Annotated in this window: 96 protein-coding genes (1 of these 96 running past the window's edge); 49 read left to right on the top strand and 47 right to left on the bottom strand. The window is 73.1% G+C overall.

Annotated elements, in window-relative coordinates; all coding sequences use genetic code 11:
* The 4 genes from AWQ70_RS06515 to AWQ70_RS06500 all read left to right on the top strand — a co-directional run.
* A protein-coding gene (locus AWQ70_RS06515) for a GH1 family beta-glucosidase (protein WP_306303393.1) crosses the window boundary here: on the top strand, window positions 1–845 show its 3' portion. The gene continues 466 nt to the left of window position 1, outside the view; only the last 845 of its 1311 coding nucleotides appear in the window; its start codon lies beyond the left edge, outside the window; its stop codon occupies window positions 843–845.
* A 75-nt stretch (window positions 846–920) separates the two neighbouring features.
* Window positions 921–1799: an aldose 1-epimerase family protein gene (locus AWQ70_RS06510; RefSeq protein WP_067171710.1), complete on the top strand. Its 879-nt coding sequence runs from the start codon at window positions 921–923 to the stop codon at window positions 1797–1799.
* Between the two features lie 21 nt (window positions 1800–1820).
* On the top strand, window positions 1821–2864 hold the full coding sequence (locus AWQ70_RS06505) for a phosphotransferase family protein (RefSeq protein ID WP_067171708.1): 1044 nt from the start codon (window positions 1821–1823) through the stop codon (window positions 2862–2864).
* A gap of 88 nt (window positions 2865–2952) precedes the next feature.
* Complete coding sequence (locus AWQ70_RS06500) at window positions 2953–4287, top strand: class II 3-deoxy-7-phosphoheptulonate synthase (protein WP_218004437.1); 1335 nt, start codon at window positions 2953–2955, stop codon at window positions 4285–4287.
* Between the two features lie 192 nt (window positions 4288–4479).
* Here AWQ70_RS06500 and trxA read toward each other — a convergent pair whose 3' ends face one another.
* A complete protein-coding gene (trxA, locus tag AWQ70_RS06495) occupies window positions 4480–4848 on the bottom strand; it encodes a thioredoxin (RefSeq protein ID WP_067171704.1) in 369 nt (122 codons plus the stop codon).
* Window positions 4849–5014: 166 nt separating this feature from the next.
* On the opposite strand from trxA, the gene AWQ70_RS06490 reads away from it, so the two are divergent.
* The 3 genes from AWQ70_RS06490 to cydC are packed head-to-tail and all read left to right on the top strand — an operon-like array spanning window position 5015 to window position 10171.
* On the top strand, window positions 5015–6556 hold the full coding sequence (locus AWQ70_RS06490; RefSeq protein ID WP_067171702.1) for a pentapeptide repeat-containing protein: 1542 nt from the start codon (window positions 5015–5017) through the stop codon (window positions 6554–6556).
* 7 nt (window positions 6557–6563) lie between these two features.
* Entirely contained in the window at window positions 6564–8387 is a 1824-nt protein-coding gene (cydD, locus tag AWQ70_RS06485) for a thiol reductant ABC exporter subunit CydD (RefSeq protein ID WP_067171700.1), read from the top strand.
* Window positions 8384–10171, top strand: a complete 1788-nt coding sequence (cydC, locus tag AWQ70_RS06480; RefSeq protein WP_245646778.1) for a thiol reductant ABC exporter subunit CydC — start codon at window positions 8384–8386, stop codon at window positions 10169–10171. The genes cydD and cydC overlap by 4 nt, the downstream gene beginning before the upstream one ends.
* Window positions 10172–10292: 121 nt before the next feature.
* Here cydC and AWQ70_RS06475 read toward each other — a convergent pair whose 3' ends face one another.
* The 5 genes from AWQ70_RS06475 to lon form a co-directional block, all read right to left on the bottom strand.
* Window positions 10293–11573, bottom strand: a complete 1281-nt coding sequence (locus AWQ70_RS06475) for a S1C family serine protease (protein WP_067171697.1) — start codon at window positions 11571–11573, stop codon at window positions 10293–10295.
* Between the two features lie 432 nt (window positions 11574–12005).
* Window positions 12006–12854, bottom strand: a complete 849-nt coding sequence (locus AWQ70_RS06470) for a MetQ/NlpA family ABC transporter substrate-binding protein (protein ID WP_067171696.1) — start codon at window positions 12852–12854, stop codon at window positions 12006–12008.
* Window positions 12855–12991: 137 nt separating this feature from the next.
* A complete protein-coding gene (locus AWQ70_RS06465) occupies window positions 12992–13648 on the bottom strand; it encodes a methionine ABC transporter permease (RefSeq protein WP_067171694.1) in 657 nt (218 codons plus the stop codon).
* The gene (locus AWQ70_RS06460) at window positions 13645–14610 is read right to left on the bottom strand and encodes a methionine ABC transporter ATP-binding protein (RefSeq protein ID WP_067171693.1); all 966 of its coding nucleotides are present in this window, start codon (window positions 14608–14610) and stop codon (window positions 13645–13647) included. The genes AWQ70_RS06465 and AWQ70_RS06460 overlap by 4 nt, the downstream gene beginning before the upstream one ends.
* A gap of 404 nt (window positions 14611–15014) precedes the next feature.
* On the bottom strand, window positions 15015–17378 hold the full coding sequence (lon, locus tag AWQ70_RS06455; protein WP_067171692.1) for an endopeptidase La: 2364 nt from the start codon (window positions 17376–17378) through the stop codon (window positions 15015–15017).
* Window positions 17379–17666: 288 nt separating this feature from the next.
* Between lon and AWQ70_RS06450 the strand changes: the two genes are divergently transcribed.
* Window positions 17667–17993, top strand: coding sequence for a DUF8820 family protein (locus tag AWQ70_RS06450; RefSeq protein ID WP_067171690.1), 327 nt, complete (start codon window positions 17667–17669; stop codon window positions 17991–17993).
* Window positions 17993–19333 carry a DUF6745 domain-containing protein gene (locus AWQ70_RS06445; protein ID WP_067171688.1) on the top strand — a complete coding sequence of 447 codons (1341 nt, stop codon included), beginning with the start codon at window positions 17993–17995 and terminating at the stop codon, window positions 19331–19333. Before AWQ70_RS06450 ends, AWQ70_RS06445 begins: the two co-directional genes overlap by 1 nt.
* Window positions 19334–19411: 78 nt before the next feature.
* Here the strand turns inward: AWQ70_RS06445 and AWQ70_RS06440 are convergent, their stop codons facing one another.
* From AWQ70_RS06440 to AWQ70_RS06420, 5 genes are all read right to left on the bottom strand, one after another.
* A complete protein-coding gene (locus AWQ70_RS06440; RefSeq protein WP_169808626.1) occupies window positions 19412–20323 on the bottom strand; it encodes an STM4011 family radical SAM protein in 912 nt (303 codons plus the stop codon).
* Between the two features lie 87 nt (window positions 20324–20410).
* A complete protein-coding gene (locus tag AWQ70_RS06435; protein WP_245646776.1) occupies window positions 20411–21820 on the bottom strand; it encodes an STM4012 family radical SAM protein in 1410 nt (469 codons plus the stop codon).
* Window positions 21821–21966: 146 nt separating this feature from the next.
* Window positions 21967–22806: an STM4013/SEN3800 family hydrolase gene (locus tag AWQ70_RS06430; RefSeq protein WP_067171686.1), complete on the bottom strand. Its 840-nt coding sequence runs from the start codon at window positions 22804–22806 to the stop codon at window positions 21967–21969.
* Window position 22807: 1 nt separating this feature from the next.
* Complete coding sequence (locus AWQ70_RS06425; protein ID WP_067171685.1) at window positions 22808–23953, bottom strand: STM4014 family protein; 1146 nt, start codon at window positions 23951–23953, stop codon at window positions 22808–22810.
* Between the two features lie 117 nt (window positions 23954–24070).
* Window positions 24071–25075 (bottom strand): STM4015 family protein, encoded by a 1005-nt coding sequence (locus AWQ70_RS06420; RefSeq protein WP_245646774.1) that lies wholly within the window; start codon window positions 25073–25075, stop codon window positions 24071–24073.
* 179 nt (window positions 25076–25254) lie between these two features.
* Between AWQ70_RS06420 and AWQ70_RS06415 the strand changes: the two genes are divergently transcribed.
* Window positions 25255–26715 (top strand): MFS transporter, encoded by a 1461-nt coding sequence (locus tag AWQ70_RS06415; RefSeq protein ID WP_373282308.1) that lies wholly within the window; start codon window positions 25255–25257, stop codon window positions 26713–26715.
* An 82-nt stretch (window positions 26716–26797) separates the two neighbouring features.
* Complete coding sequence (locus AWQ70_RS06410; protein WP_067171684.1) at window positions 26798–28219, top strand: FG-GAP repeat domain-containing protein; 1422 nt, start codon at window positions 26798–26800, stop codon at window positions 28217–28219.
* Window positions 28220–28468: 249 nt separating this feature from the next.
* Here AWQ70_RS06410 and AWQ70_RS06405 read toward each other — a convergent pair whose 3' ends face one another.
* Window positions 28469–29302 carry a hypothetical protein gene (locus AWQ70_RS06405; protein WP_067171683.1) on the bottom strand — a complete coding sequence of 278 codons (834 nt, stop codon included), beginning with the start codon at window positions 29300–29302 and terminating at the stop codon, window positions 28469–28471.
* A gap of 247 nt (window positions 29303–29549) precedes the next feature.
* On the opposite strand from AWQ70_RS06405, the gene arfB reads away from it, so the two are divergent.
* Both arfB and AWQ70_RS06395 read left to right on the top strand, forming a co-directional pair.
* On the top strand, window positions 29550–29972 hold the full coding sequence (gene arfB, locus AWQ70_RS06400; RefSeq protein WP_067171682.1) for an alternative ribosome rescue aminoacyl-tRNA hydrolase ArfB: 423 nt from the start codon (window positions 29550–29552) through the stop codon (window positions 29970–29972).
* Window positions 29973–29989: 17 nt separating this feature from the next.
* Complete coding sequence (locus AWQ70_RS06395) at window positions 29990–30445, top strand: NUDIX hydrolase (protein ID WP_067171680.1); 456 nt, start codon at window positions 29990–29992, stop codon at window positions 30443–30445.
* 140 nt (window positions 30446–30585) lie between these two features.
* Here AWQ70_RS06395 and AWQ70_RS06390 read toward each other — a convergent pair whose 3' ends face one another.
* Both AWQ70_RS06390 and AWQ70_RS06385 read right to left on the bottom strand, forming a co-directional pair.
* Window positions 30586–31218 (bottom strand): DinB family protein, encoded by a 633-nt coding sequence (locus AWQ70_RS06390; RefSeq protein WP_067171679.1) that lies wholly within the window; start codon window positions 31216–31218, stop codon window positions 30586–30588.
* A gap of 109 nt (window positions 31219–31327) precedes the next feature.
* On the bottom strand, window positions 31328–32107 hold the full coding sequence (locus tag AWQ70_RS06385; protein WP_067171678.1) for an HAD-IIA family hydrolase: 780 nt from the start codon (window positions 32105–32107) through the stop codon (window positions 31328–31330).
* A gap of 289 nt (window positions 32108–32396) precedes the next feature.
* Here AWQ70_RS06385 and AWQ70_RS06380 point away from each other — a divergent pair, with 289 nt between their 5' ends.
* The 6 genes from AWQ70_RS06380 to AWQ70_RS06355 all read left to right on the top strand — a co-directional run bounded on the left by AWQ70_RS06380 (window position 32397) and on the right by AWQ70_RS06355 (window position 37834).
* Window positions 32397–33308 carry an ABC transporter substrate-binding protein gene (locus AWQ70_RS06380; protein WP_067171817.1) on the top strand — a complete coding sequence of 304 codons (912 nt, stop codon included), beginning with the start codon at window positions 32397–32399 and terminating at the stop codon, window positions 33306–33308.
* Between the two features lie 9 nt (window positions 33309–33317).
* Window positions 33318–34166: an amino acid ABC transporter permease gene (locus tag AWQ70_RS06375; RefSeq protein WP_373282307.1), complete on the top strand. Its 849-nt coding sequence runs from the start codon at window positions 33318–33320 to the stop codon at window positions 34164–34166.
* The gene (locus AWQ70_RS06370; RefSeq protein WP_067171671.1) at window positions 34163–34963 is read left to right on the top strand and encodes an amino acid ABC transporter ATP-binding protein; all 801 of its coding nucleotides are present in this window, start codon (window positions 34163–34165) and stop codon (window positions 34961–34963) included. Before AWQ70_RS06375 ends, AWQ70_RS06370 begins: the two co-directional genes overlap by 4 nt.
* A gap of 212 nt (window positions 34964–35175) precedes the next feature.
* Window positions 35176–36222, top strand: coding sequence for an LLM class flavin-dependent oxidoreductase (locus tag AWQ70_RS06365; RefSeq protein WP_067171816.1), 1047 nt, complete (start codon window positions 35176–35178; stop codon window positions 36220–36222).
* A gap of 198 nt (window positions 36223–36420) precedes the next feature.
* Window positions 36421–37401: a sigma-70 family RNA polymerase sigma factor gene (locus AWQ70_RS06360; protein WP_067171670.1), complete on the top strand. Its 981-nt coding sequence runs from the start codon at window positions 36421–36423 to the stop codon at window positions 37399–37401.
* 160 nt (window positions 37402–37561) lie between these two features.
* Window positions 37562–37834 carry a helix-hairpin-helix domain-containing protein gene (locus AWQ70_RS06355; RefSeq protein ID WP_245646773.1) on the top strand — a complete coding sequence of 91 codons (273 nt, stop codon included), beginning with the start codon at window positions 37562–37564 and terminating at the stop codon, window positions 37832–37834.
* Between the two features lie 173 nt (window positions 37835–38007).
* On the opposite strand, the gene AWQ70_RS06350 is transcribed toward AWQ70_RS06355, so the two are convergent.
* A complete protein-coding gene (locus tag AWQ70_RS06350; protein WP_067171659.1) occupies window positions 38008–38907 on the bottom strand; it encodes a TIGR03619 family F420-dependent LLM class oxidoreductase in 900 nt (299 codons plus the stop codon).
* A gap of 22 nt (window positions 38908–38929) precedes the next feature.
* On the opposite strand from AWQ70_RS06350, the gene AWQ70_RS06345 reads away from it, so the two are divergent.
* Both AWQ70_RS06345 and AWQ70_RS06340 read left to right on the top strand, forming a co-directional pair.
* Window positions 38930–39988: a phosphotransferase family protein gene (locus AWQ70_RS06345; RefSeq protein WP_084516578.1), complete on the top strand. Its 1059-nt coding sequence runs from the start codon at window positions 38930–38932 to the stop codon at window positions 39986–39988.
* A 126-nt stretch (window positions 39989–40114) separates the two neighbouring features.
* Window positions 40115–40384 carry a TFIIB-type zinc ribbon-containing protein gene (locus AWQ70_RS06340; RefSeq protein ID WP_067171657.1) on the top strand — a complete coding sequence of 90 codons (270 nt, stop codon included), beginning with the start codon at window positions 40115–40117 and terminating at the stop codon, window positions 40382–40384.
* A 120-nt stretch (window positions 40385–40504) separates the two neighbouring features.
* Here the strand turns inward: AWQ70_RS06340 and AWQ70_RS06335 are convergent, their stop codons facing one another.
* Both AWQ70_RS06335 and AWQ70_RS06330 read right to left on the bottom strand, forming a co-directional pair.
* Window positions 40505–41470 (bottom strand): hypothetical protein, encoded by a 966-nt coding sequence (locus AWQ70_RS06335; RefSeq protein ID WP_067171655.1) that lies wholly within the window; start codon window positions 41468–41470, stop codon window positions 40505–40507.
* A 63-nt stretch (window positions 41471–41533) separates the two neighbouring features.
* On the bottom strand, window positions 41534–43177 hold the full coding sequence (locus AWQ70_RS06330; protein ID WP_067171653.1) for an ABC-F family ATP-binding cassette domain-containing protein: 1644 nt from the start codon (window positions 43175–43177) through the stop codon (window positions 41534–41536).
* A gap of 465 nt (window positions 43178–43642) precedes the next feature.
* Between AWQ70_RS06330 and AWQ70_RS06325 the strand changes: the two genes are divergently transcribed.
* The 8 genes from AWQ70_RS06325 to AWQ70_RS06290 all read left to right on the top strand — a co-directional run bounded on the left by AWQ70_RS06325 (window position 43643) and on the right by AWQ70_RS06290 (window position 54385).
* Entirely contained in the window at window positions 43643–44020 is a 378-nt protein-coding gene (locus tag AWQ70_RS06325; protein WP_067171651.1) for a hypothetical protein, read from the top strand.
* Between the two features lie 42 nt (window positions 44021–44062).
* Complete coding sequence (locus tag AWQ70_RS06320) at window positions 44063–45247, top strand: serine hydrolase domain-containing protein (RefSeq protein WP_067171649.1); 1185 nt, start codon at window positions 44063–44065, stop codon at window positions 45245–45247.
* A 194-nt stretch (window positions 45248–45441) separates the two neighbouring features.
* Window positions 45442–46302, top strand: a complete 861-nt coding sequence (gene efeU / locus AWQ70_RS06315; protein ID WP_067171647.1) for an iron uptake transporter permease EfeU — start codon at window positions 45442–45444, stop codon at window positions 46300–46302.
* Between the two features lie 64 nt (window positions 46303–46366).
* Entirely contained in the window at window positions 46367–47497 is a 1131-nt protein-coding gene (gene efeO / locus AWQ70_RS06310; RefSeq protein WP_067171645.1) for an iron uptake system protein EfeO, read from the top strand.
* A gap of 31 nt (window positions 47498–47528) precedes the next feature.
* Window positions 47529–48779, top strand: coding sequence for an iron uptake transporter deferrochelatase/peroxidase subunit (efeB, locus tag AWQ70_RS06305; RefSeq protein ID WP_067171642.1), 1251 nt, complete (start codon window positions 47529–47531; stop codon window positions 48777–48779).
* Window positions 48780–48943: 164 nt separating this feature from the next.
* Complete coding sequence (locus tag AWQ70_RS06300) at window positions 48944–50686, top strand: serine/threonine-protein kinase (RefSeq protein WP_169808624.1); 1743 nt, start codon at window positions 48944–48946, stop codon at window positions 50684–50686.
* Between the two features lie 5 nt (window positions 50687–50691).
* A complete protein-coding gene (locus AWQ70_RS38645; protein WP_169808623.1) occupies window positions 50692–52365 on the top strand; it encodes a serine/threonine-protein kinase in 1674 nt (557 codons plus the stop codon).
* 622 nt (window positions 52366–52987) lie between these two features.
* Window positions 52988–54385, top strand: a complete 1398-nt coding sequence (locus AWQ70_RS06290; RefSeq protein WP_067171637.1) for a hypothetical protein — start codon at window positions 52988–52990, stop codon at window positions 54383–54385.
* 52 nt (window positions 54386–54437) lie between these two features.
* Here the strand turns inward: AWQ70_RS06290 and AWQ70_RS06285 are convergent, their stop codons facing one another.
* The 5 genes from AWQ70_RS06285 to AWQ70_RS06265 all read right to left on the bottom strand — a co-directional run bounded on the left by AWQ70_RS06285 (window position 54438) and on the right by AWQ70_RS06265 (window position 62233).
* Window positions 54438–56381 carry a CehA/McbA family metallohydrolase gene (locus tag AWQ70_RS06285; RefSeq protein WP_067171636.1) on the bottom strand — a complete coding sequence of 648 codons (1944 nt, stop codon included), beginning with the start codon at window positions 56379–56381 and terminating at the stop codon, window positions 54438–54440.
* A gap of 131 nt (window positions 56382–56512) precedes the next feature.
* Entirely contained in the window at window positions 56513–57478 is a 966-nt protein-coding gene (gene meaB, locus AWQ70_RS06280) for a methylmalonyl Co-A mutase-associated GTPase MeaB (protein WP_067171630.1), read from the bottom strand.
* Between the two features lie 2 nt (window positions 57479–57480).
* Window positions 57481–59598 (bottom strand): methylmalonyl-CoA mutase, encoded by a 2118-nt coding sequence (gene scpA, locus AWQ70_RS06275; protein WP_067171629.1) that lies wholly within the window; start codon window positions 59596–59598, stop codon window positions 57481–57483.
* Window positions 59595–61382, bottom strand: coding sequence for a methylmalonyl-CoA mutase family protein (locus AWQ70_RS06270; protein ID WP_067171628.1), 1788 nt, complete (start codon window positions 61380–61382; stop codon window positions 59595–59597). Before AWQ70_RS06270 ends, scpA begins: the two co-directional genes overlap by 4 nt.
* A gap of 68 nt (window positions 61383–61450) precedes the next feature.
* Complete coding sequence (locus AWQ70_RS06265) at window positions 61451–62233, bottom strand: peptidoglycan recognition protein family protein (protein WP_084516575.1); 783 nt, start codon at window positions 62231–62233, stop codon at window positions 61451–61453.
* A gap of 325 nt (window positions 62234–62558) precedes the next feature.
* Here AWQ70_RS06265 and AWQ70_RS40175 point away from each other — a divergent pair, with 325 nt between their 5' ends.
* The 3 genes from AWQ70_RS40175 (at window position 62559) to AWQ70_RS06250 (ending at window position 65222) form a co-directional block, all read left to right on the top strand.
* The gene (locus AWQ70_RS40175; RefSeq protein ID WP_157529916.1) at window positions 62559–63347 is read left to right on the top strand and encodes a hypothetical protein; all 789 of its coding nucleotides are present in this window, start codon (window positions 62559–62561) and stop codon (window positions 63345–63347) included.
* Window positions 63348–63481: 134 nt separating this feature from the next.
* On the top strand, window positions 63482–63904 hold the full coding sequence (locus AWQ70_RS06255) for a VOC family protein (protein WP_245646772.1): 423 nt from the start codon (window positions 63482–63484) through the stop codon (window positions 63902–63904).
* Between the two features lie 145 nt (window positions 63905–64049).
* On the top strand, window positions 64050–65222 hold the full coding sequence (locus AWQ70_RS06250) for a DUF5925 domain-containing protein (RefSeq protein WP_067171627.1): 1173 nt from the start codon (window positions 64050–64052) through the stop codon (window positions 65220–65222).
* Between the two features lie 76 nt (window positions 65223–65298).
* Here AWQ70_RS06250 and AWQ70_RS06245 read toward each other — a convergent pair whose 3' ends face one another.
* Window positions 65299–65637: a hypothetical protein gene (locus AWQ70_RS06245; protein ID WP_067171626.1), complete on the bottom strand. Its 339-nt coding sequence runs from the start codon at window positions 65635–65637 to the stop codon at window positions 65299–65301.
* A 227-nt stretch (window positions 65638–65864) separates the two neighbouring features.
* Here AWQ70_RS06245 and AWQ70_RS06240 point away from each other — a divergent pair, with 227 nt between their 5' ends.
* The 10 genes from AWQ70_RS06240 to fxsT all read left to right on the top strand — a co-directional run bounded on the left by AWQ70_RS06240 (window position 65865) and on the right by fxsT (window position 80562).
* The gene (locus AWQ70_RS06240; RefSeq protein WP_245646771.1) at window positions 65865–67022 is read left to right on the top strand and encodes a C39 family peptidase; all 1158 of its coding nucleotides are present in this window, start codon (window positions 65865–65867) and stop codon (window positions 67020–67022) included.
* Window positions 67019–68896, top strand: a complete 1878-nt coding sequence (locus AWQ70_RS06235) for a dipeptidyl-peptidase 5 (RefSeq protein WP_245646769.1) — start codon at window positions 67019–67021, stop codon at window positions 68894–68896. Before AWQ70_RS06240 ends, AWQ70_RS06235 begins: the two co-directional genes overlap by 4 nt.
* Window positions 68893–70227: a M20/M25/M40 family metallo-hydrolase gene (locus AWQ70_RS06230; RefSeq protein WP_169808622.1), complete on the top strand. Its 1335-nt coding sequence runs from the start codon at window positions 68893–68895 to the stop codon at window positions 70225–70227. The genes AWQ70_RS06235 and AWQ70_RS06230 overlap by 4 nt, the downstream gene beginning before the upstream one ends.
* 31 nt (window positions 70228–70258) lie before the next feature.
* On the top strand, window positions 70259–70753 hold the full coding sequence (locus AWQ70_RS06225) for a hypothetical protein (RefSeq protein ID WP_067171619.1): 495 nt from the start codon (window positions 70259–70261) through the stop codon (window positions 70751–70753).
* Window positions 70754–70784: 31 nt separating this feature from the next.
* Complete coding sequence (locus AWQ70_RS06220) at window positions 70785–71666, top strand: DUF4231 domain-containing protein (RefSeq protein ID WP_084516573.1); 882 nt, start codon at window positions 70785–70787, stop codon at window positions 71664–71666.
* Between the two features lie 257 nt (window positions 71667–71923).
* Window positions 71924–72103 (top strand): FxSxx-COOH cyclophane-containing RiPP peptide, encoded by a 180-nt coding sequence (gene fxsA / locus AWQ70_RS06215; RefSeq protein ID WP_067171618.1) that lies wholly within the window; start codon window positions 71924–71926, stop codon window positions 72101–72103.
* Between the two features lie 15 nt (window positions 72104–72118).
* Entirely contained in the window at window positions 72119–74488 is a 2370-nt protein-coding gene (locus AWQ70_RS06210) for an FxsB family cyclophane-forming radical SAM/SPASM peptide maturase (RefSeq protein ID WP_218004435.1), read from the top strand.
* A 15-nt stretch (window positions 74489–74503) separates the two neighbouring features.
* Window positions 74504–75373, top strand: coding sequence for an AAC(3) family N-acetyltransferase (locus AWQ70_RS06205; RefSeq protein WP_306303392.1), 870 nt, complete (start codon window positions 74504–74506; stop codon window positions 75371–75373).
* A gap of 42 nt (window positions 75374–75415) precedes the next feature.
* Window positions 75416–76657, top strand: a complete 1242-nt coding sequence (locus tag AWQ70_RS06200) for a TIR-like protein FxsC (protein ID WP_084516572.1) — start codon at window positions 75416–75418, stop codon at window positions 76655–76657.
* Complete coding sequence (fxsT, locus tag AWQ70_RS06195) at window positions 76654–80562, top strand: FxSxx-COOH system tetratricopeptide repeat protein (protein WP_067171615.1); 3909 nt, start codon at window positions 76654–76656, stop codon at window positions 80560–80562. Before AWQ70_RS06200 ends, fxsT begins: the two co-directional genes overlap by 4 nt.
* Here fxsT and AWQ70_RS06190 read toward each other — a convergent pair whose 3' ends face one another.
* From AWQ70_RS06190 to AWQ70_RS06175, 4 genes are all read right to left on the bottom strand, one after another.
* On the bottom strand, window positions 80563–81429 hold the full coding sequence (locus AWQ70_RS06190) for an alpha/beta fold hydrolase (RefSeq protein ID WP_067171614.1): 867 nt from the start codon (window positions 81427–81429) through the stop codon (window positions 80563–80565).
* 61 nt (window positions 81430–81490) lie between these two features.
* A complete protein-coding gene (locus AWQ70_RS06185) occupies window positions 81491–82507 on the bottom strand; it encodes an ABC transporter permease (RefSeq protein ID WP_245646767.1) in 1017 nt (338 codons plus the stop codon).
* On the bottom strand, window positions 82500–83423 hold the full coding sequence (locus AWQ70_RS06180) for an ABC transporter permease (protein ID WP_067171612.1): 924 nt from the start codon (window positions 83421–83423) through the stop codon (window positions 82500–82502). The genes AWQ70_RS06185 and AWQ70_RS06180 overlap by 8 nt, the downstream gene beginning before the upstream one ends.
* Complete coding sequence (locus AWQ70_RS06175; protein WP_157529915.1) at window positions 83420–85030, bottom strand: peptide ABC transporter substrate-binding protein; 1611 nt, start codon at window positions 85028–85030, stop codon at window positions 83420–83422. Before AWQ70_RS06175 ends, AWQ70_RS06180 begins: the two co-directional genes overlap by 4 nt.
* 117 nt (window positions 85031–85147) lie before the next feature.
* Between AWQ70_RS06175 and AWQ70_RS06170 the strand changes: the two genes are divergently transcribed.
* Entirely contained in the window at window positions 85148–86119 is a 972-nt protein-coding gene (locus tag AWQ70_RS06170) for a helix-turn-helix transcriptional regulator (protein WP_067171602.1), read from the top strand.
* 88 nt (window positions 86120–86207) lie between these two features.
* Entirely contained in the window at window positions 86208–87017 is an 810-nt protein-coding gene (locus AWQ70_RS06165) for a DUF4253 domain-containing protein (RefSeq protein WP_067171600.1), read from the top strand.
* 45 nt (window positions 87018–87062) lie between these two features.
* Here the strand turns inward: AWQ70_RS06165 and AWQ70_RS06160 are convergent, their stop codons facing one another.
* From AWQ70_RS06160 to AWQ70_RS06150, 3 genes are all read right to left on the bottom strand, one after another.
* The gene (locus AWQ70_RS06160; protein ID WP_067171598.1) at window positions 87063–87839 is read right to left on the bottom strand and encodes an ABC transporter permease; all 777 of its coding nucleotides are present in this window, start codon (window positions 87837–87839) and stop codon (window positions 87063–87065) included.
* A complete protein-coding gene (locus AWQ70_RS06155) occupies window positions 87836–88726 on the bottom strand; it encodes an ABC transporter ATP-binding protein (protein WP_067171596.1) in 891 nt (296 codons plus the stop codon). The genes AWQ70_RS06160 and AWQ70_RS06155 overlap by 4 nt, the downstream gene beginning before the upstream one ends.
* A gap of 153 nt (window positions 88727–88879) precedes the next feature.
* On the bottom strand, window positions 88880–91009 hold the full coding sequence (locus AWQ70_RS06150) for an anthranilate synthase component I (RefSeq protein WP_067171594.1): 2130 nt from the start codon (window positions 91007–91009) through the stop codon (window positions 88880–88882).
* A gap of 246 nt (window positions 91010–91255) precedes the next feature.
* On the opposite strand from AWQ70_RS06150, the gene AWQ70_RS06145 reads away from it, so the two are divergent.
* The 4 genes from AWQ70_RS06145 (at window position 91256) to AWQ70_RS40310 (ending at window position 97202) form a co-directional block, all read left to right on the top strand.
* On the top strand, window positions 91256–92893 hold the full coding sequence (locus AWQ70_RS06145) for a CocE/NonD family hydrolase (RefSeq protein ID WP_067171592.1): 1638 nt from the start codon (window positions 91256–91258) through the stop codon (window positions 92891–92893).
* Window positions 92894–93164: 271 nt separating this feature from the next.
* A complete protein-coding gene (locus AWQ70_RS06140) occupies window positions 93165–93368 on the top strand; it encodes a DUF3311 domain-containing protein (protein ID WP_067171590.1) in 204 nt (67 codons plus the stop codon).
* On the top strand, window positions 93365–94951 hold the full coding sequence (gene mctP, locus AWQ70_RS06135; RefSeq protein WP_067171588.1) for a monocarboxylate uptake permease MctP: 1587 nt from the start codon (window positions 93365–93367) through the stop codon (window positions 94949–94951). The genes AWQ70_RS06140 and mctP overlap by 4 nt, the downstream gene beginning before the upstream one ends.
* Window positions 94952–95237: 286 nt before the next feature.
* Window positions 95238–97202: a serine/threonine-protein kinase gene (locus AWQ70_RS40310; RefSeq protein WP_067171586.1), complete on the top strand. Its 1965-nt coding sequence runs from the start codon at window positions 95238–95240 to the stop codon at window positions 97200–97202.
* Here the strand turns inward: AWQ70_RS40310 and AWQ70_RS06125 are convergent.
* From AWQ70_RS06125 to AWQ70_RS06055, 16 genes are all read right to left on the bottom strand, one after another.
* A complete protein-coding gene (locus AWQ70_RS06125) occupies window positions 97150–98592 on the bottom strand; it encodes a WS/DGAT/MGAT family O-acyltransferase (RefSeq protein ID WP_067171584.1) in 1443 nt (480 codons plus the stop codon). The two genes, AWQ70_RS40310 and AWQ70_RS06125, sit on opposite strands and share 53 nt — an antisense overlap.
* 303 nt (window positions 98593–98895) lie before the next feature.
* Entirely contained in the window at window positions 98896–99312 is a 417-nt protein-coding gene (locus tag AWQ70_RS06120) for a DUF3592 domain-containing protein (RefSeq protein ID WP_084516571.1), read from the bottom strand.
* Between the two features lie 152 nt (window positions 99313–99464).
* On the bottom strand, window positions 99465–99878 hold the full coding sequence (locus AWQ70_RS06115) for a PH domain-containing protein (RefSeq protein ID WP_218004434.1): 414 nt from the start codon (window positions 99876–99878) through the stop codon (window positions 99465–99467).
* A 78-nt stretch (window positions 99879–99956) separates the two neighbouring features.
* Window positions 99957–100223, bottom strand: a complete 267-nt coding sequence (locus AWQ70_RS06110; RefSeq protein WP_067171578.1) for a Rossmann-fold NAD(P)-binding domain-containing protein — start codon at window positions 100221–100223, stop codon at window positions 99957–99959.
* The gene (locus tag AWQ70_RS41925) at window positions 100220–100372 is read right to left on the bottom strand and encodes a hypothetical protein (RefSeq protein ID WP_157529914.1); all 153 of its coding nucleotides are present in this window, start codon (window positions 100370–100372) and stop codon (window positions 100220–100222) included. The genes AWQ70_RS06110 and AWQ70_RS41925 overlap by 4 nt, the downstream gene beginning before the upstream one ends.
* 206 nt (window positions 100373–100578) lie before the next feature.
* Entirely contained in the window at window positions 100579–101049 is a 471-nt protein-coding gene (locus AWQ70_RS06105) for a DUF5709 domain-containing protein (protein ID WP_067171576.1), read from the bottom strand.
* 150 nt (window positions 101050–101199) lie between these two features.
* Window positions 101200–103221 carry an MDR family MFS transporter gene (locus tag AWQ70_RS06100; protein WP_067171574.1) on the bottom strand — a complete coding sequence of 674 codons (2022 nt, stop codon included), beginning with the start codon at window positions 103219–103221 and terminating at the stop codon, window positions 101200–101202.
* A gap of 187 nt (window positions 103222–103408) precedes the next feature.
* Complete coding sequence (locus AWQ70_RS06095) at window positions 103409–103657, bottom strand: hypothetical protein (RefSeq protein ID WP_067171572.1); 249 nt, start codon at window positions 103655–103657, stop codon at window positions 103409–103411.
* A gap of 198 nt (window positions 103658–103855) precedes the next feature.
* On the bottom strand, window positions 103856–105043 hold the full coding sequence (locus tag AWQ70_RS06090) for a 4-hydroxybenzoate 3-monooxygenase (RefSeq protein ID WP_067171571.1): 1188 nt from the start codon (window positions 105041–105043) through the stop codon (window positions 103856–103858).
* Window positions 105040–106251 (bottom strand): bifunctional 3-oxoadipate enol-lactonase/4-carboxymuconolactone decarboxylase PcaDC, encoded by a 1212-nt coding sequence (pcaDC, locus tag AWQ70_RS06085; RefSeq protein ID WP_067171569.1) that lies wholly within the window; start codon window positions 106249–106251, stop codon window positions 105040–105042. The genes AWQ70_RS06090 and pcaDC overlap by 4 nt, the downstream gene beginning before the upstream one ends.
* Window positions 106252–106253: 2 nt before the next feature.
* Window positions 106254–107657, bottom strand: a complete 1404-nt coding sequence (gene pcaB, locus AWQ70_RS06080) for a 3-carboxy-cis,cis-muconate cycloisomerase (protein ID WP_084516570.1) — start codon at window positions 107655–107657, stop codon at window positions 106254–106256.
* Window positions 107644–108210 (bottom strand): protocatechuate 3,4-dioxygenase subunit alpha, encoded by a 567-nt coding sequence (gene pcaG / locus AWQ70_RS06075; RefSeq protein ID WP_067171567.1) that lies wholly within the window; start codon window positions 108208–108210, stop codon window positions 107644–107646. The genes pcaB and pcaG overlap by 14 nt, the downstream gene beginning before the upstream one ends.
* A complete protein-coding gene (gene pcaH / locus AWQ70_RS06070; protein ID WP_373282309.1) occupies window positions 108207–108935 on the bottom strand; it encodes a protocatechuate 3,4-dioxygenase subunit beta in 729 nt (242 codons plus the stop codon). The genes pcaG and pcaH overlap by 4 nt, the downstream gene beginning before the upstream one ends.
* 92 nt (window positions 108936–109027) lie before the next feature.
* Window positions 109028–110200 carry a thiolase family protein gene (locus tag AWQ70_RS06065; protein WP_218004441.1) on the bottom strand — a complete coding sequence of 391 codons (1173 nt, stop codon included), beginning with the start codon at window positions 110198–110200 and terminating at the stop codon, window positions 109028–109030.
* On the bottom strand, window positions 110193–110930 hold the full coding sequence (locus tag AWQ70_RS06060) for a CoA-transferase subunit beta (protein ID WP_067171795.1): 738 nt from the start codon (window positions 110928–110930) through the stop codon (window positions 110193–110195). The genes AWQ70_RS06065 and AWQ70_RS06060 overlap by 8 nt, the downstream gene beginning before the upstream one ends.
* Window positions 110931–111013: 83 nt before the next feature.
* Window positions 111014–111823: a CoA transferase subunit A gene (locus tag AWQ70_RS06055; protein ID WP_067171560.1), complete on the bottom strand. Its 810-nt coding sequence runs from the start codon at window positions 111821–111823 to the stop codon at window positions 111014–111016.
* A gap of 85 nt (window positions 111824–111908) precedes the next feature.
* Here AWQ70_RS06055 and AWQ70_RS42240 point away from each other — a divergent pair, with 85 nt between their 5' ends.
* On the top strand, window positions 111909–114062 hold the full coding sequence (locus AWQ70_RS42240) for an IclR family transcriptional regulator domain-containing protein (RefSeq protein ID WP_067171557.1): 2154 nt from the start codon (window positions 111909–111911) through the stop codon (window positions 114060–114062).
* A 92-nt stretch (window positions 114063–114154) separates the two neighbouring features.
* Here the strand turns inward: AWQ70_RS42240 and sigJ are convergent, their stop codons facing one another.
* On the bottom strand, window positions 114155–115087 hold the full coding sequence (gene sigJ, locus AWQ70_RS06045; protein WP_067171555.1) for an RNA polymerase sigma factor SigJ: 933 nt from the start codon (window positions 115085–115087) through the stop codon (window positions 114155–114157).
* Window positions 115088–115343: the final 256 nt, after the last annotated feature.

The raw sequence follows: 115343 nt of genomic DNA, 5'->3' as shown, positions 1-115343 counted from the left end.
GGCTGACCGTCAACGAGCCGAAGACCGTCGTGGACTGCGGCTACAGGGAGGGCATCCACGCCCCCGGCGTGAAGGACGACGCGCGGGCCTTCGTCGCGCTGCACCACCTGCTGCTCGGCCACGGGCTCGCCGCGCGGCGGCTGCACGCCGGGCATCCGGGGCGGCGCGTCGGCCCGGCGCTCAACCTGCACCCGACCTATCCGGCCGACGAGAGCCCGGAGGCGCTGGCCGCGGCACGGCACCGGGACGGCCTGGAGAACCGCCTCTACCTCGACCCGATCCTCAAGGGGAGCTACCCCGAGGACACGATGGCCTGGATCGCGGAGCGCGGCCCGATGCGCGACCACATCCGCGACGGCGACCTCGCCGTGATCGGCGAGCCGATCGACCTGCTCGGCGTGCAGTACTACACGCCGATCTTCGTGGACGGCGCGGGCGAGCGGGTCTTCACGAACCCCAGGGCGCAGGCCGAGTGGCTGGAGATCTACCCCGAGGGCTTGCACGACGTCCTGGTCCGGCTCACGCGGGAGTACGACGGCGTGCCGCTGGTGATCACCGAGAACGGCCTGGCCACCGTGGACGCCCCGGACGCCGGCGGCCGGGTGCGCGACGAGGAGCGCATCGCCTACCTGCGCGGCCACCTGACCGCGATGCACCGCGCCATGGCGGAGGGCGCCCGCGTGGAGGCGTACCACGTGTGGTCGCTGCTGGACAACTACGAGTGGGCCGAGGGGTACGGCCAGCGGTTCGGCATCGTGCACGTCGACTACGCGACCCAGCGGCGCACCCCCAAGGACAGCGCCCTCTGGTACCGCGACGTGATCGAGTCCGGCCAGGTGCGCTGACGATCGGCGGCCTTCCGCGACGATCGGGGTCGCTTACGCTGAAATGACCGTTCCCCCCGCGAAAGGACATCCCCCGTGGCCCAGTACGACATCACCGGCGGCGGCTACCACGCCGAGATCAGCCCACGGGGCGCCGCCCTGCGGGTGCTCCGGCACGGCGGCCGCGACCTGGTGACGAGCTGGCCGGAGGACGGACCCATCCCCTTCTACAGCGGCACGATCCTCGCCCCGTGGCCCAACCGCGTCGCGGGCGCCGCGTACGAGTTCGAGGGCGAGCGGCACGAGCTGCCCGTCAACGAGCCCGACCGGGGGAACGCCCTGCACGGGCTCGTCGCCGACGCCGTGTGGACGGTCGCCGAGCTGCTGCGGGCCGAGGACGACCACGGTTTCGTCCGGCTGACGCACACCGTCGAGCCGACGCCCGGCTATCCGTTCCGCCTCGCCCTCCAGGTGCGCCACGCCGTGTCCGCCGACGGGCTGGTCACCACCCTCACCGCCGAGAACGTCGGCGAGACGGCCGCGCCGTACGGGTGCGGCCCGCACCCGTGGCTGCTGGCCGGGCCGGACGTCGAGGCGTACGAGCTGGACCTGCCGGCCGGGCGGGTGCTGCTGACCGACGACCTGCTCCGCCCGCGCGAGGTGGTGGACGTCTCGGGCACGCCGTACGACTTCCGGCGGCCGCGGGCGCTCGGCGCGACGGCGATCGACCACGCCTTCACCGGCCTGACGGCGGGCGCGGTGCGGCTGCGCGGGCCGGAGGGCGGGGTCGAGATCGCGTGGGACCCCGCGGCGCTGCCCTGGGTGCAGGTCTGCACCGGCACGGGCCTGGGCCACCGGGGGGTGGCCGTCGAGCCGATGACCTGCCCGCCCGACGCCTTCAACTCGGGCGCCGACCTCGTCGTGCTCAAGCCCGGGGACGCGCACGAGGTCTCCTGGACGATCTCCGCCCGCTGACCTCGATCAGGGAACGCGCGAATGGACAGCAGGACGAAGCGGCGGCTCTCCCCGGCCCAGCTCGACGCCCTGGCGCTCGACGCGCTCGGCGCGGGTGTCGTGTCCGCGCGGGAGCTGCCCGACGGGTTCGCCAACGCCGTGTGGCGGCTCAGGCTGGAGGACGGGCGCGAGGTGATCCTCAAGGTCGGCCCTCCCCCCGGCCTGGAGCTGCTGACGTACGAGCGCGACCTGCTGCGGACCGAGGCCATGGTCTACCACCTGGCCACGGCGGCGGGGCTGCCGCTCCCTGCGCTGCTGCACGCGGGCTACGACGATCCGCTGGTCGGCGGCGACTACCTGATCCTGTCGGCGCTCGACGGCGTGCCGTGGAACCGCGCCGCGCTCACGCCCGAGCAGGACGGCGGCCTCAGGTTCCAGCTCGGCCGCCATCTCGCCCTGCTGCACACGATCCCCGGGGACGGCGTCTTCGGCTACCCGTACGCGGGGCTGACGGGGCGGAGCTGGCGTGAGGCGTTCCTCGTCATGGCGGGGGCGATCCTCGACGACGCGGTGCGCTACGCGACGCCGCTGCCGGCCCCGCCGCTGGAGATCGCGGGCCTGTTCCACGGCACCGCGTACGCGCTGGACCGGGTGACGCGCCCGGCGCTCGTCCACTTCGACGTGTGGCCGGGCAACGTCTTCCTGTCCGGCCTGGGGAGCGACGCTCCCGGCGGCGGCGCGGGCGGGATGCCGCGGATCCAGGCGCTCATCGACCACGAGAGGGCGTTCTGGGGCGACCCGCTGGCCGACTTCGTCACGCCGACCCTCTTCGGCGAGCTGCGGGACGGCGATCCGCTGATCGCCGGCTACCGGGACGCGGGCGGGGTCGTGGCGGCGGACCCGGAGGCGCGGATCCGCGACGCCCTCTACCGGGCCTACCTGTACCTGATCATGCTGGCGGAGAACGGACCCCGGCAGTATCCGGAGGAGTCCTACGCCCCGGTGCGGGCCCGGACGACGGAGTGCCTCGCCCTCGCCCTCGACGTCCTGCGCGGCGTCGTGCGCGGCGGGACGGGCGCCCCGTGACCCCGCCGTCGCGCCGGTCCGCGACGCGATCTCACTCCGTGGACGCGGCGGCGAGATTAATCGACAGGGTGCAATAGCCTGGTATGTCGTGAGCGCAATCAATCTCGATTCATGGCGTGACCTGCCCGCCGCCCAGCAGCCCGACTGGCCCGACCGCGGCGAACTCGACAAGGTCGTGTCCGAGCTTCAGGGGCTTCCGCCGCTGGTGTTCGCCGGAGAGTGCGACCAGCTTAAGGCGAGCCTCGCCGCCGTGGCGCGGGGCGAGGCATTCGTACTGCAGGGCGGGGACTGCGCGGAGACCTTCTCCGGGGCCACCGCCGACAACGTCCGCAACAAGCTCAAGACGCTGCTGCAGATGGCGATCGTGCTCACGTACGCCGCGAAGGTGCCGGTCGTCAAGATCGGCCGTCTGGCCGGGCAGTTCGCGAAGCCGCGTTCCAAGGGCACCGAGGTGCGCGACGGGCTGGAGCTGCCCGCCTACCGGGGCGACATGGTCAACGGCTTCGAGTTCACGGCCGAGGCCCGCACCCCCGACCCGGGTCGTCTGCTGCGCGCCTACCACTCCTCGGCCGTCACGCTGAACCTGGCCCGCGCGTTCGCCAAGGGCGGCTACGCCGACCTGCGCCAGGTGCACGCCTGGAACCAGGACTTCGTGGCCGAGTCCCCGGCCGGGCGGCGGTACGAGCAGCTCGCCCGCGAGATCGACCACGCCCTCGCGTTCATGCGGGCCTGCGGCCCCGAGCCCGCCGAGTTCCACACCGTCGACTTCTACTCCTCGCACGAGGCGCTGATCCTGGACTACGACCGCGCGCTCACGAGGGTCGACTCCCGGACCGGCCTGCCGTACGACGTGTCGGCGCACATGGTGTGGATCGGCGAGCGCACCCGGCAACTCGACGGCGCGCACGTCGAGTTCTTCAGCAAGATCCAGAACCCGATCGGGGTGAAGCTCGGGCCGACGACGACGCCCGACGAGGCGCTCACGCTGATCGAGAAGCTCAACCCGGCCAACGAGCCGGGACGGCTGACCTTCATCAGCCGGATGGGCGCGGGCAAGGTCCGCGACGCGCTGCCGACGCTCGTGGAGAAGGTCACCGCCAGCGGCGCGTCGGTGGCGTGGCTGTGCGACCCGATGCACGGCAACACCTTCGAGGCCCCGAGCGGCCACAAGACCCGCCACCTGGACGACGTGCTCGACGAGGTGGCCGGTTTCTTCGAGGTGCACCGGGCGCTGGGCACCCACCCGGGCGGCATCCACATCGAGTTCACGGGCGACGACGTGACCGAGTGCGTGGGCGGCGGCCACCCGATAGTGGAGGAGGACCTGGCGCTGCGCTACGAGACCGCCTGCGACCCGCGGCTCAACCGCGGCCAGTCGCTCGACCTGGCCTTCCGCGTCGCGGAGCTCTACCGCTCGCACTGAGCGACCACGGCTCCGGAAGGGGGAGCTCCACCGCTCGCGCCACCGAGCGGTGCGGAGCCTCACCCGCCGGGGACGGTCAACCGCCGGTTCCGAGCACCGCTCGCGAACCGGCGGCCCTCGCCGGACCGTCGGATCCTCTCCGGCGGGTCGGGACGGCCCGGCCGCCCGCGCGCACGCGGGCGGGGACGGGCCTTACTTCTTCTGCTCCATATCGGCCGCGATCTCGGCGCGGATGGAGTCCATGTCGAGCGCCCTGAGCTGCTTGATCAGATCCTCCAGCGCCTGAGCGGGCAGCGCCCCCGGCTGGGCGAAGACCACGATGCCGTCCCGGATCGCCATGATCGTGGGAATCGCCGTGATGTCGAACCCCTCGGACAGGCCGGGCTGGGCCTCCGTGTCGATCTTTCCGAACGTGATGTCGCCGTGCTGCTCCGACGCCTTCTCGAAGATCGGGGCGAACGAGCGGCAGGGGCCGCACCACGACGCCCAGAAGTCCAGCAGCACGATGCCCTTGTCGGCGATCTCGTTGAAGTTCTTCTCGGTTACCTCGATGGTCGCCACGGCGACTCCTCTCGTCTGGTTCCGCCCGCTTCGGCGGCGTTCCCGGCATAACCACATGCCCACCGCCCAGCATTCCATCCGCTCCCGGCCTCGCCCGCGCCGGGCGCGGGTGCGCGGCCCCTGACCGCGGCTCTCCGAGGGCGGCGAATGTGGGTATCCCTCTCCTATGCCCCCAAGCCTTCTCGACGTCGGGTGGATCACGTGCGCCCGCGTCGGCTGCCCCGGCGCCGCCCATCCGCCGTACGGACGCTGCCTGGCCCACCTGGACCCCGGCGAGCTGGAGTCCGCGCTGCGCGCCCTCTCCCCCGGGCGGGCCCTCGATCTGCGCGGCACCGAGGTGAGCGCCGAGCTGCTCGACCTCGTCCTGGAGGCCGCCGGCCGGACCCTCGGCCGCGCCCGGTTCGACCTGGCCCGCTTCACCGGGCCCGCGCGGTTCGCCGGGGTGGAGTTCCTCGGCGACGCCTCGTTCGACCGGGCCCGGTTCGACGGCCTGGCCTCGTTCTTCGGCGCCCGGTTCACCGGCAACGCCTCCTTCGGCGAGGCGGCGTTCGCCCGCGAGCTGACGATGCACGGCTCCCGGGTGGGCGGCCACGCGTCGTTCGACCGGGCGAGGGTCGGCAGCGACGCGCTGTTCGGCGACGCGTGCCTGGCGTCGGCGTCCTTCGACGGTGCCGAGTTCCGCGGTTTCACCTCGTTCGACGGCACCCGGTTCCACGGAGAGGCGCGGTTTCGCGGCGCCGGGTTCCGCAGGGCCGTCTCCCTGTCCCGGTCGTGGTTCGGGGGCGCCGCCGTGTTCGAGGGCGCACGGTTCGCGGACGGCGCCTTCCTGTCCCCCCGGTCGGTCGCCGGGCGGCTCGCGCTCGCGGGCGCGCGGGCCGGCGGCAGGCTGGAGATCGACGCGTCCGGCTGCCTGGTCGACCTCGGGAACGCGCGGGTCGCGGGACGGCTCGCGCTCCGGCTGGACGACGCCGACGTGGACCTGCGCGGGCTGGTGTCCCGCGGGCAGGCGAGCGTCGTCCGCAGACACGGCCGGGTGCGGGTGCTGTCCCTGGAACGGCTCGACGTCGACCTGCTGTCCCTGACGGGCGCGGACCTGAGCGGATGCCACCTGGCGGGGGTGCCCGACCCGGGGCGGCTGCGGCTCGCCGGCTGCGTGTTCGCGACCACCCCGCGCGGAGTGCAGCTCCGGCTGAGCTGGCCCCCGGTCCGGTGGTGGAGCAGGCGGCAGGTCCTCGCCGACGAGCACGCCTGGCGGTTCGGCCCCGCGCGGCCGGCGGTCGATCCCGGCCGCCTGAAACACCTGTACGCGGGGCTCCGGGTGGACGACGACCGCACCGCGACCGACTTCGCTTTCGGCGCGATGGAGATGCGGCGGATGGCCGCCGCGGGTCCCGCCGCCCGGGCGCTCCTCGGCGCGTACTGGCTGCTGTGCGGGTACGGCCTGCGGACGGGCCGCGCGCTGGCCTGGCTGGTCCTCGTCGCCGCGGTCGCCGCCGGGAGTCTCCTGTGGTCGTCCTCGGCTCCCCAGCACCCGGCTCCCCAGCACGCGGCGCGCCGCCCGGCGCAGGGCCCCGGCGTCCCCGGGCGGAAGGCCGCCCCGGACTCGGCACCGACCCCACCGGATGCCAAGGTGGTCCCGCGACCTCGATCGTCACCGCGCCGGCCCGTCACGCCGGTCAGGGGCATCACCCGAGGTCGGGGATACTGAGGAACATATGCACAAGGATCTCCTGGGTCTTGCCCGTGCGGAACCGGCCGTCCGGCGCCACCTGGCCGTCTGCCTGGCCGCCGCGATCGTCGCCGGCCTGCTCGTGCTCGCACAGGCGGAGCTGCTCGCGGGCGTGCTGTCCGGGCGGTTCGCGGTGGCGGCCCTCCTCCCCCTGGTCCTGGTCGTGCTCGTCCGGGGGGCGCTCGGCCGGCTCCAGGGCGTGTCGGCGGGCCGTACGGCCACGGGCGTCAAGTCCGTCCTGCGCGCCCGGTTGATGAGGCGCTTCCAGGAGTCCGGGCCCGCGGGGCCGCGTTCCGGTGAGCTGGTCACGCTGGTCGGCCGCGGCCTGGACGCGCTCGACCCCTACCTGACCGGCTACCTGCCCGCGGCCGCGGTCGCGGCGGTGGTGCCGATCGCGGTGCTGGTCCGGCTCTTCGTCGCCGACGTCGCGAGCGCCCTGATCGTCCTGTTCACGCTGCCGCTCATCCCGGTCTTCGGCGCGCTGGTCGGCTGGACCACCAAGGCGGTGACCGAGCGGCAGTGGCGGGCGTTGTCCCGGCTCGGCGGCCACTTCCTCGACGTGGTGCGCGGCCTGCCGACACTGCGCGCCTTCGGACGGGCCCGCTACCAGTCCTCGGTGATCCGCGAGGTCGCCGCCGCGCACCGGGCCGCCACGATGCGCACGCTGCGGGTGGCGTTCCTGTCGTCGCTGGTGCTGGAGCTCGCGGCGTCGCTCTCGCTCGCCCTCGTGGCCGTTCCCGTCGGGCTCCGGCTGCTGTCGGGCTCCCTGCACCTCGACACGGCCCTGCTCGTCCTCCTGCTCGCTCCTGAGGCGTACCTGCCGCTGCGCGCGATGGGCACGAAGTTCCACGCGTCGGTCGAGGGCGTGGCCGCCGCCGACGAGGCGTTCGCCCTGCTCGCCCCGGCGTCCCCGGCCTCCTCTGCGGCGGACGCGCGGGCCGGGGACGGCCGGGCGGAGCCAAGCCCCGTGACCGCCGGGACGGCCGCGGCCGCCGGGATCCCGCGCACCGGGCGCCTGCCGGGCGGCCGGGCCCGGGGAGACGGAGCACGGGCAGACGGAGCACGGGCAGACGCGGCACGCACGGACGGAGGGCCGGCCGGGCGGGCGCCGGAGATCCGGCTGGAGCACGTGACCGTCCGCTATCCCGGCCGGGAACAGGCCGCCCTCGACGACGTGTCCCTCGTCGTCGCACCCGGCGAGCGGGTCGCGCTCGTCGGCGAGAGCGGCGGCGGCAAGAGCACGCTGCTGCACCTGCTGCTCGGCTTCGTCACCCCGTCCGAGGGCCGGGTGCTGGTCGACGGCGTCGACCTCGCCACCCTCGACCTGGACGAATGGCGCCGCAGGCTGGCGTTCGTGCCGCAGCGCCCGCACCTGTTCGCCATGTCCGTCGCGGACAACATCGGGCTGGGCGGCGCCGCCTCCCCCGGCCTGGTGCGCGCCGCCGCGGCCTCCGCGCAGGCCGCCGGGTTCGTCGAGGCGCTGCCGGAGGGCTACGACACGGTGCTCGGCGAACGCGGCGTCAACCTGTCGGCGGGGCAGCGCCAGCGGGTCGCCCTGGCCCGGGCGTTCTGCCGTCCGTCGGCGGAGGTCCTGCTGCTCGACGAGCCCACCGCACGCCTGGACGGCCGCAGCGAGGCCGCCGTGGTCGAGGCCACCCGCGCCCTGGCCGAGGGCCGTACGGCGATCGTGGTGGCGCACCGGCCCGCGATGATCGGCCTCGCCGACCGGGTCGTCCGCATCGGGGCCGGCCGGATCGTCCCCGGCCGCCGGGCCGACGCCCTCGCGGCGGAAAGGGGCGACGTCCGATGACCGCCACAGGTGCGAGCGCCACGGGTACGAGCAGCACGGGTACGAGCAGCACGGGGGGCGTCCGGTGGGCCCGCCTGGTCGGAACCCTCCTCGGCCCGGGCATGGCCCGCAGGCTGGTCGTCGCGGCGCTCGCGGGTTCGGCCGCGGACCTCGCCGGGGTGGCGCTGATCGCGTCGGCGGCGTGGCTGATCACGCGGGCCGCCGAGCAGCCGTCGCTGGCCGCGCTGTCGGTCGCGATCGTCGGGGTGCGCGCGTTCGCGACCAGCAAGGGCGTCTTCCGCTACGCGGAGCGGCTCACCGGGCACGACGTCGCGCTGCGGGCGCAGGCCGCCACCCGCGAGCGGCTGTACGAGTCGCTGATCCCCGCCGGTCCGCTGCAGCGGCGCGGGGCCGACCTGCTCAGCCGGATGGTGGACGACACCGAGGCGGTGCAGGACCTGCTGGTCCGCTGCCTGCTGCCCGCCGTCGCCGCCCTGCTCACCGGGGTCGCGGCCGTCGTCATCGGGGCGTTCCTGCTGCCCGTGGCCGCGCTGGTGCTCGCCCTCGGGCTGCTGGTCGCGGGAGTTCTCCTCCCCGCGGGCACGGCCGCCGCCGCCCGCCGCTGGTCGGCGCGCATCGCCCCGGCGCGGGCCGAGCTGGCGGCCCGGGTGGCCGACCTGGTCCACGGCGCGGCCGACCTCGCCGCGTACGGCGCGAAGGAACAGGCGCTCGCGGACGGCATGGCCGCGGACGCCCGCCTCGCCGCGCTGGAACGGGGGCAGTCGAGGATCAACGCGACGGCCCTGGGGCTCGGCGTCCTCGTCCAGGGGGCGACGGTGGCGGCCGTGACGCTGATCGCCCAGGCCACCGGGCTCGGCCAGGTGGCGACCGCCGTCCTCGCCCTGACCGCGCTGGTCTCCTTCGAGCCGGTGTTGCCGCTGGCCGGCGCAGGGGAGCGTTTCGCCGGGGTCGCCTCCGCGCTGGGCAGGCTGGCGGAGATCCAGGCGAGCCCGGTCATGGTGGCCGAGCCGGAGCGTCCCGCGCCGCCGCCGGAGGCTCCGCTGCTCGTGGAGGTGCGGGATCTCGTCGTCCGCCACGGCGACCGCGACCCCGCGCTCGCCGGGGTCGACCTCACGCTCACGCCGGGCCGGAGAGTGGCGGTCGTCGGACCGAGCGGCGCCGGGAAGAGCACGCTGCTGTCCGCGCTGATGCGCACCGCGGACATCGAGTCCGGAGACATCCGGATCAACGGGGTGGACATCCGCTCCTACGCCACCGACGACGTCCGGGCGGCGATGACGGGCCTGACCCAGGACCCGTACGTGTTCCAGGCGTCGTTCCGCGACAACCTGCGGCTGGCGGGGCCGGAGGCGTCCGACGGCGAGCTGGTCGAGGCCGTGCGGCGGGCGCGGCTGGACGCGTGGGCCGACCGGACCGGGTGGGACACGGTGCTCGGCGAGGACGGCCGTACCGTGTCGGGCGGCCAGCTCCAGCGTCTGGCGCTCGCGCGGGCCCTGCTCTACGATCCGCCGGTGCTGCTGCTCGACGAGCCCGCCGAGGCACTGGACGAGGAGACGGCCGACGCGCTGACCGCCGACCTGCTGGACGCGACGCGGGGCCGTACGACCCTGCTCGTCACCCACCGCCTGCGCGGGCTCGAACAGGTCGACGAGATCGTGGTGCTGGAGGAGGGGCGGGTGACCCAGCGCGGCACGCACGCCGAGCTGGTGTCGGCGCCCGGGTACTACCGGGACCTGTGGGAGTCGGAGACCCTGGCCGCGTCGTCCCGCGCCTCCACCGGCTGACCCGGCCGCCCGGGATCGACGCGGCGACCCTGCGACGACGACGTACCCCGCCGAGGGACCGAAGCTTCAGGGTCCGGCGCGGGTCCCGGGCGGGGTACGCGAGTGTGGCGGTGGGGCGGGGTCAGCTCGTGCTGCTGTTCTCGGTCAGGGTGATGGCGGCCGTGGAGGGCTGGCCGTTCCGGGTGTAGGTCAGGGTGATCTTGTCGCCCGGCTGGTGGCGGCGGATGACGCCGACCAGGGTCTCCGCGTCCCCGACGATCGTGTCGTCGATCTTGGTGATCAGGTCCGCCTCCTTGAGGCCGGCCTTGTCGGCGGGGCTGCCCTTGGTGATCGAGGCGACCACCGCGCCGGACGCCTCGCCGGTCGCGTCCGCGACGCTCACGCCGAGCCAGGCGTGGGTCGCCTTGCCCGTCTTGATGAGCTGCTCGGAGACCTGCTTCGCGGTGTTGATCGGGATGGCGAAGCCGACGCCGATGTTGCCGGAGCTGGAGCCCGAGGTGGCGATCGCGGTGTTGATGCCGATCACCTGGCCCGCCGCGTTGACCAGCGCGCCGCCGGAGTTGCCCGGGTTGATCGCCGCGTCGGTCTGGATCATGCCGCCGATGGTCACCTGCTGGGCCGGCTGCTGCTGCTCCTGCCCCCAGGGGAACTGGGGCTGCTGCTCCTGGCCGCCCTCGGTGAGCGTGCGGTCCAGCGCGCTCACGATGCCGGAGGTCACCGAGCCCTCCAGGCCGAGCGGGCTGCCGATCGCGAGGACGGAGTCCCCGACCTGGAGCTTGTCGCTGTCCCCCAGGCTGGCCGGGGTTAGGCCGGAGACGTCCTGCGCCTGGATGACCGCGAGGTCCGTCGCCGGATCGGTGCCCTTGATCGTGGCCGACGCGGTCTTGCCGTCGCTGAACTTGACCGTGACGACCGAGCCCTGCCCGGCCTCGGCGACCACGTGGTTGTTGGTGAGGATCAGCCCGTCGCCGGAGAGGATGACGCCCGATCCCTCACCTCCGCCGGTCCGCGTCCTGACCTTGATCGACACCACCGACGGCTGGATGGCCTTGGCCACCGCCACGATCGTGTTCCCCGAGCTGTTGGACACGGGGAGGACCGGCGAGGACACGACGGTCGCGCCCCCGTTGAAGCTCGTCGCGACGAAGGCCCCCGCGACCCCGCCGCCCAGTGCCACCGCGGCGAGGGCGAGGCCGGCGATCGCCTTCTGGCCGCCGCTCCACCCCCGTTTCACGGGCTCCTGGAACGGGGCCGCGGCGAACGCCGCCGTGTCACCCTGCTGGGGCGCACCGTACTGGCCGTAGGTCCCGTACTGTCCGTGCTGCGGCGGGGTGCTGCCGAACTGGCTCCATCCGTGGCCCGTCGCGCTCTCGTTCTCGGGCGTCCGCTCCTCGGAGCTCATCGTCCTCCCCCTCGTGCCTGCCAGGTCTTCCGGCTCTCCGCCGGTACATGTCAACCATGCCAAACGCGCTGTAAGGCCACGCTAAGCGATCAGTGGAGCCGCCCGACCTCCCCGCCCCGTCCCTGTGGACGGCCGCGGGCCCCGCGCCCTCCCAGCCCTGCCCCGCGCCGCCCGGCCCAACCTGCTCCGCCGGGTTTTCGCACGTGGCGTCCGCCACAGCGCCGGGCCGCGCCGGCCCCGCGCCGCGCGTACGGCTCGCGCGGGGACGGCGCGGCCGGCCACTCCTCGACGGAGGAGAACCCGGGCGTGGCGGTCCGGTCGCGGCTCAGGGGCCGGCGTGCCGTACAGCATGGGGCCCGTACCGACCTGGGCGAATCATCCGGTCGCATGACCGGATGATTCGCCCATCAGTGTCCTCTCCGAGAACGGGGATCAGAAGGCGGGAATGACCGCGCCCTTGTACTTCTCCTCGATGAACTTCTTCACCTCGGGGCTGGTCAGCAGCTTCGAGAGCGTGACGATCCGGGGGTCGCTCTCGTGGCCCTCGGCCACGACCAGGCCGTTGGCGTACGGGTTGCCCTCGGCCTTCTCCAGCACCAGCGCGTCGCTGCTCGGGTTCAGGCTCGCCTCGAGCGCGTAGTTGCCGTTGATGACGGCGGCGTCCACGTCCTCGAGGGAGCGCGGAAGCTGGGCGGCCTCGAGCGGCTGGAACTTGATCTCCTTGGGGTTGCCGGTCACGTCGCGCTCGGTCGCGGCGGTGCCCACGCCGTCCTTGAGGGTGATCACACCGTTGTCGGCGAGCAGCTTGAGCGCGCGGCCGAGGTTGGTCGCGTCGTTCGGCACCGCGACGGTCGCGCCCTGCCCGAGCGAGGCCAGGTCCTTGACCTTCTTGGAGTACAGGCCGAGCGGCTCCAGGTGGACCGAGGTGGCGTACGTCAGCTTGGTGCCCTTGGAGGCGTTGAAGTCGTCGAGGTACGGCTTGTGCTGGAAGTAGTTGGCGCCGAGCTGGCCGTCCTGGAGCTGGAGGTTCGGCTGCACGTAGTCGCTGAACTCGACGATCTCCAGCTTGAGCCCGGCGGCGGGGGCCAGATTGTCCGCGACGTACTTCATGATCTCCGCGTGCGGCACCGGGCTCACGCCGACCTTGAGCGGCTCGCTCGCGGCGGCCGTGCCCGAGGCGGCCGCGTCGGGCGAGGACGGGGACGAGGACGAGGACGAGCCGCAGGCCGCCAGCCCGAGCGACAGCCCGAGGGCGAGCACGAGCCCGAACAACTTGCGCATGGTGTGACCACTCCTTGGTGGGTCGGTGGGTGAGGGATCCGGCCTCCGGCCCGGGGGTCGCCCGGCGTCGGGCTTCCCGGGCGCGGCGGCGACCGGTGGAACGGAGTCGGAAACGGGGTCGGAGGGGGGCCGCGGGGTCAGCGGCGGGTGAGCCTGCGGGCGACGGCGTCGCCGAGGCTCTGGACAGCCTGCACGAGGACCACCAGCACCACGACCGTGACGATCATGAGCAGGGTCTCGAACCGCTGGTATCCGTAGCGGACGGCGAGGTCGCCCAGTCCGCCGCCGCCGATCACTCCGGCCATCGCCGAGTACGAGATCAGCGTGACGATCGTGACCGTCAGCGCGGCGATCAGGCCGGGCAGCGCCTCCGGCAGCAGGACCCTGGCCACGATCCTGGCCCGGCTCGCTCCCATGGCCTGCGCGGCCTGCACGACGTCGCGGCCGACCTCGCGCAGCGCTGTCTCCACCAGCCGCGCGAAGAACGGGACGGCGCCGATCGTGAGCGGGACCGCCGCCGCTCCCGTGCCGATGGTGGTGCCGGTGATCAGCCGGGTCACCGGGATGACCGCGATCATCAGCACGATGAACGGCAGCGAGCGGCCGATGTTGACCACCAGCCCGAGGATCCGGCGGGCGAAGGGGGCGGGGAACAGCCCGCTCCTGTCGGTGCCGACCAGGGCGACGCCGAGGGGCAGCCCGAACAGGACGGTGAACAGCGTGGCCCAGGCGACCATCTGGGCGGTCTGCCCGGTGGCCTCCCACAGCAGGGGGCTCATGTCCGACCAGGTCATCGGGGCGCCACCTCCACCAGCAGGCCGCGGTCGCGCAGATAGCCGAGCGCCGCCTCGGACTCGCCGCCGGTCAGGCGTACGCGGAGCCGCCCGGCGGAGACTCCGGCGACCTCCTCCAGGGCGCCGCCGAGGATGTTCACGTCCACGTCGAACTTCCGTACGACCTGGGAGACGACCGGCTCGTCGGCGCGGCCGGAGTAGGCGCCGGTGAAGGTGATCGTCACGCTGCCGGGCTCGGGGGGCGCCAGCGGGAAGAGCTCCTCGGTGAGCCGGGATCCCGGTGTGGCCAGGAGCTCGGGGATCGGCCCCGCCTCCTCGATCCGGCCGTCGCTCATGATCGCGGCGGAGTCGCAGACGGCCTTGATGACGTCCATCTCGTGGGTGATCAGCAGGATCGTCAGCCCGAACTCGCGGTTGAGCCGCTTGAGCAGGGCCAGGATCGACTGCGTGGTGCCGGGGTCGAGCGCCGAGGTGGCCTCGTCCGAGAGGAGCACCGACGGGCTGCCCGCGAGGGCGCGCGCGATGCCGACGCGCTGCTTCTGCCCGCCGGAGAGCTGCGCCGGGTACGCGCCCGCCTTGCCGGCCAGCCCGACCAGCTCCAGCAGCTCCTCCACCCGCGCGGCGCGCCGGTCGCGCGGCATGCCCATGATCTCCAGCGGGAAGGCGACGTTCCCGGCGACGGTGCGCGAGGACAGCAGGGCGAAGTGCTGGTGGATCATCCCGATGCCCTGCCGGGCGCGGCGCAGCTCCCTCTCGCCGAGAGCGGTCAGGTCCCGGCCGCCGACGACGACCGATCCGCCGCTCGGGCGTTCGAGCAGGTTCACGCAGCGCAGCAGGGTGCTCTTCCCGGCGCCGCTCCGCCCGAGCACGCCGAAGATCTCGCCCTGGCGGACGTGGAGATCCACTCCGTCGAGGGCCACGACGGACCCGTAGACCTTGCGCAGGCCGGACACTTCGATCACGAGACTTCCCCTGGGACGACGACACGGGCGGCGGAGCACGGGCCCGGCCGGCGGGTCCCCGGAGGGAAGGGCAGGTGGCCGAAACGGCGCAGGACGAGGAAGTGCGCGGGGAAGTTCATGAACGGGCCTTCGGAGCGAGAAACGATCGAGATGACGTGGGGCTCAGGCCGGGCGACAGCCGCACTTCATCACGCCCCGCGTCGGCAGGGGCATGGGGGCGTCGCACATAACGTTCACGGTCACACCAACAGAAGGCCAGGTCGGCGATATTCCGATAATTCCCGACAATTAATGTGGTTTACCTCACATCACGCCGGCACGGGTACGGCCCGTGCCCCGGAAGGAGGCACGGGCCGTACGCGGCGGAGGGGCGCCGGGACCGCCGGGGAGCGCCCCGGGCGTGATCAGGCGGCGGCGTTCTGCGCCACCGTGGCGGGGGTCAGCGCGAGGTCGAGCACCTCGCGCACGTCGCTCACCGCGTGGACCGTGAGGTCCGCCAGCACGTCGGCGGGCACGTCGTCCAGGTCGGGCTCGTTGCGCGCCGGGATGAGGACCGTGGTGATCCCCGCCCGGTGGGCGGCGAGCAGCTTCTGCTTGACCCCGCCGATCGGCAGCACCCGGCCGGTGAGGGAGACCTCGCCGGTCATCGCGACGTCGCCGCGCACCGGACGGCCGGACAGGAGCGAGGCCAGCGCGGTCGTCATCGTGACACCCGCCGAGGGCCCGTCCTTGGGCACGGCGCCCGCCGGGACGTGGATGTGCACCGACCGGTCCTTCAGCGACCCGACCGGCAGCTCCAGCTCCACGCCGCGCGAGCGCAGGTAGGAGAGCGCGATCTGGGCCGACTCCTTCATCACGTCGCCGAGCTGGCCGGTCAGCGTCACGCCGGTCGACCCGGTCTCGGGGTCGGCCAGGGACGCCTCGACGTACAGGACGTCGCCGCCGGCGCCGGTGACCGCGAGGCCGGTCGCCACACCCGGCACCGCCGTACGCTGGCGGGACTCGGGCAGGGACGACTCGGGGACGTGCCGCGGGCGGCCGACGTAGGACTCGAGGTCGCCGGCGGACACCGCCACCGGGAGCGCGGCCTCGCCGAGCGCGACCCTCGCCGTGACCTTGCGCAGGACGCGGGCGACCGACCGTTCGAGCGAGCGCACTCCGGCCTCCCGGGTGTACTCGCCGGCGAGCCGGCGCAGCGCGTCGTCGTGGATCGCCACGTCGTCCGGCGTCAGGCCGGCCTTCTCGAGCTGGCGGGGCAGCAGGTGGTCGCGGGCGATGGCGACCTTCTCGTCCTCGGTGTAGCCGTCGAGCGTGACGATCTCCATGCGGTCCAGCAGCGGGCCCGGGATCTGTTCGAGCACGTTGGCCGTCGCGAGGAAGAGCACGTCGCTGAGGTCGAGCTCGACCTCCAGGTAGTGGTCGCGGAACGTGTGGTTCTGCGCCGGGTCGAGCACCTCGAGCAGCGCCGCGGTCGGGTCGCCCCGGTAGTCGGAGCCCACCTTGTCGATCTCGTCGAGCAGCACGACCGGGTTCATCGAGCCGGCCTCACGGATCGCGCGGACGATCCGGCCCGGCAGCGCCCCGACGTAGGTGCGCCGATGGCCGCGGATCTCCGCCTCGTCGCGCACGCCGCCGAGCGCGACGCGGACGAACTTGCGGCCCATCGCCCGCGCGACCGACTCGCCGAGTGAGGTCTTGCCGACTCCGGGAGGGCCCGCCAGCGCGAGCACCGCGCCGCTGCGGCGTCCTCCGACGACGCCGAGCCCCCGGTCGGCCCGGCGCTTGCGCACCGCGAGGTACTCGACGATGCGGTCCTTCACGTCGTCGAGGCCGGTGTGGTCGGCGTCGAGCACCGCCCGCGCGCCCGCGATGTCGTACTCGTCGGTGGTGTGCGTGCTCCAGGGGATGTCGAGGACGGTGTCCAGCCAGGTGCGGATCCAGCCGGTCTCGGGCGACTGGTCGGAGGTCCGTTCGAGCTTGGCGACCTCCTTCAGCGCGGCCTCGCGGACCTTCTCCGGGAGCTCCGCCGCCTCGATCCGCGCGCGGTAGTCCTCCTCCTCGTCGGAGGGGTCGCCGTTCAGCTCGGCCAGCTCCTTGCGCACGGCCGCGAGCTGCTGGCGGAGCAGGAACTCGCGCTGCTGCTTCTCCATGCCCTCCTGGACGTCCTTGCGGATGGTCTCCGCCACGTCCATCTCGGCGAGGTGGTCGCGGGCCCAGCCGACGAGCCGCTCCAGCCGCTCGACCGGGTCGGGGCTCTCCAGCAGGAGCAGCTTCTGCTGGGTCGTCAGCCACGGCGCGTACCCGGAGCTGTCGGCGAGCACGGACGGGTCCTCGATCTGGTTGACCGCGTCCACGACCTGCCAGGCGCCGCGCTTCTGCAGGATCGTCGTGGTGAGCGCCTTGTACTCCTTGGCGAGCTCGTCGGCGCGCGGGCCGGCCGGGACAGGCTCCAGCTCGGCGGCCTCGACCCAGAGCGCCGCTCCGGGGCCGGTGGTGCCGGTGCCCACGCGCATCCGGCTCACGCCGCGCACGACGGCCGCGGGCTCGCCGCCCGGCAGCCTGCCGACCTGCTCGACCACGGCGGCGACACCGACCGCGCCGTACCGGCCGTCGACGCGCGGCACGAGGAGCACCCGGCTCTCTCCGCTTCCGGCCCGGGCGGCGTCGATGGCCGCGCGGACCTCGGCGTCCGACAGGTCGAGGGGGACCACCATGCCGGGCAGCACGACCTCGTCGTCGAGGGGAAGGACGGGAAGGATCTGTGTCATCTGGTCGCTCCCAAAAGTTGAGTTATGCGGACTCAACTAACAGGAGTCCGCCCGTGTTCCCTTGGTTGCGCGAGTTCGCTGTGAGCGATCGTAATTCTGTAATTCGCCTGTGGCCACGGGGTTTCCGGCGGCACGCCCGGGATTCGGCGCCCACGGGTCGTGCCCGGGGGCGGATTCGGAACCGAACCGCGCGGCCGGGGCCGCCGAGGGAGGGGGCGCGAAGTGACGGTGTGCGAATTGTCGGTGGTCTCCCCTATCTTCGCGATCAGCTGACCGAAAGGAGCCGCCGTGTACCGGCAGGGAGACATCCTGATCGTTCCTGTGGCCGAGGAGGCCGTGCCCGCGCCGGCGAGGGCGTTGCCGCCGCAACCGCGAGACTCGCGCGGCCGTCTCGTCCTCGCCCTCGGCGAGGCGACCGGGCACGCCCACGCGATCCCCGGCCCCGGCACCCTGCTGCTCGATCCGAGCCCGCGCAACCCCGGATATCTGCATCTGCCCTCCGGCGGGCGGCTCGTCCACGAGGAACACGACGCGATCTCCCTGCCGAAGGGGTGGTACCGGGTGGTCAGGCAGCGGGAGTACGTTCCCGGCGCTTTCCGGGTGGTGGCCGACTGATGACGACCGAACTCACCGTCACCTGGCGTGAGGCGGCCTTCGCCACCGGTCCCGCCGACCGTGCCGTCGCCGAAGCGGGCGTACGGCGTGCGTACCGCGCGGCCGGGTTGCCCGAGCCCGAGCACATCCTCTGGTTCGACTCCCCGGCCGCCGGGGCCGTGGCGGCGGCCGTGCTGTCCGGCGATCCCGGGGCGCGGGCGGCCCTCGCCGCCGCCGGGCTGGGCCGGGTCGCCGACCAGGTCCTCGCCCGCGCCGGTACGGCGCCCGCCGGCCGGAGTGTCCGCGACGCCGTACGCACCGGCCCGTGGGAGGGCGCCCGGCGCGCCGTCCACGAGGTGCTGGGCCCGGCAGGCTGGGCGGGGGCCTGGGCGTCGAGCGGCGGCGAGCTGTGGCCGGAGGTGAACCGCCTGGTCGTCGAGATCCGGCGGGCGATCGCCGGTGATCGCGACACGGCCCGCAGCCCGTTCGCGGGAGCCGGCGGCGCGGCCGCCGGGGATGCCGACGTGCCCGCCGTCGGTGAAGCCGGCAGAGCTTCCAGTGCTGCGGGAGCCGCCGAAGCTGGCGAGGCTGCCGAAGCTGGCGAGGCTCGCGAGGCTGGAGTCGCCGAAGCCGCCGGGGCTTTCGGGGCTGCCGGAGTGGCCGAGGCGGCCGGGCGTGACCGTGCGGTGGGAGAGCTGCTGCGCGGCGTGACGCTCGACGCCGTCCTCGGCCAGCACGACGCGGCGTGGCTCAGCGCATTCGCACCGGACGCCGGCCTGCTCCGCGAGATCCTGACCGGAGTGGCCGAGGCCGAGCGGGCCGCGCTCGGCGGGCTCTTCGACGTGGCGCGCTCCGCCGGATGGTGGTGGCCCTTCGAGCGGGTGGCCCTGCTGTGCGAGCGCCCCCTTGAGCTGCACCTCGACGACCTCGGCCGGCTCCACCGGGCCGAAGGGCCCGCGATGCTCTTCGCGGACGGCTTCGCGCTGAACGCCTGGCACGGGATGCCGGTCCCCGCCGGATTCGGCGAGACCATGTCCACGCTCGACGCCGCCCGCATCCGCGCCGAGGACAACGCCGAGCTGCGCCGCGTGATGCTGGAGCACTACGGCTACGACCGCTATCTCAGCGACTCCGGCGCGTCCCCCGTCCACGCCGACGAGACCGGCGTGCTGTGGCGGATCGCCCTGCCCGGTGACGAGGACGTGACCATGGTCGAGGTGGTCAACTCCACGCCGGAGCCGGACGGCACCCGCCGCACCTACTTCCTGCGCGTGCCCCCGTGGGTCGTGCGGGCGCGGCAGGGCGTGGCCTGGACGTTCGGCGTCACGGAGGAGGAGTACCGCCCCGAGCGCGAAACCTGATCAGCGCCGCGCCGCCGGACGCCCCCCGGTCGGCGCGCGCCGACGCGCCGACCGGCCGACGGCGCTCGGCACGCGCGGTCAGGCCGGGGCGGACCAGCCGGCGGGGATGCGTTCGAGCACCCCGCCGGCGAACACGTCGTACAGGCCGAGCGGCTCCAGATGGACGTAGCCGATGTGGCAGTCGCACATCGCGGCGGGACACGGCCGGGGCCGCAGCGCGCTCTCGAACGACCCGTCGTACAGGTTGCCGATCACCTCGGGGATGAAGTGGCAGCGCCGGACCGTGCCGTCGCCGCTCACCGAGACCACGCTCTCGCCGGTGCGGCAGGGGAGCCCGGCGCTCGCGTGCGCGAACCTGCTGTGGCCGAAGAGCGGGTCGATCGCGGTCCACTCCGCCGCCTCGTCGTCGGTGTAAACCCGGCCTTCCTCGGCGTTCACCCACAAGTACGTGCCGGCGGGCAGGTCGGCGCGCAGCCGGCGGGCGGGTTCCAGGTGGTCAGGGTGGCCGACGATGCCGACGCTGTGCCGTACCCCCTGTTCGGTCAGCTCGCGGCATTTGGCGAGGAACCGGTCATAGGCCACCTGGCTGGGGTGATAGGTGACCCACAGCGCGAGCCGGGTGAGATCGGCCCGCGCGAGCCAGCCGGTGCGGCAGCTCAGGTTCGTCTGGACCGCCACCCTCCGCACGTGCGGGAGCCTGCTCAGCTCGACCATGGCACCGCGGTACCAGGAGCGGACCAGGGCCTCACCCCACGGAGTGAAGAGCACCGAGACCGGATGGTCGCGCCCGGCCACCCAGGCGGTGAAACGCTCCAGCGCCGCGCGGTCGGCGCGCAACCGCTCGGGATCGTCCCGCCGCTTCGCGAAGGGGCAGTACGCGCAGTCGTAGTCGCAGCTCGCCAGGGGCCCCCGATAGAGGATCGACAGATGCGTTCCTTCTCGGGGGGCGGGGTCCGGGGTCACGAGCGGGAGGGGGATCCTGTCGTTCATCGAATCTCCTTGAGCGTGGGCCCCGGGCTTCGGCCGGGGCTCGACCCGTGAGGGCCGCAGTCCCCGGCTTCGGCCTCGGGGAGGACGTCAACGCTCCTCGTAGCCGTCCATCAGCTTCTCCACCCGGCTGGAGAACAGCGCGGGGCCGACCGCGTCGGAGTGGGCCAGCCCCTCGGGGGTGAGCCGGAGCCGGCGGTCGTCGATCTCCAGCCATCCGCGTTCCGCGAGCCGCGCCGGCTCCCCTCCGAAGTCGGCGAGCACGTCCGTGCCGAAGCGCCGCGCGTAGTCGGCCCGGGAGAGCCCGTCCGCCTGGAGCAGCGACTGGATCACGTGGCGGCGGCGCCGCTCCTCGTCGTCGAGGTGGAAACCGACGTTCGCCACCGCGAACTCCTCGCGCGGCAGCCGGACGTACTCGTCGATGATCGCCCGCACGTGGCGGGCGCTCACGGCGTACTCGTACGAGTAGTGCAGGTCCCGGGTGTACGAGCGCGCGCCGCAGCCGAGCCCCACCATGCCGTCGGTCTGGCAGCAGTATTCGGTGGTGCCGCCGCGTCCGGGCAGCCGGAACATCCGCATCGAGACCTGCTCGTATCCGGCGGCCAGCAGGTGGTCGCGGCCGGTGCGATACAGCTCCAGGCGCTGGTCGTCCCACGCCCGGCCCTGTCTGCCCAGCCCGGTCAGCGGCCGCACGTACAGCGGGTAGAGGTACAGCTCCTCCGGCCGCCAGGCCAGCGCGGCGTCGAGGGAGCGGCGCCAGGAGTCCGGGGTCTGGCCGTCGATCCCGTAGATCAGGTCGATGTTCAGCGTCTCGAACCCCTCGGCGCGGATCGTGTCCAGCGCTCTCTCGACCTCCGCCCGCCGCTGCGGTCGTACGGCGGCGCGCGCCTCGGCGTCGATGAAGCTCTGCACGCCGATCGAGATCCGGGTGGCGCCCCGCTCCGCGAGCACGGCCATCCGGTCGGGGGTGGCGGTCGCGGGCGAGGTCTCCACCGACAGCGGGATGGCCCGGAAATCCACCCCCGTGATCCGCTCGGCGAGGTCGAACAGCCGGGTCAGCTCGCCGGCGCTGAGATAGGTCGGCGTGCCGCCGCCGATCGCCGACGTGACGAACCGGGGCGCGTCGCCCAGCGCGTCACGCACGGCTTCCGCCTGCCGTTCGAGCGCGTCCAGATAGGCCGAGGTCAGCTCCTCGGGGGCCCCGGTCCGGGTGAACAGGTTGCAGAACCCGCACCGCATCTCGCAGAAAGGGATGTGCAGGTAGAGGAAGAGGGCGTCGGTCCGCTCCCCCGCCCACACGTCGCGGAGCAGCGGACGCGGGTCGAGCGGCCGGTAGGCCGTCTTGTGCGGGTAGGCGTAGACATATCCCTGATAAGGGCTGTCGTCGCCCTCCTGCTCGCCTGGCGCTCCCGAATCCAGAAACCCGTCATCGGCCGCCGCGCGCCGGATGCCCGGCCCCTCGACGGGCACGGCGGTCATCCCGGCGCCGGTCCGCTTCACGTCACTCTCCACTCGCGGGGCTCCGCCTCCGGTGTCCATGGCCTGCTCGATCTCCCACTCCTCTTGCCGGACGCGCTCCGCGTCTCCGCTCCCCCTGCCGGGCGTGAGCGGTGCCTCCGCGTCCTCTGCCGGGCTCGTGCGCCGTGTCACGTATCGCCGCCGCCCGTCTCCGGGGCGGGCCCCTCCCGTGAGGCGCGATCCAGGACGAACTCCGCGTAGGGGACCGTCCACACCACCTCGTGCCCGATCCGGTGCCCGGTGTGGCCGTCCTCGCCGTACGCCGTGCCGTGGTCGGAGCAGACGATCGCGAAGCACGGGCGACGCCGCGTCATGAGCGCGAACAACCGTCCGATGTGGCGGTCCACGTACTCCAGCGCGGCGGCGTGGCTCGCCCTCGTGTCGCCGTGCTCCCTGGTCGCCCCCGGCAGGTGGAACCAGTTCGGCTGGTGCAGCGCGGACACGTTGAGCAGCAGGAACACCGGCCGCTCCACGTCGCGCAGCACCCGGCCCACGCGGTCGATCTGCCGCTCCAGGGAGCGTTCGGAGGTCACCCCGAACTCGGGCTCCCAGTGGCTCTCCGCGAAGAGCCCGGGCAGGGCCGAGCCGAGCGGCGTCCGTTTGTTGAAGAAGCCCACTCCCCCGACGCAAACCGTGTGATAGCCCGCCGCGGCCAGCCCCGACGGCAGGTCGGGCGCGTCGAAGACCCAGGTGCCGGGAGCGGTCGTCTCGCTGCCCGGGAACACGGCGGCGAACGGGCGCGGATGCGGCCCCGGCGCCGCGGGCGTGGGCAGGAACCCGGCGAGCATCGCGGCGTGCGCGGCGTAGGTGAAGCTGCCGGGGCTGTGGCGGCGCTCCCAGCGTCCGCCGGGGAGGACCCGGGCGAGGTTGGGCAGCCGTCCCGCCTCGGCCAGCTCGGCGGCCACGTCATAGCGCAGCGTGTCGAGCGTCACCAGCAGGATGTCGTGGCTGCCCACGACCGTGTTCATGTCACGCACGCGATCCCTCCGTGTGTCTCCCGGCGCCGTGTCCGGGACGCCATCCGCCGAGCACCGCCGCCACCTGGGCGGCGTACGTGTCGAGGCCCGCGGCCGGGGTGCCGGCGAGACCGGGGAGACCGGGCAGCAGGTCACCGAAGGCGTTGACCTCGGCGACCGCCAGGGAGCGCAGATCGGATCCGATCATGAGGTCCACCCCGGCCGCCAGGCTGCGCGGGAAGCGGGCGGCGGCCCGCGCGCACACGTCCAGCGCGCGTTCCCAGGTCGCCGCGCCCAGCCGCTTCCTGACATCGTCGAGCTCGCCCCGCGCGCCGCCCAGGTGGAGGTTCGTCATGGGGCCCCGGCCGACGCGCGCCACCACGTGCGACGGCGTCCCCGCCACGCAGACCACCCGCAGGTCGAACGCCCGTCCCGCGATCGACGCCTTGGGGAACCAGCGCTCCACGTGCAGTCCGTCCGCGGCCAGCGCGCCGACGATGGTCGCGATCTCGTCCTCGGTCTCGTACGTGCGGATCCGCAGCGAGTTGTGCAGCGACGGACCGGGGCCGAGAGCCGCCGAGGTCACGGCCTTGATCCGGGAACCGTACGCCTGCAGGGCGAGCACACCGGACGCCGAGGACCCGTGGGCGGGCTTGACGAACACCCGCGCCCAGCCCCGCCGCGCCATCTCCTCCCGCAGGTCGTCGTACGAGGTGACCGGCCCGTCCAGGGCATCCGGGACGGGGACACCCGCGTCGCGGAGCCGGCGATGGGTGAGCCGCTTGTCGAACATCACCGCGATCTCCTCGGGGTCGCCGAGCAGGCACGCCGACGGCGCGGCTTCGACCAGGTCCCGCACCCGGGTCAGCCCGGCGAGGAAGGCGCGGTACCACCGGGCGCCGCCCTCCACCCGGCTCGGATCGCCGGGGCCGCGCAGCAGAGCGTCGGTCTCGGCGTCCTCGCCGGGCGAGTCGATCCGCACCAGAGCGCCGGGCGGGACGAGGACCTCGCCCGCCGCGAGGACGTCACGCCAGGGGATCACGATCGGCGCGGGCAGGCCGCGCCGGACCGCCGCGTCGGCGAACATCGTCACCCTGCGGTCGCCGGGTGTGCCGACGACGGCGAACCGGGCACTCCCCCGCGCCTCACCCACCGCCACACTCCACTCCATCCGAATCACGCGTCCGGTCACGCGGCACCGAGTGCCGGCGAGACGGGCGGCAGGGCCCGGAGCCGCCGGGCTCCCGGCTCGTACGACGCCCCGCTCAGGGACGCGTCACTCGCTCACCGCGACGTAGCGCCAGACCACGCCGTCGCCGTCGTCGTCGCCCCCCTCCTGCTCGGAGAGGTCGACCTCGACGCCGGGCAGGGACTCCCGCAGCCGCTTGATCATCGCGTCGCCCATGAAGTGGTGATGGAGGTCGAGGCGGCGCAGATGGGTGAGCGGCTGGCCGGTCAGCAGCGCCTCGGCGCCCACGTCGGTGAGGACCCCCATGGACAGGCTGAGCGTCTCCAGCCGGGCGACGACGGGCGCCGCCGCGACCGCCGCCGCGATCTCGTCCTCCAGCTCGCTGTCCTGCAGGCCCAGGTGGCGCAGGGCGGGAAGCCGGACGCCGGACAGGATGGCCTCCAGGTCGGCCACCGTGGCGTCGCCGCCGTAGTTCTCGACGCCGAGCCACAGCTCCAGACGCTCGAGCGCCGGGAGGTCGCACTCGGCCACGGCGCGCACGACCGCGCCGCGCAGACCGCCGGTCTCCAGCCGGAGCATCCGCAACGCCCCGTGCCGGACCGGGCGCAGCACCAGCCCCTCCCCACCGCGGATCTCCAGCCGCTCAAGCAGCGGGAACGCCTCCAGCAGCGGCGTCACGTCGGACTGCTGGATCCACGAGATCTCGCACTCCTCCGACATCATGGCGCCGACGAACAGCGACCGCAGCGCCGGGAAACGGGCGGCGTTGTCGGCCAGGAGCCGGATCACCTCGTCGGACGAGGTGTCGTACGCCTCCTCCCACGCACCGATCACGATGGCGGTGACCTTGGTGGTGTCCACCCGCTCCAGGAACCAGGCGAAGGTCTCCGCGTAGTCGCGTTCGGAGTCGTACACGTCGGCCGACAGCCGCCAGGCCACGGAATCGGGCGCGGGAAGCTCACCGGCCTCCTCTTCCGGATCGACCTCCAGGACCGGAAGGCCCGCGTACCGATCGCGGTAATCGTGGACGCCACGCTGGTTTTCGTCGTACTCGACCATGCCGAACTCCTCGCCGGGGTGAAGCTGCGGCACTGTCCTACCAGAGGTGTCCGACAGTTCCCGCATCGGCGAGTCGGACCGCGCCCCGCCGCCCGTGCGGCACGCCGGATCGCCCACCGCCACGTCGCGCCCCATCGTCGCCGCCGTCCGGGCGCGCCCACCGGCGCCCCCGCCCCGCACGCGTACGCCGGGGACGGACCATGATGGGCCGTGTGGAATCCGACCAGATCCGGCTCAGGTCCGCCACCGGGCGATGGGTCATCCTGGCGACCGTTCTCGGGTCCGGGATGGCGATGCTCGACAGCACGGTGGTCAACGTCGCGCTTCCCGCGATCGGCCGGGACCTGGACGCCGGCATGTCGGGTCTGCAATGGACGGTCAACGCGTACACGCTCACTCTCGCGGCCCTGATCCTGCTCGGCGGCTCGCTCGGCGACCGGTACGGCAGGCGCAAGGTCTTCCTCGTCGGGATCGTGTGGTTCGCCCTGGCGTCGGCCCTGTGCGGTTTCGCCCCCAACGTCCCGGTGCTCGTCATCGCCCGGGCGGCGCAGGGCATCGGGGGCGCGCTGCTCACCCCGGGCTCGCTGGCGATCATCCAGGCGACCTTCCCCCGGGACGACCGGCCCCGCGCGATCGGCGCGTGGTCCGGGCTGGGCGGCGTCGCCGCCGCCGTCGGGCCGCTGGTCGGGGGCTGGCTCGTGGAGTCGGTCGGCTGGCACTGGGTGTTCCTGATCAACCTCCCGATCGCGGCCGTCGCCGTACTGGTCACCGTGCGGCACGTCCCGGAGAGCAGGGACGTCGCGTCCTCCGGGCGGTTCGACGTCCTGGGGGCGGCGCTGGCGGCGCTGGCCCTCGCGGGCGTCACGTACGGACTGATCGAGCCGGGCGCCGGGAGGATCGCGCTGGCGGCCGGGCTGGTGCTCGCCGTCTGCTTCGCCGTCCTGGAGGTCAGGCGCTCGCCCGAGGCGCTGGTCCCCGTGCACATCTTCGCCTCGCGGGTCTTCACCTCGATCAACGTCGTGACGATGATCATGTACGCGGCGATGGGCGTGGTCTTCTTCCTGCTCGTGGTCCAGTTGCAGGTGTCGGCCGGGTTCTCGGCGATCGCGGCGGGGTCGGCGATGCTGCCGGTCACGGTCCTGATGCTGCTGCTGTCGGCCCGCGCCGGGGACCTGGCCAGGCGGATCGGCCCCCGGCTGCCCATGACGGCGGGCATCCTCATGTGCGCCGCGGGCCTGCTGCTGATGAGCCGCATCGGCCCCGGAGCCACGTACCTGGTGGACGTCTTCCCCGCGGCCATGCTGTACGGCCTGGGCCTGTCCGCGGCGGTCGCCCCGCTGACCGCGACGGTGCTGGCGTCGGCCAGGGAACGGTACGCGGGCCTGGCCAGCGGCATCAACAACGCGGTGGCCCGCACCGGCAACCTGCTCGCGGTCGCCGCGATCCCGCCGCTGGTCGGCCTGACCGGCAGCGCGTACGACTCTCCGCACGAGTTCACCTCGGGGTTCCAGACCGCGATGCTGGTCGGCGCGGCCATGCTCGCGGTCTCCGCCGGGATCGCGTTCTCCACGATCAGGACCAACGTGCTGGTGTCGGCTCCCGGGCCGGCCGGGCGCACGCACTGCGGAGTGGCGGCGCCGCCCCTGGAGCGGCGGGATCCGGAAACGGGCTGAGCCGCGGGAGGGGGCACCACATCGCGGGGCCGATCCCGCCGTACGGCGGCGCGGGCGCGGCCCGGGCTCCTATGGTGATCTCGTGCGCGCGTCCACTCTGACCAGATTCGCCCCATGTCTGCTCGCCGGTCTCCTCGCCGCCGCCACGGCGTCCTGTGCCGCGACGGACTCCGGCCCGCGCCCGCCCCGTTCCTCCTCCCCCGCCGCGACCCCGGCGACCGGCGTGCCCTCCGCGACGGCGGCGCGCGACGCCCGCGAGGCGGCGAAGGCCCGTGACTTCAACGGCGACGGGTACGCCGACCTCGCCGTCGGCGTACGCGAGGGGGCGGTGAACGGCGTTCCGGGCGCCGGCCGCGTCCAGGTGGTGTACGGCTCGTCCTCCGGCGTGGCGTCCACGCGGCGGCAGGTTCTCGACAGGGGCGGCGCGGCCGTGAAGGGCGAGGGCTTCGGGGCGACCCTCGCCTCCGGCGACCTCGACGGCGACGGGTACGCCGACCTCGCCGTCGGCGCGCCCGGGAGGGGCGGGCGCGCGGGCTCGGTGACGATCGCCTTCGGCGCCGGACCGGGGCTCTCCGACCGGCTGGTCGCCCTGGACAGGCCGGGGGACACGACGGGGTTCGGCGCGGCCCTCGCGGTGGGCGACTACGACGGGGACGGCCGCGACGACCTGGCCGTGTCCACCTTCGACGCCGTATGGGTGGCCTATGGAAGCGGCGGCATCCGGCGGGGACGGGCCGGCTGGACGCCCGTGATGGGGAACACCGCGCGGGTCGGCCCGCTGGCGTCCGGGGACGTCGACGGCGACGGGTACGCCGACCTCGCCGTCGTCTACTCGGAGGACGACCCGGCCGACGAGGGCATGGGAGCGGTCTACCGGGGTTCGCGGGAGGGTCTGGCGGACCGGCTGCCCGGGACGTTCCCCGGCTGGGGCGTGGGCGACGTAGCCATCGGCGACCTGGACGGCGACGGATTCGGCGACGTGGTCGCGGGCAACTCCTACGCCGACGCCGAGGATCCGGGCGGGCAGATCTACGTCAGCCGGGGCTCCGCCCGGGGCCTCGAGGCCGAGCGCGTGATCTGGACGCTGTCGTCTCCCGGCATGCCGCGCGCCCCCGAGGGCACGGACGGCCTCGGCGGCGCGGTCGCCGTCGGGGACGTCGACGGCGACGGGTACGCGGACGTCGCGGTCGGCGCGAGCGGCGGGGCGGGGGCGGCCCTCGTCCTGTACGGCGGCGGGAGCGGCGTCTCCGCCCGGGGGGCGCGCCTGTACGACCCGGGGTCGGCGGGTGTGGCAGCGGACGTGGTCCAGGGTTTCGGCCAGGAGGTGGCCCTCGCCGATCTCGACGGGGACGGGCGGGCCGAGCTCGCCGTGTCCACCCGCGCCGAGCAGCGGGTGACGGTCCTCTCCCCGGGCGGTCCGGAAACCGGCGGCGGCGCGGCGAAGGGCGCCGTCCAGCTCACCCCGGCACGGCAGGGCGAGGGCTTCGGCCACCCCCTGAACTGAGCCGGTCCCCGGACCGAGCCGCCTCTCCGGGCTGAACCCGGCCCTCCGGACTGCGCCGCCCCGCCGAACCGACCCGGCCTTCTGAGCTGGACCGGCCCTCCGAAAACGGGCCCGCCCGGTGAACAGCCCAGCCCCCGAGCTGACCCGCCTCTGAGTGCAACCGGCCACGTTTACCGGCCGGCCGCCCGTGACCTGCGACGGGACCCCTGGTGAACTCTGCGGGCCGCCGGGGTCCGCGCGTCGGAACCGTCAGAGGTACGGCCGCAGGTAGTCGTTGGCCGAGCCGCATCCCAGGTAGTTCCGCACGGTGTGGAAGTCGAGCCAGTCGATGTTGCAGCTCACGTCGCGCTCGACGCCGTCGAAGTGGTCGCGCAGGCCGGGCGGGATCGCCGCGATGTCGTCCTTGTCGGCGATGTTGACCCAGCGGCCCACGCCGGGCGGCCGGGCGCCCCGTCCCCGGACGGGCACCGGCAGCAGCCGCTCGAAGACGACGTTCCGCATCGCGAGGGGGCTGCCGAGCGTGACGAGGAGTTCGGCGGACAGGTCGGGGTGTGCCCAGAACGCCTCGTAGGCGACGACGCTGCCGAGCGAGTGGGCGACCACGACGCGCGGCCGCCTGCGCCGGATGACGTCGGCGACGGCGTCCCGCGCCTTCGTCCTCGGGTCGCCGCCGCCGAGGTAGGCCGCGACCTCGGGGCAGAAGTCCTCGGCGAACCGCACGGCCTGCGCGCCCAGCCTGCCGAGCAGCCATTCGGCGAGCCGGTGGGCGATCCCGGTGAGGGTCTCGCCCGCCCGGCTCCGCACCCGCCCGTCGAGCTGCCGGGCCCAGTCGGAGAACACCAGCTTCGCGTCCGGGGTCATCTCACGGATCGGGGCCGGGCCGGTGCGGCGCAGGTGGTGGGCGTAGTAGGCGATCTCGGAGAAGTACTCGGCGCCACCGTAGGAGGCTCCGCCGGTGAGCCCCTTGTCCAGGTAGCCGTTCCACTTGAGCCGCATGGCCTCGGCGGCCCGGCCGGGCGATCCTCCGGCCTCCTGGTAGTAGTGGTACTTGCCGATCCCGTGGACTCCCACCATGGTGGTCATGCTCGCGCCCCTGCCTCCCGCCCCTGCCCGCGTGCCCCCGCCTGGTTCACTGGGGATAAATCAGTTGATCCGGCCTCGGCCCGGATCGCTACGCTGAACCGCTCCCGACGCCGACCCGTCACCATCCCGAGGCCGTCCCGTCATCGGTCGGGTACTGCCGAGCCCCGGGAACCCGGGGAAGCAGCCCCGGGACCCGCAAACCCCAGCAAGTCCGGAAATTTCCGGAAGACTCGTGAAAGAGGAGACCATGCCAGGCCCGTTGCACATCCGCGGCTCGGTCGTGATCCCGGAGGCGGAGCTCACCTGGCGTTTCTCGCGCTCGTCGGGCCCCGGCGGCCAGGGCGTCAACACCACCGACAGCCGGGTCGAGCTGAGCTTCGACGTGGCGGCCACGACCGCGCTCGGCCCCGCGCTGAAGGCCCGGGCGCTCGAACGGCTCGGCTCCCGCCTGCACGACGGCGTGCTCACCGTGGCCGCCTCCGAGCACCGGTCCCAGCTCCGCAACCGCGAGGCCGCCGCGGTACGGCTGGCGCACCTGATCGCGGAGGCGATCGCGCCGCCGCCGCGCAAGCGCCGCCCCACCAAGCCGTCCCGCGCCTCCGTGGAGCGGCGGCTCGCCGCCAAGAAGCACCGTTCCGACGTCAAGCGCCTGCGGCGCGACACCGGCTGACCCCGTACGCTGAGGAGATGGAACTCCCCCCGAGCGTGCGGGCCGTACTCCTCGAATCCGACGGCGAGGAGGACCGGCTCATCCTGTTCCGCCGCACGGTGCCGGGCCGCGACCTCTACTGGTCCGCCCCCGGAGGGCACGTCGAGCCGGAGGACGCGACCCTCGAGGACACGCTCAGGCGCGAGATGCTGGAGGAGCTCGGCGCGACCGTCGATGCGATCACCCCGCTCACCACGCTGAGCTGCGTCCAGGAGAACGGTGTCAAGACCCAGCACGTGTACGGCTGCCGCCTCGTCTCGATGGACATCGCGTTGCGCTGCGGGCCCGAGTTCAGCGACCCCGCCCGCGGCCACTACGAGGTCGTACGGCTGCCGCTGCGCCCCGAGGAGATCAGCGCGATCAATTTGATCCCCGAGGAGCTCGGGACGTACCTGGGCGAGTACATCTCCCGGCTGCCCGAGCTGATCGGCTGACGACCGCGCCGCGCCCGCTGGGCGCCCGGCTGGTTCTCGGCCGGAAAGGCCGCCCCCCGGGAAGACCCCCAGTGGGAAGCCGTCCGGTGGAAGGCCGTCCGGGTGAAGGCCGCCACGCCGGCGGGCGGAAGGGCACGGGATCAGTCCCGGCGGTCCTCCATCTCCCAGATGTGGTCGATGACGTGCCAGGCGGTGCGGCGCAGCGCGTAGCGGACCGGCCAGCCGCCCGGCACGGGAACACTCCCGCCCGGTCGCGCGAGAACCTCCACCAGTTCCCCGCGCATCCTGTCCCTGGCCTCGCGGTCGCCGTGGAACGGCTTGTGCCGCACCCCGACCTTGCGCGCGTAGGCGCGCTCCGCCTCGACGACGTGGGCGACCATCCGGTCGCGGTCCCGGCCGCCGCCCCGCGGCCCCTTGCGCAGCTCCTCGGGAGAAGCCGCGGCCACCTCGTCGAAGATCTCCCAGGCGGCCCGCAGCAGCGCGATCCCGCGGTCGGCCTCCTCCGCGTCCATCGGGGCGCGGTCGGCCTCCGCGACGGCGTCGGGCGCGCCGAAGTCCGTGGTGCTGGTGCCCTTGACCCGCTCGACCACGACCGGGTCCCCGGGCGAGAAGGGCAGCCCCGCCCGCTCGGCGACCAGCCGGTAACGCGGTTCGTAGCCGGTCAGGGTCTCGATCGCGAGCTCCTCCGAACTCCCGATGCGGCACCAGCCCGGCCAGTCGAGGGAGCACGCGAAGACCTTCTTCGGTCCCAGTTCCAGATAAACGCGGTTCATGACGGCAGGATCGCAGCCGATCCTGCCAGGGAGCGGCAGGAATCCGGAGGGTCCGAAGGGGCCGAAGGGGCCGAAGGGGCCGAAGGGGCCGGAGGGTCCCGAGGAGAGGTCAGACCAGGTCGATCAGGTCGGCGACCGAGGCGGCGACGTGCGACGGGCGGAACGGGAAGCGGTCGATCTGCTCCTTCTGCGTGACGCCGGTCAGCACGAGGATCGTGTGCAGGCCCGCCTCCATGCCGCAGACGATGTCGGTGTCCATCCGGTCGCCGATCATGGCGGTGCTCTCGCTGTGCGCGTCGATCCGGTTGAGCGCGCTGCGCATCATCATCGGGTTCGGCTTGCCGACGAAGTACGGCTCGACCCCGGTGGCCTTGGTGATCAGGGCGGCGACCGCCCCGCAGGCCGGGAGCGACCCCTCGTGCGACGGGCCCACCGGGTCGGGGTTGGTGGCGATGAACCTGGCGCCGTTCTCGATCAGCCGGATCGCCCGCGTTATCGACGTGAAACTGTAGGTCCTGGTCTCGCCGAGCACCACGTAGTCGGGGTCGAGGTCGGTCAGCACGTATCCCGCCTGGTGCAGCGCCGTGGTCAGCCCCGCCTCGCCGATCACGTACGCCGAGCCCTCCGGGCGCTGGGTCGACAGGAACGCCGCGGTCGCCAGCGCCGACGTCCAGATCGACTCCGGCGGGACGTCCAGGCCGGCGGCGCGCAGCCGTACGGAGAGGTCGCGCGGCGTATAGATGGAGTTGTTGGTGAGCACGAGGAAGCGACGTCCGGTCGCGCGCAGTTTCGCGATGAACTCGTCGGCGCCCGGGACCGGGTGCCCCTCGTGAACAAGCACCCCGTCCATGTCCGACAGCCAGCATTCGATCGCTTTACGCTCACTCATGCCTCCAGCATGTCAGGGAGCGCGCCGGACCCGCGAGACACGGGCCGCCCAGAGCACGACCGAAAGATCACGACAAAGACGACAGGCAGGCCGTAAGGGTTGCGGACGATTCCCACATCTGGGATAACGTGTCCCATCCCGAAAAACCATTCGAGGAGTGTTCACCCTGGTGCCCGTTTCCGCAGACCGAGGCGTCATCATCGCTCCGGGCACCGGTTCCCGGCGCCACCAGGCCGAATCCCCACGCACGGCCGGGCGCGAGCCGGCCGATAGAACCAAGGAGTGCCTCGTGCTTCCACGATCAATCACGCGGCGCCGCATCGCGCTGGTCGGCGCGCTGGCCGTAGCCGCGGGGCTCACCCTTTCGGCGTGCGGCGGCGACGAGACCGCCGGCACCGACACCGCGGCCCCCGCGCCCAGTGCCGAGAGCACGCTGGCGAAGCTCGTACCGGAGAACATCGCGGCGGACGGCAAGATCCTTATCGGTAGTGACGCATCCTACCCGCCCAACGAGTCCGTCGACCCCGCCAGTCAGAAAATCGTCGGCTGGGAGGTCGAGCTGGGTGAGGCGCTCGCCGCCAAGCTCGGGCTCAAGGCCGACTTCCAGAACGCCGGCTTCGACACGATCATCCCGGGCATCCAGTCCGGCAAGTACGAGCTCGGCATCTCGTCCTTCACCGACAACCCTGAGCGGGAGAAGGTCGTCGACTTCGTGACGTACTACTCGGCCGGCACCTCCTGGGCCGCCCTGAAGGGCAACCCCCAGGGCGTCAACCCGGACGACGCCTGCGGCAAGAAGATCGGCGTCCAGCAGGGCACGGTCCAGATCGACGACATCAAGGCGCGCAGCGACAAGTGCGTCAAGGACGGCAAGCCCGCGATCGAGCAGGTCGTGCGCAAGGGCCAGACCGAGGTCAACGCCGACCTGGTGTCCGGCAAGATCGACGGCATGCTCGCCGACTCGCCCATCGTGGGTTACGCGGTCAAGCAGACCGGCGACAAGCTGGAGACCATCGGCCAGCTCTACGACTCGGCCCCGTACGGCTTCGCGATCGGGAAGAACTCCGGCACGATGAAGGACGCCGTGATGGGCGCCCTCAAGGAGCTCATGGCCGACGGCACCTACACCAAGATCCTGGAGAAGTGGGGCGTCCAGGACGGTGCCATCACCACCCCCGTGATCAACGGCGCCGGCGGCTGATCCATGTCCGTGGGTGAAACGGAACCGCGCACCGGGACGATCAAGGCCGTCCCGGTGCGTCACCCCGGCCGCTGGGTCGCGGCCGTGGCCGTCGCGGTGCTGGCCGCGATGCTGGTCAACAACCTGATCACCAATGAGGCGTACAACTGGGCGGAGCAGCTCAAGTACCTGTTCTCGCCCCCGGTGCTCGAAGGTGTGCGCAACACCATCTGGCTGACCGTCGCCGCGATGGCGGGCGGCGTCGCGCTGGGCATCGTGCTCGCGCTCATGCGGCTGTCCGCGAACCCGCTGCTGCGCGGGGCCGCCTGGCTGTACATCTGGGTCTTCCGCGGCACGCCGCTGCTCACCCAGTTGCTGATCTGGGGCAACATCGGCGCGCTGTTCCCCACCATCGGCCTGGGCATCCCGTTCGGTCCGGAGTTCGTCAGCGCGCAGGCGAGCGCGCTGTACAGCGCGGCCGCCGCGGCGGCGCTCGGATTGATCTTCAACGAGGCGGCCTACATGGCCGAGATCGTGCGCGGCGGCATCCAGTCGGTGGACGCGGGCCAGCAGGAGGCGGCCAGCGCGCTCGGCCTGACCCGGGCGCAGACGCTCCGCCGGATCGTCCTGCCCCAGGCGATGCGGGTGATCGCGCCGCCGACGGGCAACGAGGCGATCTCGATGCTGAAGAACACCTCGCTCGTCATGGCGGTGCCGTACTTCGAGCTCACCTTCGCGGTGCAGAACATCTACTCGCACACGTACCAGATCATCCCGATGCTGGTCATGGCCTGCCTCTGGTACCTGTTCCTGTCGTCGCTCATGATGATCGGCCAGCACTACCTCGAGCGGCACTACGGCAAGGGGTACGCGCGATGAGCGAGACCACGAACGCCCCGCTGGACATGGCGGCCGAGGGCCTGATGGTGAAGGCCGAGCGGGTCTGCAAGAACTTCGGCCACGTCGAGGTCCTCAAGGGCATCGACCTGGAGGTGCGGCAGGGCGAGGTGATGTGCGTCGTCGGGCCGTCCGGCTCGGGGAAGTCCACCTTCCTGCGCTGCATCAACCACCTGGAGAAGATCGACGCGGGCCGGCTGTGGGTCGACGGGCACCTCGTCGGCTACCGCCAGCGCGGCGACAAGCTGTACGAGCTGCGCGAGAGGGAGGTCTCCGCCCAGCGCAGGGACATCGGCATGGTGTTCCAGCGGTTCAACCTCTTCCCGCACATGACGGCGCTGCAGAACGTCATGGAAGCACCGATGCTGGTCAAGGGCGAGGGCAAGGACGCCGCCAAGGCGCGGGCCGAGCAGCTGCTCGAACGGGTCGGCCTGTCCGACCGGATGGGCAACTACCCGTCCCAGCTCTCCGGCGGCCAGCAGCAGCGGGTCGCGATCGCCCGGGCGCTCGCGATGCAGCCCAAGCTCATGCTGTTCGACGAGCCCACGTCCGCGCTGGACCCCGAGCTGGTCGGCGAGGTCCTGGACGTCATGCGCGACCTGGCCCGCGAGGGCATGACGATGGTCGTGGTGACGCACGAGATGGGGTTCGCGAGGGAGGTCGGCGACTCGCTCGTCTTCATGGACGGCGGCGTGGTCGTCGAGCAGGGCGCGCCGCGCGAGGTGCTGGCCAACCCCCAGCACGCGCGTACGCAGGCGTTCCTGTCCAAGGTCCTCTGAGCACGGCGTGCCGCACGGCGGTCGAGGGGAGCGCTCACGGAGCGCTCCCCTCGACCGCTTTCCGGCCCCGGACGCGTGAGAGCCGCCGGCGCCGCGGGACGGACCGGTCCTCGACGTGGCGCCGGAGGACGTGCGCGGGGAGCCCCGTCCACCGGCCGTCACACGCGGCACCGGAGGGAAATAAACGGAAGACCGCTCCGGTTGTGGTCGGAGTGAGCACGGACATCATTCGCGGCGTCCCGCGCGGGACCGCCGACCTCCCCCTGTCGATCCTCGAACTCGCGACCGTCGGTGAGGGGAGCGACCCCGCCGAGTCGCTCCGAGCGGCCACCGAGCTGGCGAAACGCGCCGAGGAGTGGGGCTACCACCGCATCTGGGTCGCCGAACATCACGGAATGCCCGGCGTGGCCAGCTCCTCCCCCGCGGTGATCATCGCCCATCTCGCGGCGGCGACACGTTCGATCAGGGTCGGCTCGGGCGGTGTCATGCTGCCCAACCACGCCCCGCTGGTCGTCGCCGAGCAGTTCGGCACGCTGCACGCCCTGCATCCCGGACGGATCGACCTCGGGCTCGGCCGCGCCCCCGGCACCGACATGGCCACCGCGAACGCCCTGCGCCGCTCGGCCGACGTCGACCCCGACGCGTTCCCCGAGCAGGTGGCGGAGCTGACCGCCTTCCTCGACGGCGCCTTCCCCGAGGGGCACCCGTACGCGAGGATCCAGGCGATCCCGCGCGGCGGCGACCGGCCGCCCATCTGGCTGCTCGGGTCCAGCGGGTTCAGCGCCCGGCTGGCCGGGCTGCTCGGGCTGCCCTTCGCCTTCGCCCACCACTTCAGCGCGGCGAACACCGAGCCGGCGCTCGACCTCTACCGGTCCTCGTTCCGCCCCTCGGAGGTCCTCTCCGAGCCGTACGCGCTGATCGGCGTGGCGGCCGTGGCGGCGGACACCGAGGCGGAGGCGCTCCGGCAGGCCATGCCGGGGGCGCTCTCGTGGCTGCGCATGCGCCGTGGCGCGCCGGGCCTGTTCCCGTCGCCGGAGACCGCCGAGGCGTACCCGTTCACGCCTATGGAGACGGACTTCGTCCGCGAGCGGCTGTCCAACGTGGTGTACGGGGACGCCGAAGGAGTGCGCGCGGGCCTGGAGGAGCTGCGCAAGCGCACCGGCGCCGACGAACTCATGATCACCACGATGGTCCACGGCGCCGAGGCGCGGCTGCGCTCCTACCGGCTCATCGCCCAGGCGTACGGCATGACCGCGTGACCGCCGGGCCGCACGGCCGCGGAGACGGCCCGGCGGCCCGGCCTCGGGGCGACGACCGCGCGGGCGGGAGGCCGCCCCACGGGCGTGAGCGCGTGCCGGCTTCCGAGGGGCGCCCGATATCGTGGCTTCGGCCGTCCCGCCCCGGGTGATTCCCGGGTGAGGACGTTGCCGGCCGCGGGCGACGCAGGAAGGACCCCGATGCGCGATTCCGGCGAGATCGACCTCGAGCGGTTCCGGGTGGAGCTCGGCGGTTATTGCTACCGGATGCTCGGCTCGGCGTTCGAGACGGAGGACGCCGTACAGGAGACCCTGGTGCGCGCCTGGCGCAACCGCGACCGCTTCGACCCGGCCCGGGGGACGTTGCGGTCCTGGCTGTACGGCATCGCCACCAACATCTGCCTGGACATGCTGCGCAGCGCGCAGCGCCGCGCCCGCGCGATGGACCTCGGCCCGTCCGCGCAGGCCGGGCCCGACATCGGCGCGCCGCTGCCGCCGAGCGCCTGGCTGGAGCCGATCCCGGACGGCCGCGCCCTACCCGCGGGAGGCGATCCGGCGGAGCTGGCGGCGCGGCGCGAGACGATCCGCCTGGCGTTCGTCGCCGCGCTCCAGCACCTGCCGCCCCGCCAGAGGGCGGTGCTGATCCTGCGCGACGTGCTGTCGTGGAAGGCGGACGAGGTCGCGCGCTTGCTGGACACCACGGTCGCGTCGGTCACCAGCGCGCTGCAACGCGCTCGCGAGACCCTGAAGACCCTCGACGTCCCTCCCGCCGAACCGTTCGCCTCGATGGACCGGGCGCGACGACGGCTCCTCGCCCGCTACTGCGAGGCTTTCGAACGCTACGACGTGGAGACCCTCGTGTCGCTGCTGCACGAGGACGCCACCATGTCGATGCCGCCGTTCCCGTGGTGGTTGCGCGGTCGCGGTGAGATCCGCCGGGCGCTGCTCGCCGCCGGGCGGCCGTGTGAGGGCGCGCGCCTGGTGCCGACCGCCGCCAACGGCTCGCCCGCGTTCGCGCAGTACCGCCCCGGCGGGCCGGACGGCCGCTTCGAGCCGTTCGCGCTCATCGTCATCGAGTTCTCCGGCGGCCTGATCGGCGAGACGACGACCTACCTCGACGCCGCGCGCCTGTTCCCGCTCTTCGGCCTGCCCGCCGCTCTCGAGCCTCCCGCCGTCCGTTGAGCCGCGGCTCGGCGTGGGCGGCGGGGACGGGAGGCACGCCGCCGCTCCCCTCCTTACGGAACTTCCGGACCGGCGATGAGTTTCCGCGTGCCGATCCGTATTACGGGAAAGGGCGCGCTCAGCTGGGACGCGCCGGCACCGGAGATGAAGGGATGACGGCATGACGACCGACAATGTGGACGTCGACGGCGTGAAGGCGGGGGCCGGCGCGGGCTCGCCCACCGCTTCCGTGGACGACGAGGTGAGCCTTCCCCAGGGCCTCTCCAGGCCCGCCCGGCGAGCTCTCGTCGCCGCCGGTTTCACGCGTCTGGACCAGTTCACCCGGGTCAGCGCGGCGGACATCGGCCGCCTGCACGGCGTGGGCCCCAAGGCGGTGGACCTGCTTCGCCTGACCCTCGCCGGCAACGGCCTCTCCTTCGCCGGGGAAGGGTGAACCGGTCCGCCGTCTCGTACGCGGCCGGCCTCCGCGCGCTCGTTCGCGGGGGCCGGCCGCGCGGCGTGGCACTCCGGCCCCGGCCGCGAAAGACCTGAACTCGGCCGGTCGGCGGACGCCCCGCCGCGGGACCGAACGCGTGGCACGCGGGCCCCGACGGCGAAGGGCTGGGATCAGGACCGGGCGGGGGCGAGGGCTTCGAGGGCCTCCTCCGCCCGGCGCATCGACTCCGCGGGGTCCGCGTCCGGGTTGCCGATCTCGGGGTCGAAGTTGAGGTCGTGGAAGACCTCCGTCACCCCCTTCTCCCCGAGGGCGGCGACGTCGGCGCGGATCTTCTCGTAGGACCCGGTGAGCGGCCCCTCGTCGGCCGCGAGCACGCGGGTGACGCCCCGGCAGACGAACCGCAGGGCCTCGGGGGCGCGCCCCGCCTCGCGCGCCGCGTTCTTGACGATCGCGATCTGCTCGTCGATCGTCCCGAGGTCGGCGCGGCTGGAGCTGATCCAGCCGTCGGCGATCCGCCCCGCCCGGCGCAGCGCCACGGCGGCCGTGCCGCCGAGCAGGATCGGGGGCGCGGTGACCGGCTTCGGGTCCTGGTGGACCGGCGGCAGCTCGTAGAACTCGCCCTTGTGCTCCACCACGTCGTCCGTCCAGAGACGGCGGAGGATGTCGACGTACTCCTCCCCGCGCCTCCCCCTGCGCTCCATCGGGACACCGGACGCACGGAACTCCTCGGGAAGCCAGCCGAGGCCGAGCCCGACGTCCAGCCGCCCGCCCGACACGTCCTGCAGGGTGGCGAGCTGCTTGGCCATCAGGGCGGGCGAGACGAACGGCAGGTTCAGCACCGCGACGCCGAGACGGATCCGGTCGGTGAGGCCCGCCAGGTAGGACAGGCCGACGATCGGATCCCGCACGCTCCGGTACACCGGCCCCATCTGGTGCCCGACCGGGTAGAGCAGCCGCTGGAAGGACCACACCTCGTGGTAACCCAGCTCCTCGGCGCGGCGCGCGATCCGCTTCATGTTCCCCGGCGTCGCCCAGGAGCCGGAGACCGGTACGGCAAAGCCAATCCTCATAGGGGCACCATAGGCTGGGGCCATGATCGAACCGTCGGCGGGACCGGCCGGGGCCGTGCTCTCCTCCGCCGCTCCGCCGGGCGCGCCCGGCGCGGACCTGATCGCCCGTCTCGTACGGCTCGCGCCCCGCGAGGGCCCGGTGACCGTGCTCAAGCGGAGCGCCGGGACCGGCTCGGCCCCCGGGTCCTCACCAGTGGAACCGGCGGACAGGGTCGTCCCCCCTCGCCCGGGCACGGCGGACGCCGCCACCGACCCCCAGCGCGCCGGGGGCGGGGTCGTGGTGGTCCGGGTGGGCGACGTCGTGCTCAAGGCGCATCCCGAGGGGACGTCGGAGGACGACCTGCGGGCCCGGCTGGACGTGGCGGGGCGGCTGCCCGGCCTGATGCTCGCCCCGCTCGGCATGGAGCGGCTGGACGCCCGGTTGGTCACGATCTGGCCGGCGGGCGAGCCGCTGACCCCCGCCGACCTGGAGGCCGGGGACGACGACGCGCCGTGGGAGGAGGGGGCGCGGCTGCTGGCCCGGCTGCACGCGCTTCCCGCGCCGCCGGAGCTTCCTCCGGCGGGCGGCACGGCGCGGCTCACGCGGGCCGTCGCCGCGCTCGACGGCCTGCCCGGCGTCCCGCCCGCGATCCGCGCCGCGTACGGGACCCTTCCCTGGAGCAGCCTCGCCGCCGGTCGCCGGGAACCGCGGCCGACCGCGACGCGGTCCGCGCTGGTCCACGGGGACTGGCACCTCGGGCAGCTCGTCAGGATCGGCGGGGCCTGGACGTTGATCGACCCGGACGACCTCGGATGGGGCGACCCGGCGTGGGACCTGGCCCGCCCGGCCGCCTGGTTCGCCTCCGGCCTGCTCGCCACGTCGGCCTGGGACCGGTTCCTCGGCGCCTACCTGGCGGCGGGCGGCGTCGCGGTCGGCCCGGACGATCCGTGGAGGGAACTCGACCCGCCGGCCCGGGCGTTGACCGTCCAACTGGCCGCCACGGCGGTCGCGACGGCGCGGCGGGCCGGGCGGCCGCTCGACGGGACGGCGCGGGCGCTGGTGTCCTCCTGCGAGAGGATCCTCGCGTCCGCACGGGCCTGACCCGGGGGCGCGGCCGAGCAGTGCCCGGCACCACCCAGCACCACCCGAGCAGCGACCCAGCAGCACAGCACCACCCGAGCAGCACAGCGGTACCCAGCCGGTTACCCGATCAAGGAGACAGATCTGATGCAGTGCCCCAAGTGCCGCGGGAACATGCGGACGTTCGACCGCAACGGGATCCACATCGAGCAGTGCGACAACTGCCGCGGCATCTTCCTCGACTACGGCGAGCTGGAGACGCTGACCCGCCTGGAGAGCCAGTGGGCGCAGCAGCACTACGCGCCGCCGCCGCCGCCCGCGCACGGCGCTCCGGCCTGGGGCGCCCCGCACGGCGGCCACCACGGGCACCACCACCGCCACGAGCGGAGCTGGGTGGGCATGCTGTTCTCGAGCTGACCGCGTCCCCGGCGACGCGAAAGGCCGCGATCTCACGGGATCCCCGTGAGATCGCGGCCTTCGTCGTCGTACCGGCCCCTCGCGCGCGGCGAGCGGGAGGACAGCCCCGCGGCCGGGGCGTCAGGCCGGGAAGTCGTCCGGGGAGACGTCGCTCGTCGACGCGTTGCCCCCGATCATCTTGTTGAGGGTCAGCGTCCAGGTGTCCCAGCGGATCTGCGTCGCCGTGTACGTCGTCTTGTACGGCAGCGGGTCGTCGAACTTCTGGTAGACGCAGTTGCGGGTGAACCCCCGCGCGGCGCGGTCGTAGTCGACGCCGCTCGTGAAGTAGACGCGGTACTTGCCGTCCTTGATGTTCGTCACCTTGGCCGTCGAGTTCTTGCGCACGTACACGCTGACGGCCTTCCTCTTGCCGAGGACCAGGCTGACGACGCTGTCGCCGGCCGTGCCGTTCTTCACGGTGAGGGTGCCCCTCCCGCCCCGGACGGCCGACGCGAGGATGGTGCCGTTGCCGAGCCGGCGGGTCCGCTCCTTCGGCGGCGTGAAGGCGATCACGCCTCCCTTGTAGTCGCCGCCTCCGGCGAGGTCGGCCCCGGCCTCCTTCAGGCCGCCGAACTCGCTCGACTTGCCGAGCCGGGCGAGCACGCTCGACGCGGTGCACAGCGACCGGTCGTCCACGGCCTGGCCCAGATCGTCCAGCTTGCCGTTCATCGCGCGCAGCGCGGCGAGGTAGTCGGTGTGCTCGGTGCCGATCTCGGCGGGCGGCCGCAGCGGCCCGAGCCGCTCGGCCGCCGTCTCCACCGCGCTCCGCGCCCGCTGGACGCGCTGGCCGAGCGACTTGAGCGTGCGGGCCTTGGAGATGTCCCGCAGCGCCGTCCCGACCGGCCCGCCCGCCGCGTCCAGTTCGACCTGGTACGCCTCGGGGGTGAGCGCGGGCGCGGCGTCGGACGACGACGCCGCGTCCTTCCCGGTCCCGGCGGCGGCGTCGCCGGGACCGGAGGAGGCGCCGTTCCCGATCGAGGTGCAGGCCGTCAGGGTCAACGTCAGGCTCGCGGCGAGCGCGAGCGCGGAGAGTCGCGGGGAGATCACTCGTATAACTTTCCCGACAGCCGTCAGGATGTGTCAACCTGGAACTTTCCTGGCAAGGCTCTCTCAAGGGGCATCGATCTCGATCAGCCCCCTTTCGCGGTCGGCCATGAGCCACCGCCGCACCCCGATCGACCGGAGAAACGGCAGGTCGTGGCCGGCCACCAGCAGCGCACCCCGGTAGGCCGCCAGCGCCTGTGAGAGTTGCCGCACACTCGCGAGGTCGAGGTTGTTGGTCGGCTCGTCCATCAGCAGGAGCTGCGGCGCCGGCTCGGCCGACAGCAGCGCGGCCAGCACGGCCCGGAAACGCTCGCCGCCGGAGAGCGTGCCCGCCGCCCGCTCGACCCGGTCGCCCCGGAAGAGGAACCTGGCGAGCTGCGCCCTGGCCGCGTTCACCGACGTGGACGGGGCGAACGCGCGGACGTTCTCCAGGACGCTGCGTGCGTCGTCGAGCACGTCGAGCCGTTGCGGCAGGTAACGCGCCGGGACGTCCGCCCGGATGCCTCCGTACGTGTCGAGCTCCCCGGCGATCCTCCTGAGCAGGGTGGTCTTCCCCGACCCGTTGGCCCCGAGCAGGGCGATCCGTTCCGGGCCGCGCACGACGAGCTGCTCCAGCACCTTGCCGCCGCCTGCCCGGCCGGTCGCCTTCCCGCCGGCGGCGGGCGCGTACGCGGGGCCGCGCAGCGCCGGGCCGGTGACGGTCAGGACCGTGCGGCCCGCGGGGACCTCGGTCCTGGGCAGCTCCACCCGGATCTCGGCGTCGTCGCGCACCGCCTCCTCCGCCTCGGCCAGCCGTTCCCGCGCCCCGGCCAGCTTCTCCTGGTGCATGATGCGGTGCTTGCCCGCCGCCACCTGGGCCTGGCGCTTGCGCTCCTGCATGATGATCTTCGGCTCGCGCTTCTGCTCGTACATCTTCCTGCCGTACCGCAGCCTGCGGTCGAGCTTGGTCCTGGCCTCGGCAAGCTCCCGCTTCTGACGGCGCAGGTCGCCCTCGGCGACGCGGACCATCCGCTCCGCCGCCTCGTGCTCGACCGCCAGCACCTCCTCGTACTCGCTGTAGGTGCCGCCGAACGTCCTGCGGACCGGGAGGTCGACGATCTGGTCGACCAGGTCGAGCAGCGTACGGTCGTGGCTGACGACGACCATGGTCCTCGTCCACGACGTGACGACGTCGTACAGGCGTTCTCGCGCGTCCAGGTCGAGGTTGTTGGTCGGCTCGTCGAGCAGCAGCACGTCGGGCTGCCGCATGAAGAGCGCGGCCAGGCCGACGAGGATCGTCTCCCCGCCGGACAGCGTCGCCACCGTGCGGTCGAGGCCGACCGCGCCGAGGCCGAGGCGGGCCAGCTCGGCCTCGGCGCGCTCCTCCACGTCCCAGACGACCGCGTCGAAGTCGACGCCGTCGATCTCGCCGCGCTCCACGGCGTGCAGCGCGGCGCGCGCGGGTGTGATGCCGAGCAGGTCGCCGACCGTACGGCTCGCGCCGAGGGGGAGGTTCTGCGGCAGGTAGCCGACCTCCCCGCCGACGCTGACCGTGCCCCCGGCGGGGGCGAGCTCTCCGGCGATGATCCTGAGCAGCGTGGACTTGCCTGAGCCGTTCACCCCGACCAGTCCGGTACGGCCGGTGCCGAAGGCCAGGTCGAGGCCGTCCAGCACCGCGGCGCCGTCGGGCCACGAGAAGGACAGGTCACTGCAGACGATGGAAGAAGACATGAGGCGGCTCCCCTGGGGCGTGGCGTGGAAAGCGGCGGCGCGGCCGCGAGACAGGCGAGGACACCGCGGGCACATGCCCGATGGGAGGGACGCCCTGGCGGGGAGGACCCGGCACGAGGGAGTGGTCCGCTGAGGTCGATGCGCCGACCGGCCGCGATGGGCGGCGGTCACGGGCGCGGTGTCGGCGACCTCAGAACTTCAACGGACTCTCCGAGCGGAAGGCGGCAGGGCGGGATCACGGTACCCACGCCTCCCCCGCGGACGCCACCCATTAACGGCGCGTTCCCGGCGATTCGCCACCGCGAGAAGAACATCGTCTTCATCGTTGACGATGTTTTGTCTCCACCGTTAATCTTGTCTCCACCGGAGACGATGTTCGGCGCATCCCGCGGAAGCGGGACTCCGCGTCGGGCGTGGTAGTAATGAGAGCCCACGGAGGAGGCCGGACAGACAAGTTGGTGCGCCATGACCGAGCACTTCCTCGGCGTTCTCGGCATCGGCGAGGCGCTGGGAGTGAGCCGGCACGCGGTGCACAAGTGGCGCGCCCGCTATCCGAGCGGTTCGAGTCACCCGTTTCCCGAGCCCGACGTCGACGTCGATGGGGCTCCCGGCTGGCGGGCTGACCGGCTGGACGAGATCGTGCGGTGGCGCGACGGCCTGCCGGGCCGCGGCGCGGGCGGCGGCCGTCCCTCCGCCGCACGCCAGGAGTACCTCAAGGCGGCGGCCGCGCGCGGCTTCACCCGCGACGAGGCGATGCGCGCGCTCGCCACGTTCACCGAAGAGTTTCCGGAGATGACCGAGCCGGAGATCTGCGCCTGGCTCATCGAGAGCTGGCGCCGGTAGCGCTTCCGGCGACACGCCCCAATGCACGGAAGGGGATGCCGCATGCCCGAAATCGGCGGAGACACCGCACCCGGATTCGAAGGAGTGCGTGACGCGTTCGCGGCCAATCTGGCCGGAGGTCAGGAGGTGGGCGCGGCGGTCGCCGTCTACCTGCACGGCAGGAAGGTCGTCGACCTGTGGGGAGGAGTCGCCGACCCCGGAACCGGCCGCCCCTGGGAGCGCGACACCCTGCAGGTCGTGTTCTCCACCACGAAGGGCGTCACCGCCGCCTGCGCACACCTGCTGGCCCAGCGGGGCGAGCTGGACCTCGACGCGCCCGTCGCCGAGTACTGGCCCGAGTTCGCCGCGAACGGGAAGGACCGCGTCCCGGTCCGCTGGCTGCTCACCCACCAGGCCGGACTGCCCGCGCTCGACCACCCGATCACGCCGGCGGAGGCGATCGCCTGGCACCCCATGGTGACCGCGCTGGCCGCGCAGCGCCCCTTCTGGGAACCGGGCACCGAGCACGGCTACCACGCGCACACGTACGGCTGGCTGGTCGGGGAGGTCGTCCGCCGGGTGACCGGCCGCGGCATCGGCACGTTCCTCGCCGACGAGATCGCCGCGCCGCTCGGCCTCGACCTGTGGATCGGGCTGCCGGAGACCGAGCACCACCGGGTCAGCCGGATCGTCGCCGACCCGATCGACATGGACGCGTTCGCCCGGATCGACCTGGACACCCTCCCCGGACCCGCACGCGAGGTGATGCGGGCCTACGCCGATCCCACGTCGCTGACCAGGCGCGCGATGGGCGTCGTCACGCCGCCGCTCGACCACGACGACCCGGCCGAGCGGTCCGCCGAGATGCCCTCGACCAACGGCATCTGCACGGCCCGCGCGCTGGCCCGCTTCTACGCCGCGCTCATCGGCGAGGTCGACGGGCATCGCATACTCGCGCCGGAGACCCTGGCCGCGGCGACCGCGGAGCGGGTCAGCGGGATCGACCGCGTCCTGCGGGTGCCCGTCCGGATCGGCACCGGCTTCGGCCTGCCGACCCCCGACGCCTTCTGGTACAGCCCGACCGCCTTCGGGTTCCCCGGGTACGGCGGCTCGCTCGGCTTCGCCGACCCGGCGAACGGCCTCGCCTTCGGCTATGTCATGAACCGCGTCCAGGAAGGCGTGCCGGACCGGAGGGCCGCCTCCCTCCTCGACGCGGTCCGCCGTACGATCGGGGCCCGGGGCCGGTGAACGGCTTCGACGGCCGAGCCTTCCGGAGTCCCGCCCCCGCGGACGTCACCGCGCCGCCGCCCGCCGGTGTCCGGCGTGGCGAACGTCACTGGAGTGACAAACGGCTACCCCCCTGGATGAGGTGACCATGTGACGGGTAAGGTAACGCTGGCCTAAATAAGGGTCGCCTTACTCGATCTCGCAGGAGCGGCACAGTGTTCGCGAGCTACCTCATCGGCCTCCGAGAGGGCCTGGAGGCCACCCTCGTGGTCTCCATCCTCGTCGCCTTCCTCGTGAAGAGCGACCGCCGCGACCGCCTGCCGCTCGTGTGGGCGGGCGTGGCCGCGGCGGTCCTCCTCTCCATCGGGTTCGGCGCCCTCCTCACCTTCACGGCCGCGCATCTGAACCAGACGCAGCAGGAGCTGTTCGACGCCGTCACGTCGCTCGCCGCGACCGTGTTCGTCACGTTCATGATCTTCTGGATGCGCACGGCGGCGCGGCGCATGTCCGGCGAGCTGCGCGAGAAACTCGGCCACGCGCTGGAGCTGGGCTCCACCGCCGTCGTCGTCATGGCGTTCCTCGCCGTGGCCAGGGAGGGGCTGGAGACGGCCCTCCTGTGGTTCGCCGCCGCCCAGGGCGCCTCGGCCACCTCCAGCCCGCTGATCGGCATCTCCCTCGGGCTGCTCACCTCCGTGGTGCTGGGCTGGGGCCTCTACAAGAGCGCGCTGCGGATCAACCTCACCAAGTTCTTCACCTGGACCGGCCTGCTGCTGATCCTGGTCGCCGCGGGCATCTTCAAGTACGGCGTGCACGACCTGCAGGAGGCGGGCGTCGTCCCCGGCCTGAGCACGTACGCCTTCGACATCAGCGGCGTGCTGGACCCGAGCGCGTGGTACTCGGCCCTCCTGAGCGGCATGTTCAACATCACGGCGCAGCCCAGCGTGCTGGAGACGGTCGCGTGGGTCGCCTACGCCGTTCCGGTCCTCATCCTCTTCCTGCGGCCGTCGGGCCGTCCCAAGGCGACGCCGGGCCCCGCCGTGCCGGCCGGTGGGACGCCCACCGTGCCCGCCTCCTGACGACGGGCCTTCCCTTCTCCCCCGACATCCCATCGAGCCTGTCCCAGAACTGGAGTCCTCCGCTATGCGCACCCCCGCCGTCGTCGCCGTGGCCGCCCTCGGCCTGCTCGCCGCCGCCTGCTCCGGCACGGCCGACACGTCCGCCTCCGGCGGCTCCGGCAAGCCGGACAAGATCACCGTGGCGGCGAGCGACACCGAGTGCAAGGTCGCCGCGACGGAGCTGACCGCGGGCACCTCGACGTTCGCGATCACCAACAGCGGCAGCAAGGTGACGGAGTTCTACGTCTACGCGGGCGGCGACCGGGTGATGGGCGAGGTGGAGAACATCGTGCCCGGCCTCACCCGCGAGGTAATGGTCGAGCTGCCCGCCGGCACGTACGAGACGGCGTGCAAGCCGGGCATGGTCGGCAAGGGCATCAGGAACCCGCTGAAGGTGACGGGCGAGCACAAGCCGCTGAGCGACGACGCCAAGCTCGCCGAGGCCACCGCGAGCTACAAGCGCTACATCAAGAGCCAGAGCGAGACGCTGCTCGCCAAGACCCAGGAGTTCGTGGACGCCGTCAAGGCCGGCGACGTCGACAAGGCCAAGCAGCTCTACCCCGTCTCCCGCACGTACTGGGAGCGCATCGAGCCGGTGGCCGAGATCTTCGGCGACCTCGACCCGGCGATCGACGCCCGCGAGAACGACGTCGAGAAGGGCGAGGAGTGGACCGGCTTCCACCGCCTGGAGAAGGACCTCTGGGTGAAGAAGGACGTCAGCGAGGACGGCCCGATCGCCGACAAGCTGATGGCCGACATCAAGACCATCGTCGAGAAGGCCAACGAGGCGACGCTCTCCCCGCTCCAGCTCGGCAACGGCGCGAAGGGCCTGCTCGACGAGGTCGCCACCGGCAAGATCACCGGCGAGGAGGACCGCTACTCGCACACCGACCTGTGGGACTTCGACGCCAACCTCCAGGGGTCCAAGGCCGCGGTGCAGGCGCTGCGCCCGGTCTTGGAGGAGCGCGACGCCGCGCTGGTGAAGACGCTCGACGAGAAGTTCGCCGCCGCCGAGGCCGCGCTGGAGGCGCACCGCTCGGGTGACGGCTGGAAGCTGCACACCGACCTGTCCAAGGACGACCTGAAGAAGCTGTCCGACGTGATCAACGCTCTGGCCGAGCCGATCAGCCGGATCGCCGCCGTCGTGGGCAAGTGACCCCGGCGGCCGTACAGGGACGGAGCAGGGCATGAACATCAGCCGCAGGAAGCTGTTCGGGCTCGGCGCCGCGGGCGTGGCCGCCGTCGGCGCGGGCGCGGTCGCGGGCCGCTCCCTGGCCGGCGACCCGCCCGGGGTCGCGCACGCCGCGACGTCGTCCGCCCCGGTGCCGTTCTACGGCGCCCACCAGGCCGGGATCGTCACCCCGGCCCAGGACCGGCTGCACTTCGTCGCGTTCGACGTGACGACCGACAAGCGGGACGAGCTGGTCGAGCTGCTCCAGGACTGGACGTCCGCCGCCGCGCGGATGACGCAGGGCCAGGAGGCGGGGACGTTCGGCGCGGTCGGCGGCGACCGCGAGGCGCCCCCGGACGACACCGGCGAGGCCCTCGGGCTGCCCGCGTCCGGCCTGACCCTGACAGTCGGCTTCGGCGCGTCGCTGTTCGACGACAGGTTCGGCCTCGCCGGCCGGAAGCCGGCCGGCCTGGCCGACCTGCCCGCCTTCCGCGGCGACGACCTCACGCCGGAGATCTCGGGCGGCGACATCTGCGTGCAGGCGTGCGCGAACGACCCGCAGGTGGCGGTGCACGCGATCCGCAACCTCGCCAGGATCGGGTTCGGCAAGGTGTCGGTGCGCTACTCGCAGCTCGGCTTCGGCCGGACGTCCTCGACGTCCCGCGCCCAGGCGACCCCGCGCAACCTCATGGGTTTCAAGGACGGCACCGCCAACCTCAAGCTGGAGGACACCCAGCTCCTGCGCGAGCAGCTCTGGGCGGCGGCCGGCGACGGCCAGGCGTGGATGGACGGCGGCAGCTACCTGGTCACCCGCAAGATCCGGATGCACATCGAGACCTGGGACCGAGCGCCGCTGTCGGAGCAGGAGGTCATCTTCGGCCGCGACAAGGGCGAGGGCGCCCCGCTGACCGGCGCGAAGGAGTTCGACGAACCCGACCTCGCAAAGAACGGCCCCGACGGGCAGCCCGTGATCGCGGGCAACGCCCACGTGCGGCTCGCCCACCCGTCGGTCCACGGCGGCGCCCGGCTGCTGCGGCGCGGCTACAACTACGTGGACGGCTCCGACGGCCTCGGACGTCTCGACGCCGGGCTGTTCTTCATGGCGTACCAGCGGGATCCGCACAAGCAGTTCGTGCCGATCCAGCGGGAGCTGGCCGCCAAGGACGCGCTCAACGAGTACATCAAGCACGTCTCCAGCGGCCTGTTCGCCTGCCCGCCCGGGGTGACGGACGCGGGCGACTACTGGGGGCGCGCGCTCTTCACCTGACGCGGCCGGGCGCGCCGCACCGGCCGCGCCGGAGACACCGCGAGGCGTCCCGTCACACGGCCGGCGCGGGCCGTTCCGCCCCTGCCACGCGGGTTGCCTCACAGGATCGCCTCAGTCACTCGCAACGCGGCTTTCACATGAGCGCGATCCACTATCCTCCCGATATGCCCGAGTCCTCTGGGGGACGACTCGCCTCTCGTTACCTCCTGCGCCGTCAACTTGGCAGCGGCGGGATGGGCACGGTCTGGCTGGCCTGGGACGAGATGCTCGAACGCCAGGTGGCGATCAAGGAGCTCCGCCTGCCCGACGGCCTCGACGAGGCGGAGCGCGCCCACGCAGTCGAACGCGCCGTACGCGAGGCGCGAGCCGCCGCGCAGGTCCGGCACCCCGGCATCGTCAGCCTCCACGACGTGCTGGTCCACGACCAGCGGCCGTGGATCATCATGGAGCTGCTGCACGGCCGTACGCTGGCGGACGAGGTCAGGGAACGCGGACCGCTGCCCCCGGAACGGGCCGCCCGTGTGGGCGCGGAGGTGCTCGACGCCCTGCGTGAGGCGCACGCGCACGGCGTCCAGCATCGGGACGTCAAACCGGCGAACGTCTTCCTGAGCGACGACGGGCGCACGGTGCTGACCGACTTCGGCATCGCGCGGCTGGAGGGACAGGTCACGCTGACGGCGGCCGACGCCACGATCGGATCACCGGGCTTCATCGCCCCGGAGCGGCTCGACGGCGCGACCGGCGGCCCCGCCTCGGACCTGTGGTCCCTCGGCGCCACCCTCTACCTCGCGGCCGAGGGCGCCCCCGCGTACGGCGGGAGCCCGGTCGAGCGGATCGAGGCCACGCTGCGCAGCAGGACCGCCCCGCCGCCTCGGCGCGCGGGCGCCCTCGGGCCGCTGCTGATGTGGATGATGGACCGCGATCCCGCCGTCCGGCCGGACACCGCGACCGCGCATCGCCTGCTCGCCGACGTCGCCGCGGGCCGCTCGCCCGAGCTGCCGCCCGTCCCGGTCTCCCCCTCGCCCGCTCCGGCGGGGCCGATCGCCCCCGGGCCCGGCCATCCCGGGCCGCGGGGCGGCCAGGGGGGCGCGCCTTTCGCGGGCGCGACCGGCTACCCCGTATGGCAGGGCGCGGGAGGGCCGGGCCATACGGCGGTCGTCGCCGACCACTCCGGCCCGCACGGCGTCGCCTTCCCTGGCGCCCACGGCACACGCACCGGCCCCACCCACCCCTCCCTGCCGAACGCGCCGGACCCCTCCGGTCCGACGGCGGCCACGAGACGGCGCGGGTTCCTGGTCGGCGGCGCCACGGCGCTGGTGGCGGCCGCCGCCGCCGTGGCGCTCGTCGTGCTCCCCTCGGACGGCGGCGACCGCACCTCGCCGTCGTTCGCGCTCCCCGTGGACTTCTGCGGCCTGCTCACCGCCGACCAGGTCCACCAGATCATCCGTACGGCGCCTGCGCCGAAGGGCACGGTGGCGGAGGCGGGCTGCGAGTGGGCGGTCAGCGGGGAGGGCGTCAGCCTCATCCCCAAGACGGACTCCGACACCCCCGACCCCTGGGCCATGACGGAGGAGTCCTCCCGGCTGCTGTACGAGAGCCTCGCGAAGAAGTACGCCAAGGGCAGCAAGGGCGACTGGACCTGGAAGGAGATCGGGCAGACCCGGCCGATCGCGTTCGTGCAGACCACGCCCCGGCCCGTCGAGGGCGTGGGCGACGAAGCGCTCGCCTACGAGTTCACGACGGCGCGGGGCCACGTGTACACCGGCGTGGTGCTGTTCCGGTTGGGCGACCTCGTGGTGGAGGCCGCCTATTCGACGCTCTCGACGACGCCCACCGACGACGACATCCGCAGCACGGTGCTCACCGCCGCCCGCATGGCCGACGCCGCGCTGCGCGCGAAGGGATGAGCGGCGTGCTGCTGGCCGGTCGGTACCGCCTGCTGGAGACCCTCGGCGAGGGCGGGGCCGGCACCGTGTGGCGTGCCAGGGACGAGATGCTGCACCGCGACGTCGCGGTGAAGGACATCCGGGTGCCGCCGGGCCTGACCGACGAGGACCGGCGCGCCTTCGGCGGGCGGGCGATCCAGGAGGCCCGGTCGGCCGCGCGGCTCAACCATCCGGCCATCGTGGTCATCCACGACGTCGTCGTCGACCGGGACCGGCCCTGGATCGTGATGGATCTGATCGGCGGCCGGTCGCTGGACCGCCAGATCAAGGACGGCGGGCCGCTGCCCCCGCATCGGGTCGCCGAGATCGGCTTGCGCCTCCTCGGTGCCCTCTCGGCCGCGCACGCCCAGGGAATGCTGCACCACGACGTCAAACCCGGCAACGTCCTGCTCGACGAGCACGGCCGGGCCCTGCTCGCCGACTTCGGCATCGCCGTTCCGGCCGCCGGGACGGGCGGCACGGGCGGAACGGCCGGTTCGCCGGAGCCGGGCCCGTCGTTCACGACGGCGGGGTCTCCGGGGTACGCGGCGCCGGAGCGGCTCTCCGGCGGCGCCGCCACACCCGCTTCCGACCTGTGGTCGCTGGCCGCGACGCTGTACACGGCGGTCGAGGGGCGGGCTCCGTTCAAGCGCGAGCTGGCGCTCGCCGTCACCGCGGCGGTCCTGTTGTACGACCCGCCGCGGCCGCTGCGCGCGGGGCCCGTGCTCGGCCCGCTCCTGCTCGCCATGCTGGCCAAGGACCCGGCCGCCCGTCCTTCCCCCGACGCGGTGAGCGAGGCCCTGCGCGCCGTGGTCTCGCAGGGCCCGGACGCCCGTCTCGGCCCCGCGCCGGCCGCCCCCGGGCCCCAGACGTCGCCCGCACATCCCCGGCCCGGCGTCGATCCGTACGCCATGCCCGCGCAGGGCGTCGGCGCGCCGTCGTCGCCCACGCGAACGCTCATCGCCGCACCACCGTCCCCGGCCGCGTACGCCGACGTGCCCGAGCACGCGTCGGCATCCGGCACCCTGCCCGCCTCCGGGCACGGCGCCGCTCGCCCCGGGAAGCGGAAGCCGCTGCTGGTCGTGGCGGGCGTGGTCCTCGTCCTGGCCGTCACCGGTACGGCGGGCTGGCTGGCCCTCCGGCCGGACGCCGCGCCCGCGACGACCACGAGCGGCACGGGCGCGGTCCGCTTCCCGACGGCCCCGAACCCCTGTGGCCTGCTAACCGACGGCCAGGCGGGCGGGCTTCTCGGCGGCGCCACCGACACCTCGACGGCCGACGGCGAGTGCGCATGGCGGTTCCGCAGGAACGGGGTCGTCTGGCGAACCGTCACCATTCAGGTGCGGGCCGAGCGGAGCGGGGACGCCGCCCGGCTCTCCCTCGCCGCCCGACGTTCCGCTCAGGCGTCGTTGCGGGGGGCCTCCTTCCCGGAGATCACGTCCGCGGTCCGGGACGTACCCGGCACCGGCACCGACGGCTTCGCCCAGGACGTGTCGAACTCCTTCCAGAAGTCCACCACCAGCACGGTCTGGTTCCGGATCGACAATCTGATCGCCGAGGTGCGGTACCACCGGCTGGACGGCCCCAAGGTCACCCCCGCCGTCCGCCGTACGGCGGAAAGCGCCGCCGCACTCGCCGCGGAAGCGATCGGCCGCGCCTGAGCCCCGAGGAGACCACATGGACAGCCAGGAACACGGCCCGGGCCGCCCGGACGAGGGCGCGGACGACGGCCGCACGCCGGCCTGGCCCGGCCATCCCGCCACACCGCCCGCACCGCCGCCCGGAGGGGCCGCGCCGTGGTCACCGAACGGACCCGTCCCACCCGGGGCGTTCCCGTCGGGTGGACCGGCCGCGCCGCCGCAGGCGTCCTGGCCGAACGGCCCGGGGGGCATGCCGGCGGGCGCCCACCCCTCCCCTGGCTCCGCCGCGCCCGACGGGCAGAACGGGCACCCCGGCCCCGCCTCCAGTGGCCCGGGAGCGCCTCCCCAGCGGTCCTGGCCCTACGGGGTGAGCGGGCAGAGCGGGGTGAGCGGGCAGAGCGGGCCGAACGGCCCCGGCGCCCCCTATGGGCCCGCGTCCCACGGACCGGGCGGGCAGTACGGGCCCGCGGGGCACCATGGGCCGGGACCTGCGCCCGGACCGCCGAACGGGCCGCCGAACGGGCCGCCGAACGGGCCGCCGAACGGACCGCCGAACGGACCGATGGGGCCCACCGGGCCGACGGCGTTGAGCGCGCTCGTCACACCGGTGCCGCCTCGCCGTCGCGGCCGGATGGTCCCGGCCGTGGCCGCCGTCGCCGCGCTGGCCGCGGCCGGGGCGGTGACCACCTTCTTCGTGCTCCGCGACGACGAGGGGCCGGGCGGCGCCGTCGCCAAGCGCCCGGCGGGCGCGGCGTCCCCGGCCACGGCCAAGGCCGCCGCGCCGGACGCGTGCGCCATGCCGCGCCGCGCGACGGTGGAGCGATTGGTCCCCCAGGCGCAGAGCAGCAGGGACACCCGGGACCACAGAGACGAAAGCGGCTACATCACCTGGGCCTGCAGTCTGCGCAACGACAACTTCTCCTTCGGGGAGTACGTCAGGTCCCGCAGCATCGAGATCAAGCTGACCCGGTACGACGCGGACGGCGAGAAGACCGCCGTGCGCGTCGCCCGGGACTCCTACGACGCCGAGCTGACGTCGGGGAAGTACTCCGAGGCCAATTCGACCAAGGAGTACTACAGCTCCAAGGTCCGCACGCTGTCCGGCGTCGGCGAGGAGGCGTTCGCCCGCTACACCTGGGCGCGGGACGAGAAGAGCAACAACAACAAGTACTCCTTCGGCCAGGCGGTCGGCCGCGTCGGCGACGTGGTGATCGAGGTGAAGTACCAGGCGAGCCAGCAGCGTAAGGACGCGCCCATCCTCTCCTCGGACGGCGTGCAGGGCGTGACCGAGGAGAACGCGCTCCGCGAGGTCTCGGGGCTCGCCGGCGAGGTGGCGGCGTCGGTGGCGGCGTGGCGGGACGGGCACGGCCCCACCCTGGCGGCGGACCCGACCGGAGACGCGGGCGGGGACACGGGCGCCTCCGGCCCCACCCCCGCCGTCTCGCCGTCGGAGGACCCCTCCGCGTCGCCGACCCCGGTCGCGCTGCCCGCGCCGTGTACGCGGGTGTCGGCGGCCGCGCTGCGCTACTCGCCGGGCGCCACGCCGAAGGCCATCCAGACGCAGGACGGGGCGTCCACGACCACGGACTGCATCTGGCTGACCCGGGACATGGCGGCGGGCACCGGCGTGCGGATGCGCAACATGGTCGTCACCCTCCAGCGGTTCACGAACCGGGTCGGAGCCGAGGATCCCAAGGGTGCCAAGAACCGGTTCATCGACCAGCGGGCGAGAGGCCGGAAATGGGCCGGGAGCGGCATCGGCGACGGCATGTTCTGGTACAAGTCGGCCGACATCAACGGTCTCGGTGACGCGGCCTACCGCCAGTACCGGACCAACCGGACACCCACGGTGCACGCGGGCATCGGCCACGTGGCCGTGCTGTACGGCTCGACGGTGGTCACCGTCGAGTTCTACGGCGCCGACCGGCCGAAGGGCGCACCGCTGAACTCCCCCAAGTCCACCCTGATGGGCGGCAAGGAGAGCGTGGCGGGCGCCCTGGCCATGGCGAGGGCGGTGATTCAGGCCCTCGCCGCGGGCTGACTCGGGCCGGCACGCCCGGCCCCGGTGGAAAGGGGCCGCCGGGCGGGAGCGGTCAGAGACGGGACCGGTAGACGGCGCGGGCCTTCTCGATCAGGTCGAGATGGTCGCGGAGCTGCCCCTCGCCGTCCAGCCGGGCCTGACCGCGTACCAGCTCCTCCAGCAGCCCCAGCCAGTGCAGGCACCACCGGACGTCCTCGGCGCGGGCGACGTGCCGTCCGGCCACGTCGAGATAGATCGGGCTGGTGTGGGCGTAGACCTGCCGGTGGAGCGAGCGGGGGTGCCTGCCGCCGGAGGCGATCGCGATGATGTACGTCGGCTCCGTCACGGTGAGCGCGGCGGTCAGCTCGCCGCCGCCTCCCTCGGCGAGCACTCCGTCGGCCGTGCGGATCTCCAGCCGCTCGACCTCGGGCCCGATCGCCTTGGCCCGGACCGTCACCCGGTCGCCGGGCGACAGGTTCAGGGTGTCGCCGATCTGGTGGCCGTCCACGCCCAGCTCCAGCCACGGCCCGGTGGTGGCGAACGTACGGCCCCGCTGGATGGCCTCGATGTACGCCTCGGTCGTCAGCGGACCGTCGAGCCGGGCGTAGACGCGCTCCCAGCCGGGCGGGCTGGAGACGGTCTCCTGCCGGGTGAACGACAACATGCTGTCGGTCCCGGCGAGCGCCGTGAGCCGGTTGCCCGCGCCGATCAGCCGCCGGTAGACCTCCGCGGTGCCGACGATGTCGGAGAAGTGCAGCAGCTCCATGCCGTCCACGAGGCCGAGCGCTGCGTCGACCACGACCGCCCTGGCCGAGCAGTTCCTGCGCCCCACGCCGATGATCTCCTCCGGCGTGCTGATCGGAGCGTGGAAAGGGTGGGCGTAGGCGAGCACCGCCCCCGTCTCCCGCATCTCGCCGCAGGCGGCGCCGTTGGGCGGCCAGTCGGCCTCGCCGCCGAACCCGGTGTGGAAGCGCATGGGCGGGGTGGTCACCCCGAACGCGTGGACGTGCCCGAACAGGTCGTTGCGGTACTCCACGCCCATGCGGGCGATGTGCCCGGCGTCCGACCAGGGCAGGTCCCGGCCCGCCCAGTGCTGGAGCGCCTCCCGGTCGTAGACGCGCTCGCCGGAGACGTTCCCGGCGACGAGGTTGAGCACGTGCAGGTCCTCGCCGTGCTGCATCGACGCCGCGGCCGCGGGCGGGGCGACGAGGTCGCCGGCCCAGTTGAGGTGCACGTGGAGGTCGGCGCCGTACCAGCCGCGGGCGGCGGCGTCGTAGATCCGCTCGGGGGTCAGCTCGACGAGCGTCTCCCCCCACGGCTCGGGCACGACGGCCGTCTCGGCCCACCCGTACTCCATGCCGCGGGTGACCTGGACGGTGAGCCTCTCCGCGGGGACGTCGAGCACGACGTCGTCGCCGTGGAAGAACGGCCGGCCGTGGTAGTCGAGGCGGTGCGGCGCACCCTCGGGGTACCAGCCCTGGCCGCCCTCCGATGTCACGCTCCAACGGCAGGGGAAGCCGGCGCGCAGCCGCAGCCGGGAGGGTACGGCGTGGCGGCGGAGCGGGGACAGGTCCACCGGCGCGCCGTCGACGGCGACCTCGGAGTCGCTCCTGATGTCCACGAGCAGCGCCCCGCGTGCCCCGATCTCGTACGGCCTGCCGTCCACCGTGACGGCGGTGGGCACGTCGCGCGAGGAGTCGACGATGAGCGCGACCCTGAGCGGTTCCGCGGCCACCACCGCGCGTACGGTCCCTGGCTCGAAGCGGTGGCCGTGGGGCGTGAGCCGGAGGGCGACGAGCCCGTCCGGCAGGGTCTCTCCGAGCACGTCCCGGAAGGCGGCGTCGAGATCGGCGCCGATGTCCATCCGGTCCGCCTCCTCAGGAAACCGGAGGAACGTCATCATGCGGACGTAGTCGAGCGGGGGTTCCCCCCAGGTGATCCCGTGCTCGGTCAGCAGGGCGCCGTACTCCTCCAGCGCGCGTGCCACCGTCGGCGGCAGCAGCGGGTCGTGATGCATGGTGCCTCCCCGTAGTGGATAACGGGGCCATGGTGACACGACACTCTGTGCGGAAACCCGCGTCTCCCGGGCGCTCCTCACCTGGGGGTAGCGGTATATAACACCCAGGAGGAAATCAAGGGTCCCGCTTGTCACAAATCCCCGGCCGCACCCGAAAACACGGCGAGGATCCGGTCCGCCGCCTGGCTCGGGGTGAGGCTCCCGTCGAGCACCTGCCGCTCGATCTCGGGGGCGATCGGCCCGGCCTTCTCACGCAGCCGGGCGAGCAGCCGGTCGCGCACCATCGCCCACGTCCACTCGACCTGCTGGCGGCGCCGCTTGCCGGCCAGGTCGACGCCCTCCTGGTGGCGTACGACGTGCTTCCACAGCTCGTCCAGCCCGGCGCCGGTCAGCCCGCTGCAGGTCAGGACCGGTGCCGTCTCGCCGGACCGGAGGAACCGCAGCGCCCCGGCCAGCTCGCGCGCCGCCTGGCGCGCGGCCACCTCGTGCTCGCCGTCGGCCTTGTTGACCGCGATGACGTCGGCCAGCTCCAGGACGCCCTTCTTGATGCCCTGGAGCTGGTCGCCGGTGCGGGCGAGGGTGAGGAGGAGGAACGTGTCGACCATGTCGGCGACGGCGGTCTCGGACTGCCCGACGCCGACGGTCTCCACGAGCACGATGTCGTACCCGGCGGCCTCGACGACGACCATCGCCTCCCGGGTGGCGGCGGCGACCCCGCCGAGGGTCCCGGCGGTGGGCGACGGCCGGATGAAGGCGTTCGGGTCGGCGGCCAGCCGCGCCATCCGGGTCTTGTCGCCCAGGATGCTGCCCCCTGAGCGTCGCGACGAGGGGTCGACGGCCAGGACCGCCACCCGGTGCCCGCGCCCGGTGAGGTGGGTGCCGAGCGCCTCGATGAACGTGGACTTCCCCGCACCCGGAACGCCGCTGACGCCCACCCGCCGGGCCTTCCCCGCGTGCGGGGTCAGCTCGGCGAGCAGGCGCTGCGCGAGGTCGCGGTGGTCGGCGCGGGTGGACTCCACCAGCGTGATGGAGCGGGCGATCCACCGCCGGTCGCCCGCCAGCACGCCGGTGACGTAGTCGTTGAGCGTGCCTCCCATGGTCACGTGCGGGACAGGGCGCGCAGCAGGTCCAGGGCGGCGTCCGCGATCACGGTGCCCGGCGGGAAGATCGCCGTCGCTCCGGCCTCGCGCAGCGCGTCGAAGTCGCCCGGCGGGATCACGCCGCCGACCACGATCATGATGTCGTCCGCGCCGAGGTCGGCCAGCGCCCGCTTCAGCGCCGGGACCAGCGTCAGGTGCCCGGCGGCGAGCGACGAGACCCCGACGACGTGCACGTCGGCCTCCACGGCCTGGCGCGCGACCTCCTCGGGGGTCTGGAACAGCGGGCCGACGTCCACGTCGAAGCCGAGGTCGGCGAACCCGGTCGCGATCACCTTCTGACCCCGGTCGTGCCCGTCCTGGCCCATCTTGGCGACCAGGATGCGCGGGCGGCGGCCCTCGGCCTTCTCGAACTCGGCGCAGGCGGCGCGGACCTCGTCCACTCCCTCGCCCACCTCCTCGCGGTACACGCCCGAGATGGTACGGATCTCGGCGGCGTGCCGTCCGAACACCTTCTCCAGCGCGGCGGAGATCTCCCCCACGGTGGCCTTGGCGCGGGCCGCGTCCACGGCCAGCTCCAGCAGGTTCCCGTCCCCGGCCGCGGCCCTGGTGAGCGCGTCGAGCGCGGCGTCGACGTCGGCCTGGGAGCGCTCGGCGCGCAGCCGGCGGAGCTTGTCGAGCTGCTGCTCGCGCACCGCCGTGTTGTCGACCTTGAGCACCTCGATCGGCTCGTCGGCCTCCGGGCGGTACTTGTTGACGCCGATGACGGGCTGCTGGCCGGAGTCGATGCGCGCCTGGGTGCGGGCCGCCGCCTCCTCGATGCGCAGCTTGGGCAGGCCCTGGTCGATGGCGCGGGCCATGCCCCCGGCCCGCTCGACCTCCTGGATGTGCGCCCACGCCCTGGCGGCGAGGTCGTTGGTGAGCCGCTCGACGTAGTACGAGCCGCCCCACGGGTCGATCACCCGGCAGGTGCCCGACTCCTGCTGGAGCAGGAGCTGCGTGTTGCGGGCGATCCGCGCCGAGAAGTCGGTCGGCAGGGCGAGCGCCTCGTCCAGCGCGTTGGTGTGCAGCGACTGCGTGTGCCCCTGGGTGGCGGCCATCGCCTCCACGCAGGTGCGTACGACGTTGTTGAACACGTCCTGGGCGGTCAGCGACCAGCCGGAGGTCTGGCTGTGCGTGCGCAGCGACAACGACTTGGGGTTCTTCGCGCCGAAGCCGCGGACCAGCTCGGCCCACAGCAGCCGGGCCGCGCGGAGCTTGGCCACCTCCATGAAGAAGTTCATGCCGATGCACCAGAAGAACGACAGGCGCGGCGCGAACGCGTCGATGTCCAGGCCCGCCGCCACACCGGCCCGGAGGTACTCGACGCCGTCGGCGAGCGTGTAGGCCAGCTCCAGGTCGCAGGTCGCCCCGGCCTCCTGGATGTGGTAGCCGGAGATCGAGATCGAGTTGAACTTCGGCATCCGCCGGGACGTGTACGCGAAGATGTCGGAGATGATCCGCATCGACGGGCCCGGCGGGTAGATGTAGGTGTTGCGGACCATGAACTCCTTGAGGATGTCGTTCTGGATGGTCCCGGCGAGCTGCTCGGGCGCCACCCCCTGCTCCTCGGCCGCCACGATGTAGAGCGCGAGGATCGGCAGGACCGCGCCGTTCATGGTCATCGACACGCTCATCTTGTCGAGGGGGATCCCGTCGAAGAGCTGCCGCATGTCGTAGATCGAGTCGATCGCGACGCCGGCCATGCCGACGTCGCCCGCGACCCGGGGGTGGTCGGAGTCGTAGCCCCGGTGGGTGGCCAGGTCGAACGCGACCGACAGGCCCTTCTGCCCGGCGGCGAGGTTGCGCCGGTAGAAGGCGTTGGACTCCTCCGCCGTGGAGAAGCCGGCGTACTGGCGGATCGTCCACGGCTGGTTGACGTACATGGTGGGGTAGGGCCCGCGCAGGTACGGCGCGACGCCGGGGTACGTCTCGAGGAAGTCGATGCCCTTGAGGTCCTCGGCGGTGTAGAACGGCCGGACCTCGATGCCCTCCGGCGTCTCCCACACGCCGCCGTCGACGTCCGGCGCTGCGGCCGCCCCGGGCCCCAGGTCGATGCCCGAGAAGTCAGGAATGGTCATCGGGTCACTCCCAGGTCGTCGAAGGTCGTGCGGAGCACGCCGAGCGCGTCGCATCCTGCGTACACGCGGTCGTCCACTCCTTCATACTCGCCCTTTCCGGCCAGCCACACGCGTCGTGCCCCGGCCTCGCGCAGGGCGGCCGCCACGGCCTCGGCGTGCTCGCCGTACATCCGGTCGCTGGAGCACAGGCAGGCGACCGGCGTCCCCGCGTCGCGGAACGCCTCGGCGATCGCCGCGGCGTCGGTGCCCGGCCCGCTGGTCACGGTGGCGACGCCGCCCGCCGCGAAGAGGTTGGCCGCGAACGAGGCGCGCGCCGTGTGGACGGCGACCGGCCCGATCGTGGCGAGGAAGACGGTCGGCCGCTCGTCCCGGGCGTCGGCGAGGTCGCGCAGCGCCTCGAACTCCTCGGCGTACCGGACGCGGGGCAGCCCCTCTCCGGTGGGGGCGCCGGCGAGCCCGTGGCCCGGCTCGCGTTCCGGCAGCCTCTCGGCCAGGTTGGGGAACTCGCTGACCCCGGTGATCGGGTCGCGGCGGTGGGCGACGGCGTCCGCCCTCCTGGCGCGGGTGGCCGCCAGCCGCTCCGGGACGAGCCGCTCCAGTGCGGCGGCCATGCCGCCCGCGCGCTCGATCTCCTGGAACCAGGCCCAGGCGCTCTCGGCCAGGTCGGCGGTGAGCCGCTCGACGTACCAGGAGCCGCCGGCCGGGTCGAGGACGCGCGCCACGCCCGCCTCCTCCAGCAGCAGCGACTGGGTGTTGCGGGCGATGCGCCGGGCGAACGCGTCGGGCAGGCCGAGGACGGCGTCGAACGGCTGCACGGTCACCGCGTCCGCGCCGCCGGCGCCCGCGCCGAAGCAGGCGAGCGTGGTGCGCAGCATGTTCACCCAGGGGTCCCTGGCGGTCATCATCGCCGACGAGGTGACCGCGTGCTGGAGCTGTTCGCCGGGACCGCCGACGACCTCCGCCACCCGCGCCCAGAGGCGCCGGGCCGCGCGGAGCTTGGCGATGGTGAGGAACTGGTCCGCGGTGGCCGCGTAGCGGAACTCGATCCGCCCGAGTGCCTCCTCGGCGGAGAGCCCGGCGTCCGTCATGGCCCGCAGGTACGCGACGCCGGTCGCGATCGAGCAGCCCAGCTCCTCCGCGTCGCCGGCGCCCGCGTCGTGGTACGGCAGGGCGTCGGCGACGAACACCCGCAGCGCCGGGAAGTCGCGCACGCAGCGCCGCAGGATCTCCCCGGCGTCCTCGCCCGTCCCGGATCCGGCGCCGCGCGCGCGGGCGCCGAGCGGGTCGAGGCCGAGGTTGCCGCCGGGAGGGGTCACGCCGCGCTCGGCCAGCAGGTCGAGGAACGCGGTGGCCGCCTCGTGCGCCCGGTCGCCCGCCTCCAGCACGACCGGGGCGAGGTCGAGGAGCACGCCGTCGAGCACCCGCGGCAGCGCGCCGGGGCCGATGGAGGTCAGGTCCAGCCAGATGGAGGCGGCGCCGTTCTCCAGGTCGGCCAGCACGGCCTCCCTGGTCACCGCCGGGTCCGGGTGCGCGTGGCGCTGCCGTACGTCCCAGGGGCCGGCGGGCCGCACGACGCGGGGGGCGGCGGGCAGGTCGGAGGCGTCGTGGAGCGGGGCGATCGTCACGCCGTCGTGCGTCGTGGAGGACAGCGCCTCGTCGGCCGCGGCGGGCGCGGCGTCGTCGCCGAGGACGCCGGACTTCCGGAGGACTCCGAGGGCGAGCGTGCGCCACTGCTCCCGCGTGCCAGGCGGGAAGGCGGCGACTTCAAGAGGCGGCACCGTCATGCGAGGGATGCTAGGCGCACCGCGGCCAGAACATTTATCCGGGGTCCCGGTCTGCGGGAAGGGATTTCTCACATGGTGGCGGGCGCGGCGGGGGCGAAGGCGGCGTCCCAGGTCAGTCTGCCCACGATGCCGTCGGGGTCGAGACGCCGGTCCTTCTGGAACCGGACGCAGACGGCCCGGGACTCGGGCCCGTAGGCGCCGTCCACCTCGATCGTGTACCCGAGCCGGGCGATCTGCCGCTGCCAGTCCCGGACGTCCCCGCCCCGCGTGACGGGCGGGTACCTCAGCAGCCGCCCGGGCCACTCCGGGACGCTCCCGGGAGCGGGCTCCCCGCCGCCGTCTCCCGGGCGTGGCGCGCCCTCGCGCACCCAGGCGTAGAGCGCGTCGCCGGGGCAGTCGGTGGAGTAGCCGTCGCGGTGCCCCTTGATCTCCCTGCCCGCGCCGCCCTGGGCGCGGAGGTGGTCGACCGCGTCGAGGATCGCGTTCAGGAGGCCGTCGGGGGGCCGTACCAGTCCGGAGTTCCCGACCAGGCCGAGCACCGCGTAATGCCCGGAATTCAGGCCGGGGCCGTTGGCGGCGGGCAGATTGTGCGGTCCCCTCCCGACGAACACCTTCCGATGCGGGCAGGCGATCATGGAATAGCCGATGTCGATCCAGCCATTGCCGTCCATGTGGAATTCCTGAATGGACTTCACCATCGCCACGCACCTGGCGTGGTCCTCGACGATGGCGGGATCCACCCTGCCCCCGGTGTAGTGGACCTTGACCCCTTTGGTGGAGGACAGCCGCGTGTAGGAGCCCCTCGGGGCGCGGGCGCCCCACTCGGCGCGAGAGACGAGATCGATGGCCACGGACGTACTCCCGGGTGAACGACGCGGACGGGGAGCGCCGGAGGCCCCGGCCGGGGAACGGACCGGAACCGGCGAATCCACACGCGCGACCAGGGAATACCGGCACAACGACCCTAACCGCATTACCTAATTGACAACATCCTTTTCCCCATTTTTGCCGGTACTCCAGGTTGCGACCGGCGGCCGTCGTCTCCGCCTTGCAACCTCCTTGCACAGCGGTATGTATGCCGCGCTCAAGGGACGTGTAAGCGGGCGGCCTTTCACTCGGTGCACAGCCCGGAAGGCAAGGGTCACGCCGGGAAGCATCCGCTCTCAGGAGATCACCATGAAGCGCGCCGCACTCGGTCTCGCCACCGCCGCGATCGCCGGCCTCGCCGTCCTGCCCGCCGTCGTCACCGCCGCGCCCGCGTCCGCCGCCGGCTACGGTCCCGACACCTGCGCCCAGGGCTACGTCTGGCGCGAGGCCCGCCCGTCCGACCACGTCTGCGTGACCCCCGCCGTACGCGCACAGACCGCTCAGGACAACGCCGTCAAGGCCTCCCGCTGGACCAACGGCGCGTACGGCCCCCACACCTGCGTGACCGGTTACGTCTGGCGCGAGGCCTTCTCCGGCGACGACGTCTGCGTCACCCCGTCCGTGCGCGCCCAGGTGCGTGCCGACAACGCCGCCGCGGCCGGCCGCCTCGCCTCGTCGTCCAGGCCGTCCTCGCCGATCGCCGTCAACCGCAGGGTCACCTTCGGCGGAGGGGTCCCGGTGGGCGGCTGGACGTCGCTGACCCTGTACGACAACGGGACGTACCAGTGGTCCGGGCACATGCACGACTCGGGCGCCACCAGCTACAACTTCTCCGGCGTCTGCGTCGTCCGCATGTCGTCGGGCTCGGCGTTCGTGTTCGAGACCTTCGGCCGGCTCCACGGAACGTTCGACTCCGGCTCCCGTGACCACAACTGGAGCAAGTCGGGCACCATCTCCTCGCTCCCCACGGCCTGGCGCGCGTCGTCGAGCTACAAGGTGAGCTGCAAGAACAGCGTCAAGCTCAACCTCGACGGCACGGTGAAGTCGGCGCTCGAGGCCGTCGGCTACGCCTCGGCGGTCGTCGCGATCGTCGCCTGACAGGACTCCCCCGCCCCTCGGCGCCGGCGAAGCCGGCTCGGCGCCGAGGGGCCAGCGGCGCGGTGACACACTCTGTCCCGAACGTCCCCTCCGGGCGGCCAGGTCCCGGGGCGGCGCGCGGAGACGGAGGAACGGTGACCGAAGAGACGATCTCCAGCCGGGGGTACGGCCCCGACCACGTGTCGGAGCTCGGCTACGGCCTGCACCACGTCCAGCTCGCGATCGAGCCGGGCAGCGAGGACGCCTGCCGCGCCTTCTACGTCGGGATCCTCGGCATGATCGAGATCCCCAAGCCGCCGGTGCTCGCCGCGCGCGGCGGCCTGTGGGTGCGGGCCGACTCCCTGGAGATCCATCTCGGAGTCGAGCAGGACTTCCGCCCGGCCCGCAAGGCCCATCCCGGCATCCTCGTCGCCGACTTAGACGGCCTGGCCGCCCGGCTGGAAGGGCACGGCGTGGAGGTGGTCTGGGACGGCGACTTCCCCGGCCACCGGCGCTTCTACGCGGCCGACGCCGTGGGCAACCGGCTGGAGTTCCTCCAACGGATTCCGCCCGCCTGACGCGGCGCCCCCGCTCACGCTCCGAACGCGGACGACGGCGAATCGGAGCGGAGCGGCGGCCGTTCCGCACGGGAAGCGAAGATTGAACCGACGAACCGTGCTAAATCCGTCGACACGCCGACACGCCACCGGGATCATGGCAGGCATGTCCATCGTGAAGGAGGTCGACTTCTCCTCCAGCCCCGAACCTCGCGAGCCGCTCCCGATGAACGTGTGGCTCGACGACGGCGACAGCCCGGCCGACGTGATCGACGCGCTCGCCCTGTCGCCGTTCGCCACGGGAACCCAGCCGTGGTCCCGCAGCACCACCGTCGACCGGGTACGGCTGGACGCCGCGACCGTCCCCGCGGGCGGGCGGGTGCTCCGGGTCGCCCAGCACACCGACGGCCACGAGTCGCGCCTGATCTCGGGCGAGGGGTGGACCCTGCGGGTGGTCCGCTACAGCAGCAGGTCCGCCACCTTCACGGTGACGGCGGCGAACGAGGAACTGGCCCGTTCGGTGCTCGACGAGGCGACCCGCGGCGCGGAGGAGCCGGTCTCCGAGAACGAGGACCAGGTCGCGATGGGCTTCGTGTGGATGTCCGACCACGGTCGGCGCCGTTCCGCCAAGCCGATCACGACCTCCCCCTGGGAGGGGATCAGGCGCAACTACCCGCGCGCGGCCAAGGACCGGCTCGACCGGCTCATGGCGATCCGGCCGCAGGACGTGAGCGGGCGGCTGCTCCTGCTGCACGGCCCGCCCGGCACCGGCAAGACGACGCTGCTGCGCACGCTCGCCCGCGAGTGGACGAGCTGGTGCCAGGTGGACTGCGTCCTCGACCCGGAGCGGCTGTTCAACAACCCCGGGTACCTCATGGACGTGGCGGTCGGCTGCGACTGCCCCGACCACGACGAGGAGCCCCGCTGGCGGATGCTCGTCCTCGAGGACTGCGACGAGCTGATCCGCGCGGAGGCGAAGCAGTCCACCGGCCAGGGGTTGTCCCGGCTGCTGAACCTGACCGACGGCCTGCTCGGGCAGGGGCGGGACGTCCTCGTCGCGATCACGACGAACGAGGACCTGAACCAGCTCCACCCGGCGGTCGTGCGGCCCGGCCGGTGCCTGGCGCAGATCGAGATCGGACGCCTGGCCCAGGACGAGGCCGTGGCCTGGCTCAACGCGCCGCCCGGCGAGCCCGGAGGCTCCGGCTCGGGCGCGCCGTACGGCGCGGTGGCGGGGGTCGGGCCCGAGGGGGCCACGCTCGCGGAGCTGTTCGCGCTGCGCGAGGGACGCGGCCTCACCGCGCCCGAGACCACCGCCTCGACCGGCCTGTACCTCTGACCGTCCGCCGGTCCCCGCCGTCCCCGCGCGGCGGGGACGGCCGGGCCCGAGGAGCCGGCGACGCCCGGACGGACGGTCAGGTCCAGAAGACGGCGACTCCCGTGGTGACGGCGGCCAGGGCGCCGATGCCGTAGAAGGCCCACGGCGGCCTGATCCGCGCGCCGACGACCGCGAGCAGCAGGATGGCCAGGTCGAGGCCCGCTTTGACGGCCATCTTCTGGTCGGAGATCGACATGTCCATCGAGCCGCGGACCCACATGAGCAGTGCGCCCGTGACGAACTGGGCGACGGCGGCCACGACGACGGGACGCCCGATCAGCATCGTTCGGAGTTGCATCTGGCGGAGGAACCCGCCGAGAAGGGCGGAGAAGCCGACGAGATGGAGAAAGACCAGGACGAGTCGCAACGTTTCCATGCAGACACCCCCCGTTGACGGCCTCACCTCAGGTGTCCGCATGAGCGGTGTCATACGTGTCCGCCTGCGAAAGGCCCTCGACGTACAGTGACGAGGGTACTACGCCCCGCTTTGTCGATCTCTGTCCGCGGGCGCCCGTTCCTGGCGCGATCCGATGTTTCGTATCGGTAAACCAATACGTAAACCATCCGATGTGCCGCTTACGGTCGGAAACCACAATCAGCAAGGTGGTCACCTCGTCGCCGGCACGTCTGAGCAGGGTCGTCCTCCATCGGTGGTCCTTCGAGGGCCGGGAGAGCGGCGTGGCCCCCTACCTCGACCCGTTCGACTCGCCCGGCGGACCGGACGGCGACCGGCCCGGTGAGGGCGACCGCGGCGCCGAGGGCCGCAGGAGCTGGCCGTACGTCCGCTGGACCTCCGAGGAGCGGGAGATCGGCTTCCCGGCGACCGAGCTGGTGCCCTCCTGGACGGCGAACACCCCTCCCGGTTCCTGGCTCCAGATAGAGCTGCAGGCGCGCACCGCGTCCGGCTCCCTGACCAAGTGGTACTGCATGGGCCGCTGGGCCGAGGGCGACACCGACATCCACCGCACCTCCCTGCCCGGGCAGGGCGACCAGGACGGGGACGTCGCGGTCGACACGTTCGTCGCGACCCGGCCCGTCGTCGCGTACCGGATCCGGGTCACCCTGTACGGCGAGGGCGGCCGGGTGCGCTCGGTCAACGTGATGGCGTCGGCGGTGCCGCCGGCGGGCCCGTCCCCCCGGCCGCCGGCGGCGGGCGTCGAGCTGAACGTGCCGCGCCGGTCGCAGATGGTCCACCTGGGGCACCACCCGGAATGGGACGGCGGCGGCGAGTCGTGGTGCAGCCCGGCCTCGTTCACGATGGTGCTCGGCTACTGGGGGCGCGGGCCGTCCCCGGAGGACCTGACCTGGGTCGGCGCCGACGATCCGTGCCCCGCCGTGGACCACGCCGCCCGCCACATGTACGACCACAGCTACCAGGGCACGGGGAACTGGCCGTTCGGGGTGGCCTACGCGGGCCGCTATGGTCTCGACGGCTTCGTGACCCGGCTACGCTCACTGTCTGAGCTGGAGCTCTTCCTCGACGCGGGCATCCCCGTGATCACCTCGCAGTCGTTCAAGGAGCACGAGCTGCCCGGTTCCGGGTACTCGACCAGCGGGCACATCATGGTCGTCACCGGCTTCACGCCGGAAGGCGACGTGATCGCCAACGACCCGGCCGCGCCCTCGGACGAGGCCGTGCGGCGGGTCTATCCGCGCGAGGCGTTCGAGAACGTCTGGCTGCGCGGCTCCAGCAGCGGGGGGATCGCCCATGTGATCCACCCGCCGGACGTCCCACTCCCTCTCTCCGAAGGAAACTGGTGAGCCTGACCGAACCGGTGAGCATCAGCGCCGTCGACGTTGCCCGGGTGGACGACCGCCCGCTGTGGGTGGAGATCTCCGGCGACGAGGTGTGGTGGGACGAGCCCCGCCCGCACGAGGGCGGCCGCCGCTGCGTCGTGCGCCGCCGCGCCGACGGGACCGTGGAGGACGTGCTCCCCCAGGGGTGGAACGCCCGCAACCGGGTGATCGAGTACGGCGGGCGGTCGTGGCGGTCCCACCGGGGCGCGCTGGTGTTCACGAACTGGGCCGACCAGCGGCTCTACCGCTGCCCTCCCGGCGGCGACCCCGTCCCGCTCACCCCCGAGGGCCCGGCGCGGTACGGCGACCTCGTGATCCACGGTGACGAGGTGCTGTGCGTCCGGGAGACCGGCCGCGAGCGGGACATCGTGGCGGTGCCCCTCGACGGCGGCCCGCTCCGCGTCATCGTCAAAGCCCATCATTTCTTGATGAATCCCCGCGTCTCCCCGGACGGGCGGCATATCGCGTGGATCGGGTGGAACCACCCGGACATGCCGTGGGACGCCACCGAGCTGTGCGTGGCGCCCCTCGACGGCTCCCGGCCGCACGAGGTGGTCGCGGGCGGCGCGGTCGCCCAGGCCGAGTGGCGGGACTCCCGCAGCCTCTACGCCGTGACCGACACGACGGGCTGGTGGAACATCCACCTCGTCCCGCTCGACTCCGACGGCGAACCGGCGCGGGCCCGCAACCTCACGCCGCTGCCGCTGGAGTTCGGCGACGCCGTGTGGAAGCTCGGCCAGACGTTCTTCGCCCTCGCCGGCGACTCCCTCGTCACCATGTACGGCACCGCCGACGGGCGGCGGCTGGGCGTGGTCGACGAGAGCGGGGCCCCTCCGAGGGAGATCGGCGGCGACGCCACCTACTGGTCGCCGACCCTGGCCGCCGACGCCACCCACGTCGTCGGCGTCGCCGCCTCGCCGTACCGGCCCTACGAGGTGGTGCGCATCGAGCTGGCGACCGGGAGGCGGGAGACGGTGTCCCCGGCTAAAAGGCTGCCCCCGGCCGAGCTGCTGCCGACCCCCGAGCCGGTGACGATCGACGGCATCCACGCCCACCTGTACGCGCCGCTGCGCCCGGCGTCGGCCGAGGGGCCGCCGCCGTACGTGGTGTTCGTGCACGGGGGGCCGACGAGCGCCGCGGCGCCCATCCTGGACCTGGAGGTGGCCTTCTTCACCAGCCGCGGCATCGGCGTGGCCGAGGTGAACTACGGCGGCTCCACCGGGTACGGCCGGGCCTACCGGGAGCGGCTGCGGCACAACTGGGGCGTCGTGGACGTCCGGGACTGCGAGACCGTGGCGCGCCGGCTGCTCGCGGACGGCACGGCGGGGAAGGTCGCGATCAGGGGCGGCAGCGCGGGCGGCTGGACGTCGCTCGCGGCCCTGGTGCACAGCGACGTCTTCTGCGGCGCGGTCGCGCACTACGGGATCGCCGATCCGGAGAGCTGGGCGGCGGAGACGCACGACTTCGAGTCGCGGTACCTCGACGGGCTGATCGGCCCCCTGCCCGAGACCCGGCAGCGCTACACCGACCGGTCCCCCGCGCTGCACGCCGCCCGGGCGTCGGGCCCGGCGCTGCTCATGCACGGCCTGGAGGACGCGATCGTCGATCCGTCCCAGGCGGAGCGGTTCGCCGAGGCGCTGGAGAGCACCGGCGGACGCTGGGCGTACCTGGCCTTCCCCGGGGAACAACACGGGTGGCGACGCGAGGAGACGATCGTCGCGGTGCTGGAAGCCGAGCTCGCCTTCTACGGCCAGGTCTTCGGCTTCCCGACGCCCGAGGTCCCGCCGCTCGTTCTGCGGGGCCCGTCCGTGACGTTCACTCCGGGAGAGTCCGCATGACCATGACGACCGAGGTCGCCGAGATCTGCTCCACCCTGATCAGGATGGACACCACCAACCCCGGCTCCGGCGAGCGCAAGGCCGCCGAGTACGTCGCGGGCCTGCTCGACGAGGTCGGCATCGAGCCGACGGTGGTGGAGTCCGCGCCGCAGCGCACCAACGTGCTGGCCCGCATCCCCGGAGACGGCACCGATCCGCACGCGCTGCTGATCCACGGCCATCTCGACGTCGTCCCGGCCGACGCGTCCGAGTGGCGGCTGCACCCCTTCTCCGGCGAGGTGGAGGACGGGTGCGTCCACGGCCGGGGCGCGGTCGACATGAAGGGCACGCTGTCCATGACCCTCACGGCGGTGCGCGACTGGGCCCGCCGCGGGGTGCGGCCGAAGCGCGACATCGTGCTCGCGTTCGTCGCCGACGAGGAGGCCACCGGCGAGTACGGCGCGGGCTACGTGGTGGACGAGCACCGCGACTGGTTCGCCGACTGCACGGAGGCGATCAGCGAGTCCGGCGGGTTCAGCTGGCACCAGGGCGACACGCGCATCTATCCGGTCGCGGTGGGCGAGCGCGGCACCGCGTGGATGCGGCTCACGGCCAAGGGTGTCGCGGGGCACGGGTCCAAGCCCGCGGCCGACAACCCGGTGGTGGAGCTGTCGCGGGCGCTGGTCCGGATCGCCGAGTACCGCTGGCCGGTGCGGCTCACGCCCGCCGTGGCGACGCTCGTCGAGGGGCTCTCCCAGGCGCTGGGCACGACGATCGACCTCGACCGGCTGGACGAGGAGATCGAGCGGCTGCCGCAGGCGGCCATGCTGTTCAAGGGCGTGCTGCGCAACTCGGCCAACCCGACGATGCTGGACGCGGGATACAAGGTCAACGTCATCCCCGGCACGGCGCACGCGCACGTGGACGGGCGGTTCCTCCCGGGGTACCGCGACGAGTTCCTGGAGACGATCGACCGGCTGCTCGGCCCGAAGGTCACCCGCGAGTTCGTCAGCATGGGCGACGCGGTCTCCTCCCCCGCAGAGGGCCTGTTCGACGAGCTGCGGGCCGCCCTGCTGGCCGAGGACCCGACCGGCCACCCCGTCCCGTACGTGATGACCGGGGGCACGGACGCGAAGGCGTTCGCCCAGATCGGGATCCGCGGGTACGGCTTCGCGCCGCTGCTCCTTCCTCCCGGGCTGAACTACTTCGGGATGTTCCACGGCGTCGACGAGCGGGTGCCGGTGGAGGGGCTGGAGTTCGGGGTCCGCGTCCTGGACCGGCTGCTGCTGGCGGGCGACGCGAGGGACGGCGCGGAGGACGGCACGGAGGACGGCGCGACCGGGGAGCGCTGAGCGGGTACGAACCTCCGCGGAGGTGACGCCCATGCGCCAGGCGCTCCGCGTCGCGGTGACCGGCCATCGTGACCTGACTCCGGCGACCCTGGACCTGGTGGCCGCCGCCATCCACGAGGAGCTCCGCGGCCGGGGCCCGGCCGTGGTCGGGGTGTCGTGCCTGGCTCCCGGGGCCGACCAGATCTTCGCCGACGCGGTGCTCGACCTGGGCGGCGCGCTGGAGGTGGTCGTCCCCGCGCGCCGTTACGGCCGGGCGCTGCCCGAGCGGGACCGCGCCGAGTTCGAGCGGCTGCTCGCCCGGGCCGGGTCGGTGGTGCGCCTGCCGTACGACGTCCCCACCCCGGAGACGTACCGCAGCGCGAACGAGGTCCTGCTCGACGGCGCCGACCTGCTGATCGCCGTGTGGGACGGGCGTCCCGCCCGGGGGCGGGGCGGCACGGCCGAGGTCGTCGGGGAGGCGCTGCGGCGCGACATCGAGGTCCGGGTGGTGTGGCCGGAGGGGGCCGCCCGGTCGGAAAGCTCTTGACACTCCGGGGCAGGGGAATTCATCTCGACGTGTGGAGTCGATTCCCCCCGAGGAGTTCCCCGCGATCTTCCGTGCCGCCGACCGCACGGCGATCCTGGGCCAGCGGAGGCTGATGGTCACGACGGGGCTGCGGCTGGGGACGCTGGTCACGGCCGCCACCTTCGGCGCGTTCAGCATGGACGTGGCGAACATCGACCTTGCCGCGGTGATCGCGGCGGCGGCGCTCGCGTGCGCCCTCGTCCTCGAGGTCTACCTGCTGACGGCGATGCCGGGCCACCAGTGGTCGCAGGCGCGGGTGGCCGCCGAGTCGGCCAAGTCGCTGGCCTGGCGGTACGTCGCGGGCGGCGAGCCGTTCGGATGCGCGGGCCAGGACGAGCAGGGGGTCGACGACCTGCTGCTGCGCCGGCTGGGGTCGATCGCCAGGGACCTGCACCCCTTCGCCCCGATCCCGCTGTCGGACGAGGACGCGCAGTTGACGGCGACGATGAAGCGGACCAGGCGGCTTCCCCTGGACGAGCGCAGGCGGCGGTACCTCGCCGGGCGTGTGGACGACCAGCGGTCCTGGTACCGCGGCAGGGCGATGGCGAACGAGCGCCGCGCGTCCCGGTGGTCGGTGGCGCTGGCGGTGCTGGAGGCGCTCGGCCTGGTGGCGGCGGTGCTGAACGGGGCGAACGTGCTCGACGTGGATCTCCCCGGCATCGTCGGCGCGCTGGGCGCGGCCGGCATCGCCTGGATCCAGACCCGGCAGTACCGCCGGCTCGCCTCCGCGTACTCGCTGGCCGCGCTGGAGCTGGGAGAGATCGTCGCCCGCGCGGAGTGGCCGTCGTCGGAGGAGGAGTGGGCCCGGTTCGTGCACGAGGCCGAGGAGACGATCTCCCGTGAGCACGCCCTTTGGCGGACCTCGCACGGGTGACTCGGGCCCGCAAATAGATCTTTCCTGGGCAGGGGTAAGAAAAGTATGGTACGGGTGTGCTTTTTTCACCCTTTCCCGTGGGGCTTTTTTCCGCTTTGGGGGATAACGCCGGAGCGCGGTTTGCCGCCGCGAACAACGAGCCCTCCGGCGTCGGCGAGGGTCGTAACACTGCGCGCTACACTCGCTACAAAGTGTGGCTGGAGCTCTGATGAAAGCACACATTTCCGCCATTTCGGCCCACTGAAAGGGTTTCGGCCATGAATGCCGTCGAAGAAATCCCATCGGAAATCACCTCCGAGCTGAAGGACCTGCGCCACGTCGCGTTGTCAGAGGTCCAGGAGTACGGAGGCGCGGACCTCGGCGACATGCTGCGCCGCGTCCTGCCCGACTCGCCGGACACCCGGGTCGGGGTCGCCGCGTTCCAGTCCTCGATCTGATCCGGGGCCGGGGCGGTGTTGGACCGACCGTTCGACCGGCCGATCGTGCCGTTCCGCCAGTTCGTCCTGAAGGTGCACAGCCGTTGTGACCTCGCGTGCGACCACTGCTACGTCTATGAGCACGCGGACCAGAGCTGGCGGGACCGCCCCAAGGTGATGTCACCGGTGACGGTGACCGCCGCCGTGGCGCGGATCTCCGAGCACGCCCGGCGGCACCGCCTCGACGAGGCGCACGTCGTCCTGCACGGCGGCGAGCCGCTGCTCGCCGGACCGGCCCGGCTGGCGGCCATCGCCGCCGAGCTGCGCGCGGGCCTTCCCGAAGGGTGCGCGCTCGACCTGCGCGTCCACACCAACGGCGTGCTGCTGAACGACCGCTTCCTCGACGTGTTCGCCGAGCACGGCGTCCGGGTCGGGATCTCCCTCGACGGCGACCGCGCCGCCAACGACCGGCACCGCCGGTACGCCGACGGCCGCAGCAGCTACGACCAGGTCGTCCGGGCGATCGGCCTGCTGCGCGGGCGGCCCGAGCTGTACGGCGGCATCCTGTGCACCATCGACGTCGCCAACGACCCGATCCGGGTCTACGAGGCGCTGGTCGACCTGGAGCCGCCCCGCGTCGACTTCCTGCTCCCCCACGCCACCTGGGACGCCCCGCCGCCCCGCCCCACCGGCACCGCGTACGCCGACTGGCTGATCACGATCTTCGACCGGTGGCAGGCGGACGGGCGGCCCGTCTACGTCCGGCTCTTCGACTCGATCGAGAGCACCAGCCGGGGCGGGCCGAGCCGCACCGAGGCGATCGGCCTGGAGCCGAGCAGTCTCGTCGTCATCGAGACCGACGGCTCCTACGAGCAGGTCGACTCGCTCAAGGTCGCCTACGACAGCGCGCCCGCGACCGGGCAGCACGTCCTGCGCGACTCCCTCGACGAGGTGGCCGCGCACCCCGGCGTGATCGCACGCCAGCTCGGCCTGGACGGCCTGGCCGAGCAGTGCCGGGCCTGCCCCGTCGTGGACAGCTGCGGCGGGGGCCTCTACCCCCACCGGTACCGCTCCGGCAGCGGCTTCTCCAACCCGAGCGTCTTCTGCTCCGACCTCTTCACACTGATCACCCACGTCCGGGACAGGATCACCATGCCCGCCGCCCACGCACTGCCGCACGCCGCGCTCCGCACGCTCGCCTCCGGGATGGGCGGCGCCGAGGAGATCGGCCACCTGGCCGCCGGCCAGGCCAGCCTGGCCCGCGCGCTGCTGGCCGCGCTGCGGCGCGACGCCGCCGACCGGGCCGCCGGGCGGGCCGCCGAACGGCTGAGCCGGCCCGCGTGGGACCTGCTCACCGAGATCGACGCCACCAACCGCGACGCCCTCGACGCCACCCTCGCCCACCCGTACGTACGCGCCTGGGCGGTGTCCTGCCTGCGCGGCGAGGCGCGGCCCGGCTACCTGGCCAACCTCGCCGCCGCCGCCGCGCTGCGCGCCGGGCTCGACGCGAAGCTGGAGGTCGAGGTCGTCGACGGCGCGGTCCACCTGCCGGGGCAGGGCACGCTGACGGGCGCGGCCGCCCGGCACGACGGCACCGCGACCCTGGTGATCGAGGACGGCCGCCCCCGGATCGACGACGGGCGGGCCGCCGGGGACGCACCCGCGCAGGCGTGCTGGCGTCCCGCGCGGCGCCTCACCTCGCGAGGGTTCTCCGTGCTGCTCGAGGACGCCGACCCCCATCGCGACTGCCACCAGTGGCCGGCCGCCTCCCGGCTCACCGAGGCCGACCTCGCCGCCTGGCAGGAGCGGTTCGACGAGGCGTGGCGGCTCATCGAGGCGGACCTGCCCGCGTACGCGCCGGGCCTGCGGGCGGGCCTGAGCACGCTCACGCCACTCGCGCCCGCGCCGCCCGGCCGGGACGTCAGCTCGACCGCGCGGCACGCGTTCGGCGCGGTCGCCGCCGCCCTGCCGGAGGACCCGGCCACGCTCGCGCTGCTGATCGTGCACGAGTTCCAGCACGTGAAGCTCGGCGCGATCCTCGACATGCTGGACCTGCATGAGGAGACCGGCGGCCGGCTGTACTACGCGCCCTGGCGGGAGGACCCCCGGCCGCTGGAGGGGCTGCTCCAGGGGACGTACGCGCATCTGGCGGTCACGGACTTCTGGCGGGTGCGCAGGCACGCCGCGCCCGACCCGGCGGAGCGGGAGTTCGCCCGCTGGCGCGGCCAGACCGCCGAGGCGGTCGAGACGCTCGCCGCCTCGGGCGCGCTGACCCCGGTCGGCGCGTGGTTCGTCGCCCGTATGCGGGAGACGGTCGCCCCGTGGCTGGAGGAGCCGGTGGCGGAGGCGGCCGACAAGGCCGCCGAGCGGGCGGCCAGAGCGCACAGCGACGCCTTCCGCCGCTGACCGGTGGGGGCCGCCGTGACCTCCACCGTGACCTCCACCGCGACCGCCGCCGGGCCCTTCGCCGTGCCCGTCACCGCGGAGCGGCTCCGGCGTGATCTGCGCGCGCTCGGGGTCCGCGCCGGGCAGACCCTGCTCGTCCACGCCTCGCTGAGCCGCGTCGGGCCGGTGGCGGGGAGCGCCCGGTCGGTCGTCGCCGCGCTGCGGGACGTGCTCGGCCCCCACGGCACGCTGGTCGTGCCCGCCGGCACGGCGGACAACTCCGACACCTCGCCGCTCCATCTGGAGGCGATCCGGGGCATGACCGCCGAGGAGATCGCCCGGTTCCGGGCGGGGATGCCGGCGTTCGACCCGGAGACGACACCGTCCACGGGCATGGGGCGGATCGCCGAGGAGGTGCGCACCAGCCCCGGGGCGGTGCGCAGCGCCCATCCGCAGACGTCCTTCGCCGCCGTCGGCCGGCTCGCCTCCTGCCTGATGGACGGCCACGCCCCCGACTGCCACCTGGGGGAGGCGTCGCCGCTCGCCCGGCTGTACGACGCGGGCGCGTCCGTGCTGCTCCTCGGCGTCGGATTCGACCGCTGCACGGCGTTCCATCTCGCCGAATATCGCTACACGAGCGCCCCGCCCCGGCGCCTTTACCGCTGCGTCGTCGATTTCGGCCGGGGCCCCGAATGGTGGGAATACGAGGACGTGGTCCTGGACGACGGCGATATGGGCCGGCTCGGCGCCGATTTCGATTCGACCGGAAAGGTACGGCGGGGCCGGGTCGGTCACGCGCGTTCGTTTCTGTTTCCCGTGGCAGCGGCGGTGGATTTCGCGACAGAATGGTTCGCCCTGCACCGATCCACCCTCGAATACGGCATCCCAGGCGCTACCTTGACTTAGCGTGAGTTTCTATAGTGAATATGCGTGGAGGAAAGGAGGCGGATGGCTCCCCGACCGGCTCCTGGATCTTCCAGCCAGCTCCCCTATTTCTTCCTGAGCTACGCCCACATCCCCCCGCACGACCAGAACAGGCGGGGTGACCCGAACAAGTGGGTGGCCAAGCTCTTCGGCGACCTGTGCGACCACATCATGAACATGACGAACCTCCCCACCGGCGCGCAGGCCGGGTTCATGGACGTGGACCTCCGCTCGGGGCACCACTGGCCGGAACGGCTGGCCGACGCCCTCGCGACCTGCCGGGTGTTCGTGCCCCTCTACTCCCCCCGCTACTTCGAGAGCGAGCAGTGCGGCAAGGAGTGGGCCGCGTTCCAGCAGCGGATGACCAACCACGCGGGCCCCGACGGCCAGCTCCCCGAGGCGATCGTTCCGGCGTTGTGGACCCCGCTCCCGGTGGACCGGCTTCCGCAGGTCGCCCAGTCGATCCAGTTCACCCATGACGGACTCGGCCCCCGCTACCAGGAGGAGGGCTTCTACGGGCTCGTCAAGCTCACCTCGATGCGCTCGCACTACCAGCGGGCCACGCTCGCGCTCGCCAAGCGCATCGTCGAGGTCGCGCACAGCACGTACATCGCCTCGATGCGGCCGGCGCCGGAGTACCACGCGCTCAGCAGCGCCTTCCCGGACTATCGGGCCGAGCGCCCGCTGAAGGTGACGATCGCCGCCCCCGACCTGGGCAGCCTGCCGCCGGAGCGGAACCCGTACTACTACGGCCTGAGCCCGCAGGAGTGGAACCCGTACCGGGGGGAGAACTGCACCCGCCCGCTGGCCTCCTACGCCGCCGACATCGTGTCCGCGTACGGCTTCCTGCCGCAGGTGGGGTCGTTGGACGAGCACGCCAGGGAGCTGATGTCCGAGGAGGGCCCGGACTCACCCGCGGTGATGCTGGTGGATCCGTGGGCGACGACGGGGAGCGACTGCCGCGAGCGGCTGCGCGATCTCAACCGGCGGCGGCACAAGTGGATCGGCGTGATCGTTCCGTGGAACGACGAGGACGCCCAGACGGCGGCGTCGCGTCCGCTGCTGCGCGCGTCGGTGGACGGCGCGCTGGACGAGGGCCTCACCGACCTCGGCACGGACGTGGACTCGCTCAGCGCGTTCCACAGGGCCCTTCCCGACGCGCTGGGCAGGGCGGCGAACCACTTCTTCAAGACGGCCCGGACCTATCCGCCGGAGGGGCCCGCGACCAAGAAACCTCGGCTGATGGATTCGGAGGAGCCCAGATGACCGACCAGCAGGAAGACGAGGGCCGGATCGTCACGTTCTACTCGTACAAGGGCGGGACGGGCCGGACCATGGCCTTGGCGAACACGGCGTGGGTGCTGGCCGGCAACGGCCTGCGCGTCCTCGTCGTCGACTGGGACCTCGAGTCGCCGGGGTTGCACAAGTTCTTCCATCCCTTTCTCGACGTCGGCACGATCAGCGCGACGCCCGGTGTGATCGACATCATCAGCAACTACATGTGGGCGGCGGTGCGCGAGCAGCAGCGGCCCGCCGACTGGCACCGTGAGTACGCCAGGGTGATGCCGCACGCGGTGTCGCTGGAGTGGGAGTTCCCGGGGCGCGGGACCCTCGACTTCGTCTCGGCGGGGCAGCAGAACCGCGACTACTCCTCGCTGGTGTCCACCTTCGACTGGGACAACTTCTACGAGCGGCTCGGCGGCGGCCGGTTCCTCGATGCGCTGCGCGCCGACATGAAGCGCAACTACGACTACACGTTGATCGACAGCCGGACCGGCATGAGCGACATCGCCGACATCTGCACGATCCAGATGCCGGACATCCTGATCGACTGCTTCACGATGGCCGACCAGAGCATCGAGGGCGCGGCCAAGATCGCCCGCTACATCGACGAGCGGTACCGCGACCGCGAGATCAGGATCCTGCCGGTGCCGATGCGGATCGACGACGGCGAGAAGGACAAGCTGGACGCGGGGCGGCTCTTCGCGCGCAGCAAGTTCGACCGCTTCCCCAAGGGCATGACGCCGGAGGAGCTGAACCACTACTGGCTCTCGGTGGAGATCCCGTACAAGCGGTTCTACGCGTTCGAGGAGACGCTGGCCGCGTTCGGGGACACGCCGGGCTCGCCGACCTCGATGTTGTCGGCGTACGAGCGGCTGACGGCGGCGATCACCGGGGGGCGGGTCACGTCCTATCCGGCCCTGGAGGAGAGCGTCCGGACCCGGTGGCTGGACGCGTTCACCCGGCGGCAGCCGGCCGAGCACACCGACATCCTGGTGAGCTACGCGCCGGAGGACCGCATGTGGGCCGACTGGATCGGCGCGGTGCTGCGGCGGGCGGGGTGCCGGGTCACACCGCAGGCGATCGACGGCCCGCAGAGCCTGGACGGCGGCGAGGGCCGGGGCCAGGCGCTCGTCATCCTCTCGACCGCCTACGTGCGCTCCGCCCACGGGCGCGAGACGTGGGAGCGCCTGTCCGCGCCGGACATGGCGGGCAACGGCCGCCCGCTCATCGCGGCCAGGATCGCCGACGTGCGGCTGCCCGCCCCCTTCTCCGACCGGCCGCCGGTCGATCTCGTACGGCTCACCGCCGGGCAGGCGACCGACGCGGTGCTGCGCGCGGCCGGCCGGGACCCGGCCGACTACGCGGCGGCCCCCTCCACGCTCGGCTCGCGCTTTCCCGGGACGGTCCCGCCCATCTGGAACGTGCAGGCCCGCAACCCGGCGTTCACCGGGCGCAGCGCGGCCCTCGAGACGCTCCGCGACCAGCTCGTCGGCGGCAGCCAGGCGGTCGTCCTGCCGCAGGCGCTGTACGGCCTGGGCGGCGTGGGCAAGACGCAGGTCGCGCTGGAGTACGCGCACCGGTTCATGGCCGACTACGACCTGGTGTGGTGGATCCCGGCGGAGCAGCCCGAGCTGATCAACCCGTCCCTGGCCGAGCTGGCCGGGCGGCTCGGGATGCGCGTGGGCGACAGCGTGGTCGAGGGCGCGGAGGCGGCCCGCGAGGCGCTGCGGCGCGGCGAGCCGTACTCGCGCTGGTTGCTGATCTTCGACAACGCGGGCGATCCGGAGGAGGTCAGGGGTTTCCTGCCCGGCGGGCCGGGGCACGTGCTCGTGACCTCGCGCAACCGCTCGTGGTCGAGCGTCGCGGCCCCTCTCGAGGTGGACGTCTTCAGCCGCGAGGAGAGCCTGGAGCATCTGCAGCGCCGGGTGCCCGAGCTCGACCCGGGCGAGGCGCTGCGGGTGGCCGAGGCGCTGGGCTACCTGCCGCTGGCGGTCGAGCAGGCGGCGGCCTGGCTCGGGGAGACCGGGATGTCGGCCGGCGAGTACATCTCGCAGTTGGAGACGCAGACCGCGGAGATCCTGTCCACGAACCCGCCGCCCGGCTATCCCCAGCCGGTGGCGGCGACCTGGAACATCTCGCTCACCCAGCTCCGCGAGCGCTCCCCCGCGGCGGTGCGGATGCTCCAGCTCTGCGCGTTCTTCTCCCCCGACCCGATCTCGATGTTCCTGCTGTACAGCGACGAGATGATGCGCTCGCTGCTGCCGTACGACGACACGCTGCGCGGCGAGAAGCTCATGCTGGGCCGGCTGATCAGGGAGATCAGCCGGTTCGCGCTCGCCAAGATCGACCAGGGCAGCAACACGATCCAGATCCACCGCCTGGTCCAGGCCGTGATCAAGGGGCAGATGTCGGCCGACGAGGTGGACGACACCTCGCACGAGGTGCACCACGTGCTGGTCGGCGCCCGCCCCCGGCAGGGCGAGGTGGACGACCCGGAGAACTGGGCGAGGTACGACCTCATCTGGCCGCACCTGCTGCCCTCGAACGCGGAGAACTGCACGGAGGAGGAGACGCGCCGGCTGCTCACCGAGCGGGTCCGCTACCTGTGGAAGCGCGGCGAGTTCGCCGGCGCGCTGCAGCTCGGGCAGCGGCTCGCCGACTACTGGGAGGAGGAGTTCGGCCAGTACGAGCGGCAGCGCCTGCACCTGCTGTTCAACATCGCCAACGTGCAGCGCTCGCAGGGCAGCTACCAGGCGGCGCGTGAGCTGGACGAGTGGGTCAGGGAGCAGCAGACGCGGGTCATGGGCGAGAACCACCCGCACACGCTCCTCACGACCGGCGGCCTAGCCGCCGACCTGCGGGCGCTCGGCGAGTTCGACCTCGCCCTGGAGATGGCCAGGGAGACGTACGACAAGTGGAAGGAGCTGTACGGCGAGGACGAGAAACGCACGCTCAACGCCGCCAACAACCTGGCGGTCTCCTATCGGCTGGTGGGCGACTGCTTCAGCGCGATGGAGCTGGACCAGGACACCTTGGAGCGGATGCGCCTGGTCCTCGGCGAGTCCCACCCGTACACGCTGGGGACGGCGCAGAACCTGGCCCGCGACATGCGGGAGGCGGGCGAGTTCAGGCGGTCGGTCGAGCTGCTCGAGCAGACGCTGCAGCGGTACCGGGAGGTGCTGTCCGACGACTACGTGGACACGCTGCGGGCGTCCAAGAGCCTCGCGGTGTCGCTGCGCAAGGCGGGCCGGCAGCAGGAGGCGATGACCCTGGCGCGCGAGACGTACGACCGCTACCTGGCGCTCTATCCGAACTCTCCCGAGACGCAGGCGGCCGCGCTGGAGTACGCGAGCTGCATGTCGGCGCTGGAGAACAAGGACGGCGCGAGGGACGTGGCGCTGGCCACGATGACGGCCTACCAGAAGCTGCTCGGCGCGGACCATCCGTACACGCTGGTGGCGGCGAACAACCTGATGACGTACCTGCGGGGCACCGGCCGGCGGGAGGAGGCGCTGGCGACGGGCGAGAAGACGCTCGACGCGCTGCGCCTGCGGCTCGGCGACCGGCATCCGTTCACGCTGTCGTGCATGGTCAACGTGGCGAACTGCGCCGGGGAGCTCGGACGGCACGAGCAGGCGGAGTCGCTGGAGCGGCGGGCGCTGGCGGGGCTGCGCGACACCCTGGGGTTCGAGCATCCCGACACGCTCGTCTGCCAGGCCAACCTGTCGGTCACGCTCGCCGCGATGGGCAGGACGGCGCAGTCCGAGCAGATGCGCGATGCCACCCTGGCGTCCATGCTCGCCGTGCTCGGGGAGGGCCATCCCAACATCGTGGCCCTGCAGGCGTGGCGGCGGATCAACCGGGACCTGGAGCCGCAGCCGACCTGATCAGGCGCGGGTGAGCCAGAGCAGCACGTCCGGCAGGACGTCCAGCGCGCCGAAGTGGGCCGCGCCGCGCCGGATGTCCAGGGTCGCGCCGGGGATCCTTGCCCCCAGCCAGCGCGCGTGGCCCACCGGGGCGAACACGTCGTTCTCGCCGTGCCACACCAGTGTCGGCACGGCGATGGCGGCGGGGTCGAACCCCCACTCCCAGGAGAAGGCGAGCACGTCGTCCACCCAGCCGTCGGCGGTCTCCCGCAGGCCCTCGGCGAAGTTCGCGACGAGCATCCGGCGGATGCCGTGGTCGGAGACGACGCGCCGGTCCGACTCGGGCACCTGCTCGTAGAGCCCGACCACCTTGCCGGCGGGGTCGGCGCGGATCTGGCTGGCGGCGGAGCCGAGCCGGGCGGAGACCAGGCGGTCCCCGGTGATCGCCGCGGTGTACTCCACGACGTTGGACCGGACCATGCCGTCGAACCAGTCGAGCCCGTCGGCGTCGCGCGGGGCGATGGGGACGAGCGCGGCCGCGCGGGTGACCCGGCCGGGGAGCAGCGCGGCGCAGGCGAGGGCGTGCGGGGCGCCGCCCGACCTGCCGACCACCGCGAACGTCGGCACGCCCAGATGGTCGGCGATGACGGCCACGTCGGCGGCGACGTCGGCGACGAGCCGGCCGCGCATCCGGTCCGACCGCCCGTAGCCGGGACGGTCGAAGCTGATCAGCCGGATGCCGAGCCGGTAGAGCGTCGTCTCGCGGGGTGAGGGGCCGACCCGGCTGCCGGGAGTGCCGTGCAGGTGGAACACCGGGCTGCCGTCCGCGGCCCCCCGCTGCTCCACTGCCAGCCGTCTGCCGTCCGGAGCCGCCACGAAGATGGTCAAGGAATCCTCCCGTCGCACTTCACCCCATTGAGTAAAGTTTCCCCACTTTTGGGAGAATCAGCTATCGCAGCTTGGGGTCGAGGGCGTCCCGTACGACGTCGCCGAGCATGAGGAAGCTCAGCACGGTGGCGGTCAGGAACAGCGCGGGGAAGACCAGCAGGTGCGGGTACTCGGCGAAGAACGTCTGGGCGACGTTGAGCTGCAGCCCCCACGACACGTCCGGGTACTGCAGGCCGACGCCGAGGTAGTCGAGGGTCGCCTCTCCGGCGATCACGTTGCCGACGTTGAGCATGGCGACCACGAACACCGGCGCGATCGCGTTCGGGAGGATGTGCCGGAACATGATCCGCCGGTCACCCGCGCCGAGCATCCGGGCGGCCGCCACGAAGTCCATGTCCTTCACGGCGATCACCTGGCCGCGCATCAGGCGGGTCATCGTCGTCCAGCCGAGCACGACGAGGACGAGCGTCATGGCCCACATGCCCCGGCCGGGGAAGGCCACCAGGACGACGGTCGCCCCGAGGACGAACGGGATGCCGAAGAAGACGTCCGTGATCCGGGCGATCAGCGCGTCGAGCACGCCCCCGTAGTATCCGCCGACCAGTCCGAGCACGACGGCGATCAGCAGCGCGAAAACGGTCACCGCGACGCCGATCAGGATGGACGCCCGCGCCCCGTGCACGATCTGCGACCAGTAGTCGCAGCCCTGAAGGTCGTACCCGAAGACCGCGCCGGCGCCGGGCCCCTTCTTGGACATCCTGAGGTTGCAGTTCTCGTTCGGGCCCATCGCGGCGAACAGGTCGGGGACGGCCGCCATCGCGCCGGCCACGACGAGGATGACCGCCGACATCCAGAACACGACCCGCCCGCGCAGTTCCAGCCAGGCGTCGCGCCACAACGACCGGCCGGCCGTGCCGGTCTCGCCGGCCGGGTCCGGGACGTCGGGCGCGGCGCCGGCCACGCCGCCCGGCGCACCGCCGGACGCGGCCGTGAGGTCCGGCGGGGGGCCGGTCGCGGTACGGCCGGGCTTCGGCGCCTCTCCCGGCTTTCCGGGCTTTCCTGGAAGGAGCTCAGGCACGGCGGATCCTCGGGTCGAGCACGCCGTACAGCAGGTCCACGACCAGGTTGGCGACGATGAAGATCATGACGAGCAGGGTGACGACGCCGACGACGACGGGACCCTCCTGGAGTTGGATGGACTGGAACACCTGCTGGCCGATGCCGGGCAGGTTGAAGATGCCCTCGGTGACGACCGCGCCGGCCATCAGGTTGCCGAAGTCGATGCCGAGGTAGGTCACCACGGGGATCAGCGAGTTGCGCAGCGCGTGCAGCCCGACGATCCGGCGGCGCCGCAGCCCCTTCGCCGTGGCCGTGCGGACGTAGTCGGCGCGGAGGTTCTCCACGAGCGAGGTCCGGGTGAGCCGGGCGACGTAGGCGAGCCCGAACGAGCCGAGCACCATGCCGGGCAGCAGGTAGCTGACCGGCCATCCCTCGTCGGTGCCCGCCGTCGGGAACAGCCCCAGGTTGAGGCCGAACAGGATCTGCGCCGTGTACCCGACGACGAAGACCGGGACCGCGATGACGAACGTCGTGCCGGCGAGGACGGCCGTGTCGGCGATGCCGCCGCGGCGCAGTCCCGCGACGACCCCGAGCCCGACCCCCACGACCAGCTCGAAGATCCAGGCGGTGAGCGCGAGTTGCGCGGTCACCGCCCACCGATCCGCGAGCAGGTCGCTCACCGGCTGCCCGGTGAAGGTCTCGCCGAGGTCGCCCTGGAACACCCCGAGCATGTAGTAGCCGTATTGCACGAGCAGCGGGTCGTTCAGGTGGTAGCGCTCGCGCATGACGTCGAGCACCTGCTCGGGCACCGGCTTGTCGCCGGCCAGCGCGAGTATCGGGTCTCCCGGGAGCGCGAACACCATCGTGTAGATCAGGAAGGTGGTGATCACGAAGACCGGGACGGCCTGGATCAGGCGCTGGACGGCGTATCTCACTTGTTCTTGACCGTGATCGTGTCGAGGTTGTTCGTGTAGGGCGTGAGCTTGACGTCACCGAGCCGGCTGGAGTAGCCCGACTGGTCCTGCCAGTTCCACAGCGGGATCAAGGGCATCTCGGCGATCGCGAGGTCCTCGGCCTTCTGGTAGAGCGGCAGGCTCGCCTCGACGCTGGGCGCCTCGTTGGCCTGCTTGATCAGGTCGACGAACTCCTTGCTCTCCCAGCCCATGCGGTTCCCCTCGCCCCACATGTACTCGAGGTAGTTCTGCGGGCTCGGGTAGTCCATGACCCAGTTCTGCCGGAAGGGGCCGTCCTCCTTGCGCTCCCGCAGCGTCGTCAGGTAGTCGGAGGCCGGGATCTTGCGGAACTTGATGTCCTGGATGCCGAGGTTCTGCTTGAGCTGGTTGGCGACCGCGGTCATCCACTGCTCGTAGCTCGGGTCGGCGTTCGAGAAGTACAGGTTGAGCGTGCCGCTGAACCCGCCCGCCTGGTCGAAGAGCTGCTTGGCCTTCGCCGGGTCGTACGCGCAGGGCTCGCCGCAGGCGTCCTCGCGGTAGCCGGGCACGAGCGGGGCGACCAGCGACGCCATCGGCTTGAACGCGCCGTTGTAGACGGCGTCGACGATCGCCTGCCGGTCGATGGCCATCGAGACCGCCTTGCGCAGGTCGGCGTTGGCGAACCGCTTGTCGAACGTCGGGAAGCCGAGGTAGTCCATCGTGCCGCCGGCCGTCGACAGGAACCGGTCGCCGAGCAGCTTCTTCGCCTCCGGCGCGCTGGCCGGGGGGATCGTCGTCAGCAGGTCCACCTTGCCGGCCCGCAGGTCGGTGTACGCGGTGTCCCGGCTGGCGTAGATCTTGAACTCGACGCCGTCCGAATGGGCCTTGCGATCGCCCGCGTAGTCGGGCGACTTCTTGACCGCGATCTTCTGGTTGTGCTGCCAGGCCCCGTCGAGCGTGAACGGGCCGTTGCCGATCGGCGCCTGGTCGAACGCCTTGAGGTCCTTGAACGCGGCCTTCGGCATCGGCGCGAACGCGATGTAGGCCAGCGTGATCGGGAACTGGCTGAACGGACCGGTGAGCGTGACCTTGAGGGTGTTCGGGTCGACGACCTCCAGCCCGGTCATCTTGTCCGTCTTGGGCTCGCCCTCCTCGGGGTTCAGCGCGTCGTACCCCTCGATGTTGGCGAAGTAGTAGTTGTTGGTCCAGCCGTTCGGGCCGTAGGCGACCGCGTTCCAGGCGTCCGCGAAGCTCTCGGCGGTGACGGGCTCACCGTTGCTGAACTTCTGGCCCTGCTTGAACTTGATCGTCCAGACCTTCTGGTCGTCACTGGTCACCGACTCGGCCGCGCGCATCTGCGGCTTGCCGTCGGCGTCGATATACACCGGGGTATCGAAGATGGCGTCGAGCACCGCAATGGAATAGCTGCTCGACGTGTTGCCCGGCGTCAGGTGGTCGGGCTCGGTGAGCGCGACCGAGAACACGCTCGGTCCCTGCGCGTCCCCGCCCTGCTTGTCCTGCCCTCCGCCTGAGCCGCCGCATCCGCTGACCCCGCCGAGGATGACCGCCGCCACCGCGAGGGCGGCGGTTCGTCTTCTGCTGAGCGTCACGTGATCCTCCGCCTCTACTGTTGCGGTGAGGGTAAAGAGCGCTTCAAGTGCTTACATCGGATGGTTTACGTATTCCTTGCAAAAAGGATCTACGGCAGGCTTATCGTGGAGGCCCCCATGAATCAGATCAGCCTGAGCGCGCGTCACCTCCACGCGATCGCCGAACTGGGCTTCCGAGTGGCCCAGGACGGGGCGCACGGCGCGATGACGGCGCTGCGCCAGGTGATCCCGGTGGAGGCCTACGAGTTCGTGGCGTTCGACCCGGCGACCGGACGGCACCGGTCGCTGGTGTCCGCCGGGTACGCCCGCGTGGACGCCGACGCCGCCGAGGAGTACACCAGCCTCGCCCCCTACCGCAGGGCGATGTCTCTGAAGGAGCCCCTGGTCATGGGCTCCCCCGGCACCGAGCGCTACTTCCGCCGCCATCTGGAGCAGTACGGCTGGCGCGCCGGCATCACCACGCCGCTGTTCCTCACCGAGGGCCGCTACACCGGCCTGCTGCACCTCCACTCGCGGGACGACTTCCCGCCGGAGGCCGGCACGGTGATCTCCGCGGTCTCCCCCGCGCTGGCCCACGTCACCGACCTGACCCGCTGCGTCATCGACCCGCTCGGGCTGCCGCCCGGCTTCCACGCCCTGGCGTACGAGCGCGGCGGGCGCTGCCGGACGGTGGCGGGCTGGCCGCCGTCGGAGGCGCTGCGCTCCGAGGCCGCCATGGCCGGGCTGGCCCGGGAGTTCATCGACTCGCGCGAGCTGTCCCGGCGCGGGCTGTGGCTGGACGGGACCGGCCAGTGGCGGGAGCTGCGCATCCACCGGGCCGGTGTCGGCTTCCACGGCTCCATCCAGGGGGCGGTCATCGCCGAGCGCCCCTGCGCCCTGCCGTACGAGCTGACGGCGCGGGAACTCGAAGTGCTAACCCGGGTGGCGCGGGGCGACTCCAACCCGCAGATCGCGGCCGCCCTGGTCCTCAGCGTCCGCACGGTCACCACCCACCTGGAGCACGTCTTCGCCAAGCTCGGGTGCGACAGCCGTACCCGCCTGACGACCAAGGCCCTCGCCGAGGGACTGTGCCGGCTGGATCTTCCCTGATCCGCCGCCCCCGGCGCGCCCGAACCCGGTGAAGAAGTCCGGCGAACTCCCTAGGGACCTCCGACAGCGATTCTGAGATCCTGTTGGGGTGGTGATCAGAACGGACGATGGTGAACATTTGGGGCTGCTGTTCCCGGACGGCGGAGACGGGCGGGCGCTCCCGGCCGGCCTTCCCCCGGGAGCCCTCGTGTGGCCGGACCCCGCGTACGACCGGCTCCGGACCCACCGCCGCCCCTCGTTCTGGCTCAGCGACGCCCCGGTCCCCGCGTCGCTGTGGGCCCGCCTGCGGGCCGAGCACCCGAGCTCCGGCCTCTGGCCGGTGCTCCTGGAGGACTCCGTACAGCCCTGGTCGGCCGGGCAGATCGCGCCGGAGCCCGCGTCCGAGATCGACAACTACCGGGCGGAGTCCTTCATGGCGGAGGTGTGGCGGGACCTGCTCGCCGGGGGCGTGGCGGACCTCGCCCCCTATGGGGAGGAGTGCCCGGGCCCGGCCGAGCCGGGGCGGCTGGTCGCCGACCCCGACGTGGTGGCCGACTGGTACGCCCGGATCGTGGCCGGCCGCCGGACGCCGCTCGGCCTCGCGGCGGTCGACCGGGGCGCCGACGTCCTGGCGGTGATGGGCTGGCAGGGCGCGGTGCACCACAACGAGTGGAGCGTCCCCCTCGCCGCGGTCGTCCGGAGCTGGGAGGACCGCTTCGGCGCGAGGGTGATCGGCATGGGGTTCAACACGCTCGACCTGAGCGTCGCCGCGCCCCCGGCCACCGTCGAGCACTCGCTCCACGTGGCGGCGGAGCACTGGACGTTCTGCCCGGACAGCATCCTGCAGGGCCCGGGCACGCTCGCCGACTACGCCGAGCAGATCCGCGGCAAGAACGCCTGGTCGTTCTGGTGGGACTGACCGCCGTGACCGGCCGCCGCGCGGCGACCGGTCACGGCGGGGTCGTCAGGTGATGTCGCGGCGCACGGTCGTGACGTTCGCGACGACCGCGAAGACCACCGCGTAGCCGACCAGCACCGCCGCGCCGCCCCAGGCGGGCAGCATGTCGCCGCCCGTGCCCATGCCGGTGTCCACGTCGATGCTCATCAGCGCCTGGGCCGCCCCGCCGGGGAACCACTTGCCCACGACCTGCAGCGCGGGGATCGCCAGGAAGACGCTCTCGATGATGTACGCCCAGGCGACCGCTCCGACGATGCCGGCGATCTGGTTGCGCACGAGCGCGCCCAGGGCGATGCCCAGGATCGTGTAGAGCGCGAACGAGGCGACGGTGCCGAGGGCGATCTGCGGGACGCGGCTCTCCGTCAGCGAGAGCTCGCCTCCGGCGATCAGCACCGCGGGGATCACGACCAGGGCGGTGAAGGCCAGCACGGCCAGCGCGAACAGCGCGCCGACGACCAGGCCCGCGCCCAGCTTGGCGGTGATCACCCGGCCGCGGCGCGGCGTCGTCAGGAAGGTGCCGGTGATCGTCTGGTAGCGGTACTCGGAGGTCATCATCACGACGCCGAGGATCATCACGAAGATGCGGCCGCTCGACCCCGCCGACCAGGCGACCTGCGCCCACTGCGGGGTGTCGATCGGGGGCAGCCCGCCCGGCTCGTTGCCCGCGAAGCCCACGAAGAAGGCCAGGCTCAGGCCGATGAAGAAGACGGTGGACAGGAGCATGACCCACCACAGCCGCGTGGTCGACAGCTTCAGCAGCTCCGCCCGCACCAGGCCGATCATCGTGCCTCCGTCAGTTCCAGGAAGACCTTCTGCAGGTCGGAGCGTTCGGGGGTCATCTCGGTCAGGACGACGCGCTGGTCGAGCACGATCCGGCCGATCTCCTCGGGCTCCAGGCCGTGGACGCGCAGCGCGCCGCCGTCGACCCGCTCGACGGTCGCGCCCGCCTTCTCCAGCGCAGGGGCCAGGTCGCCGCCCTCGGCCGTCCGGACGCGCACGGTCTTCTCGCCGCCCGCGGTCAGGTCGGCCAGCGTGCCCTGCCGTACGAGGCGGCCGCCCGCGATGATCACCACGTTGTCCACGGTCTGCTCGACCTCGGACAACACGTGGCTGGAGACCAGGACGGCCGCGCCCCGGTCGTGGGCGAGGTGCCGCAGGAAGCCGCGCAGCCACTGGATGCCGGCGGGGTCGAGCCCGTTGGCCGGCTCGTCCAGGATGTACACCTTGGGCTCGCCGAGCAGCGCGGAGGCGAGGGCGAGCCGCTGGCGCATGCCGAGCGAGAAGCCGCCGACGCGCTTGCCGGCCGCGTCCGCCAGGCCGACCTGGCCGAGGGCCTCGTCCACCCGCGCGACCGGGAGCCCGGCGGCGACGCAGAGCAGCCGCAGGTGGTTGCGCGCGGTGCGCCCGGGGTGGAAGTTGGTGGCCTCGAGCACCGCCCCGACCTCGTTCAGGGGCGTGGCCAGGTCGGTGTAGCGTTTCCCGCCGACCAGCGCCTCGCCGGAGTCGGGCGTGACCAGGCCGAGCAGGGAACGCAGCGTAGTGGTCTTTCCCGCGCCGTTCGGTCCGAGATATCCGGTGACGGAGCCGGCCTCCACGGTGAAGGTGACATCGTCGACCGCCCGGACCGCGCCGAAGGATTTCGACAGGTTTCGGATCTCAATCGCAGTCATCGGAGGCGATTATCAATCCGAGATCATCGAATTTCCTCCTCCTTTGTAAGGAGATATCGCGCGAAAGCGGGAATCCGCCGCCGTACCGGCACGAGCGGTTCCCGCCCGGCCGGCACGGCCGTCGCGCCCGGTCGCGTCCGGTCGCGTCCGGGACTATCGGGCGCAGAGGCGCAGCACGTTCGCGATGATCCTGGCTCCCGCGCCGCCCTGCGTGGTGAGGATCGACTCGGGGTGGAACTGCACCGCGAAGCGCCGGTTCTCGACGTCCTCGATGGCCATCGCCGCTCCGTCCGGCGTGAAGGCGGTGACGGCGAAACCGCGCACCCCGGGCCGCTTGGCGTGCAGCGAGTGGTAGCGGGCGGCCACGAACTCCGCGGGCAGGCCGTCGAGCAGGGCGCTCTCCCCCTCCCGGCGCACCTGGCCGCGCTTGCCGTGCTCCGGGTACGGCAGCAGCTCCAGGCTGCCGCCCGCCTGCTCGATCATGGCCTGCATGCCGAGGCAGACGCCGAAAACCGGCAGTTCCCTGGCGTACAGCGCCTCGACGAGGGCGGAGCAGCCGAAGTCGGACGGCCAGCCGGGGCCGGGCGACAGCACGACGAGCGTCGGCGCGATCTCGTCGAGCATCTCCAGCGGGAACCCGTGCCGCAGGGTCACGACGGACGCGCCCTGCTGCCGGAAGTAGTCGGCCAGCGTGTTGACGAACGAGTCCTCGTGGTCCACGAGCAGCACGGTGTGCCCGGCGCCGGGCAGGTCGGCGGCCTGCCGTCCCTCGTCCTCGGGCGTCTCGCGGCCGACGGCGGCGAGGGCGCCGAGCAGGGCGCTCGCCTTGAGCTCGGTCTCGCGCTCCTCGGCCCCGGGGTCGGAGTCGTACAGCAGGGTCGCCCCGGCCCTGACCGTGGCCACGCCGCCGCGGATCTGCGCGGTGCGCAGGGTGAGCCCGGTGTTCATGGAGCCGTCGAAGCCGATGAAGCCGACCGCCCCGCCGTACCAGCGCCGGGTGGTCGCCTCGTTGTCCTCGATGAACTGCATGGCCCAGGTCTTGGGCGCGCCGGTGACGGTGACCGCCCACATGTGGGTGAGGAAGGCGTCGAGGGCGTCGAACTCCGGTCGCAGCCGACCCTCGATGTGGTCCACGGTGTGGATGAGCCGGGAGTACATCTCGATCTGGCGGCGGCCGATGACCCGCACCGTGCCCGGGACGCAGATCCGCGACTTGTCGTTGCGGTCGACGTCGGTGCACATGGTCAGCTCGGACTCCTCCTTCACGCTGGACAGGAGGGTGCGGATGGCCTCGGCGTCCTCGACCGGGTTGGCGCCGCGGGCGATCGTGCCGGAGATCGGGCAGGTCTCGACGCGGTCGCCGGTGACCCGGACGTACATCTCGGGCGAGGCGCCCACCAGGTGCTCGCCGTCGCCGAGGTTGAGCAGGAACTCGTACGGCGCGGGGTTGCTCGTGCGCAGGGACCGGTAGAAGGCGGCGGGATCGGTGCAGGTGGAGTGGAAGACCTGACCGGGGACGACCTCGAACAGGTCGCCGCGCTTGAACTTCTCCTTCGCCTTCGCGACGATCTCCGCGTACGCCCCCTTCTCGGGGTTCGGCGGGATCTCGGTGGGGGTGACCAGCGGGAACGTGTCGCCCGTCCGCTCCAGACCGCGGGTGGAGACGCCGTCCACGACGAAGTCGTACAGGTACTCCATGCTGGTCTCGCGCACGCGGTCGATCACGACCAGCCGGTCCGGCAGGTGGAGCACGAGGTCGCGCTGGTCCGCCGGGCGAGGCAGCGAGTAGCGGATCGGCTCGAACTGGAAGGCCAGGTCGTACCCGAAGGCGCCGTACAGGCCGAGGTGCGGGTCGTCGCCGCGGAAGGCGGCCATCAGCTCGCGGATAGCGGTGAAGACGGTCGGGCGGCGGCTGCGCATCTCCTCGGGGAGGATGTCCTCCGACCCCTCGACCACCACCTCGACGTGCTCGGCGGTGGGGGCGGCGACCGGCTTGCCCGCCGCGAGCAGGCACGAGGCGACCGCGGGCAGGACGACGCGGCCGCGCTCGTTGAGCGCGCGGGCCGAGATCCGCCGCCCCCTGGCGACGATCTCCACGCATGGGTCGACGTAGCCGAACGCCCAGCGGCTGTACCGGCCGGGGTAGTCCATGCCGGAGGAGAACGCCCCGCCGCGCCGCTCGCCGAGCGAGGTCACGATCTCTTCGAGCGCCGCTTCGGGCACCTCGCGCACGAGGCGTTCGACCTCGACGCCGCCGGCCGTGGTGTATCCGCTGGTATCCACCTGTCTCGCCCCTTGATTTTCGTAATGCCCCTGGGGCGGACATGAAGAAGGCCGCCTCTCGGGGCGGCCGTCTGCTCTGATCGCGAAATGCGAAACCCGTCGCCGCCTGTTAGCGGCGCCACCACTGATTCGGAGTTCGCATGGTGTACAGGTTAGCGGCCCCGCGCGTGATCATGCAACGACACTTCTCCCCGCTCATAGCGAATAATGTTACTAGGAGGTTACAAACACGGCGAGGAGGGACGAATGACGCTCATGCTGCCCGGGCGCCGCGCCCACCGCGTGCTCGTCCGCCGTGACGTGCCGATCCCGATGCCGGACGGCGTCACACTGCTCGCCGACCGGTACGTGCCGGTCGGCGCGGACCGCCCGCCGACCGTCCTCATCCGCTCGCCGTACGGCCGGGCCGGGGTGGTCGGCTGGATGTACGGCAGGGCGTTCGCGCGGCACGGGTTCCACGTCGTGATCCAGAGCTGCCGCGGCGGGTTCGGCTCGGGCGGGCTGCTCGACCCGCTCGCCGACGAGCGCGAGGACGGCCTGGCCACGGTCGCGTGGATGCGGGCCCAGTCGTGGTACGGCGGCAGCTTCGCCATGCACGGCCCCTCCTACCTCGGTTACGCCCAGTGGGCCATCGCGGCGGAGGCGCCCGATCTCCGGGCGATGGCCACTCAGGTGACGGCGTCCTGCTTCCGCGACGCGGCCTACGTCGGCGGGTCGTTCGCGCTGGAGTCCACGCTCGTCTGGACGACGCTCACCGCCGGGATGGAGGGACGGCTGGGCGGCGCCGCCGCGACCTTCCTCGCCCCGCGCCGCACCCGCCGCGCCGTGTTGTCCGGCCTGTCCGGCCGGCCGCTGTCGGAGCTGGACCTCGTGTCGGCCGGCCGGCCGCTGCCGTTCTTCCGGGACCTGATCGCCAACCACGCCGACCCGTCGTCGGCGTACTGGCGCAAGCGGGACTTCTCCGCGTCGGTCGGGGAGGTCAGCGCCGAGGTGACCATGACCGGCGGCTGGTACGACGTGTTCCTGCCGTGGCAGCTCAAGGACTACGCGGCGATGCGGGCGGCGGGGCGGCGGCCGTACCTGACGATCGGGCCGTGGTACCACGCGGACTACCGGCTGGGCAGGGTGGCGGGCGCGGACGCGCTGGCCTGGTTCCGCGCCCACCTGCTCGGCGACCCGTCCGGGCTGCGCCTCTCGCCGGTGCGGCTGTACGTGACCGGCGCGGACGAGTGGCGGGACTACTCCGACTGGCCGCCGCCGGGGACCCGGGAGGAACGCTGGCACCTGCGGCCGGGCGGGGCGCTCTCCACGGACAACCCCGTCCCCTCCGAGCCGGACCGGTTCCGGTACGACCCGCGGCACCCCACGCCGGTGCTCGGCGGGCCGGTCCTCATCGGCAACTCGATGCCGCGCGACAACCGGCGGCTGGAGTCGCGGCGGGACGTGCTGGTCCACACCTCGCCCGTGCTGGCGGAGGACACGGACCTGATCGGCGAGGTGTCCGCCGACCTGTACGTCCGGACCAGCACCGAGCACGCCGACGTCGTGGTCCGCGTCTGCGACGTCCACCCGAACGGGACGTCGATGAACGTGTGCGAGGGCGTCCGCAGGCTCACCCCGGCCGATCGGGCCGACGCGGACGGCGTACGGCGGGTGCGGGTGGACCTGTGGCCGATCGGGCACCGTTTCCGGCGCGGCCACCGGATCAGGGTCCACGTGGCGGGCGGGGCGTACCCCAGGATCTCCCGCAACACCGGCACCGGCGACCCGCTCGGCCCCGGGCCGGCCGCCGCGGGGGCGGCGATGGTGTGCTGCGACCACGAGGTGCTGCACGACCCGGCCCACCCGTCCGCCGTCCTGCTTCCGAGGGCCGCCCGGGGCTGACCCGGGCCCGGAGGGCGCTGAAGGGGCCGGGGACGCCGGGCCCGGGCCTGGAGTGCGCTGAGGGGACCGCCCGGGGGCTGACCCGGGCCGCGCCGCCCTCACCGGCCGGGGGCCGATCGGAGGGCCGAGCCGATCGAGGGGCCGGGCGGGCGACCGGGAGAGGTCTCGTGACGCTCGGCGCGCCAACCCGACCGTTCGGCGACGGGCGACCCGGCTGTGACACGCGTCACTTTACGCTGCGGAGCGACTCCCCGTCAGAGAGGAGGGCGCGTTGGCCGCCCCGCGCAGTGACCGAAGTCCCTGGAACTGGCTGCTTCTGCTACCGATCGTCGTCCCGCTCGTCCCCGCCCTGTTCAACTCCCTCGAGCCGCGGCTGTTCGGCATCCCGCTCTTCTACTGGCTGCAGCTCGCCTTCATCCTGCTCGGCGTCGCCACCACCACCGTGGTCTACCGGATGACCAGGAGCGGCCGGTGAGCACCGAGATCGTCATCTTCACGGTCCTGTTCCTGCTCGTGAGCGGCATGGGGTTCGTCGCGGCCCGGTGGCGGCGCGCGAACGACCTCGCCAGCCTGCACGAGTGGGGCCTCGGCGGCCGCAGCTTCGGCTCGTGGATCACCTGGTTCCTGGTCGGCGGCGACCTCTACACCGCGTACACGTTCGTCGCGGTGCCCGCGCTGCTGTTCGGCGCGGGGGCCACCGGGTTCTTCGCCGTGCCGTACACGGTGGTGGTCTATCCGCTGGTGTTCCTCGTGATGATCCGGCTGTGGTCGGTCTCGCACGTGCACGGGCTGGTCACCCCCGCGGACTTCGTCCGGGCCAGGTTCGGCTCCCCGACGCTGGCGCTGCTGGTCGCCCTCACCGGCATCGTGGCGACCATGCCGTACATCGCGCTGCAGCTCGTCGGCATCGAGGCGGTGCTGAAGACGATGGGCGTCAAGGGCGACCTGCCGCTGATCATCGCGTTCGCGATCCTCGCGGCGTACACGTACCAGTCGGGGCTGCGCGCCCCGGCGCTGATCGCGTTCGTCAAGGACTCGCTGATCTACGTGGTGATCCTGGTCGCGGTGATCTACATCCCGTCCCGGCTGGGCGGCTGGTCGGCGATCTTCGACGCGGCGCAGGCGAAGTTCGACGCCACCCCCGCCCCCGGCGACGGCGTCCTCCTCAATGCCAACAACCAGCTCCAGTACGTCACGCTGGCCCTCGGGTCGGCCCTGGCGCTGTTCCTCTACCCGCACAGCGTGACGGGCGTGCTCGCGTCGAAGAACCGCGACGTCATCAAGCGGAACATGTCGGCGCTGCCCGCCTACAGCCTGCTGCTCGGCCTGATCGCGCTGCTCGGCTACATGGCCATCGCGGCCGGGGTCAAGCCCATCGGCACCGACGTGAACACGGTGGTGCCGCAGCTCTTCGACACGATGTTCCCCGACTGGTTCGCGGGCGTGGCGTTCGCGGCCGTCGGCATCGGCGCGCTGGTGCCCGCGGCCATCATGTCGATCGCCGCGGCCAACCTGTTCACCCGCAACATCTACCGCGAGTACATCAGGCCGGACGCCACGGACGCCCAGGAGGCGTCGGTCAGCAAGATCGCCTCGCTGGTCGTGAAGGTCGGCGCGGTGCTGTGCATCCTGCTCATCGACCCCCAGTTCTCGATCGACCTGCAGCTCATCGGCGGCGTGATCATCCTGCAGACCCTGCCGTCCGTGGCCCTCGGCCTCTTCGGGCGCTGGTTCCACCGGGCCGGCCTGGTCGCCGGGTGGGTCGCCGGGATGGGCTCGGGCCTACTGATGCTGTACAACATCGCGAACCCGGCCACCAAGCACGAGCACTTCGGCGGCTCGGCGTTCCCGCTGGAGAAACTGGGCCTGGACACCAAGATGACGATCTACGCCGGCTTCCTGGCTCTGGCCGTCAACCTGGTCGTCGCCGTGCTCGGCACGTGGCTGGCCCGGGCGGTCAAGATGGCCGAGGGGCCGGACGCGACCCGGCCCGAGGACTACGTCGCCGACCGGGACGACCCGCGCGTCCAGGACCTGGAGGTCGCCGGCTCCTCCTGATCGTTCACGGCCCTGCCCGGTGCCTCCTCGCGAGGTCGCCGGGCATCGCCGTGTGACGCCTCCCCGGCGGATCTCGCCCGGCTCTCCCTCGCCCCTCCCCGCAAGCCCGCCTTCCCGGTCGGCCCGCCCTTCTGGCCGGCCCGCCCTTCTGGTCGAGCCGCAGCCCGCACCGTTCCGGCCCCCGCTGGGGACGGGAACTCCGCGTCCAACCGGTTGATCCCACTATGTCGATCGATAGCGTGATCTCTGCGGTAGTGTTCCGCACGGCTGTCGGGAGGTGGGTCGGGTGGAGGAGGCGGGCGCGCCGCTCCTGCCGGGGTACGAGCTGCTCGGCGTCCTCGGGCAGGGCGGCTTCGGCGTGGTCTACCGGGCCAGGCAGCTCGCCGTGGGGCGCGAGGTCGCGCTGAAGCTCGACAACCGCGTCCTGCTGTCCGACCGCGACCGCCGCCGGTTCCTGCGCGAGGTGACGGCGGCGGGCGCGCTGTCCGGCCACCCCCACGTCGCCGGGGTCTACGACGCGGGCGTGCTGCCCGACGGCCGGCCGTACATGGTGCTGGAGCTGTGCCCCGGCGGGTCGCTGGCGGACCGCCTCAAGACGTACGGGCCCCTCGGGGCGGCCGAGGTCCGCGACATCGGAATCAAGATCGCGGACGCGTTGTCGGCCGCGCACGCGACCGGGGTGCTGCACCGGGACGTCAAACCGGCGAACATCCTGGTCAACGCGTACGGACTGGTGGTGCTGTCGGACTTCGGGCTCGCCACGATGCCCGGAACCGGGTCCGGGGAACACGCCTCGGTCACCCGGGAGTCGCTCACCCCGGCCTTCGCGCCGCCCGAGGCGTTCGAGCTCACCGAGCCGACCGCCGCCGGTGACGTCTACGCGCTGTCCGCCACGCTGTACGCCCTGCTGAACGGCAGGCCGCCCCGGTTCCCGGAGGGCGGGGTGGTCAACATCGCGGCGATCCTCGCGCTCCACCGGCTGCCCGTCCCCGACATCCCCGGCGTGCCGTCCGCGCTGCTGGAGGTGCTGCGCCACGGCATGGCGCGCGACCCGCGGGAGCGTGTCGCGAGCGCGGCGGACCTGCGCGACGCGCTATCCGCGCTCGCCCCGGACGGCACCGCGCCCGGGCCCGGCCTGCCCGCCTCCCTGCGGCACGCGCCTCCCCCGGCCGAGAGCACGGGCCCGCACGCGGCCGGTTCCAGGGCGGGCGCCCGCCCGGACACCGCCCCTCCTCACACGCCCCCGGGTACGGCCGCTGCCGCCGCGCGGATACCCATGGACACGGGTCCCTCCCGCGCGTTCCCGGGCACCACGCCGCCTTCCGCGCGGACCCCCATGGACACCGGCCCCTCCCGCGCGTTCCCGGGCACCACGCCGCCTTCCGCGCGGACCCCCATGGACACCGGCCCCTCCCGCGCCTTCCCGGGCACCGCCGCCCCCCGCGCGACTCCCGGCATCGCCGGTCCCCACGCGGGCGCGAGCCGGGACGCGGTGGCGACCCGCCCCCGGAACCGGACACTGCGCCATTCGGCGGTCTTCGCCGCGACGGCGGCCGTGTTCGCCACGCTGCTCGTCACCGGACTCGTCCTGCTGGCCCCGCACGACTCCGACGGGAGCGGCGCCGGCGCGGCTCCCGCCTCCACCGCCTCCTCGAGCCCGACGACGCGTCCCGGAGCGGACGGGACGACGGGATCAGCCGGATCGACCGGGCCCGGTGGCTTCGAGGTCGCGACGTACACGGCCGGATGCCCCGCCGCCGAATCGGCCTCCGCCGGCGCGGCCTGCGTGTCCACCCCGGAGTGCTGGGCCGGCACGGTGTCGATCGGGGGCGACACGACCGCACGCGCCATTCCCTGCGGGAAACCGCACACGTGGGAGACGTTCGCCATCGCGCCGCTGCCCGCAGGGCTGACCACGGACCAGCGCACGGTGGAGAAGCACCCCACCGTCACGTTGCTCTGCTCGAAGTACATCCTGCTGCTGTCGCGGCGCGGCGCCGCCACCACGGTCAAGGCCGACCGGTGGGAGATCACCGTGCTGCCGCCGAGCGCCGCCAAGTACGCGACGGGCCTGCGCAGCTATCGGTGCCTGGGGCGGGTGGACGGTCGCGACTCCTCGGGGAGCGGCTTCGGCCGCTCCGCCCGGCCCAGCCCCTCCCGCAGCCCCGCCGCCGCTCCTGCCGCCCCTCCGGCGCCGGTCACGGGTGCGTACGGCACAGCTCGTCCAGGGCGTCGCGCAGATAGTCGATGAAGTCCCACACGTCGGGCACCATGTCGCGGTCCACGACGATGCCGACGTCGAGCGACCCGTCGTAGGAGAACACCGTGATGTTGATCCCGCCGCTCACGTCGGTGATCACCGATACGGGGTAGTGCGCGAGCAGCCGCGCCCCGCACATGTACAGCGGGAACTGGGGGCCGGGGACGTTCGACACCATGAGGTTCATGGCCGGCGCCGTACGCGACGCGATCCGGAAGGCCGCCCGGTCGGCGAGGCCGCTCAGCGCGGCCGGCATGGCCTCGCTGAACTCCAGCAGCCAGGTGGCGGGAGCCGCGGCGTAGCGGTCCTTGACGGTCTTCATGGATCTGCTGACCCCGCGCAGCCGCTCCCCAGGGTCGGCGACGTCCGTGGGAAGCGTGGTCATGGCGAGGACCACCTCGTTGGCGGGGATGTCGCCGCCCTCCGTCAACCCCCGGCTGGAGATCGGGATGCCGGCGACCAGCGGCTCGCGGGGCAGCTCGTCGCGCTGGACCAGCCAGCGCCGCAGCGCGGTGGCGCACATCGACAGCACCACGTCGTTGACCGTCACGCCGAAGGCGTTCTTGACCCGCTTGACGTCGGCGAGCGGCAGCGTCCCGAAGGCGAACCTGCGGTGGGGCGAGACCGGTCCGGAGAAGGGGGTGCGCGGCACGGTCATCCTCGGCAGGCCGGGCAGCGGCTCGGCGCCGATGCCGCGCACCACGCGCGAGACGAGACCGGCGCCGGGGATCTGCGAGACGACCGGGATCTCGTCGAGCCGGGGCACGACTCCGGCGAGGAAGCGCATCGCCGCCCCCGGGTTCTCCAGCACGCGGCCGACCCCTCGCGCGATCATCTCGACGGTGTCGGGCGGCGTGTCCGGCTCCGACTCCGTGGGCGGGGCCTCGCGCCGCGGCTCGGGGCCGAGGTCCATGAGCGCGGCGAGCACCTCCGCGCCGGTCACGCCGTCGATGGCGGAGTGGTGGACCTTGGTGTAGACCGCGACCCGCCCGCCGGACAAGCCGTGGATGATGTACAGCTCCCACAGGGGGCGCCGCCGGTCCAGCCGCCGCCCGTGGAGGCGGGCGACCTGTTCGCCGAGCTGGTGGTCGTCGCCCGGGCGCGGGAGAGCGATCTCGCGGACGTGGTAGTCGAAGTCGATCTCGCGGTCCTCCACCCAGTAGGGGTGGTCGAGCCGGAACGGCACCTGGACCAGGCGGCGCCGCAGCGGCGGGGCGAGGTGCGCCCGCTCCCTGATCAGCTCGACCAGCGCCTCGCGGGTGACCTCACCGCCGGGCGCTGTGGACGGGTCGAGGACGGCCAGCCCCGCGATGTGCGCGAGGTTGGCGCTCGTCTCGAAATTGAGGAACTGCGCGTCGAGCGCGCTGAGCTGCCGCGCCATACCTGGTCACTGCCCCCGTTGTTCGTTCGTCGCACCGGTCTCGTGCGATCGGCGTCATGCGATCTACGTCGTGTGGTCGTGGTCTTGCGGTCGTGGTCGTGGTCTTGCGGTCGTGGTCGTGGTCTTGCGGTCGTGGTCGTGGTCTTGCGGTGGTGGTCGTGGTCTTGCGGTCGTGGTCGTGCGGTCTGGGGTCGTGTGGTCTGCTTCCTTCAGCGATGGTGCACCGCGCGGGACGCGCACGCGTCGGCGGGGTGTCCCGAACGCCCCGCGCCCCCGCCCGGCCGTACTCCGCGGCCGACGCCGTCAGAGGAGCGTGGCGACGCCGACGCCGACGCCGACGAGCAGGAGCACCAGCCCCACGCCGAGGAAGATCCCGCCGAGCAGCGACCCTCTGCCGAGCGGGGTGTCGATCCGCATCCGGTGCGGGTCCGAGGGGTCGTACATGACGGTGACCGTCTGGCCGGGGCGCGCGGGCGGCGGGTTGCTGGCGAACCGGGTCTCGGCCTCCACGGCCTGGCCGTACGCGGTGGTGAACCTGACGATCGAGTAGAAGACGTCACCTTCACTGGAGCTGCTCCGGCGCAACCCGACGACGTTTCCCTGCGCCCGCAGAGCGCGCCTGCGGAAATCACGGGCGTTCACGAGCAGGCCCGCGCCCAGCAGCGCGAAGATCACACCGAGTCCGCCGAGCACGGCGGTAGCAATCCCACTTTCCGACATGGCAGGAAAAGTAGGGCTCCGCGGTTGTTCGCGGCTTGCATCCGGCTTGTCGTCGATCGCCCGGACCTCGCCGAACGCGACGGCCGGCCGGGACTCTCCGGCGTGGCCGGGCGGATCCGGCGCGCCGAGCGAACGCTTCCGCCGGCCGGAGGTCAGGGACGCAGCCGCATCACGATCTCGGCGACATCGATCACGGGCGCGCCGAGATCGTGGCGGCTGAACAGGTGCACCTGATCCCCCGTGTCGATCTCCAGCAGCTGTGCCGTGACGCCGTAGCGGTGGCGAGTGTCCACGCGGACCCGGTCCACGTCGTTCCAGGAGTACCGCTCTCTCCCGGCGAAGCCCGCGACGACCGTCACGCCGCCCTCGTCCACCGCAAGCCGTACGGGGGCGAGCAGGTCGCGCAGGACCAGCGCGGCGAACCCGGCCGCGGCGACCGACGCGAGGAACGTCTGGTTGAAGTCGCCGATCAGCGCCAGCACGACGCAGACGGCGGCGGCGACCGCCTTGGCCGCCACGACCTGCCGCGGCACCCGCCACTCGTGCCGCGCCTCAACACCCGCCACCGTGGCAGCGTAACGCGTCGCGGACCGAGGTCACCGATCTTGGCCGCCCGCTTCGCTCTCAGCCGATCCGCCTGCCGGTCACGGGGTCGGGGCGGCGCGGTACCAGTCGAGGGTGGCGGCGATCGCGTCGGTGTGCGGTGTCGCGGCGAACGGGCCGAACGTGGCGGTGAACTTCGAGGTGTCGCTCACGAACGGCCGGTCGCGCTGGTACCACGTCTCGCCGAGGGCGCGGACGGTCGGGTTGAACAGGCCGATCAGGCGTTGCATCGGGCGTCCGACCGCTGCCGTCTTGCCGGGCCGGCCGAGCTCGGCGAGCACCAGGTCGAGGAACTCCCTGCCCGTCACGGCCCCCGGCCGACCCCCACGACGTCGCCGTGCACCTCAACGCCCTGGTGCACGGCCTGGCCGGCCTCGAACTTCTCGGCTCCCTCGGCCCCCGTCCGCAGGCCGACCACCACTGGCGCGTCGCCCTGGAGGCGGCCTTCCGCGGCCACCGTGCCACGATGCCGGGGGCATAGTCGCCGTTTCCGCCTCCGGGGCCGCCGCGAACAACGCGCCGATCGCGTCGGACGCCTGACGGGGCCAGACGCCTCCCGAACGATCATCGGTCGCCGTCCCGTCGCCGCGCGCCCGAGGAGTCGTAACCGGCGAGATCATGCGCCGCGTTCGCACGCCGGCGCACCCGCGCCGCCGTACGCGGTCATTCGGGTTCGATCCGCATCGCGGTCTCCTCGGGGCCGTAGCCGCCGGAGTCGGGCCCGACGTCCTCCCCGATCATCTCCTTGTCCACGTCCGGGCGGATCCCCTCGTCCGGGTCCACCAGGCGGCCCGCCGTGTGGCGGGTGTCCTCACCCTCGGAACCGACCTCCTCCTCGCGCCCGTACGGGACCCTCTCGTCGGCGATGTCGGGCTCGGCGTCCTCCGGCGAGCCGTAGAGCAGGGTCTTGTCGGGCACCTCGCGGCTGAGGCGCATGTCCAGCGACTCCCCCTGGGCCATCTCCTCCGACGTGGTGCCGTACTCGTCGATGCCGACGGGCGTCTCGCCCGGGATCGGCTCCTCCTGCGGGTCGTGCGCCCACTCGCGTTGCGGGGTTCCCTCCCTGAGGTCGGGGATGCCCTCGTCCTCGGCGCGGGAGCGCGGATCGGGTTCCGGTCTCGTGTGCTCGCTCATACGCGTCCCCTGCCCCTTCCCATCGCCGTATGCCTGTGCGCGGGACGGCTTTGCCCGGCCCGCACCCGGGAGGCCCGTCCCGACCGACGAAACCGCTTTCACCTGCCCGGAGTACGATTTTTCGGTAAAAGCAGGTGGGTTCCCGAACAGTCAGGTCCGGTGGGGGGCTCCGACGGCGCCGGGGGCATCGCGGTCGTCGCCCACGGTCTGCGCGGCCAGCCGGGACAGCAGCGCCGTGAGCTCGGGGTCGCTGTCCGGGTTCCAGCCGTCGAGGTGGCGGGCGAGGGCGGCCCTGCGGACGGCGACCATCCGCCGGACGGCCTCCCGGCCCGCCCCCGTGATGACCAGGTCCTCCCCGGAACGCTCGACGAGCCCCCGGTCCACCAGCGGCTGGGCGCAGCGCGCGCCCGACTCCGGCGTGGTCCCGGCCCGCGCCGCGAGCGCCGCGCGGCCGGCACGGCCCGTCCTGGCCACCCTCGCGAGGATCCACACGGCCCCGGCCGTCAGGTCGTACCCCGCGCGCCGGGCCAGTTCGCGGTACAGCCTGGCCGCCTCGGGGTCCCTGCGCATGAGCACGGTGAGCGCCCGCTCGATCTCCTCAAGGGAGGAGCGGTCGCACGGCGCCCCGTAGCCCTCGCCCAGGTCGGGGGCGGACGCCCCGACGGTCGTGCGGAGCGGCACCTGGCGCAGGAAGCAGGCCAGGACGAAACCGGCGAAGGCGACGGGCGCCGCGTACAGGAAGATCGTGGTCGCCGCCTCGGCGTAGGCGTGCACGACCCGGGCCGCGACGTCCGGGGGCAGCCGGGACAGCAGCGCGGGGCTGCCCTGGACCGCCGCCGGGTCGAACCCGGACGGGAGCGACGTCCCCCGCAGCGCCTGCTCCGCCCGTACGGCGAGCTGCCCGGCGAAGACGGTGCCGAAGAGCGAGACGCCGAACGACCCGCCGATGGACCGGAAGAACGTCACCGACGAGGTCGCGACCCCCAGATCGCGATAGTCCACGACGTTCTGCACGGCGATCACGAGGACCTGCATGACCAGGCCGAGCCCGACGCCGAGGATCAGGAACCTGACTCCCATGGACAGCGTCGAGCTGTGCTCGCTCATCCCGTGGAGCAGCAGCGCCGCCGTGGTGATCGCCATGCCGGCGATCGGGAAGTAGCGGTAGTGGCCGGTGCGGCTGATCGCCTGCCCGGACGCGATCGAGGTGCCGAGCATCCCGGCCATCATCGGCAGCAGGTAGAGCCCGGAGGCGGTCGCCGACACGCCGTGCGCCACCTGGAGGAACAGCGGCAGGTAGGCCAGCGTGCCCATCATCGTGAACCCGGCCACGAAGCCGATCGCGGCGGTGACGGAGAACACGTTGATCCGGAACAGGTGGAGCGGGATGATCGGCTCCGCCGCCCGCCGCTCGGCCAGCGCCCACAGCACGAGCAGGACCACGGCCGCGCCGCCCAGGCCGAGGATCGGCGGGGAGCCCCAGGCGTACCGGCTGCCGCCCCAGGAGGTGGCGAGCACGACGCAGGTGACCGCGGCGGCGAGCAGCACCGCGCCCCGGTAGTCGATGACGTGCGGGGTGCGGTCGCGCCGCCCGCGCAGGGTCGCGGCGATGACGAACATCGCGACGACGCCGATCGGCACGTTGATGTAGAAGACCCAGCGCCAGGAGAGGCGGTCGACGAACAGCCCGCCGAGCAGCGGGCCGACGACGCTGGCGAAGGCGAAGACGCCGCCGAAGAATCCCTGGTAGCGGCCCCGGCCCCGAGGCGCCACCACGTCCCCGACGATGGCCATGGCGAGCACCATGAGGCCGCCGCCCCCGAGGCCCTGCAACGCCCGGAACGCGATCAGCTCGATCATGCCCCCGGCCAGCCCGCACAGCGCCGACCCCACCAGGAAGATCACGATGGCGGTCTGGAAGAGGTGCCTGCGGCCGTACTGGTCGCCCAGCTTCCCCCAGAGCGGGGTGGAGACCGTCGAGGCGAGCAGGTACGCGGTCACGACCCACGACAGATGGTTCAGCCCGCCGAACTCGCCGACGATGGTCGGCAGCGCGGTGGACACGATCGTCTGGTCCAGTGCGGCGAGGAGCATCGCCAGCATCAGCGCGAGGATCACCGCCCACACGCCGTGCTCCTGTGCGGGCGCGCCGGCGCTCCCGCTCTCCCCCATGGGTCCCCCTGTCCCCCCAGAACGGGCCCTCATGCACGCGCCCGGCCCCGGAACGCCGGGGAATCCGGTCACACCGGCGGGATCACGGGGAACCGGCCTCCAGGGGTGGGGGCCGCCGGCGGGATCGGGATTGGGGGAACCGCGCCCGCGGACCGCGTCGAGGTCACGAGCGCCGGGACGGGTGGGATCAGGGGGAACCGTGTCCGCGGACGGGGTCGGGCCGGGCGGACGGTCCGGAGCGGAAGAGCCGTTCCCGCGTCGCGGCCCCGCTCGCCCGCTCGCGCTTCGCCGGCATCCGGTCGTACGGCTCGCGCCCGGTGGCGGCGGCCAGACCCGCCAGCGCCAGGAGCACGCAGACCGAGATCAGCAGCAGCGCGATCAGACCGAGCACCGTCACGGCCGCCAGGGAGGCCATCGCTCCCAGCAGCTCAATCATCCGCTTCCTCCCGAGTTCCGGCTGCCGGAGCGCGGCAGGCCCCCGCCGACAGCAGGTCACGCTTTATCTGCTCATAGAGCTTTCGTGCCTATAGATAGGCATACGTCATGGCGTGACCCACGTGCACCATCGGCTGGGGCAGAGCCCGCTGACCTTCGCGCCGGCCCCGCCGCCCGCGGAGGAGGCGGCGGGGTGGTCTCACTCGAACGGGATGCCGACGTAGTTCCGCGCCAGCTCGGCCGCCGCTGCCTCGGAGTCCGCGATCCGGTGCAGCTGCGAGAGCTGCAGCCGGGTGTCGAAGTCGCTCTGCGCGGGATCGGGGTGCAGCGTCGTGGTCATGAAATAGGAGAAGTGCTCGGCCCTCCAGACCCGGCGCAGGCAGGTGTCCGAGTACGCGTCGAGCAGGTCGGTGGCGCCGGTGTCGTGCCACCGGGTGAGCGCCCGCGCCAGCACGACCACGTCCGCGACGGCGAGGTTCAGCCCCTTGGCCCCGGTCGGCGGCACGATGTGCGCGGCGTCCCCGGCCAGGAACAGCGGGCCGTACCGCATGGGCTCGGCGACGAAGCTGCGCATCGGCGTGATCGACTTCGACGTGATCGGGCCGCGTTCCAGCTTCCAGTCGCCGTCCACGGCGAACCGCAGGTCCAGCTCGTCCCAGATGCGCTCGTCCGGCCAGTCGGCGGGATCGGTGCCGTTCGGCACCTGGAGGTACAGCCTGCTGACGGTCGGCGAGCGCATGCTGAGCAGCGCGAAGCCGCGCTCGGAGTGCGCGTAGATCAGCTCGTCGGACGACGGCGGGACGTCGGCCAGGATGCCGAGCCAGGAGTAGGGGTACTCCCGCTCGAAGGTCCGCAGCACCCCGGCCGGGACGGCGGAGCGGGCGATCCCGTGGAACCCGTCGCAGCCCACGACGAAGTCGCAGTCGAGGGTGTGCTCGCGGCCCTCGTGCACGTAGCGGACGGACGGCTGCCCGGCCTCCAGCCCCTCGACGGCGACGGCCCGCGCCTCGAACAGCAGCGGATCTCCCTCGGCGAGCTGGAGCGCCACCAGGTCCTTCACCATCTCGGTCTGGGCGTAGACCATGACGGCCCGCCCGCCGGCGAGCGACGGGAAGTCGATCCGGTGGCCCCGCCGGTCGAAGCGCAACTCGACGCCGTTGTGCGGCAACCCCAGGCGGTCCATCCGCTCACCCGCGCCGCACGCGCGCAGGACGTCGATCGTGCCCTGCTCCAGGATGCCGGCGCGCTGGCGCTGCTCGACGTACGCGCGGTCACGATGCTCCAGGACGACGGAGTCGATGCCGGCGCGCCGGAGCAGCCGGGCCAGCAGCAGCCCGGCGGGCCCGGCTCCGATGATCCCGACGGTGGTGCGGGTGGGGACGCTCATGGGTTCCTCTCCTGGAGCTCGCGTAGGGTGCGCTGGGCCACGGCGAAGGCCGAGTTGGCGGCCGGGACGCCGCAGTAGACGGCCGTCTGCAGCAGAACTTCCTTGATCTCGTCCGGGGTGAGCCCGTTGCGGAGCGCGGCCCTGATGTGCATCGCCAGCTCGTCCAGGTGGCCGCGCGCGACCAGGGCGGTGATCGTGACGCAGCTTCGGGTCCGGCGGTCGAGGCCGGGCCTGGTCCAGATCTCGCCCCACGCGTAGCGGGTGATGAAGTCCTGGAAGTCGGCGGTGAAGGCGTCGGCGTTCGCGGTCGCCCGGTCCACGTGCGCGTCGCCGAGCACGGCGCGGCGCACGCCCATGCCGGCGGCGTACCGGCGGGAGCCGTCCCCGCGCCGGTGCCCGTCGTCCCCGCCGTCCGCGAGGTGGGTGAGCAGGGCGGACAGCACGGGCTCGGGCCGTTCCACGCTGGCGAGGTGGGCCGCGCCCGGGATCTCCACCAGAGTCGCGCCGGGGATGCCGTCGGCCAGCTCCCGCGCGTGCGCGGGCGGCGTGGCCGGGTCGTCCCGGCCGCCGATCACCAGGGTCGGCACGCCGATCCGGCCCAGCTCGGCCCGGATGTCGTACGCGGCGAGCGCGTCGCAGCAGGCCGCGTATCCGTCGGCGGCGACCTCGCGCAGGTCGTCGAGGAAGGGGGCGGCTCCGTCGAAGGCGGGGGTGAACCACCGCTGGGCGGCCGACTCCGCCATGACGCCGGCGCCCTTCGCCCGGACGAGGGCGGCCCGCTCGCGCCAGCCCTCCGCCGGCCCGAACCAGGCCGAGGAGCAGACCATCGCGAGCGAGGCGACCCGATCGGGGTGGTGGAGCGCCAGCCACGCGCCGACCGCGCCGCCCAGGGAGATCCCGGCGTAATGGAACCGATCGACGCCGAGATCGTCGGCGAGGTCGAGGACGAGCCCGGCGAGGTCGGCGACCGTGGCCCCCTCGGAGAGCAGGGCCGGGGAGCCGCCGTGCCCGGGAAGGTCCCACCGCAGCACGCGGTGGTCGCGGGCGAGCGCGGGCACCTGCGGGTCCCACACGGTGAGCGAGGTGCCGAGCGACGGGCCGAGCACGAGCGCGGGCGCGTCGCGCGGTCCGTCGACGCGGTGGTGCGGTCGCGCCGCCGCGGACGGCGCTGCTCCGCCCGCTGTTCCGGGCGTGTGGTCAGGCTTCATCGTCACTCCTTGACCTGCGGTCGGCGGCGGAGGGCCCGCTCGGTCAGCGCCGGGGCGGAACCCACGTAGGTCGCGGGGTCGAGCAGGCGGCGCAGCTCGTCCTCCGCCAGGGGAAGTCGTTCGTCGCGGAGCGCCTCCTCCAGGCCGACGCCGTCGGCGGCGGCTCTGCGGGAGGCGCGTTCCACTGCGGCCCTGGCCCCGGCGCGGCCCAGCACCGGGGTGAGCGCCGCCGCGAGGCGTTCGGCGAGGAGCAGGCCGCCGGTGCGGTCGAGGTCGGCGCGCATCCGGCCCGGATGGACGCGCAGCCCCTCCGCCAGCTCGGCCGCGTCCGCCGCGGCTCCGCCCGCGAGCCGCAGCAGCTCGCGCAGCGCGGGCCACTCGGCGTGCCAGGCGCCGGCGGGGCGCTCGTCCTCGGCCGCGACGGACGCCAGGAGGACGGCGGCGAGCGCGGGCGCCTGCCGCGCGGCGGCCGCCACGAGCGTGGCGCGGACCGGGTTGCTCTTGTGCGGCATCGCCGAGGACCCGCCGCCCGAGGCTTCGGAGACCTCGCCGATCTCGGTGCGGGACAGGACCAGCACGTCCGCGGCCATCTTGCCGAGCGCGCACACGGTGAACGCGAGGGCCGTGCCCAGGTCGGCCACGGGCGTGCGCAGCACGTGCCAGGGCAGCGGCGGCTCGGCCAGCCCGGTCTCGGCGGCGAACGCGCGGAGCAGCGCCACCCCGGGGTCGTGCGGCTCCTTCCCACCACCCGGCCCGTCGCCGGCGTACTCGTGGAAGGCGGCCAGCGTGCCGGCCGCGCCGCCGAGTTGCGCGGGCGGGGCGAGGCGGGCGAGCCGGTCCGTCGCGTCCAGGATCAGGGCGCGCCACCCGGCCGCCTTCAGCCCGAAGGTCGTGGGGACGGCGTGCTGGGTCAGCGTGCGTCCGGGCAGGACCGTGTCGCGGTGCTCGGCGGCGATCCGGGCGAGCGCCGCGGCGGCCCGGGCGAGGTCCGCGGCGATCAGCGGCAGTGCGCGGGAGGCCACCAGCATCAGCGCGGTGTCCACGATGTCCTGACTGGTCGCCCCCAGGTGCACGTACGGCGCGGCCTCGGGTGAGCGGCGGGCCACGGCGGCGGTGAGGTCGGCGACCAGCGGGATCGCCGGATTGCCGCCGGACCTGGCCCGTGCCGCGATGTCGCGGACGTCGTAGAGCCGGACGTCGGCGGCCGCGCCCACCGCATCGGCGGCCTCGGCCGGGACCATGCCGAGCGCGGCCTGGGCCCGGGCGAGCGCGGCCTCGGCGTCGAGCATGGCCCGCAACACGGCGACGTCGCTCGTGGCGGCCTCCACGGCGCTCCCGGTCCAGACGGGCGTGAGCAGGCCCGGCTCGCCCGGCGCCCCCTCACCCGGGATGTCAGCCGAACTCAAGGAAGACCGTCTCCTCGCTTCCCTGGAGGTGGACGTCGAACCGGTAGGTCGCGTGCGGCTCCGGCCGGGCGATCAACGTGGCGCGGCGGTCGGCGTCGAGGGAGTCGAGCAGCGGGTCGCCCGGCCCGTCCTCCAGGTAGACGCGCGTGTACAGGTGGTGGAGCAGCCCCCGCGCGAACACGCACACCGAGATGTACGGCAGGGCGCCGGGAGCGGCCGGGCCGGGCGGCAGTGTGCGGAGCGTCCAGTGGCCGTCGGCGTCGGTCGCGACCCGGCCGAACCCGGTGAAACCGACCCCGGAACGGCCGGCGAACGTGCCGGTGACGGGGTCGCGGCGCATGGAGTCGGGAGCGCCGTCGAGCCCCCCGGCCGGGTCGGCCTGCCAGAACTCCAGCAGCGCGTCGGGGATCGGCCGCCCCGCGCCGTCGTGGACCACGCCGTGCATGGTGATCGCCCCCGGATGGCCGGGCGGGACGAGGTCGCCCCCGTCCGCGAACGGCAGCGCGTAGCCGAAGAAGGGGCCGACGGTCTGGGACGGTGTGGGCTCTCTCATCGGCCTTCCTCCATCCAGGTCGCGGACGGCCCGTCGAGGACGATGTCCCAACGGTAGCCGAGCGACCATTCGGGGCTGGACAGGTCATGGTCGTACGTGGCGATCAGGCGCTGCCGCGCCCGCTCGTCGGTGATCGAGTTGAAGATCGGGTCGTACGGGAACAGCGGATCGTTCGGGAAGTACATCTGGGTGACGAGCCGCTGGGTGAAGGCGGTGCCGAACAGCGAGAAGTGGATGTGCGCCGGACGCCAGGCGTTCAGGTGGTTGCGCCAGGGATAGGCCCCCGGCTTGATGCTGGTGAAGGTGTAGCGGCCCTCGTCGTCCGTGAGGCAGCGGCCGGTGCCGGTGAAGTTGGGGTCGAGCGGCGCCGGGTGCTGGTCGCGCTTGTGCGCGTACCGGCCCGCCGCGTTGGCCTGCCAGATCTCCACGAGCTGGCCGCGGACCGGGCGGCCCTCCCGGTCGAGGACCCGGCCGGTCACGACGATCCGCTCGCCCAGCGGTTCGCCGTGGTGCTGACGGGTGAGGTCGCCGTCGAGGTCCGTCACGTCGGTGACCCCGAACACCGGCCCGCGCAGCTCGGTGAACGCCTCCGGCGCGGCGACCAGCGGCCGCTTCGGGTGGCGCAGCAGGGAGCTGCGGTAGGGCGGGTAGTCGCGCCGGGGCTGGAGCTCCTCCGGGCCGCCGTCCGCGCGGGCCTTCTCGGCCTCCGCCCGGATCTCCGCCATCTCGGCGTCGATGACGGCCTGGGGTTCCGGGGCCGGGGGTGTGGTGCTCATGCCTGCCTCCTCGCTGTCATTGGGCTCGGTCCCTGCGCGGGTCAGCGTTCCAGGACGACGGCGAGGCCCTGGCCCACGCCGATGCAGAGCGCGGCGACGCCGGTGCCGGACCCGGCCGCCGCGAGCTGGTGGGCGACCGCGCCCGTGATGCGGGCGCCCGACGCGCCCAGCGGGTGGCCGATCGCGATCGCGCCGCCGCGCGGGTTGACGACGGCCGGATCGAGGTCGGGCCACTGACCGAGGCAGGACAGCGCCTGCGCGGCGAACGCCTCGTTCAGCTCGAAGGTCAGCAGGTCGGCGAAGGTCCGCGAGGCCCGCCGGAGCGCCCGGTTCACCGCCTCGACCGGGCCGATGCCGAAGTACTGCGGCTCGATCGCGGTGACCGCGGAGGCCCGGATGCGCGCGAGCGGCTCGCGTCCGGTCGCGGCCAGCCCGTCCTCGTCGGTGAGCAGCAGCGCGGCGGCGCCGTCGTTCAGCGGGGAGGAGTTGCCCGCGGTGACCGTGCCGCCCTTCCTGAACGCGGGCTTCAGCCTGCCCAGGGCCTCCAGCGAGCTGTCCTCGCGGATGCCCTCGTCGCGGGCGAGGTCGTCCAGCGGGACGACCTCCGCGGCGTACGCGCCGTCCTTCCAGGCGCGGGCCGCCTTCTCGTGGCTGGCCAGCGCGAACGCGTCCTGCGCCTCGCGGGTCACGCCGTACCGGTCGGCGAGCAGCTCGGCGCTCTCGCCCAGCGCGATGGTCCACTCCTCCGGCATGCGCGGGTTGACCAGCCGCCAGCCGAGCGTGGTGGACACCATCTGCTGGTGCCCTGTGGGGAACGCCCGCTCGGGCTTGGGCACCACCCAGGGGGCGCGGCTCATCGACTCGACGCCGCCCGCGACCACCACGGACGCGTCGCCGACGGCGATGGCGCGATACGCCTGGATCACGGCCTCCATCCCGGAGCCGCAGAGCCGGTTCACGGTGGCGCCGGGGACGGTGACCGGGAACCCGGCGAGCAGAGCGGCCATCCGCGCGACGTTCCGGTTCTCCTCGCCCGCGCCGTTGGCGTTGCCGAAGACCACGTCGTCCACGCGCGACAGGTCGAGCGCGGGGCTGCGGTCGGCGAGCGCGCGCATCACGTGGGCGGCCAGGTCGTCCGGCCGGACGCCGGACAACGCTCCGCCGTACCTGCCGACGGGAGTGCGGACGGCGTCGACGATGTAGACGTCACGCACGGGGGTCACCTCCGGATTTGAGCGCGCGGAGCGCGGCCAGCTCGGCCTGGGTGGGGGGTTCGGTGACGCCGACGGCGTCGGCGACGCGCAGCTTCCAGCCGGTCGCCTCGACCACCTGGTCGACCGCGACGCCGGGGTGGATCTCGGTGAGGACGAGCTCGGCCGTCTCGGGGTCGGGACGGAGCACGCCGAGGTCGGTGATGACGGCCACCGGGCCCTGGCCGAGCAGCCCGAGCCTCGCCCGGTCGCCGGGGCCGGAGCCGTGCCCGACGGTGGTGACGAAGTCGAGCTTCTCGACGAAGTTGCGCCGCGAGTGGCGCAGCACCATGAGCACCTTGCGGCAGCTCGCCGCGATCTCGGGGGCGCCGCCCGCGCCGGGCAGCCTGCCCTCGGGCCGGTCGGGGCCCCGGTCGATGACGGTCGTGTTGATGTTGGCGTACCGGTCCACCTGGGCGGCGCCGAGGAAGCCGACGTCGATCCGCCCGGCCTGCAGCCAGTAGTTGAAGATCTCGGGCACGGACACCACCGCGTCGGCGGTGTCGGCCAGCTCGCCGTCGCCGATCGACAGCGGCAGCCGAGTGGGCTTGGATCCGAGCGTGCCGGACTCGTAGATGAGCACGAGGTCGGGCTGGGATGTGCGACGGGCCAGGTTGGCCGCGGCGCTGGGGAGGCCGATGCCGACGAAGCAGGTCCGCGAGCCCTGGAGGGCCCGCGCCGCGTTGACGGTCATCAGCTCGTCGGGGGTCCAGTCCCGCGCCGCGCCGTTCGCGACGTCGCTCCCGGCGCCGCCGGGCGCGGCGTTCGTCGTGTCGTTCACGATGCCTCCAGCACGTGCTCGCGCATCCAGGCCAGGAACGCCTCGCGGTCCCGGGAGATGGGGTCCCACGCCTGGTAGAACTCGTTGTCGCGGACCGAGTAGCCCGCGGCGTACGACGGATGGGCGCCGTCCGGCACGTGGGCCACGGCGGTCACCGCCCAGCTCGGCAGGACCACGGCGTCCGGCGTCGGTTCCAGCTTCTCGACGATCTCCTCCACGGTGACGAGGACCCGGTCGGCGGCGAGCGCGGCCTCCTTCTGTACGCCGACGAGGCCCCAGAGCTGGACGTTGCCCTCGCGGTCGGCCCGCTGGGCGTGGATGACCGTGACGTCGGGGTTCACCGCGGCCACGGCGGCCAGCTCCTCGCCCGTGAACGGGCAGGTGACGGTGGCGATGGTGGAGGACCGCTCCGGCAGGTCGCTGCCCCGGTAGCCCCGGAGCACCGCGAACGGCAGCCGGGACGCGCCGGCGACGTACCGGTTGGCCATGCCGGCGTGGCTGTGCTCGTCGAGCTCCAGCGGGCGCGGCCAGCCGTTCTCGACCGCGTCGCGGAACCGGTGCAACGAGCCCACTCCGGGGTTGCCGCCCCAGGAGAAGACCAGGCGGCGCGCGACGCCCATGCCGATGAGCTGGTCGTAGATCACGTCGGGGGTCATGCGGACGAGGGTCAGGTCCGTGATGCCCTGGCGGATGATCTCGTGCGCGGCCGCGAACGGGATCAGATGGGTGAAGCCCTCCATGGCGACCGTGTCGCCGTCGTGGATGAGCTCGGCCACGGCGTCACGCAGACTCCGGATCTCTGCCATCGCTCCTCAGAGTTGTTCGTCCAGTGAACTTTCGTTCATAATTCAGCTTGACTGGAGTTTCCTCCCGCCTACGAACGGATGTCAAATGGATGTCGTCGGGCCGCTCGAAAGAGGGCTGACCGTGCTGCGCGTGATGTCGGCGCCCGGGAGGCACCGGATGCGCCCGAGCGAGCTGGCCCGGGCCACCGGCCTCGCCCGCTCGACCGTGGACCGCGTGGTCGCCACACTCGTCCACCTCGGTCACCTGCGCGAGGTGGACCGGGAGGTCGAGCTGGCCCCGCCGCTGATGGAGCCGGGCAACGCCTACCTCACCGGCTGCGGCGTGCCCGACGCGCTCGGACAGGTCGCCGAGCGGCTGGCGGACGAGTTCGACGAGTCCGTCTCCATCGCGGTGCCCGACGGCGACGGTGTCCGGTTCGTCACCCAGATCACCCGCCGCCGCACCATGTCTCCGGCCTTCCGCATCGGCGACCTGCTGCCCGCGGAGCGGTGCGCACCGGGCGCGCTCTTCGCCGCCGAGTGGGACGAGGGCACGCGGGCGGCATGGCTCGCGCGGGGCGCGTCCCCGGAGCGGCTCGCCGAGCTCTTCCCGGCCGTGCCCCCGCGCCCGTCCGCCCGCCCGGTGGGATCCGACGCGTCGGGCGGAAACCCGCCCGGCACGGAGAAATTCGGTACGGAGAAATCCAGCACGGAGACGTCCAGCACGGAGACGTCCAGCAGGGAGAAGTCCGGCATAAGGGGATTCGACGCGCAGGGATCCGACGTGCAGGGATTCGACGCGAAGGGGCTCGACACGCAGGGGACGGACACGAACGGGCTCGACGCGGAGGAGTCCGGCATAGCGGGGTTCGACACGGAGGATTTCGACCGGCGCGTCGCCCGCGCCGCCGCCGACGGCTGGGCGGCCGACGACCAGCTCATCGAGCCGGGCCTGATCGCGGTCGCCGTACCCGTGCGCGGACCGTCGGGACGTACGGCCTGCGCGGTCAGCGTGGTGAGCCATACCAGCAGGCACACGATCACCTCGCTCGCCGAGGCGACGCTCCCCCGGCTCCGCGAGGAGACCAGCGCCATGGAGGAGGCCCTGGCCCGCGCCCTCACCGGCCGCCCCGCCGCTCCCGCCGGTTCGGGCAGGGCAACCGGGAGCTCCGGCACGGCCCTCGGCAGCCCGGACACGCCCCCAGGAAGCCCGCGCACAAGCCCCGGCGACTCCGGCACAGCGGCCGGGAGCTCCGGCACGGCCCTCGGCAGTCCGGACACCAGCCCCGGCGGTTCAGCCACGGCGGCCGGCGGTCCGGGAGCGGAAGCCGGCGGTCCCGGTGCGGGAGCCGTGCCGGGCGCGGAAGCCGCCGGCCCGGGAGCGGTGGCCGGCGGCCCGGGAACGGTGGCCGTCCGGGGTGCGGGAGCCGTGCCGGAGGTGGCCGGGGTCGGCTCGGACCCGGCGCGGGCCGCCAAGCGCGAGCTGGGGCCGGAGTTCCTGCAGTCGCTGGCCAGAGGACTCACAGTGCTCTGCGCCCTCGACGGCACACGCTCGTTGTCGGCGGTCGCCGAGAGCACCGGCCTGGCCAGGGCGACCGCGCGGCGCGCCCTGCTCACCCTGGAGCACCTGGGCTACGTCGAGCGCTCCGGACGCGACTTCCGGCTGCTGCCCCGCGTGCTCGAACTCGGGTACGCGCACCTGTCGTCGCTCGGCTTCGCCGAGATCGTCCAGCCGCACATGGCCGACCTGGTCCGGCGCACGCACGAGTCGGCGTCCATGGCGGTGCTCGACGGCGACGACATCCGCTACGTCGCCCGGGTGCCGACCTACCGGATCATGAGCGTGGACATCACCCTCGGCACCCGCTTCCCCGCGTACGCGACCTCGATGGGGCGGGTGCTGCTCGCCGGCCTCCCGCACGCCGAGCGCGCGGCGCTGCTGGCCGGCACGGCGCGGCGTCCCATCACCGCGCGGACCGTCACCGACCCGGCGGAGCTGGCGCGGATCGTCGACGGCGTGGCGGAGCGGGGTCACGCGTTCGTCGACGAGGAGTTGGAGGCGGGCCTGCGCTCACTCGCCGTACCGGTCAGGGACGGCACCGGCCAGGTCGTGGCCGCGCTCAACGTGGCGACCCACGCGGCGCGCGGCCCCGTCGAGGAGACGCTCGCGGCACTGCTGCCCCCGCTCACCGAGACCGCGGCCCGGATCGAGGCGGATCTGCGCGCGGTGACCAGGAGGAGGCGGCTGCGCCTGCCCTGAACCTCGCCCCCGCCCTTCCGGCGAACCGTTCTCGCCGGTCCGCCGACGACCGGTCCGACGGCACGGGCATCGGCCCTCCCGGCGGAGCGGTGTCAGCCCGCCCACAGCCGGAGCTTGTCGGGGTTGCGCACGGCCCAGAGGTGCTTGATCCGGTCGCCTGCGACGTCGAACGCCATCACCAACACGGTGACCCCGTCGTGCTCGGCCATCAGGCCGGGTCGGCCGTTGACCGTACGCTCCAGGATCACCAGGCCGGGGGCCAGGTCGGCCAGCCCGACCAGGTAGCGCGCGATCTGCTCGCCGCCTTCGATCGGGTGGAGCAGGGCGCTGACCAGGCCGCCGCCGTCGGCGGTCCCCCTGGCGTCGGGGGCGAGCAGGCCGATGAGGGCGTGGATGTCCTTGGCTTCCCAGGCCCGCTTGAAATCCCTGACGACGCCGGCCTGCCGAGCCGCCGGAGCCGCGGCGGCCTGTGACGCGCGCGTACGCCGGCGGGCCGAGGAGGCGAGCTGGCGGCAGGCCGCCGGCGTACGGCCGACGATCTCCGCCACTTCGGCGAAGGAGTAGCGGAAGACGTCGTGCAGGACGAACGCGACCCGCTCGGCCGGGGTCATCGACTCCAGCACGACCAGGAAGGCCATGGAGATCGACTCGTCGAGCGTGATCCGGTCGGCCGGGTCGGCCGTGATCTCACCCGGCCCCCCGCTCGTCCACTCCCCGCGATCGGGGAGCGGCTCGGGAATCCACTCCCCCACATAGTGCTCCCGCCGGGCCCGCGCCGAGCCGAGCAGGTCCAGGCAGACGCGACTGGCGACCGTCGTCAGCCAGGCGGCGGGAGACTCGACGGCCTCCTGCTGCCGCCGCGACAACGCGTACCAGCGCGTGTACGTCTCCTGGACGACGTCCTCGGCCTCGGCCAGCGAGCCGAGGAGCCGGTAGGCGAGGTTGATCAGTTGACGCCGCTCGCTCACGATCACGCTCAGGCCCGGGTCGAGCCGGCCGTCTCCCGTCTCGGATGGGGTGGTCATGGTGCCCCCGATCTTCCTTTGCCGCGTCCGCTGTCACCGGATCGACGAGACAGCCCGGCGGAATGTGAGGCCGGCGCCTCGCCTCACATTCCACGGCGCCGCGTTTCGTCGTACCGCCGAGGACGGGCGCCGTTCCCGTTGACAGGAACGCTCCGGCGACACGATGACCGGCCACCGCGCCCCCATCCCGGCACCCGGCGGCGACCTGCCGTTCAGGCGAAATCATCCCGACCACACCGCCTCCGGGGTGCCCGCC

The organism is Microtetraspora niveoalba, from assembly GCF_001570405.1.
Classification (GTDB): domain Bacteria; phylum Actinomycetota; class Actinomycetes; order Streptosporangiales; family Streptosporangiaceae; genus Microtetraspora; species Microtetraspora niveoalba.
Note: the sequence above shows the minus strand (reverse complement) of the source record. Positions and strands in the feature narration are given on the sequence as shown.

What these genes read in the sequence shown, in the direction of transcription:
- AWQ70_RS06505 (WP_067171708.1), top strand. Translation starts at nt 1,821, where the DNA reads ATGGACAGCAGGACGAAGCGGCGGCTCTCCCCGGCCCAGCTCGACGCC.
- AWQ70_RS06490 (WP_067171702.1), top strand. Translation starts at nt 5,015, where the DNA reads ATGCCCCCAAGCCTTCTCGACGTCGGGTGGATCACGTGCGCCCGCGTC.
- cydD (WP_067171700.1), top strand. Translation starts at nt 6,564, where the DNA reads ATGCACAAGGATCTCCTGGGTCTTGCCCGTGCGGAACCGGCCGTCCGG.
- cydC (WP_245646778.1), top strand. Translation starts at nt 8,384, where the DNA reads ATGACCGCCACAGGTGCGAGCGCCACGGGTACGAGCAGCACGGGTACG.
- AWQ70_RS06475 (WP_067171697.1), bottom strand. Translation starts at nt 11,573, where the DNA reads ATGAGCTCCGAGGAGCGGACGCCCGAGAACGAGAGCGCGACGGGCCAC.
- AWQ70_RS06470 (WP_067171696.1), bottom strand. Translation starts at nt 12,854, where the DNA reads ATGCGCAAGTTGTTCGGGCTCGTGCTCGCCCTCGGGCTGTCGCTCGGG.
- AWQ70_RS06465 (WP_067171694.1), bottom strand. Translation starts at nt 13,648, where the DNA reads ATGACCTGGTCGGACATGAGCCCCCTGCTGTGGGAGGCCACCGGGCAG.
- lon (WP_067171692.1), bottom strand. Translation starts at nt 17,378, where the DNA reads ATGACACAGATCCTTCCCGTCCTTCCCCTCGACGACGAGGTCGTGCTG.
- AWQ70_RS06445 (WP_067171688.1), top strand. Translation starts at nt 17,993, where the DNA reads ATGACGACCGAACTCACCGTCACCTGGCGTGAGGCGGCCTTCGCCACC.
- AWQ70_RS06440 (WP_169808626.1), bottom strand. Translation starts at nt 20,323, where the DNA reads ATGAACGACAGGATCCCCCTCCCGCTCGTGACCCCGGACCCCGCCCCC.
- AWQ70_RS06430 (WP_067171686.1), bottom strand. Translation starts at nt 22,806, where the DNA reads ATGAACACGGTCGTGGGCAGCCACGACATCCTGCTGGTGACGCTCGAC.
- AWQ70_RS06405 (WP_067171683.1), bottom strand. Translation starts at nt 29,302, where the DNA reads ATGACCACCATGGTGGGAGTCCACGGGATCGGCAAGTACCACTACTAC.
- arfB (WP_067171682.1), top strand. Translation starts at nt 29,550, where the DNA reads ATGCCAGGCCCGTTGCACATCCGCGGCTCGGTCGTGATCCCGGAGGCG.
- AWQ70_RS06395 (WP_067171680.1), top strand. Translation starts at nt 29,990, where the DNA reads ATGGAACTCCCCCCGAGCGTGCGGGCCGTACTCCTCGAATCCGACGGC.
- AWQ70_RS06390 (WP_067171679.1), bottom strand. Translation starts at nt 31,218, where the DNA reads ATGAACCGCGTTTATCTGGAACTGGGACCGAAGAAGGTCTTCGCGTGC.
- AWQ70_RS06385 (WP_067171678.1), bottom strand. Translation starts at nt 32,107, where the DNA reads ATGAGTGAGCGTAAAGCGATCGAATGCTGGCTGTCGGACATGGACGGG.
- AWQ70_RS06370 (WP_067171671.1), top strand. Translation starts at nt 34,163, where the DNA reads ATGAGCGAGACCACGAACGCCCCGCTGGACATGGCGGCCGAGGGCCTG.
- AWQ70_RS06360 (WP_067171670.1), top strand. Translation starts at nt 36,421, where the DNA reads ATGCGCGATTCCGGCGAGATCGACCTCGAGCGGTTCCGGGTGGAGCTC.
- AWQ70_RS06355 (WP_245646773.1), top strand. Translation starts at nt 37,562, where the DNA reads ATGACGACCGACAATGTGGACGTCGACGGCGTGAAGGCGGGGGCCGGC.
- AWQ70_RS06350 (WP_067171659.1), bottom strand. Translation starts at nt 38,907, where the DNA reads ATGAGGATTGGCTTTGCCGTACCGGTCTCCGGCTCCTGGGCGACGCCG.
- AWQ70_RS06345 (WP_084516578.1), top strand. Translation starts at nt 38,930, where the DNA reads ATGATCGAACCGTCGGCGGGACCGGCCGGGGCCGTGCTCTCCTCCGCC.
- AWQ70_RS06340 (WP_067171657.1), top strand. Translation starts at nt 40,115, where the DNA reads ATGCAGTGCCCCAAGTGCCGCGGGAACATGCGGACGTTCGACCGCAAC.
- AWQ70_RS06330 (WP_067171653.1), bottom strand. Translation starts at nt 43,177, where the DNA reads ATGTCTTCTTCCATCGTCTGCAGTGACCTGTCCTTCTCGTGGCCCGAC.
- AWQ70_RS06325 (WP_067171651.1), top strand. Translation starts at nt 43,643, where the DNA reads ATGACCGAGCACTTCCTCGGCGTTCTCGGCATCGGCGAGGCGCTGGGA.
- AWQ70_RS06320 (WP_067171649.1), top strand. Translation starts at nt 44,063, where the DNA reads ATGCCCGAAATCGGCGGAGACACCGCACCCGGATTCGAAGGAGTGCGT.
- efeO (WP_067171645.1), top strand. Translation starts at nt 46,367, where the DNA reads ATGCGCACCCCCGCCGTCGTCGCCGTGGCCGCCCTCGGCCTGCTCGCC.
- efeB (WP_067171642.1), top strand. Translation starts at nt 47,529, where the DNA reads ATGAACATCAGCCGCAGGAAGCTGTTCGGGCTCGGCGCCGCGGGCGTG.
- AWQ70_RS06300 (WP_169808624.1), top strand. Translation starts at nt 48,944, where the DNA reads ATGCCCGAGTCCTCTGGGGGACGACTCGCCTCTCGTTACCTCCTGCGC.
- AWQ70_RS06285 (WP_067171636.1), bottom strand. Translation starts at nt 56,381, where the DNA reads ATGCATCACGACCCGCTGCTGCCGCCGACGGTGGCACGCGCGCTGGAG.
- meaB (WP_067171630.1), bottom strand. Translation starts at nt 57,478, where the DNA reads ATGGGAGGCACGCTCAACGACTACGTCACCGGCGTGCTGGCGGGCGAC.
- scpA (WP_067171629.1), bottom strand. Translation starts at nt 59,598, where the DNA reads ATGACCATTCCTGACTTCTCGGGCATCGACCTGGGGCCCGGGGCGGCC.
- AWQ70_RS06270 (WP_067171628.1), bottom strand. Translation starts at nt 61,382, where the DNA reads ATGACGGTGCCGCCTCTTGAAGTCGCCGCCTTCCCGCCTGGCACGCGG.
- AWQ70_RS40175 (WP_157529916.1), top strand. Translation starts at nt 62,559, where the DNA reads ATGAAGCGCGCCGCACTCGGTCTCGCCACCGCCGCGATCGCCGGCCTC.
- AWQ70_RS06250 (WP_067171627.1), top strand. Translation starts at nt 64,050, where the DNA reads ATGTCCATCGTGAAGGAGGTCGACTTCTCCTCCAGCCCCGAACCTCGC.
- AWQ70_RS06245 (WP_067171626.1), bottom strand. Translation starts at nt 65,637, where the DNA reads ATGGAAACGTTGCGACTCGTCCTGGTCTTTCTCCATCTCGTCGGCTTC.
- AWQ70_RS06230 (WP_169808622.1), top strand. Translation starts at nt 68,893, where the DNA reads ATGACCATGACGACCGAGGTCGCCGAGATCTGCTCCACCCTGATCAGG.
- AWQ70_RS06225 (WP_067171619.1), top strand. Translation starts at nt 70,259, where the DNA reads ATGCGCCAGGCGCTCCGCGTCGCGGTGACCGGCCATCGTGACCTGACT.
- fxsA (WP_067171618.1), top strand. Translation starts at nt 71,924, where the DNA reads ATGAATGCCGTCGAAGAAATCCCATCGGAAATCACCTCCGAGCTGAAG.
- AWQ70_RS06200 (WP_084516572.1), top strand. Translation starts at nt 75,416, where the DNA reads ATGGCTCCCCGACCGGCTCCTGGATCTTCCAGCCAGCTCCCCTATTTC.
- fxsT (WP_067171615.1), top strand. Translation starts at nt 76,654, where the DNA reads ATGACCGACCAGCAGGAAGACGAGGGCCGGATCGTCACGTTCTACTCG.
- AWQ70_RS06170 (WP_067171602.1), top strand. Translation starts at nt 85,148, where the DNA reads ATGAATCAGATCAGCCTGAGCGCGCGTCACCTCCACGCGATCGCCGAA.
- AWQ70_RS06160 (WP_067171598.1), bottom strand. Translation starts at nt 87,839, where the DNA reads ATGATCGGCCTGGTGCGGGCGGAGCTGCTGAAGCTGTCGACCACGCGG.
- AWQ70_RS06155 (WP_067171596.1), bottom strand. Translation starts at nt 88,726, where the DNA reads ATGACTGCGATTGAGATCCGAAACCTGTCGAAATCCTTCGGCGCGGTC.
- AWQ70_RS06145 (WP_067171592.1), top strand. Translation starts at nt 91,256, where the DNA reads ATGACGCTCATGCTGCCCGGGCGCCGCGCCCACCGCGTGCTCGTCCGC.
- AWQ70_RS06125 (WP_067171584.1), bottom strand. Translation starts at nt 98,592, where the DNA reads ATGGCGCGGCAGCTCAGCGCGCTCGACGCGCAGTTCCTCAATTTCGAG.
- AWQ70_RS06120 (WP_084516571.1), bottom strand. Translation starts at nt 99,312, where the DNA reads ATGTCGGAAAGTGGGATTGCTACCGCCGTGCTCGGCGGACTCGGTGTG.
- AWQ70_RS06105 (WP_067171576.1), bottom strand. Translation starts at nt 101,049, where the DNA reads ATGAGCGAGCACACGAGACCGGAACCCGATCCGCGCTCCCGCGCCGAG.
- AWQ70_RS06100 (WP_067171574.1), bottom strand. Translation starts at nt 103,221, where the DNA reads ATGGGGGAGAGCGGGAGCGCCGGCGCGCCCGCACAGGAGCACGGCGTG.
- AWQ70_RS06095 (WP_067171572.1), bottom strand. Translation starts at nt 103,657, where the DNA reads ATGATTGAGCTGCTGGGAGCGATGGCCTCCCTGGCGGCCGTGACGGTG.
- AWQ70_RS06090 (WP_067171571.1), bottom strand. Translation starts at nt 105,043, where the DNA reads ATGAGCGTCCCCACCCGCACCACCGTCGGGATCATCGGAGCCGGGCCC.
- pcaDC (WP_067171569.1), bottom strand. Translation starts at nt 106,251, where the DNA reads ATGAAGCCTGACCACACGCCCGGAACAGCGGGCGGAGCAGCGCCGTCC.
- pcaG (WP_067171567.1), bottom strand. Translation starts at nt 108,210, where the DNA reads ATGAGAGAGCCCACACCGTCCCAGACCGTCGGCCCCTTCTTCGGCTAC.
- pcaH (WP_373282309.1), bottom strand. Translation starts at nt 108,935, where the DNA reads ATGGCGGAGATCCGGGCGGAGGCCGAGAAGGCCCGCGCGGACGGCGGC.
- AWQ70_RS06060 (WP_067171795.1), bottom strand. Translation starts at nt 110,930, where the DNA reads ATGACCGTCAACGCGGCGCGGGCCCTCCAGGGCTCGCGGACCTGCTTC.
- AWQ70_RS06055 (WP_067171560.1), bottom strand. Translation starts at nt 111,823, where the DNA reads ATGGCAGAGATCCGGAGTCTGCGTGACGCCGTGGCCGAGCTCATCCAC.
- AWQ70_RS42240 (WP_067171557.1), top strand. Translation starts at nt 111,909, where the DNA reads ATGGATGTCGTCGGGCCGCTCGAAAGAGGGCTGACCGTGCTGCGCGTG.
- sigJ (WP_067171555.1), bottom strand. Translation starts at nt 115,087, where the DNA reads ATGACCACCCCATCCGAGACGGGAGACGGCCGGCTCGACCCGGGCCTG.